This is a genomic window from Klebsiella sp. CN_Kp106 (genome assembly GCF_040064575.1).
GTDB classification, from domain to species: domain Bacteria; phylum Pseudomonadota; class Gammaproteobacteria; order Enterobacterales; family Enterobacteriaceae; genus Klebsiella; species Klebsiella michiganensis.
This window is the reverse complement of record NZ_JBEAIG010000070.1, coordinates 1-113,558: the sequence shown is the minus strand read 5'-3', so window position 1 is coordinate 113,558 and position 113,558 is coordinate 1. Positions and strand designations below refer to the sequence as shown.

At 56.4% G+C, this 113,558-nt stretch carries 105 protein-coding genes, 3 pseudogenes, 1 riboswitch and 1 other annotated feature; of the genes and pseudogenes, 57 read left to right on the top strand and 51 right to left on the bottom strand.

The genetic code is table 11. The annotated features are described in order from the left end of the window. The first annotated feature begins 77 nt into the window (after window positions 1-77). Window positions 78-1,328: an MFS transporter gene (locus ABLU96_RS25205; protein ID WP_004101348.1), complete on the top strand. Its 1,251-nt coding sequence runs from the start codon at window positions 78-80 to the stop codon at window positions 1,326-1,328. 42 nt (window positions 1,329-1,370) lie between these two features. Beyond that, window positions 1,371-3,425, top strand: a complete 2,055-nt coding sequence (locus tag ABLU96_RS25200; RefSeq protein ID WP_348862886.1) for a beta-galactosidase — start codon at window positions 1,371-1,373, stop codon at window positions 3,423-3,425. A 70-nt stretch (window positions 3,426-3,495) separates the two neighbouring features. Here the strand turns inward: ABLU96_RS25200 and ABLU96_RS25195 are convergent, their stop codons facing one another. The 4 genes from ABLU96_RS25195 to hxpB all read right to left on the bottom strand — a co-directional run bounded on the left by ABLU96_RS25195 (window position 3,496) and on the right by hxpB (window position 7,282). Next, entirely contained in the window at window positions 3,496-4,887 is a 1,392-nt protein-coding gene (locus tag ABLU96_RS25195) for an L-cystine transporter (protein WP_014228987.1), read from the bottom strand. A gap of 134 nt (window positions 4,888-5,021) precedes the next feature. Further along, entirely contained in the window at window positions 5,022-5,612 is a 591-nt protein-coding gene (locus tag ABLU96_RS25190; RefSeq protein WP_032749476.1) for a metal-dependent hydrolase, read from the bottom strand. A 91-nt stretch (window positions 5,613-5,703) separates the two neighbouring features. Then, window positions 5,704-6,465 (bottom strand): 2-dehydro-3-deoxy-D-gluconate 5-dehydrogenase KduD, encoded by a 762-nt coding sequence (kduD, locus tag ABLU96_RS25185; protein ID WP_014228989.1) that lies wholly within the window; start codon window positions 6,463-6,465, stop codon window positions 5,704-5,706. A gap of 148 nt (window positions 6,466-6,613) precedes the next feature. Continuing rightward, window positions 6,614-7,282, bottom strand: coding sequence for a hexitol phosphatase HxpB (gene hxpB / locus ABLU96_RS25180; RefSeq protein ID WP_049082229.1), 669 nt, complete (start codon window positions 7,280-7,282; stop codon window positions 6,614-6,616). 129 nt (window positions 7,283-7,411) lie between these two features. Here hxpB and ABLU96_RS25175 point away from each other — a divergent pair, with 129 nt between their 5' ends. Then, a complete protein-coding gene (locus tag ABLU96_RS25175) occupies window positions 7,412-7,948 on the top strand; it encodes a YniB family protein (RefSeq protein ID WP_009653426.1) in 537 nt (178 codons plus the stop codon). A 32-nt stretch (window positions 7,949-7,980) separates the two neighbouring features. Here the strand turns inward: ABLU96_RS25175 and yciA are convergent, their stop codons facing one another. From yciA to ABLU96_RS25150, 5 genes are all read right to left on the bottom strand, one after another. Then, window positions 7,981-8,379: an acyl-CoA thioester hydrolase YciA gene (gene yciA / locus ABLU96_RS25170; protein WP_025106975.1), complete on the bottom strand. Its 399-nt coding sequence runs from the start codon at window positions 8,377-8,379 to the stop codon at window positions 7,981-7,983. A 98-nt stretch (window positions 8,380-8,477) separates the two neighbouring features. Beyond that, window positions 8,478-10,658, bottom strand: a complete 2,181-nt coding sequence (locus ABLU96_RS25165) for a TonB-dependent siderophore receptor (protein WP_014228993.1) — start codon at window positions 10,656-10,658, stop codon at window positions 8,478-8,480. A 182-nt stretch (window positions 10,659-10,840) separates the two neighbouring features. Further along, complete coding sequence (locus ABLU96_RS25160) at window positions 10,841-12,157, bottom strand: voltage-gated chloride channel family protein (protein ID WP_064405397.1); 1,317 nt, start codon at window positions 12,155-12,157, stop codon at window positions 10,841-10,843. Between the two features lie 79 nt (window positions 12,158-12,236). After that, a riboswitch (Fluoride riboswitch) is annotated at window positions 12,237-12,298 on the bottom strand. A gap of 99 nt (window positions 12,299-12,397) precedes the next feature. Next, entirely contained in the window at window positions 12,398-12,937 is a 540-nt protein-coding gene (locus tag ABLU96_RS25155) for a septation protein A (RefSeq protein ID WP_004101360.1), read from the bottom strand. A 52-nt stretch (window positions 12,938-12,989) separates the two neighbouring features. Next, window positions 12,990-13,733 carry a YciC family protein gene (locus ABLU96_RS25150; RefSeq protein WP_004850117.1) on the bottom strand — a complete coding sequence of 248 codons (744 nt, stop codon included), beginning with the start codon at window positions 13,731-13,733 and terminating at the stop codon, window positions 12,990-12,992. Between the two features lie 313 nt (window positions 13,734-14,046). Between ABLU96_RS25150 and ompW the strand changes: the two genes are divergently transcribed. Continuing rightward, on the top strand, window positions 14,047-14,685 hold the full coding sequence (ompW, locus tag ABLU96_RS25145; RefSeq protein WP_004121296.1) for an outer membrane protein OmpW: 639 nt from the start codon (window positions 14,047-14,049) through the stop codon (window positions 14,683-14,685). A gap of 121 nt (window positions 14,686-14,806) precedes the next feature. Here the strand turns inward: ompW and ABLU96_RS25140 are convergent, their stop codons facing one another. Together ABLU96_RS25140 and ABLU96_RS25135 are read right to left on the bottom strand one after the other, a co-directional pair. Then, a complete protein-coding gene (locus ABLU96_RS25140) occupies window positions 14,807-15,052 on the bottom strand; it encodes a YmjA family protein (protein ID WP_032692737.1) in 246 nt (81 codons plus the stop codon). Between the two features lie 214 nt (window positions 15,053-15,266). Beyond that, window positions 15,267-15,971 carry an SDR family NAD(P)-dependent oxidoreductase gene (locus ABLU96_RS25135; RefSeq protein ID WP_064407212.1) on the bottom strand — a complete coding sequence of 235 codons (705 nt, stop codon included), beginning with the start codon at window positions 15,969-15,971 and terminating at the stop codon, window positions 15,267-15,269. A 121-nt stretch (window positions 15,972-16,092) separates the two neighbouring features. Between ABLU96_RS25135 and ABLU96_RS25130 the strand changes: the two genes are divergently transcribed. After that, window positions 16,093-16,992 (top strand): LysR family transcriptional regulator, encoded by a 900-nt coding sequence (locus ABLU96_RS25130; protein WP_064405401.1) that lies wholly within the window; start codon window positions 16,093-16,095, stop codon window positions 16,990-16,992. A gap of 154 nt (window positions 16,993-17,146) precedes the next feature. On the opposite strand, the gene ABLU96_RS25125 is transcribed toward ABLU96_RS25130, so the two are convergent. Continuing rightward, window positions 17,147-18,094: a zinc-binding alcohol dehydrogenase family protein gene (locus ABLU96_RS25125; RefSeq protein WP_064405403.1), complete on the bottom strand. Its 948-nt coding sequence runs from the start codon at window positions 18,092-18,094 to the stop codon at window positions 17,147-17,149. A 77-nt stretch (window positions 18,095-18,171) separates the two neighbouring features. Between ABLU96_RS25125 and ABLU96_RS25120 the strand changes: the two genes are divergently transcribed. Then, a complete protein-coding gene (locus ABLU96_RS25120; protein WP_064405405.1) occupies window positions 18,172-18,627 on the top strand; it encodes a MarR family winged helix-turn-helix transcriptional regulator in 456 nt (151 codons plus the stop codon). Between the two features lie 31 nt (window positions 18,628-18,658). Here ABLU96_RS25120 and trpA read toward each other — a convergent pair whose 3' ends face one another. The 5 genes from trpA to ABLU96_RS25095 are packed head-to-tail and all read right to left on the bottom strand — an operon-like array spanning window position 18,659 to window position 25,190. Continuing rightward, window positions 18,659-19,468: a tryptophan synthase subunit alpha gene (gene trpA, locus ABLU96_RS25115; protein ID WP_032749463.1), complete on the bottom strand. Its 810-nt coding sequence runs from the start codon at window positions 19,466-19,468 to the stop codon at window positions 18,659-18,661. Next, window positions 19,468-20,661, bottom strand: coding sequence for a tryptophan synthase subunit beta (gene trpB, locus ABLU96_RS25110; protein WP_004850131.1), 1,194 nt, complete (start codon window positions 20,659-20,661; stop codon window positions 19,468-19,470). Before trpB ends, trpA begins: the two co-directional genes overlap by 1 nt. Before the next feature lie 9 nt (window positions 20,662-20,670). Further along, window positions 20,671-22,029 (bottom strand): bifunctional indole-3-glycerol-phosphate synthase TrpC/phosphoribosylanthranilate isomerase TrpF, encoded by a 1,359-nt coding sequence (trpCF, locus tag ABLU96_RS25105; RefSeq protein WP_064405407.1) that lies wholly within the window; start codon window positions 22,027-22,029, stop codon window positions 20,671-20,673. A gap of 3 nt (window positions 22,030-22,032) precedes the next feature. Continuing rightward, window positions 22,033-23,628, bottom strand: a complete 1,596-nt coding sequence (trpD, locus tag ABLU96_RS25100) for a bifunctional anthranilate synthase glutamate amidotransferase component TrpG/anthranilate phosphoribosyltransferase TrpD (protein WP_004850135.1) — start codon at window positions 23,626-23,628, stop codon at window positions 22,033-22,035. Next, window positions 23,628-25,190 carry an anthranilate synthase component 1 gene (locus ABLU96_RS25095; protein ID WP_014838210.1) on the bottom strand — a complete coding sequence of 521 codons (1,563 nt, stop codon included), beginning with the start codon at window positions 25,188-25,190 and terminating at the stop codon, window positions 23,628-23,630. The genes trpD and ABLU96_RS25095 overlap by 1 nt, the downstream gene beginning before the upstream one ends. Window positions 25,191-25,225: 35 nt before the next feature. Beyond that, window positions 25,226-25,321, bottom strand: a sequence feature (Trp leader region). A gap of 227 nt (window positions 25,322-25,548) precedes the next feature. Between ABLU96_RS25095 and rnm the strand changes: the two genes are divergently transcribed. From rnm to ABLU96_RS25065, 6 genes are all read left to right on the top strand, one after another. Further along, window positions 25,549-26,418: an RNase AM gene (rnm, locus tag ABLU96_RS25090; protein WP_032749459.1), complete on the top strand. Its 870-nt coding sequence runs from the start codon at window positions 25,549-25,551 to the stop codon at window positions 26,416-26,418. Between the two features lie 9 nt (window positions 26,419-26,427). After that, entirely contained in the window at window positions 26,428-27,048 is a 621-nt protein-coding gene (locus ABLU96_RS25085; RefSeq protein WP_004850139.1) for an L-threonylcarbamoyladenylate synthase, read from the top strand. 410 nt (window positions 27,049-27,458) lie between these two features. After that, window positions 27,459-28,346, top strand: coding sequence for a 23S rRNA pseudouridine(2605) synthase RluB (gene rluB, locus ABLU96_RS25080; protein ID WP_004121268.1), 888 nt, complete (start codon window positions 27,459-27,461; stop codon window positions 28,344-28,346). Between the two features lie 165 nt (window positions 28,347-28,511). Beyond that, window positions 28,512-29,876: a glycoside-pentoside-hexuronide (GPH):cation symporter gene (locus ABLU96_RS25075; protein ID WP_014229008.1), complete on the top strand. Its 1,365-nt coding sequence runs from the start codon at window positions 28,512-28,514 to the stop codon at window positions 29,874-29,876. Between the two features lie 18 nt (window positions 29,877-29,894). Continuing rightward, the gene (locus ABLU96_RS25070; RefSeq protein WP_032749451.1) at window positions 29,895-32,255 is read left to right on the top strand and encodes a glycoside hydrolase family 3 C-terminal domain-containing protein; all 2,361 of its coding nucleotides are present in this window, start codon (window positions 29,895-29,897) and stop codon (window positions 32,253-32,255) included. Window positions 32,256-32,268: 13 nt separating this feature from the next. Further along, window positions 32,269-33,243, top strand: coding sequence for an AraC family transcriptional regulator (locus ABLU96_RS25065; RefSeq protein WP_048261838.1), 975 nt, complete (start codon window positions 32,269-32,271; stop codon window positions 33,241-33,243). On the opposite strand, the gene cobO is transcribed toward ABLU96_RS25065, so the two are convergent. Together cobO and ABLU96_RS25055 are read right to left on the bottom strand one after the other, a co-directional pair. Then, entirely contained in the window at window positions 33,215-33,805 is a 591-nt protein-coding gene (gene cobO, locus ABLU96_RS25060; protein WP_004850148.1) for a cob(I)yrinic acid a,c-diamide adenosyltransferase, read from the bottom strand. The two genes, ABLU96_RS25065 and cobO, sit on opposite strands and share 29 nt — an antisense overlap. Next, window positions 33,802-34,563 (bottom strand): YciK family oxidoreductase, encoded by a 762-nt coding sequence (locus tag ABLU96_RS25055; RefSeq protein ID WP_048261840.1) that lies wholly within the window; start codon window positions 34,561-34,563, stop codon window positions 33,802-33,804. Before ABLU96_RS25055 ends, cobO begins: the two co-directional genes overlap by 4 nt. 254 nt (window positions 34,564-34,817) lie before the next feature. Between ABLU96_RS25055 and sohB the strand changes: the two genes are divergently transcribed. Further along, window positions 34,818-35,864 carry a protease SohB gene (gene sohB / locus ABLU96_RS25050; protein ID WP_048261841.1) on the top strand — a complete coding sequence of 349 codons (1,047 nt, stop codon included), beginning with the start codon at window positions 34,818-34,820 and terminating at the stop codon, window positions 35,862-35,864. A gap of 55 nt (window positions 35,865-35,919) precedes the next feature. Here sohB and ABLU96_RS25045 read toward each other — a convergent pair whose 3' ends face one another. Then, window positions 35,920-36,171 carry a YciN family protein gene (locus ABLU96_RS25045; RefSeq protein ID WP_004101388.1) on the bottom strand — a complete coding sequence of 84 codons (252 nt, stop codon included), beginning with the start codon at window positions 36,169-36,171 and terminating at the stop codon, window positions 35,920-35,922. A 410-nt stretch (window positions 36,172-36,581) separates the two neighbouring features. On the opposite strand from ABLU96_RS25045, the gene topA reads away from it, so the two are divergent. From topA to acnA, 4 genes are all read left to right on the top strand, one after another. Next, window positions 36,582-39,179 (top strand): type I DNA topoisomerase, encoded by a 2,598-nt coding sequence (gene topA, locus ABLU96_RS25040; RefSeq protein ID WP_014229012.1) that lies wholly within the window; start codon window positions 36,582-36,584, stop codon window positions 39,177-39,179. 331 nt (window positions 39,180-39,510) lie between these two features. Beyond that, a complete protein-coding gene (cysB, locus tag ABLU96_RS25035) occupies window positions 39,511-40,485 on the top strand; it encodes an HTH-type transcriptional regulator CysB (protein ID WP_004121248.1) in 975 nt (324 codons plus the stop codon). A gap of 245 nt (window positions 40,486-40,730) precedes the next feature. Then, window positions 40,731-40,898, top strand: a complete 168-nt coding sequence (locus tag ABLU96_RS25030; RefSeq protein WP_004121247.1) for a YmiA family putative membrane protein — start codon at window positions 40,731-40,733, stop codon at window positions 40,896-40,898. Window positions 40,899-41,293: 395 nt separating this feature from the next. After that, the gene (gene acnA / locus ABLU96_RS25025; protein WP_025106987.1) at window positions 41,294-43,966 is read left to right on the top strand and encodes an aconitate hydratase AcnA; all 2,673 of its coding nucleotides are present in this window, start codon (window positions 41,294-41,296) and stop codon (window positions 43,964-43,966) included. A 57-nt stretch (window positions 43,967-44,023) separates the two neighbouring features. Here acnA and ribA read toward each other — a convergent pair whose 3' ends face one another. Next, window positions 44,024-44,614 carry a GTP cyclohydrolase II gene (gene ribA, locus ABLU96_RS25020; protein ID WP_004121245.1) on the bottom strand — a complete coding sequence of 197 codons (591 nt, stop codon included), beginning with the start codon at window positions 44,612-44,614 and terminating at the stop codon, window positions 44,024-44,026. 162 nt (window positions 44,615-44,776) lie between these two features. Here ribA and pgpB point away from each other — a divergent pair, with 162 nt between their 5' ends. The 5 genes from pgpB (at window position 44,777) to yciH (ending at window position 48,420) form a co-directional block, all read left to right on the top strand. Further along, on the top strand, window positions 44,777-45,544 hold the full coding sequence (pgpB, locus tag ABLU96_RS25015; RefSeq protein WP_004850159.1) for a phosphatidylglycerophosphatase B: 768 nt from the start codon (window positions 44,777-44,779) through the stop codon (window positions 45,542-45,544). Window positions 45,545-45,679: 135 nt separating this feature from the next. Then, complete coding sequence (locus ABLU96_RS25010) at window positions 45,680-45,988, top strand: LapA family protein (protein WP_014229014.1); 309 nt, start codon at window positions 45,680-45,682, stop codon at window positions 45,986-45,988. Window positions 45,989-45,994: 6 nt separating this feature from the next. Beyond that, window positions 45,995-47,164, top strand: coding sequence for a lipopolysaccharide assembly protein LapB (gene lapB / locus ABLU96_RS25005; RefSeq protein WP_004850164.1), 1,170 nt, complete (start codon window positions 45,995-45,997; stop codon window positions 47,162-47,164). A gap of 192 nt (window positions 47,165-47,356) precedes the next feature. Next, the gene (pyrF, locus tag ABLU96_RS25000) at window positions 47,357-48,094 is read left to right on the top strand and encodes an orotidine-5'-phosphate decarboxylase (RefSeq protein ID WP_014229016.1); all 738 of its coding nucleotides are present in this window, start codon (window positions 47,357-47,359) and stop codon (window positions 48,092-48,094) included. Continuing rightward, window positions 48,094-48,420, top strand: coding sequence for a stress response translation initiation inhibitor YciH (gene yciH, locus ABLU96_RS24995; protein WP_014229017.1), 327 nt, complete (start codon window positions 48,094-48,096; stop codon window positions 48,418-48,420). The genes pyrF and yciH overlap by 1 nt, the downstream gene beginning before the upstream one ends. Before the next feature lie 97 nt (window positions 48,421-48,517). Here yciH and osmB read toward each other — a convergent pair whose 3' ends face one another. From osmB to ABLU96_RS24930, 13 genes are all read right to left on the bottom strand, one after another. Further along, complete coding sequence (osmB, locus tag ABLU96_RS24990) at window positions 48,518-48,736, bottom strand: osmotically-inducible lipoprotein OsmB (RefSeq protein WP_004139496.1); 219 nt, start codon at window positions 48,734-48,736, stop codon at window positions 48,518-48,520. Between the two features lie 277 nt (window positions 48,737-49,013). Further along, window positions 49,014-49,763: a DNA-binding transcriptional regulator YciT gene (locus tag ABLU96_RS24985; protein ID WP_014229018.1), complete on the bottom strand. Its 750-nt coding sequence runs from the start codon at window positions 49,761-49,763 to the stop codon at window positions 49,014-49,016. Between the two features lie 70 nt (window positions 49,764-49,833). Next, complete coding sequence (locus tag ABLU96_RS24980) at window positions 49,834-50,016, bottom strand: hypothetical protein (RefSeq protein ID WP_004121231.1); 183 nt, start codon at window positions 50,014-50,016, stop codon at window positions 49,834-49,836. Between the two features lie 176 nt (window positions 50,017-50,192). Next, complete coding sequence (locus tag ABLU96_RS24975) at window positions 50,193-52,127, bottom strand: exoribonuclease II (RefSeq protein ID WP_014229019.1); 1,935 nt, start codon at window positions 52,125-52,127, stop codon at window positions 50,193-50,195. An 81-nt stretch (window positions 52,128-52,208) separates the two neighbouring features. After that, entirely contained in the window at window positions 52,209-53,366 is a 1,158-nt protein-coding gene (locus tag ABLU96_RS24970; protein ID WP_348862883.1) for a CMD domain-containing protein, read from the bottom strand. 182 nt (window positions 53,367-53,548) lie between these two features. Further along, complete coding sequence (fabI, locus tag ABLU96_RS24965) at window positions 53,549-54,337, bottom strand: enoyl-ACP reductase FabI (protein ID WP_004121225.1); 789 nt, start codon at window positions 54,335-54,337, stop codon at window positions 53,549-53,551. Window positions 54,338-54,574: 237 nt separating this feature from the next. Further along, on the bottom strand, window positions 54,575-55,384 hold the full coding sequence (gene sapF, locus ABLU96_RS24960) for a putrescine export ABC transporter ATP-binding protein SapF (protein ID WP_004850180.1): 810 nt from the start codon (window positions 55,382-55,384) through the stop codon (window positions 54,575-54,577). A 1-nt stretch (window position 55,385) separates the two neighbouring features. Continuing rightward, window positions 55,386-56,378, bottom strand: a complete 993-nt coding sequence (gene sapD / locus ABLU96_RS24955; protein ID WP_064405411.1) for a putrescine export ABC transporter ATP-binding protein SapD — start codon at window positions 56,376-56,378, stop codon at window positions 55,386-55,388. Beyond that, the gene (gene sapC / locus ABLU96_RS24950; protein ID WP_004139490.1) at window positions 56,378-57,268 is read right to left on the bottom strand and encodes a putrescine export ABC transporter permease SapC; all 891 of its coding nucleotides are present in this window, start codon (window positions 57,266-57,268) and stop codon (window positions 56,378-56,380) included. Before sapC ends, sapD begins: the two co-directional genes overlap by 1 nt. Next, on the bottom strand, window positions 57,255-58,220 hold the full coding sequence (gene sapB / locus ABLU96_RS24945) for a putrescine export ABC transporter permease SapB (RefSeq protein ID WP_014229022.1): 966 nt from the start codon (window positions 58,218-58,220) through the stop codon (window positions 57,255-57,257). Before sapB ends, sapC begins: the two co-directional genes overlap by 14 nt. Beyond that, the gene (gene sapA / locus ABLU96_RS24940; protein WP_048261852.1) at window positions 58,217-59,860 is read right to left on the bottom strand and encodes an ABC transporter substrate-binding protein SapA; all 1,644 of its coding nucleotides are present in this window, start codon (window positions 59,858-59,860) and stop codon (window positions 58,217-58,219) included. Before sapA ends, sapB begins: the two co-directional genes overlap by 4 nt. Window positions 59,861-60,223: 363 nt before the next feature. Beyond that, window positions 60,224-60,508 (bottom strand): hypothetical protein, encoded by a 285-nt coding sequence (locus tag ABLU96_RS24935; RefSeq protein ID WP_004850195.1) that lies wholly within the window; start codon window positions 60,506-60,508, stop codon window positions 60,224-60,226. Window positions 60,509-60,678: 170 nt separating this feature from the next. Then, window positions 60,679-62,985 carry a helix-turn-helix domain-containing protein gene (locus ABLU96_RS24930; RefSeq protein WP_064406538.1) on the bottom strand — a complete coding sequence of 769 codons (2,307 nt, stop codon included), beginning with the start codon at window positions 62,983-62,985 and terminating at the stop codon, window positions 60,679-60,681. Window positions 62,986-63,154: 169 nt separating this feature from the next. On the opposite strand from ABLU96_RS24930, the gene ABLU96_RS24925 reads away from it, so the two are divergent. Together ABLU96_RS24925 and ABLU96_RS24920 are read left to right on the top strand one after the other, a co-directional pair. After that, window positions 63,155-64,324, top strand: a complete 1,170-nt coding sequence (locus ABLU96_RS24925) for a M20 aminoacylase family protein (protein WP_048261855.1) — start codon at window positions 63,155-63,157, stop codon at window positions 64,322-64,324. Between the two features lie 25 nt (window positions 64,325-64,349). Then, complete coding sequence (locus tag ABLU96_RS24920; protein ID WP_048261857.1) at window positions 64,350-65,741, top strand: MFS transporter; 1,392 nt, start codon at window positions 64,350-64,352, stop codon at window positions 65,739-65,741. Here the strand turns inward: ABLU96_RS24920 and pspF are convergent. Continuing rightward, complete coding sequence (gene pspF / locus ABLU96_RS24915; RefSeq protein WP_014838225.1) at window positions 65,732-66,721, bottom strand: phage shock protein operon transcriptional activator; 990 nt, start codon at window positions 66,719-66,721, stop codon at window positions 65,732-65,734. The genes ABLU96_RS24920 and pspF overlap by 10 nt on opposite strands. 152 nt (window positions 66,722-66,873) lie before the next feature. On the opposite strand from pspF, the gene pspA reads away from it, so the two are divergent. The 9 genes from pspA (at window position 66,874) to ABLU96_RS24870 (ending at window position 74,317) form a co-directional block, all read left to right on the top strand. After that, window positions 66,874-67,542 (top strand): phage shock protein PspA, encoded by a 669-nt coding sequence (gene pspA, locus ABLU96_RS24910; RefSeq protein ID WP_004121203.1) that lies wholly within the window; start codon window positions 66,874-66,876, stop codon window positions 67,540-67,542. A 50-nt stretch (window positions 67,543-67,592) separates the two neighbouring features. Beyond that, a complete protein-coding gene (gene pspB, locus ABLU96_RS24905) occupies window positions 67,593-67,817 on the top strand; it encodes an envelope stress response membrane protein PspB (RefSeq protein WP_004101459.1) in 225 nt (74 codons plus the stop codon). After that, window positions 67,817-68,176, top strand: a complete 360-nt coding sequence (gene pspC, locus ABLU96_RS24900; RefSeq protein WP_025106993.1) for an envelope stress response membrane protein PspC — start codon at window positions 67,817-67,819, stop codon at window positions 68,174-68,176. Before pspB ends, pspC begins: the two co-directional genes overlap by 1 nt. A gap of 19 nt (window positions 68,177-68,195) precedes the next feature. Further along, complete coding sequence (pspD, locus tag ABLU96_RS24895; RefSeq protein WP_004101464.1) at window positions 68,196-68,426, top strand: phage shock protein PspD; 231 nt, start codon at window positions 68,196-68,198, stop codon at window positions 68,424-68,426. Between the two features lie 33 nt (window positions 68,427-68,459). Beyond that, entirely contained in the window at window positions 68,460-68,774 is a 315-nt protein-coding gene (pspE, locus tag ABLU96_RS24890; protein ID WP_014229028.1) for a thiosulfate sulfurtransferase PspE, read from the top strand. A gap of 88 nt (window positions 68,775-68,862) precedes the next feature. Next, window positions 68,863-70,260 (top strand): YcjX family protein, encoded by a 1,398-nt coding sequence (locus ABLU96_RS24885; RefSeq protein ID WP_014229029.1) that lies wholly within the window; start codon window positions 68,863-68,865, stop codon window positions 70,258-70,260. Continuing rightward, complete coding sequence (locus ABLU96_RS24880; RefSeq protein ID WP_064358853.1) at window positions 70,257-71,318, top strand: YcjF family protein; 1,062 nt, start codon at window positions 70,257-70,259, stop codon at window positions 71,316-71,318. Before ABLU96_RS24885 ends, ABLU96_RS24880 begins: the two co-directional genes overlap by 4 nt. A 285-nt stretch (window positions 71,319-71,603) precedes the next feature. Continuing rightward, entirely contained in the window at window positions 71,604-73,145 is a 1,542-nt protein-coding gene (gene tyrR / locus ABLU96_RS24875; protein WP_004850219.1) for a transcriptional regulator TyrR, read from the top strand. Between the two features lie 116 nt (window positions 73,146-73,261). Beyond that, window positions 73,262-74,317, top strand: a complete 1,056-nt coding sequence (locus ABLU96_RS24870; protein ID WP_064406541.1) for an AbrB family transcriptional regulator — start codon at window positions 73,262-73,264, stop codon at window positions 74,315-74,317. 45 nt (window positions 74,318-74,362) lie between these two features. Here the strand turns inward: ABLU96_RS24870 and tpx are convergent, their stop codons facing one another. Further along, window positions 74,363-74,869, bottom strand: coding sequence for a thiol peroxidase (gene tpx / locus ABLU96_RS24865; protein WP_004850226.1), 507 nt, complete (start codon window positions 74,867-74,869; stop codon window positions 74,363-74,365). Window positions 74,870-74,970: 101 nt separating this feature from the next. Between tpx and ycjG the strand changes: the two genes are divergently transcribed. Next, the gene (ycjG, locus tag ABLU96_RS24860; protein ID WP_004850227.1) at window positions 74,971-75,936 is read left to right on the top strand and encodes an L-Ala-D/L-Glu epimerase; all 966 of its coding nucleotides are present in this window, start codon (window positions 74,971-74,973) and stop codon (window positions 75,934-75,936) included. Here ycjG and mpaA read toward each other — a convergent pair. Next, window positions 75,927-76,640: a murein tripeptide amidase MpaA gene (gene mpaA, locus ABLU96_RS24855; RefSeq protein WP_004850230.1), complete on the bottom strand. Its 714-nt coding sequence runs from the start codon at window positions 76,638-76,640 to the stop codon at window positions 75,927-75,929. The two genes, ycjG and mpaA, sit on opposite strands and share 10 nt — an antisense overlap. 189 nt (window positions 76,641-76,829) lie before the next feature. On the opposite strand from mpaA, the gene ABLU96_RS24850 reads away from it, so the two are divergent. From ABLU96_RS24850 to ABLU96_RS24815, 8 genes and pseudogenes are all read left to right on the top strand, one after another. Beyond that, window positions 76,830-78,446, top strand: coding sequence for a peptide ABC transporter substrate-binding protein (locus ABLU96_RS24850; protein ID WP_048261863.1), 1,617 nt, complete (start codon window positions 76,830-76,832; stop codon window positions 78,444-78,446). A gap of 484 nt (window positions 78,447-78,930) precedes the next feature. Beyond that, window positions 78,931-79,101 (top strand): annotated as a pseudogene (locus ABLU96_RS24845) (FAD-dependent oxidoreductase); the annotation flags it as partial. Window positions 79,102-79,244: 143 nt separating this feature from the next. Further along, window positions 79,245-80,048: pseudogene (locus ABLU96_RS24840) on the top strand (NtaA/DmoA family FMN-dependent monooxygenase); the annotation flags it as partial. A 60-nt stretch (window positions 80,049-80,108) separates the two neighbouring features. After that, entirely contained in the window at window positions 80,109-81,128 is a 1,020-nt protein-coding gene (locus ABLU96_RS24835; protein WP_048261869.1) for a methionine ABC transporter ATP-binding protein, read from the top strand. Then, window positions 81,125-81,823: a methionine ABC transporter permease gene (locus tag ABLU96_RS24830; RefSeq protein WP_064406546.1), complete on the top strand. Its 699-nt coding sequence runs from the start codon at window positions 81,125-81,127 to the stop codon at window positions 81,821-81,823. The genes ABLU96_RS24835 and ABLU96_RS24830 overlap by 4 nt, the downstream gene beginning before the upstream one ends. Beyond that, a complete protein-coding gene (locus ABLU96_RS24825) occupies window positions 81,820-82,698 on the top strand; it encodes a MetQ/NlpA family ABC transporter substrate-binding protein (RefSeq protein WP_032719786.1) in 879 nt (292 codons plus the stop codon). The genes ABLU96_RS24830 and ABLU96_RS24825 overlap by 4 nt, the downstream gene beginning before the upstream one ends. Before the next feature lie 175 nt (window positions 82,699-82,873). Then, complete coding sequence (locus ABLU96_RS24820) at window positions 82,874-84,295, top strand: MFS transporter (RefSeq protein WP_014838232.1); 1,422 nt, start codon at window positions 82,874-82,876, stop codon at window positions 84,293-84,295. A gap of 10 nt (window positions 84,296-84,305) precedes the next feature. Beyond that, window positions 84,306-85,529: an acyl-CoA dehydrogenase family protein gene (locus ABLU96_RS24815; protein ID WP_064406548.1), complete on the top strand. Its 1,224-nt coding sequence runs from the start codon at window positions 84,306-84,308 to the stop codon at window positions 85,527-85,529. Between the two features lie 329 nt (window positions 85,530-85,858). Here ABLU96_RS24815 and ABLU96_RS24810 read toward each other — a convergent pair whose 3' ends face one another. The 4 genes from ABLU96_RS24810 to ABLU96_RS24795 are packed head-to-tail and all read right to left on the bottom strand — an operon-like array spanning window position 85,859 to window position 90,789. Beyond that, window positions 85,859-88,222 (bottom strand): hypothetical protein, encoded by a 2,364-nt coding sequence (locus ABLU96_RS24810; protein WP_064406565.1) that lies wholly within the window; start codon window positions 88,220-88,222, stop codon window positions 85,859-85,861. A 13-nt stretch (window positions 88,223-88,235) separates the two neighbouring features. Next, a complete protein-coding gene (locus tag ABLU96_RS24805) occupies window positions 88,236-88,982 on the bottom strand; it encodes an ABC transporter permease (RefSeq protein WP_170873307.1) in 747 nt (248 codons plus the stop codon). Next, window positions 88,979-89,974 carry an ABC transporter substrate-binding protein gene (locus ABLU96_RS24800; RefSeq protein ID WP_014229041.1) on the bottom strand — a complete coding sequence of 332 codons (996 nt, stop codon included), beginning with the start codon at window positions 89,972-89,974 and terminating at the stop codon, window positions 88,979-88,981. Before ABLU96_RS24800 ends, ABLU96_RS24805 begins: the two co-directional genes overlap by 4 nt. Window positions 89,975-89,994: 20 nt before the next feature. After that, window positions 89,995-90,789: an ABC transporter ATP-binding protein gene (locus ABLU96_RS24795; protein ID WP_025107016.1), complete on the bottom strand. Its 795-nt coding sequence runs from the start codon at window positions 90,787-90,789 to the stop codon at window positions 89,995-89,997. 118 nt (window positions 90,790-90,907) lie between these two features. Here ABLU96_RS24795 and ABLU96_RS24790 point away from each other — a divergent pair, with 118 nt between their 5' ends. Continuing rightward, on the top strand, window positions 90,908-91,624 hold the full coding sequence (locus ABLU96_RS24790) for a GntR family transcriptional regulator (RefSeq protein ID WP_064406550.1): 717 nt from the start codon (window positions 90,908-90,910) through the stop codon (window positions 91,622-91,624). A 616-nt stretch (window positions 91,625-92,240) separates the two neighbouring features. On the opposite strand, the gene ABLU96_RS24785 is transcribed toward ABLU96_RS24790, so the two are convergent. From ABLU96_RS24785 to ABLU96_RS24765, 5 genes are all read right to left on the bottom strand, one after another. Further along, window positions 92,241-92,786 carry a chorismate mutase gene (locus ABLU96_RS24785; RefSeq protein WP_170873306.1) on the bottom strand — a complete coding sequence of 182 codons (546 nt, stop codon included), beginning with the start codon at window positions 92,784-92,786 and terminating at the stop codon, window positions 92,241-92,243. Between the two features lie 162 nt (window positions 92,787-92,948). Next, window positions 92,949-93,719 (bottom strand): amino acid ABC transporter substrate-binding protein, encoded by a 771-nt coding sequence (locus ABLU96_RS24780; RefSeq protein WP_014229046.1) that lies wholly within the window; start codon window positions 93,717-93,719, stop codon window positions 92,949-92,951. 39 nt (window positions 93,720-93,758) lie between these two features. Continuing rightward, window positions 93,759-94,511 (bottom strand): amino acid ABC transporter ATP-binding protein, encoded by a 753-nt coding sequence (locus ABLU96_RS24775; protein WP_048261878.1) that lies wholly within the window; start codon window positions 94,509-94,511, stop codon window positions 93,759-93,761. Further along, window positions 94,489-95,184, bottom strand: a complete 696-nt coding sequence (locus ABLU96_RS24770) for an amino acid ABC transporter permease (protein WP_014229048.1) — start codon at window positions 95,182-95,184, stop codon at window positions 94,489-94,491. The genes ABLU96_RS24775 and ABLU96_RS24770 overlap by 23 nt, the downstream gene beginning before the upstream one ends. A 551-nt stretch (window positions 95,185-95,735) precedes the next feature. Next, complete coding sequence (locus ABLU96_RS24765) at window positions 95,736-96,521, bottom strand: HAD-IIB family hydrolase (protein ID WP_064406553.1); 786 nt, start codon at window positions 96,519-96,521, stop codon at window positions 95,736-95,738. 378 nt (window positions 96,522-96,899) lie between these two features. On the opposite strand from ABLU96_RS24765, the gene epsC reads away from it, so the two are divergent. The 7 genes from epsC (at window position 96,900) to ABLU96_RS24730 (ending at window position 103,195) form a co-directional block, all read left to right on the top strand. Next, window positions 96,900-97,856, top strand: a complete 957-nt coding sequence (gene epsC / locus ABLU96_RS24760; RefSeq protein ID WP_014229051.1) for a serine O-acetyltransferase EpsC — start codon at window positions 96,900-96,902, stop codon at window positions 97,854-97,856. Between the two features lie 67 nt (window positions 97,857-97,923). Further along, window positions 97,924-98,829 (top strand): cysteine synthase family protein, encoded by a 906-nt coding sequence (locus ABLU96_RS24755; protein WP_064406557.1) that lies wholly within the window; start codon window positions 97,924-97,926, stop codon window positions 98,827-98,829. Further along, window positions 98,822-99,250 (top strand): M67 family metallopeptidase, encoded by a 429-nt coding sequence (locus tag ABLU96_RS24750; protein WP_077267791.1) that lies wholly within the window; start codon window positions 98,822-98,824, stop codon window positions 99,248-99,250. The genes ABLU96_RS24755 and ABLU96_RS24750 overlap by 8 nt, the downstream gene beginning before the upstream one ends. 59 nt (window positions 99,251-99,309) lie before the next feature. After that, complete coding sequence (locus ABLU96_RS24745; RefSeq protein WP_014229054.1) at window positions 99,310-99,600, top strand: MoaD/ThiS family protein; 291 nt, start codon at window positions 99,310-99,312, stop codon at window positions 99,598-99,600. After that, on the top strand, window positions 99,597-100,772 hold the full coding sequence (gene moeB / locus ABLU96_RS24740) for a molybdopterin-synthase adenylyltransferase MoeB (protein WP_025107023.1): 1,176 nt from the start codon (window positions 99,597-99,599) through the stop codon (window positions 100,770-100,772). The genes ABLU96_RS24745 and moeB overlap by 4 nt, the downstream gene beginning before the upstream one ends. 37 nt (window positions 100,773-100,809) lie before the next feature. Continuing rightward, the gene (locus ABLU96_RS24735; RefSeq protein WP_014229056.1) at window positions 100,810-101,754 is read left to right on the top strand and encodes a family 2A encapsulin nanocompartment shell protein; all 945 of its coding nucleotides are present in this window, start codon (window positions 100,810-100,812) and stop codon (window positions 101,752-101,754) included. Next, window positions 101,741-103,195, top strand: a complete 1,455-nt coding sequence (locus ABLU96_RS24730) for a cysteine desulfurase (RefSeq protein WP_233932910.1) — start codon at window positions 101,741-101,743, stop codon at window positions 103,193-103,195. Before ABLU96_RS24735 ends, ABLU96_RS24730 begins: the two co-directional genes overlap by 14 nt. A gap of 192 nt (window positions 103,196-103,387) precedes the next feature. On the opposite strand, the gene ABLU96_RS24725 is transcribed toward ABLU96_RS24730, so the two are convergent. From ABLU96_RS24725 to ABLU96_RS24715, 3 genes are read right to left on the bottom strand one after another with little or no spacing between them, the layout of a single operon-like run. Further along, window positions 103,388-104,254 carry an ABC transporter permease gene (locus ABLU96_RS24725; RefSeq protein ID WP_014229058.1) on the bottom strand — a complete coding sequence of 289 codons (867 nt, stop codon included), beginning with the start codon at window positions 104,252-104,254 and terminating at the stop codon, window positions 103,388-103,390. Beyond that, on the bottom strand, window positions 104,226-105,068 hold the full coding sequence (locus ABLU96_RS24720; protein WP_064406563.1) for an ABC transporter ATP-binding protein: 843 nt from the start codon (window positions 105,066-105,068) through the stop codon (window positions 104,226-104,228). Before ABLU96_RS24720 ends, ABLU96_RS24725 begins: the two co-directional genes overlap by 29 nt. 21 nt (window positions 105,069-105,089) lie before the next feature. Further along, window positions 105,090-106,097, bottom strand: a complete 1,008-nt coding sequence (locus ABLU96_RS24715) for an ABC transporter substrate-binding protein (RefSeq protein ID WP_014229060.1) — start codon at window positions 106,095-106,097, stop codon at window positions 105,090-105,092. 242 nt (window positions 106,098-106,339) lie between these two features. Here ABLU96_RS24715 and ABLU96_RS24710 point away from each other — a divergent pair, with 242 nt between their 5' ends. The 6 genes from ABLU96_RS24710 (at window position 106,340) to ABLU96_RS24685 (ending at window position 111,924) form a co-directional block, all read left to right on the top strand. Further along, window positions 106,340-107,362 carry a malate/lactate/ureidoglycolate dehydrogenase gene (locus ABLU96_RS24710; protein ID WP_064407203.1) on the top strand — a complete coding sequence of 341 codons (1,023 nt, stop codon included), beginning with the start codon at window positions 106,340-106,342 and terminating at the stop codon, window positions 107,360-107,362. A 253-nt stretch (window positions 107,363-107,615) separates the two neighbouring features. Then, on the top strand, window positions 107,616-108,629 hold the full coding sequence (locus tag ABLU96_RS24705) for a D-cysteine desulfhydrase (protein ID WP_048261889.1): 1,014 nt from the start codon (window positions 107,616-107,618) through the stop codon (window positions 108,627-108,629). Beyond that, window positions 108,626-109,345, top strand: coding sequence for an aspartate/glutamate racemase family protein (locus tag ABLU96_RS24700; protein WP_014229063.1), 720 nt, complete (start codon window positions 108,626-108,628; stop codon window positions 109,343-109,345). Before ABLU96_RS24705 ends, ABLU96_RS24700 begins: the two co-directional genes overlap by 4 nt. Before the next feature lie 28 nt (window positions 109,346-109,373). Next, on the top strand, window positions 109,374-110,381 hold the full coding sequence (locus ABLU96_RS24695) for a glycine betaine ABC transporter substrate-binding protein (protein WP_014229064.1): 1,008 nt from the start codon (window positions 109,374-109,376) through the stop codon (window positions 110,379-110,381). Further along, window positions 110,378-111,148 carry an ABC transporter permease gene (locus tag ABLU96_RS24690; RefSeq protein ID WP_014229065.1) on the top strand — a complete coding sequence of 257 codons (771 nt, stop codon included), beginning with the start codon at window positions 110,378-110,380 and terminating at the stop codon, window positions 111,146-111,148. The genes ABLU96_RS24695 and ABLU96_RS24690 overlap by 4 nt, the downstream gene beginning before the upstream one ends. Further along, window positions 111,148-111,924, top strand: a complete 777-nt coding sequence (locus ABLU96_RS24685; RefSeq protein ID WP_038424380.1) for an ABC transporter ATP-binding protein — start codon at window positions 111,148-111,150, stop codon at window positions 111,922-111,924. The genes ABLU96_RS24690 and ABLU96_RS24685 overlap by 1 nt, the downstream gene beginning before the upstream one ends. 277 nt (window positions 111,925-112,201) lie before the next feature. Here ABLU96_RS24685 and ABLU96_RS24680 read toward each other — a convergent pair whose 3' ends face one another. Continuing rightward, window positions 112,202-112,765, bottom strand: a complete 564-nt coding sequence (locus tag ABLU96_RS24680; protein WP_048261893.1) for a DJ-1/PfpI family protein — start codon at window positions 112,763-112,765, stop codon at window positions 112,202-112,204. Between the two features lie 69 nt (window positions 112,766-112,834). Here ABLU96_RS24680 and ABLU96_RS24675 point away from each other — a divergent pair. Next, window positions 112,835-112,987, top strand: a pseudogene (locus tag ABLU96_RS24675) (NmrA family transcriptional regulator); the annotation flags it as partial. A gap of 372 nt (window positions 112,988-113,359) precedes the next feature. Here ABLU96_RS24675 and ABLU96_RS24670 read toward each other — a convergent pair. Next, window positions 113,360-113,558 (bottom strand): hypothetical protein (locus ABLU96_RS24670; RefSeq protein ID WP_348862879.1); only part of this gene is annotated, 199 nt, incomplete at its 5' end.

Here is a 113,558-nt window from a genome sequence, read left to right as displayed (position 1 = left end):
GCCTCCGGTTTATCACGTTTCTCTAAATTTAGTGTAATCGCTAACACTTGCCGGTTTTAAACTTGGGGCGATGTTAAATGAAACGAAATCAGCTGATTTTATGTTTACTAATGTTTTTCTTCTTTTTTGCCTGGTCATCATCGCAGTCGCTACTGTCAGTATGGTTGAACCAAACCATTGGCCTGCAGGCAACGCAGACAGGTATTATTTTTTCGGCGTTATCAGTATCTGCTTTGTGTGCACAGGTATGTTATGGCTTTATTCAGGATAAGCTAGGGTTAAGGAAAAATCTTCTTTGGTATATATCGATTATGCTGGCGCTCTCCGGGCCGGCATTTATTACTTTCGGCTATTTACTTAAGGTTAACCTGATACTCGGCAGTATATTCGGTGGCCTGTATATTGGACTCACCTTTAATGGCGGAATTGGTGTTCTTGAATCATTTACTGAACGCGTTGGTCGGCATGACAATTTTGAATTCGGTCGAGCGCGGTTTGGTGGTTCACTCGGCTGGGCGGTAGCGAATTTCTTTGCCGGTATGCTGTTTAATCTGGATCCGCGATTTAATTTCCTCGTGGCTTCAGTTGGCGGAATACTGTTTTTTGTGGTCTTAACGACGCTGCGCGTTGGTGAGCGTGCGGCGCCATCTGTTGCGCCGGGAGGCGGCCAGGATAACGCGGCGCAGAGCAGCAGAGTATCGCTACAGGATGCATTGAGCCTGCTGACGCTACCTCGTTTTTGGGCTTTGATTTTTTTTGTTATCGGTTCGTGCGTTTATAACGTTTACGACCAACAATTCCCCGTTTATTTTGTGGCTCAGTTCCCGACCAAAGAAGAGGGAACTGCCATGTTTGGCTATCTGAACTCTATTCAGGTTTTTCTTGAGGCCGCAGGGTTATTTTGTGCTCCGTGGCTAATTAACCGTATTGGGGCAAAAAATGGTTTGATTTTCGCCGGGATGGTCATGGCTGTCAGGATGATTGGATCTGGCCTTGTCGAAGGACCTGTGCTCATTTTTATTACCAAACTTATCCATGCTGCAGAGCTGCCGGTACTGCTGGTTTCCATGTTCAAATATATCACGCTTAATTTCGATAAACGGCTGTCATCAACGCTATATCTGGTTGGGTTTGCCTGTACCAGCTCGGTTATTGGCACGCTGATATCCCCATTGGCAGGCTTTGGTTATGACAGCATTGGCTTTGCGCCAACCTACTTAATTATGGGCAGCGTCGTGTTCGCCACAACGTTTACATCAATATTTTTATTGCGCTCTGGCGGAGATTCTTCGGCAGAACCCGCGATGAGCCAGGTTAACGTAGCGTAAATAATTAGACAGAGTTTCAAAATGAGAATTTTCGGAGGGGGAATGAAAAAGAAATGTCTATTTGATCAGTATGTCGACACTATATTACACGGTGCGGATTATAATCCTGAACAGTGGCAGAATTATCCCGATATTGTTGATAAAGATATTGCGATGATGCAGCAAGCAAAATGCAATATCATGTCAGTCGGCATCTTTAGCTGGGCAAAACTGGAGCCTGCCGAGGGAGTCTATGAATTCAAATGGCTGGATGTCATTCTCGATAAACTGGCCATTGCCGGGATCTCTGTTTTTCTGGCTACCCCGAGCGGCGCGCGTCCTGCGTGGATGTCTCAACGTTATCCGCAGGTTATGCGGGTGAGCCGGGACCGGGTTCCGGCACTACACGGAGGGCGGCATAATCACTGTCTCTCTTCGCCAGTCTATCGTAAGAAAACGTTAAAAATAAATACCCTGCTGGCTGAGCGTTACTCTCATCATCCCGCGATCCTGGGCTGGCATATCTCTAATGAATATGGCGGTGAGTGCCATTGTGGCTTGTGCCAGCAGCAATTTCGTGAGTGGCTTAAAGAACGTTACAAAACGCTGGATGCGCTTAATCATGCCTGGTGGAGCAGTTTCTGGAGTCATACCTATAGCGACTGGTCGCAAATCGAATCACCGGCCCCGCAGGGAGAAACTTCCATTCACGGGCTGAACCTTGACTGGCATCGGTTTAATACTGCACAGGCCACTGATTTTTGTCGTCAGGAAATTAAACCGTTGAAAGCGGCAAATCCGCAGCTCCCGGTTACCACCAATTTCATGGAGTATTTTAACGATTACGACTACTGGCAACTGGTGGAGCCGCTGGATTTTATCTCATGGGATAGCTACCCACTATGGCACGGTGATAAAGATGAAATCACTCTTGCCTGCCATACAGCGATGTATCACGACATGATGCGTAGCCTGAAAGGGGGGCAGCCCTTTGTTTTAATGGAATCAACTCCTGGGGCGACAAACTGGCAGCCAATCAGTAAGTTGAAAAAGCCGCGGATGCATATCCTTTCTTCCCTACAGGCGGTGGCGCATGGCGCCGACTCTATTCAGTACTTCCAGTGGCGTAAAAGCCGGGGTTCTATGGAGAAATTTCACGGCGCTGTGGTTGACCATGTAGGGCATCTTGAGACACGCGTTGGGCAAGAGGTCTGCGAGCTGGGTGAAATATTAAGCCGGTTGTCGGGCGTTGCGGGATGCCTGACGGATGCCAGAGTCGCGATTATTTTCGATCAGCAAAATCGCTGGGCGCTGAACGATGCCCAGGGACCACGCAATCTTGGTATGGAGTACGAGAGAACAGTTAATGAACATTATCGTCCATTCTGGGAGCAGGGCGTTGCGGTTGATGTTATTGATGCCGATGGCGATTTAAATCAATACCAACTGGTGATTGCACCGATGCTTTATATGGTTCGGGACGGTTTTGCAGAACGAGCTGAAGAGTACGTGGCTGATGGCGGCTATTTAGTTACAACATACTGGTCAGGGATCGTCAACGAAAGCGACCTGTGCCATTTGGGAGGCTTTCCAGGCCCGTTGCGTAAACTTCTCGGTATCTGGGCTGAGGAGATAGATGCGCTCAATGATGGGGAATATTGTCAATTATCAGGAGTCCCTGGCAATAACGCCGGGCTTAAGGGGCCTTACAAGGCTCACCATCTCTGCGAGTTAATCCATACCGAAACGGCGCAATCACTGGCAGTTTACGACGATGATTTTTACGCAGGCCGACCGGCAGCGACCATAAATCATTTCGGCCAAGGTAAGGCCTGGTATATCGCATCGCGCAACGATCTGGCTTTTCAGCGTGATTTTTTCACCGCGCTCATTAACGAACTGGCCTTAACGCGAGCCATTGAAGAACGATTCCCGACAGGCGTTGTTGCCACTGCGCGCACTGATGGAGCGCGCACCTTTGTCTTTATCCAAAACTATACGGCCTGTGCGCAATTCGTCACGCTTCCTTCAGGCTATAGCGATGCTTTATCATTGACCACCATCAACGAGCTCACGCTGGGGCCCTGGGATTGCCGGGTTATCCGTCGACTTGCGTAGATCCTTTGGAGATAAAAAAACGCGCAGCTCAGGCCGCGCGTTTAAGGGATATGCATAGGAAATACAAAGATTAGCGGTGCGCCAGCTCCGCGTCCTCTTCGCTGTCGAGAATAGCTTTATCGGTTTGGCGCAGCCACTGGCTGGTCAGGGTACCGGCGGTCATGGAACCGCTTACGTTCAGCGCGGTACGGCCCATATCAATCAGCGGCTCAACCGAGATCAGCAGCGCCACCAGCGTGACCGGCAGGCCCATCGCCGGCAGAACGATCAGGGCGGCAAAGGTCGCGCCGCCGCCCACGCCCGCGACCCCGGCGGAACTGACGGTCACGATGCCCACCAGCGTCGCAATCCACAGCGGATCGAGCGGGTTAATACCGACGGTAGGGGCGACCATCACGGCGAGCATCGCCGGATAGAGGCCCGCGCAGCCGTTCTGCCCGATCGTGGCGCCGAACGATGCGGAGAAGCTGGCGATAGACTCCGGCACGCCCAGGCGACGCGTTTGCGCTTCCACGTTCAGCGGAATAGACGCCGCGCTGGAGCGGCTGGTAAAGGCGAAGGTCAATACCGGCCAGACTTTACGGAAGTACTTCAGAGGACTCACGCCGTTGACCGCCAGCAGCAGACCGTGCACCACGAACATGATGCCCAGACCAATATAGGAGGCGATAACGAAGCTGCCGAGCTTGATGATGTCCTGCAGGTTAGAGCCCGCGACCACCTTGGTCATCAGCGCCAGCACGCCGTACGGCGTTAACTGCATCACCAGGCGCACCAGCTTCATTACCCAACTCTGCAGCGTGTCGATGGCGGTGAGTACGCGCTGGCCTTTGGCGACGTCATCTTTCAGCAATTTCAGCGCCGCGACGCCGAGGAACGCGGCGAAGATAACCACGCTGATAATCGACGTTGGGTTCGCGCCGGTCAGATCGGCAAACGGGTTTTTCGGTACGAAAGAGAGGATCAGCTGCGGGACGCTCAGGTCCGCGACTTTACCGGCGTAATTGCTCTGAATGGCGTTGAGGCGGGCGGTCTCCGCGCTGCCCTGAACCAGCCCTTCGGCGGTCAGGCCAAACATATTAGTGACCAGCACCCCGACCAGCGCCGCAATCAGCGTGGTGAACAGCAGGGTTCCAATACTGAGGAAGCTGATTTTACCCAGCTGCGAGGCATTATGCAGACGGGCGACCGCGCTCAGAATGGAGGCGAAAACCAGCGGCATGACGATCATTTGCAGCAGTTGAACATAGCCGTTACCGACGATATTGAACCACTGGATAGAATCCTTCAGCACCGGGCTGTCGGAACCATAGATAAGCTGTAGCGCCAGGCCGAAGACAACGCCGATCGCCAGACCGACCAGCACTTTTTTAGCGAGGCTCCACTGTTTATGGCGGGTTTGGGCCAGCGCCAACAGTAAAACCGCGAACACGACTACGTTCGCTATTAATGGAAAGTTCATCCCCGTTCTCCTGATATCTTTTATTACCGGGCTGGTCAATAACCAGCTCTTATGACGGCAAGGGTAGCAGAAGGCGTTATTCGTTACTTATATTCAAATGGAATTGATTATAACCAATTGAATAATTCGCTGGTTTATCGTCCACCCTGGTGGCTAATTAAGCGATTAAAGGTGGTTTGCAAAGAATTAATCATGTCCGATGACCAGCGAATGGCGCTGTTTTCGGCAACGTTTTGCGGCATCCATACGGCATAGATAAACAGCGCCATACACAGCGCGCGCTCCAGCTGGTTACCCTTGCGCGGTGCAAGCAGGGGCAGGCGAAAACGCCAGCGGCAGGGCCAGAGCAGCGGAACGCCTGCCGGGGTGAGCATGTCGGCGAGAATATGGCTGAGGTAGCCAAGAACCAGGCCCTGAACCGCATCTGCCGGCACTATCCAGCTTTCCGGTACTTTCAATGAGAAAATCGCGACCGCGCCAAAGACCACCAGCAGGCTATGGGTGAAGCCGCGATGGCCAAAGGCGCGCGCTATCGGTTTTGATATCCAGCTTAATCGCTGACCGAGAAACGACTTAGGGTGATCGATATCCGGCAGCAGACAGGTCAGGATGGCGGAAGGAACGATGTGCCACCAGTCGCCCTGAGCCAGCACGGGGGTCAATTCCGCGTTTTTCGCAAATACCGCACAGGCGATAGAGAAGAGGAGGTGGCCTTCCGCCGTCATGATAAAAACCCTAAACTGTCAATTCATACAGTATAGGGTTTTTATACAGTGTGCGGAAGAGGTGACGGTGTAACTCTTTGTCACAAAAACATCAGCGTGCCAGCCAGCCGCCATCTACCGCCAGCGTAAAGCCGCTAATGTAATCCGCCGCCCGGGAGGCGAGAAAAACGACCGGCCCCTGAAGGTCATCCGGCACGCCCCAGCGCCCGGCCGGAATACGGTCGAGAATCGCTTTGCTGCGCTCGGCGTCTTCACGCAGCTGCTGGGTATTGTTGGTGGCCATGTATCCCGGGGCAATGGCGTTAACGTTGATGCGATGCCCCGCCCATTCGTTGGCCATCAGGCGGGTAATGCCCAGTACGCCGCTTTTTGACGCGGTGTAGGAGGGTACCCGAATCCCCCCCTGAAAGGAGAGCATTGAGGCAATGTTAACGATTTTCCCGCCGTCACCCTGCTGAATAAACTGTCTGGCGACCGCCTGTGAAAGAAAGAACACCGACTTCAGATTCAGGTTAATCACCTCGTCCCAGTCTTTTTCGCTAAAGGAGAGCGCATCGGCGCGGCGGATGGTTCCCGCATTGTTGACCAGAATATCTACCCGGCCCATGGCGGCCACGGCCCGATCGACAATGGTTTCAATCTCATCCTGCCGGCTCAGATCGGCCTGAATAGCGGTAAAGCGTCGGCCCAGCGCCTGAACCTTCTCTGCGGTTTCATGGGGGATCCGGCGATTCACGCCGACGATATCGCACCCGGCCTGCGCAAGGCCCAGCGTCATTCCCTGGCCCAGCCCGGTATCACAACCCGTCACGATAGCGACCTTGCCCGTAAGGTCAAAGGCGTTCAGTACCATATGCACCTCTGTATGCTGATTTCACGCGTTAAATAACGCCGTTGAGACAAGCATAGAGGGCGGGAGAAGAAAAAACAAATAAAAATGAAACGCTGTTTTAATTTTGTGATGATGAGACGGTGCCGCTATCTCATCATCAGCGGCAGGATTAACCGAGCAGGTCGCTCAGGGTGAGGGATTCAAGGGTGGCAAGCTTCACGTCCGCCAGCACGAAGCGCGGATCGCGGCTGTTTTCCGCTTCCGGTACGACGATAGATCGCATTCGGGCCGCTTTGCTGGCAATCATGCCGTTAACCGAGTCTTCCAGCGCCACGCAGTGCATCGGGCTGACGCCGAGTCTGGCGGCGCAGTCCAGATAGACCTGCGGGTGCGGTTTGCTGAACGGCAGCCCTTCGGCGGAAGCGAGGGCGTCAAATTGATCGCGCAGTTCAAACATGGTGAGGACTTTTTCCAGCATCCGCTGCGGCGAAGCCGACGCCAGGCCGATTTTCAACCCCTGGGCTTTGCACATCGCCACCGCTTCCCGCGCACCGGGGAGGAGCGGACGCGCTTCTTCCACCAGCTGGATGGCGCGGTTGATGATCCGCGCGGTGACTTCGGCACGATCCGGGCCTTTCCACGGCTGCTGGGCAAACCACAGATCGACGACTAAATCGATGCGCAGCCCCAGGATATCGGGCATTTCATGGCGGCGGCTGATATCCACCCCGAGGCTTGCCATCACCTCCAGCTCCGCTTTATCCCACAGCGGCTCAGAATCAATCAGTAAACCATCCATATCAAAAATCGCGGCGTGAATCTGGCGCCTGGCTGACATAAGTCCCTCTCCTGTAGCGTAAGTAGATAACGAATCGGCACTCATGGTATATCATACCGCGCATTATTGGGCGAAATTCGCCGACGAAGGTAGACTTAGGGTAGACAGGCGTCTTAACAAGGGGAACCCATGACGTATCAACAAGCTGGACGCGTTGCAGTACTTAAACGTATTTTGGGGTGGGTGGTATTTATCCCGGCGGTTATCTCGACGCTGATCTCCGTGCTGAAGTTTATGTACGAGCACAGTGAGAAAAAACCGGGCATTGACGCGGTGATGATGGACTTTGCTCATGTGATGATTGAGATGATGCGTTTCAATACGCCGTTCCTGAATTTCTTCTGGTACAACTCGCCGCTGCCGGACTTTAAGCACGGTATGAATATCGGCTTCTGGGTTATCTATATTCTGGTGTTCGTCGGCATGGCGCTACAGGCCTCCGGAGCGCGGATGGGGCGCCAGGCGAAGTTTCTGCGCGAGGGCGTTGAGGATCAGCTGATTCTGGAGCAGGCGAAAGGGGCCGAAGGGCTGACGCGCGAACAAATCTCTGAACGCGTTGTGGTGCCGCGCCATACCATCCTGGTGCAGTATTTTCCGCTATACGTCCTGCCGGTAATTATTATTGTGCTGGGCTACTTCTTCTTCTCTTTACTCGGCTTTCTGTAAAAGACCGGCCCGGAAGCGCCGGGCCGGCAGAATCACTGGGTGGGAAGGGCGCGCGGTTTACCCTCATTATCTACCGCAACGTAGATAAACAGCGCTTCGGTTGCTTTGTAGCGCTGGCCGATGGGTTCAGACGACACCTTCTTGACCCACACTTCCATATTGATGGTTATCGACGTATTGCCGCGCTTCACGCAGCTGGCGTAGCAGCACACCACGTCGCCGACCGCGACCGGGCGTAAAAAAGTCATGCCGTCGACGCGCACGGTCACAACGCGACCGTGGGCAATCTCTTTGGCCATAATCGCCCCGCCAATATCCATCTGCGACATCAGCCAGCCGCCGAAAATATCGCCGTTAGCGTTGGTGTCCGCCGGCATCGCCAGGGTGCGTAATACCAATTCGCCCTTCGGCGTAAGATCTGTTGTTGTCATTCTATACTCTGTACTAGTCAAAGATGATCAGGCGGATGCTACTATGAAAATGACGCTGAGAGAATAGGGAATACGCCCGCGATAGCGGGCGTGAGGGGTTAGAAGGAGATCGTGACGCCAGCGTAATAGGCGCGACCCGGTTCGTTATAGGTCGAAGCCCCTTCGTTTTCACGATAAATTTGCTTATCGAACAGGTTACTGATCCCGGCGTTCAGGCGCAGGTCTTTCATTAGCTGATAGTTACCGCCGATACCAACCACGGAATAGGAGCCCACTTCATTGGTGGCCAGTACGCCGTTTTCAGTACGAATTTCCGCATATTCCCGCGGTTTCTGCCGACCGTACAAAGTCCAGTTGACGTTCGCCGAAAACTTGCTGGTCACCTGCCAGTCGAGCAGGGTATTGATGGTGTATTTCGGAATAACGGACAGCGGGTTTCCGGTATCTTTGTTTTCCGATTTGATCATATAAGTGGCGTTGGTGCGCCAGCTGAGCGTATCGGCAATGACCGGAACCAGCAGCGTGCCTTCAAGGCCTTCGACGACCGCTTTCCCGCCGTTCTCCCACTGCAGGATATTCGCTCCGGTCGCGGTATTACCCAGAATCTCGGTGCCGGAGACGATCTTGTTTTTGTAGTCGTTGCGGAACCAGGTGACGCCGGCGTTGTAACCGTTCAGGTTAAACTCAAGGCCGATCTCCTTGTTGATGCTGATTTCCGGATCGAGGTCCGGGTTACCCAACAGATAGCAGTTGCCATCGGCAATACTTATCGGGCAGCCGTTACCCCGCGTAGAAAGCAGATAGCCTTCGCTCGACTGATACAGGTTCGGCGCTTTAAATACCCGGGCGATGCCCGCTTTGACCTTAAACATATCCCCCAGATCCTGCGCCAGGTTCAGGCTCGGGCTCCAGTTGCTGCCGAAGTCGTTATGATAGTCGAAGCGTAGACCCGGGATAATATTGGTGCCCGGCATCGCTTCAATATTGTCTTCCAGATAGATACCGGTCAGGGTGGCGCTGTTTTTAGGGCTGCGTTGTGAAGGATCGCCCGAAATCCCGGGGAGAGCATCCGTGGTGGTGGTGGCCTGCATGGATGCCGGATCGTTTAGCTCATCGCGATTCCATTCCATGCCCAAAGTCAGGGTCTGTTCAGCGAGCCAGTTGAAGGGGAGATTCACCTCTGCGGTTGAGCGCCACGACTCCAGGCGGCTGGTGTCATAGACATCGCTATTGATCATCCCTTCAACGCGGCCGGTGGTGCCCTCCTGCAGGCGGGTATTGTTGGTTTTTTCGTAGTAGACGCCCGCCTTCGACTGGCCCCAGTCCCAGATCCCGTTGTAGGTCAGGCCCCAGGTCTGCCGATATAGCCGGTTGGTTTCCTGACCGTACAGCGTATCCACCAGGCCATTTGGGCTCATATTGCTGTTGCTGTACTGCGTATCGCCGGCATAAATATTGCCCTGGCGGCTATAGGCGTAGCTAAAATCCAGGATCTGCTGCGGCGTAACTTTCCACGACAGCAGGGCGTTAATATCTTTGTTGCGTACCCCTTCGCGGCCCGCCGCGTAAGAGCCATTTTGCGCGCGGTTAATATCCCAGGCATCGGGCTCCGTTTTGTTGATGTTGCCGTACAAACGCATGGTCAGGGCATCTCCCGCCAGCGGTCCGTTGAGGCTGAAGTTAGCCCGGTTGGTGGCGCCTTCTTTATTATTTTCCGGCTGATTGGTATACAGCGAAAGCGAGCCGTGCCAGTCGTTGGTGGGGCGTTTGGTGATGATATTGACAACGCCGCCCGCGGCGCCTGAGCCGTAGCGCGCTGCGGCAGGGCCGCGCAGAACTTCAATGCGTTCCACCATTTCCGGCGGTACCCAGTTGCTGTCGCCGCGGGTATCGCGCTCGCCGCGCCAGCTATAGCGCACTGAATTGCGGGAGGTGACGGGCACGCCGTCGATAAGAATCAGCGTGTTTTCCGGTCCCATTCCGCGAATGTCGATCTGACGGTTGTTGCCGCGGCTGCCGCTGGCGCTGTTGCCGGTCAGGTTGACACCGGGCATTTTACGGATGATTTCTGAGAGATCGTTAACCGGGGGATCTTTAGCAATATCTTCCGCAGTGATGATCGAGACGCCCGGCTGCTGCTTCAGCGCCTCTTCGGCGGTGCCATGAACCACCATGGTCTCCGTATCCTGTTCCACCTCTTCGGCGAAGACCCCTGGGCTGAGTAAGCCTGCAATGGCCAGGGCCAGGGGCGTTGCTATGTGATTTTTCTGCGTTCTCATTATAAATATCCATATCAAATCATGAAAAATTGAGATCGAGAATATCAATGATAATCATTATCGTTTCAATAAAGCGACGCTAATCTCCATTAAATCCTCACAATTGCCGCAACTTTCCGGCATGTGGTAGATATCATGAAGAAACCGGCGAGCCTGAACCCTCCGGTTTCCGGGCGCGTTCGTCAGGAGGTGGGGGTTTCGTTGTCGGTTTTTTGACGGCGTGTTTGCGATTGGTACCACGCCGGGAGCTCAGCCAGTCTGATGCCGGTCGGGACATAGCTTTGTTTCAGGCAGGCTATGCGCTGGGAACGATAAATACCGGTATAGCCCGAGACCAGCCATGCCACCACGCAGGCCAGCGCCGCGTAAACACCGATTTCCGCGCCAAATAGCTCAATCGCCATCAGCGTCGAGGCGATGGGGGTATTCGCCGCGCCGGCAAAGACGGCGACAAAACCTATCCCGGCCAGAAAACCTGGCGGCATATGCAGCAGCGGCGCCAGCGCATTGCCCAGCGTCGCGCCGACGTAAAACAGCGGGGTGACTTCGCCACCTTTAAATCCGCTTCCTAAAGAGACAACGGTGAAGATCAGTTTGCCGAAGCAGTCCCACGGCGCCAGCGGATGCTGGAAAGCGTCTACTATCACCGGTATGCCCAGGCCAATATAGCGCTCTCCGTGCAGCAGCCAGACGGCGCCGGCAATCGCCAGTCCGCCAATAAACGGCCGCAGCGGCGCGTAGTGAATCCGTTTTTTCATCAAGGCGCCGACCGCATGCGTGCTGTCGGCGAAAATGCGCGCCGCGAGGCCAAAGCAGCAGCCGGCGATAATGATGGCCAGCAGCGTCCAGAGCGTCAGCGTGGGAAAGCCGGTAATAAAGTAGTGCGTATGCTGCACGCCCCACATGATGCCGACCCGATCGGCGATAATCGCGGCAAACAGACAGGGAAGAATGGCGTTGTAGTCCATCCGGCCGATAGCCAGGACCTCGAGCCCGAATAGCGCTCCGGCGAGCGGGGTACCGAAAACCGAAGAGAAACCGGCGCTGATCCCGGCCATCAGTATCATTCGCCGTGCATCGTCGTTAAGGCGGAAAAGGGCCGTAAAACGGTCGGCGATCGAGGCCCCCATCTGCACCGCCGTGCCTTCACGCCCGACGGAGGCGCCAAACAGATGAGAAACAACGGTGCCGAAAAAAACCAGCGGCGCCATGCGCAAGGGAATGATGCGCTGAGGGTCGTGAATCTCTTCCAGAATCAGGTTATTGCCGGCCTCCACGCGGGTGCCGTAGCGCAGGTAGATCCAGCCGACGGCAAAACCGGCCAACGGCAGGAGCCCGATAAGCCAGAGGTCAGCTTCACGCGTTGCCGTGGCCCACTGCAGTGAGAAAAGAAAAAACGCCGATGCCGTACCCGCCAGCACCGCGATGATAAAGGCGAGGAGCAGCCATTTTCCGAGGAAGAAAAGCAGAGAGAGTGATGAAAAGCGGTTTGCACGCATCGTCAGTTCCTTAGAAGATTAACCTTCCCGGACGCGGTGCCTGCAATTCAGATATGCCTGCCCATTCCCGGTCCGGGAATAAAAAGCAGGCATCATTAGCCACATGGCGGTTCAAGGAGGAATGCCATCTCCTGTGAGAAATAGCTTACATTACGAATCGTTTCAGCTGAAGCGATTTATGCGGAGAAGGGAAAAGCGAAGAACGCGGCACGCCGTCCGGCGTGCCGTGGGAAAGCCAGCTTAGTGGTTGTCGTCCTGCGGCATATGGCGATAGATATACACGCCGCTCAGCAGGGTGAATACCAGCGTCAGGGCGGTTAAACCAAAGACCTTGAAGTTGACCCAGATATTCTGCGGCAGCCAGAAAGCGATATAGATATTCGCCAGTCCGCAAAGGATGAAAAACACCGCCCAGGCCAGATTCAGACGCGACCACACCTGCTGCGGCAGCGTCAGCTCTTTACCCAGCATGCGCTGGATCAGCGGCTTCTTCATCACCCACTGGCTAAACAGCAGCGCGCTGGCAAACAGCACGTAGATAACCGTCACCTTCCATTTAATAAACTCATCGTTATGGAAGAAGATGGTTAAGCCGCCAAATACGGCCACCAGCACAAAGGTAATCAGCGCCATTTTCTCGACTTTACGATAGCGCACCCAGCTGTAAATCAGCACGATGGCGGTAGCGATAATCAGCGCGGTCGTCGCGGCGTAGATATCATAAAGCTTGTAGAATGCGAAGAAGACTACCAGCGGTAAAAAATCCAGAAACTGCTTCATACATCGATTCCGTCGTTCAGGTTGGGGCAGGGAGCACCCGCCCCGGATTAGGTTAGTTACGAATGAGCATATACAAGCGAAATAAATAGATCAGCAACAATGCGGAGATAAGATTGCTGAGGGTATTTATTACCACCGCGCCAACGTTTGGCGTCAGGACCGCGAAGCTGGAGGCAAACAGCAGCAGCAGCGTTTTCGCCAGCAGCCAGCCGATAATGGCCGGCGCCACCAGACGTACGTTGGCCCAGGCCAGACGCATACTGCTACGCATGGCGCTGAAAATCCCCATTTTATCCTGCACCAGCATAACCGGTGCGAAAGAGAGCACGATAGCCAGCAGGACGCCCGGCACCACCACCAGCATCATTCCCATCTGCACGATAAACGTCGTCAGCAGGATCAGCAGCAGCAGCTTTGGCAGCACCGGCGCAGAAGCGCCGATCGCGCGCAGGGCGCTGACTCGCTGGCCGGCGGAGACCATCTGAATCATGAGCAGAACGCCGCCGGCAAGAATGGCGTTACCTACCAGCCCTGAGAAGGTAGAGGCCGCAGACGCGCGCAGCAGGATTTGCTGCTGCTCCGGCGTCATGCTCTGGACCAGTTCAAACAGCCCGCCGCTACCCGCCAGGCTATCGCCCTGGCTCAGTATTGACAGCTGCTCTTCACTGGGTGAAAAGGCATGGCCAAGTACTACCGTAATGAACGCGCATAGCAGCGCAATCAGCAGGATAGTAACGAACTGATTGCGGAAAAAGTTCCCGGTGTCACGGTAGACGGACTTCGCCGTGATAGACATGCATTCTCCTTGAGTATTGCAGGTGTTAACTAGCCGGCGATTGTACCGCAAATCGCGGCTGGGTAGCAGTCTCTGCTCCTGCAGGCTAAGTATATCTTTGTAAATAGAAGAGGAAATCAGCGACGCGCTGCTTTGAGTGTCATAAAGGAAGAAATTTGATACGACACGCTTCTCACTGATTGTATTGAGAAAGTGAAAATTAATCTGGATCAATAAATGTTAAATTTGCCCACTTAATGTGATCTATGTTGGATCAAACATACTTCAATGTAGGTATATTCTGGCGCTGAATAACCATAATGAGGAAGTGGGTATGAAAAAGTTAGCAGCGGCGGTTGTTATTCTGAGCAGTCTTTCCGGCAGCAGCGTCTGGGCGCATGAAGCCGGTGAATTTTTTATTCGCGCGGGTTCGGCAACGGTCAGACCGACCGAAGGCGCGGGCGGCACGTTAGGCAGCCTGGGGGGCTTTAACGTCAGCAATAATACGCAACTGGGTTTGACGTTCACCTATATGGCAACGGATAACATCGGCGTTGAACTGCTGGCCGCCACGCCGTTCCGCCATAAAGTCGGGACCGCGGCAACCGGCAATATTGCGACCGTTCACCATTTACCGCCGACGCTAATGGCGCAGTGGTATTTTGGCGACTCCAGCAGCAAGCTGCGTCCATACATTGGCGCGGGTATCAACTACACGACCTTCTTCGATGAGAGCGTGAACGATACGGGTAAAAAGACCGGCATATCCGATCTGAGCCTGAAAGACTCCTGGGGGGCGGCGGGACAGGTGGGGATGGACTATCTGATTAACCGCGACTGGCTGATTAACATGTCGGTGTGGTACATGGATATCGACACCACCGCCAACTATAAGCTGGCGGGCGCGCAGCAGCACGACAGCATCCGTCTGGATCCGTGGGTGTTTATGTTCTCTGCCGGATACCGGTTCTAAAGTCTCAGGTAAAGCTGGTCGCAATGACCAGCTTTATTGCACGTCCCGACGCGAAGTCCGCTGCCGCGATTGCCGATGCGTCATTTGCCGCAAGCACTCCGCGGAACGTCCGCGTCAACCGCTACTCATTACCCCATTTATTCAGGAATTCCGCGATATCATCGATGCGCTGCCGATCGATGCCCGCTTGTATGGCCATCTCTCCCTGCGCCTCCTCGCTGATTTCTTCGTTATTCATCAGCCGCGTAATCAGCAGTTGAAAATAGCGCGCCAGGGGCTCACGTTCTGACTCGCTGACGGGCTCGGCGGACTCCGTCGAATACTCATCCGCAATGTCGTAATATTTCAGTGGTACTTCCTCGTGCATAAATCGCTCCCGGTTGACGTTGTGCCTGTATTTTCTGGCTTGAATAATATCACCCCTGCCTGGCTTTAGCTCAGGAACGCCCAGAAAAACGTATGACTAGCCCACGCCATGCGCAACGGGTCCAGAAACTCTCCATCATCGGGGTGTAATAGCATAGAAAACGAAAATTGACTGCCATGAACCCGTCTGCAGGCCATTCATACGCATAGACTTATCACCACGGCACGCGATATCCGCGATAATCCAGATACTCTAATCCGGGACGATTTTGTTTTTCCAGCAGCACGTTCACCAGCGAGGGGATGGTCTCCGCCATGGTGAGCGGGGCGCTCTCGCCGCCAAGAGCCGTGCGGATCCACCCCGGCGCCATGACCACCATCGGATGCGATACGCTGGCAGGGCGGGCGGCAAAGCTGCGCATAAACATATTCAGCGCGGCTTTGCTCCCGCGATACAGCTCGCGCTGCCCGCCGGTATTATTGCTCAAACTGCCTTGTCCTGAAGACATAACGCCAATCAGCCCCTGTGGCAGCACCAGTGCCTGCAGACTTTCTATTACCCGCATTGGCGCGAGCGCGTTGGTCAGCATGACGTGAATAAACTCTTCCGTCGCGATCTCGCCGATGGTTTGTGTGGGATCGCGGTTGGTGGTGCCCGCGTTGACGAACAGCATATCCAGCACGCTATCGGCAAGCGCATTGCGCAGCGCCGCGATCCCGTCGCTATCACAAATATCCAGCGCCTCAATGCGCACCCGTCCAGGATAAGCCTCGGCCAGGTGGTGCAGCGGCGTCGTTTGTGAGAGATCGCGTACGGTGCCGATGACCTGCCAGCCATGCAGCAGAAACTGTTCAGCCATGGCGTGCCCAAGCCCGCGTGACGCGCCTGCGATCAATACTGTTTTAGGGGAAGTGACCATGGGCATAACTCCTGAGCAAATACATGATGGGGTAAATATAGGCTGGTGCTGTAGCAGGCGGAAGGCGCAGCATTTGCAATAATAAAGTGCATCAGACGCCTTATCCTGGAGTGGAGAAAAGATGACCGATCCTGATTTCAATTTACTGGCGGCGCTGGATGTACTGTTGAGCGAGAAAAGCGTTGCCGGGGCGGCTAAACGGCTTGAGCTCAGCGCTTCGGCGATGAGCCGCACGCTGACGCGCCTACGGCAGGTCACCGGCGACCCGCTACTGGTCAGAGCCGGGCGAAACATGGTGCTGACTCCGCACGCAGAAAGTCTGCAGGCGCGGGCAAAAAACGTTGTCTCCGAGATGCGCGCGGTGCTCAACGCTTCGCCGGCGCCGCTGAGTTTATCGACCCTCGAGAAGCGATTTACTTTGCGTACCAATGAGGGATTTATAGACGCTTTTGGCCCGGCGCTGGTGAACGCCGCCGCGCGGGAAGCACCGGGCGTGACGCTGGAGTTTGTCGCTAAGCCGGAGAAAGATGCCCGATTTTTACGCGAGGGGCGGGTGGACCTGGAAATTGGCGTACTGAAAAATATGGGGCCGGAGATCCGCCTGCAGGCGCTGTTTCGCGATCGTTTTGTCGTCGCGCTGGCCAAAAACCATCCGCTGGCCGCCTTTGCCGACATGTCGCGAGAACAATTTGTTTCCGTGGGGCACGTCATTACCTCCCGTCGCGGGTTGATACGCGGGCCAGTTGATGACGCGCTGGCGGCGTGTGGCATGCGCCGCAGGATTGCCTCGGTGGTGCCTGGTTTTTCCGCCGCGCTGGCCGTGGCCCGGGATTCTCAGCTCATCGCCGTTGTCCCGGCCTCCTGCCTGCAGAGCGCGGCGGGAAAAGAGATGGTCGCTTTTCCTCTCCCGGTGAGTACGCCGGAGATAACGGTGTCACAAATGTGGCATCCTCGCCACGAGCATGAATTAGCACATCGCTGGCTAAGGCAGCTGGTGCGCAGAGTGTGTCGACAACCATAAAAAAAGCCCGCACAAGTGCGGGCAAAAATACTGGAAGCAATGTGAGCAATGTCGTACCGAATACCTGAGCTGTTTGCTCAACTATTCAGTAATGAGAAAGATAATATTTCTCATTTAAGATATCAACCCCAACTTTTGTGCAGAAGCGATTTTTTTAATCGACGACAAAGACGGTGCGTTTCTGGCTGTCGTCCTGCGGCCACGCCGTGGCGACCTCGCGAAGCGGCCGGGGAGTCGTGGCGATAGTCAATCCGCCGGCGACGGCGGCCTGCAGCATCTCCCCGGTGGCGGCCAGCAGCTGGGGCACAGAAAGGCTGCCAATTCCGCTGCCCATCAGCTGCAGCGGCGAGGAGCGTAGCACCGCGCCATTGAGAGAGATATCGGCGGCGGAAAGGGAACCGACCTGAATAAAACGTACCGGCGCATTTCCTGGGCTGTGTTTTGCCAGCGCTGGCAGCAAAAGTTCGGCGCTACGTCCCCACAGATAATCGACGACGACATCAATCTGCTGCGCCGCCAGCCCGGCAAACTGCGTCCGTAAGTCCGCCTCATCCTGACTTAAGTTAACGGTTTCATCAGCGCCGAGGGCGGCCAGCTTCTCCACGTTTCGCCCGCAGGCGATCACTTTTCTGGCGCCGAGAAAACGGGCGATTTGTACCGCCAGCTGCCCGGCGCTGCCGGTGGCGCCGTTGATCAGTACTGTTTCCCCCGCTTTCATCCCGGCGCGTTTGACCAGCGCCGCCCAGGCCGACATCCCCGGATTAGCCATTGCCGCGGCGGTGATATCGTCCAGCGCATCCGGCAGCGGCAGACAGTGGTTTAAGGCGACGGGAGCCCGTTGCGCCATGCTGCCCCAGGGCGCGACGGGGAAGGCGAAATAGACGCGCTCTCCGCCGGGTAAGATACCGGTGCCGTCGATACCCGGGACAAAAGGCAGGCGGCCATCGAAACTATAATGCTTACCGGAGGCCCGGCCTTTCACTACATGACTGATGGCGGCGGCCCGAACCTCGACTAACGCCTGATGCTCAGCGGGCTGCGGATCGCGAAAATCGGACCACACCGGACCCTGCTGCAGGTCAAAAACCACGGCTGCTTTCATTGTCTTCTCCCCCTGTGGGATAGTTATGTGTAAAATGCACGTATCTGATAACGGCACTATACCCGGTTAACTAATATATGCAAGATGCACATAATAATTACGACATCAGCGGCTTTCACGGCGCGCTGCTCGATATCATCAGCGTGATGAACCAGCCAATGCGTGACGAGCAGATACTGCAGGCGGCTGGGGTCCAGCTCGATCGGATCCTCTTCCCGCTGCTGGTGGCAATAGGGCGCAGGGGACCCGTTGGGGTCGTTGAACTGGCGGATAGCCTCGGTCGCGATTACACCACCGTCAGCAGGCAGGTGAAGAAGCTGGAAGCGCAGCAGCTGGTACTCAAGCAGCCCAATGCAAAAGATCGCCGGATTAGCGAGGTGACGCTCAGCGAAGCGGGGCAGGCGATGATTGATCGTATCGCGGGAGCAAGAACGCGGCTGATGAATGAGGTGCTGGCCGGATGGACGCAAGAAGAGGTGAAGGCGCTGTTTCGCCTGACGCGTAAATACGCCGACAGCTTACAGCTGAAATAACCGCCCGGCCCTGGGCCGGACGGCAGGTACGTTAAGCCGCTTTAGTGGCGGCTTTCAGGCTTCGGGCGAAAGCCTTGAGTTCCGCCAGCATGGCCTGCGGGTCGTTCACGTTCCGCTCGATGATTTTGACGATGGCAGAGCCGGAAATCGCGCCGGCCGCGCCGGCCTCAATCGCGGCGGTAACCTGCTCCGGCGCCGAGATGCCAAAGCCCTGCAGCGGCGGCGCGGCGTGGTACTCGGCCAGCTTTTCAATCAGATGATGCAGCGGCAGCGCGGCGCGGTTTTCCGCGCCGGTCACGCCCGCCCGCGACAGCAGGTAGGTATAACCGCGACCGTAAGAGGCTATCTGGCGCAGCAGATCGTCATCGGCATTGGGCGGGCAGATGAAAATCGGCGCGATATTGTGGCGCAGCGCGGCCTGGCGGAACGGCGCGGACTCTTCCACGGGAACATCGGCAACCAGCACGGAATCGACGCCCGCGCGTTCGCACGCGGCGTAGAATTCATCGATGCCGGGGCTGAACACCAGGTTGGCGTACATCAGCAGGCCGATAGGAATGGTAGGGTGTTTCTGGCGAATCGCCGTCAGCATTTCGAAGCACTGCGCGGGGGTCACCCCGGCGGCAAAAGCGCGCAGGGTGGCGTCCTGAATGGTCGGGCCATCCGCCAGCGGGTCGGAGAAAGGAATACCCAGCTCCAGCGCGTCGGCACCGGCTTCAATCAGCGTATCGATAATTTTCAGCGACTGTTCCGGATTCGGATCGCCGAGGGTGACGAAGGGAACAAACGCGCCTTCCCGGCGATCTTTCAGTTGTGCAAACAGCGTCTCATAACGTTCCATCAGATTTCCCCTCGCGCTTTTAAAATATCATGTACGGTGAAGATGTCTTTATCGCCGCGGCCGGAGAGGTTAACCACCAGCAGCTGCTCTTTTTCCGGGTTTTCACGCATCATTTTCAGCGCGTGCGCCAGGGCGTGGGAGGATTCCAGCGCCGGGATAATCCCTTCATGGCGTGATAGCTCTTTAAAGGCCTCCAGCGCTTCGTCATCGGTAATCGACACGTAATCGGCGCGGCCAATGCTGTTTAAATAAGCATGCTGCGGGCCCACTGACGGGAAATCCAGCCCGGCGGAGATGGAGTAGGACTCCTCAATCTGGCCTTCTTCGGTTTGCATCATCGGCGATTTCATACCGAAATAGATGCCCACACGACCGTGCTTAAGCGGCGCGCCGTGCTCGCCGGACTCAATACCGTGACCTGCCGGCTCCACGCCAATCAGGCCAACAGCGGTTTCGTCGATAAAATCGGCGAACATGCCGATGGCGTTCGATCCGCCGCCGACGCAGGCGATAACCGCATCCGGCAGGCGACCTTCTTTCTCGAGGATCTGCGCTTTGGTCTCTTCGCCAATCATGCGCTGGAATTCACGCACGATGGTCGGGAACGGGTGCGGACCCGCGGCGGTGCCGAGCATATAGTGGGCTTTTTCGTAGCTGCCGGACCAGTCGCGCAGGGCCTCGTTGCAGGCATCTTTCAGCGTAGAAGAGCCGCTATGAACCGGGATCACTTCCGCCCCCATCAGGCGCATGCGGAAAACGTTCGGCGACTGGCGTTCGATATCCTTCGCGCCCATATAGATGCGGCACTTCAGGCCGAGCAGGGCGCTGGCGAGGGCAGAGGCCACGCCGTGCTGGCCGGCGCCGGTTTCGGCGATAATTTCCGTTTTGCCCATCCGTTTCGCCAGCAGAGCCTGGCCGAGCACCTGGTTAGTTTTATGCGCGCCGCCGTGCAGCAGGTCTTCACGTTTCAGATACAGCGTCGTGCGGGTGCCTTCAGTGAGGTTGCGGCATTTGGTCAGCGCCGTCGGACGACCGGCGTAGTTTTTCAGCAGGTCGGTAAATTCGGCCTGGAATGCCGGATCTTTTTGCGCGCTGACGAACGCGTCTTCCAGCTGGCGCAGGGCGGGCATCAGGATCTGCGGAACGTACATTCCGCCGAATTCGCCAAAGTAGGGGTTCAGTAAAGTACTCATTATTGCTCCTTAATATGCGCGCAGCGTTTGAAACACAGAGGACAGCTTGTCGGCATCTTTAATACCCGGCTGCGACTCTACGCCTGAATTAAAATCGAGTCCGGCACAGCCGCTTTTGGCGGCTTCTACGCAGTTATCGGCGCCGAGGCCGCCTGCCAGCATGACGTTATGCAGGTCCTGACCCTGCAGCAGGGACCAGTCGAAACGCTGGCCGGTGCCGCCTTGACCGTTGTCGAGAACGTATTTATCGACATGGCGCAGATCGCGCGGCGGGAGCGTTTCACCTACGCTGAGGGCTTTCCAGATTTGCACCGTCGGCGGAAGTTCGGCGCGCAGGGTATCAATATAGGTCTGGTCTTCGCTGCCGTGCAGCTGTACGGCGGCTAAGTCGAGGTTTTCCGCCCGGGCGATCACTTCCGCCATCGGGGTATTGCGGAATACGCCGACATAGCTCAGAGGCGCGCTGGCGATTACCGCTTGCGCCTGCGCCTCGTTCACCGCGCGCGGCGACGTCGGGACAAAAATCAGGCCGCCGTAGACCGCGCCGGATTCATACGCCACCTGGGCATCCTGGGGGCGGGTCAGGCCGCAGACCTTATTCTCGCCGAGCAGCACGCGCTTCACGGCGGCGTTGAGATCGGCGTGCTCCATCAGCGCTGAGCCAATCAGGAAACCGTTGGCGAAGTGGCTCAGTTCGCGCACTTCCGCGTAGGTATGGATGCCGGACTCGCTGATCACCGTGACATCGTGACCGAGTTTAGGTGCCAGGGTACGGGTACGGTTGAGATCAATCGACATATCGCGCAGATCGCGGTTGTTGATGCCGACCACTTTCGCCTTCAGCGCAATCGCGCGCTCCAGCTCCTCTTCGTTACTCACTTCGGTCAGCACGCCCATGTTCAGGCTGTGCGCGACGGCGGAGAGCTGGCGATACTGCTCATCATCAAGCACTGAAAGCATCAGCAGACAGGCGTCGGCCTGGTAGTAGCGCGCCAGGTAAATCTGATAAGGATCGATGGTGAAGTCCTTACAGAGAATCGGCTGCGGCGCGACCTTACTGACCATCGGCAGGAAATCGAAGCTGCCCTGGAAATATTTCTCATCGCACAGCACCGAGATAGCCGAGGCGTAGTGCTTGTAGACGCCGGCGATGGCCGCCGGGTCAAAATCTTCGCGAATCAGGCCTTTTGATGGCGAGGCCTTTTTGCACTCAAGAATAAATGCGGTGCGGGTGCCGGCGAGGGCATCGTAAAAATTGCGCTGCGTCGGTACCACTTCATTTTGAAAACTGGCTAACGGTTGTTGTTGTTTGCGGGCTTCTACCCAAATCGCTTTGTCGGCCACGATTTTTGCTAAAACGGTCTGCATTTTTTACCCTCTTGCCGCTAATGCGGTCACTCTGTCATAGGCCGCTCCGCTATGCAGCACATCGATGACTTGCTGCGCGTTGGCCTTCAGGTCTTCGTGTCCATGTAAACGCATCAACATGGCGACGTTGGCGGCAACGGCGGCTTCGTGAGCGGCTTCACCTTTACCTTGTAGCAAGCGCGTAAGAATGTCACGGTTTTCTTCCGGCGTGCCGCCTGCCAGCTGCTCCTGATGGTAAGGCGTCAGGCCAAAGTCGGCGGCGGTGAGCTGGTAGCTCTTGATTTCGCCATGGTTCAGTTCCGCGACCACCGTCGGCGCGTGCAGCGACACTTCATCCATACCGCCGCTATGCACCACCGCGGCGCGCTGGTAGCCCAGCACGCGCAGGGTTTCCGCAATCGGCAGCACCAGTTCCGGGCTATAGACGCCAATCAGCGCCAGCGGCGGATGAGCCGGGTTGATCAGCGGCCCAAGCACGTTAAACAGGGTGCGGGTTTTAAGCTGCTGACGGACCGGCATCGCGTGGCGGAAACCAGTGTGGTACTTCGGTGCGAACAGGAAGCAAACGCCCAGTTCATCCAGCGCCTGGCGAGATTTATCGGCATTCATATCGAGATTGATACCGAACGCCGCCAGCAGGTCGGAAGAGCCGGACTTGCTCGACACGCTGCGGTTGCCGTGTTTGGCGACCTTCAGGCCGCAGGCGGCGGCCACAAACGCGCTGGCGGTCGAAATATTGATACTGTTGCTGCCGTCGCCGCCGGTACCGACGATATCGGCAAACGGATAATCCGGACGCGGGAACGGCGCGGCGTTTTCCAGCAGCGCGGTGGCGGCGCCGGCGATTTCCTGCGGATGCTCACCGCGTACTTTCATACTCACCAGCGCGGCGGCCAGCTGCTCGGGTTTGACTTCACCGCGCACCACCGCAGAGAACAGCTGATGGCTCTCCTGCTGGCTCAGGGTTTCGGCCTGGTACAGTTTTTCCAGAATCGGCTGGAGGGTGTTGGTCTGCTCCAGCTTCTGCAGCGCCCAGGCCAGGGTTTGCTCCAGCAGGCGTGCCCCCTGGGTGGTCAGAATTGACTCAGGGTGGAACTGGAAGCCGCAGACGCGATCCGCGTCGTGACGCACCGCCATCACCATACCGTTGAAGTGGGCGTTGATGGTGAGTCCGGCCGGGATATTGCTGCCCACCAGCGAGTGGTAGCGGGCGACCGGCAGCGGATTGCTCAGTCCGGCAAACATCGCCTGGCCATCGTGCTCAATGCTTGACGCCTTCCCGTGAAGAATTTCACCGGCCTGACCGACGTAGCCGCCGTAGGCTTCGACAATCGCCTGATGGCCGAGGCAGATACCGATAATCGGCAGCTTGCCGCGCATGCGGGTCAGCAGCTCCGGCATGCAGCCCGCTTCGCTCGGCGTCCCCGGCCCCGGAGAAAGCATCAGTACCGGGTTTTTCATGGTGCCGATGCGCTCAATCAGCGCCTGCGCCGGGACGGAGTTGCGGTAAATCACCACGTTATGGCCGTTCGAACGCAGCTGGTCTGCCAGGTTATAGGTAAAAGAGTCGATATTATCGAGCAGCAGGATGTCGGCCATTAGAAAATCTCCTTCGCGTGGTGGGCCTGGGCGATAGCGCGCAGCACCGCGCGAGCTTTATTACGGGTTTCATCCGCTTCTGACTGGGGAACGGAGTCGAGCACGATACCGGCGCCGGCCTGCACCGTGGCGACGCCATCCTGCACGTAGGCGGAACGGATCACGATGCAGGTATCGAGGTCGCCGTGGGCGGTAAAGTAGCCCACCGCGCCGCCGTAGCTGCCGCGGCGTTTGCCTTCAGCGGCGGCGATTAGCTGCATGGCGCGCACTTTCGGCGCCCCGCTGAGGGTGCCCATATTCATACAGGCACGGTAGGCATGCAGCACGTCAAGATCGCGGCGCAGCTCGCCAACCACGCGGGAGACGAGGTGCATCACAAAGGAGTAGCGGTCGACTTTGGTCAGGTCGGCGACGTAGCGGCTACCCGGCGTACAGATGCGCGCGAGGTCGTTACGCGCAAGGTCGACCAGCATCAGATGCTCGGAGAGCTCTTTATGGTCGGTGCGCATCTCCAGCTCAATGCGGCTGTCGAGATCGCGATCCAGCGAACCATCCGCGCGGCGGCCGCGCGGGCGGGTACCGGCAATGGGATAGATTTCAATCTGGCGATTGGTGGCATCGTACTTGAGAGAACTCTCCGGCGACGCGCCGAAGAGAGTGAAATCGTTGTCCTGCATAAAGAACATGTACGGGCTCGGGTTGCTCTTCTTCAGCACATCATAAGCGGCCAGCGGCGACGGGCAGGGCAGCGAGAAGCGGCGTGACGGCACGACCTGAAAAATCTCGCCCGCGCGGATGGCGCGCTGCATTTTACGCACGACGGCGCCGTACTCTTCGTCGCTCTGATCGCAGTCGCAGCTCATTTCGGCAACCGTGGTCACCGGCAGCGGCGCCGGCGGCTCGTTTAGCTGCTGACGAAGCTGAGCGAGCCGCTGTAGCAGACGCTGTTTTTCGCTTTCCAGCGGCGTGAACAGGCTCGCCTGGATACGGGTGTTTTTGGTCTGATGGTCGATAACCAGCAGCGTTTCCGCCAGATAGAAGCAGTAATCCGGGCAGGCGGTGTCGCTCTCCAGCGGCGGCAGGTCTTCAAAGCCAGCGACCAGGTCATAGGCGAACAGGCCGCCGAAGAACATCGCTTCGCGCTCCTCCTGCGGGACGGTAATCAGATCCTGCAGCAGGCGAAAAGCGTCGAATACCGAGAGTGAACACAGGCGGGCATCTTCATCCAACAGCGCGCTGACCGGCGGGAAGGTTAATACCCGGCTATTTGGCTGACGCTGGTTATCGATGCCGGATGGCAGCGCGCTATCCAGCAGTTCGAGTAACGCCGTACCGTTGGCGGAAAATGCGTGAATAGTGACAGTGTCACCTAGCGCGGTAATGCGCAGCGCGCTATCCACCAGCAGCAGGCTTTTTAAATCATCCTTACTGTCGATATCCGCGGATTCCAGCAGCAGGGTGGCTGGACGCGCGCCGCATAGCTGGTGGAACAGCGCCGTGGGGTTTTCCCGATAGATGGCGTCGCTGGTGAGAAGCTCGAGTGCCGGTTTTGATGTTTGCATTATTGTTGTCGCCTGTTCGCTATAATAATTTGTCCAATAAAAAGCCCGCTCATTGGCGGGCCGGGTATCTGTATGCTGAGTGCAAAACGCGATCACGCCGCCCGATAACAGGAGGTGCGCCACCAGCCGTGCAGAGTGATGAATTGCGTTTTCATTGTTGATACCCCTTCATGTGAACTTGCGTACTAGTTAACTAGTCCGAGGGATTAAAGTCAACCCCTGTTTGCAGATTTTCTCTATCAGTCGGTATGATGATGCGCTTATTACTATCCTTAATCATTTAAGCTGCAGAACCACAGTCAATCTGCCTGTGACTTAAAGTATGACGGGTACCGGTTCATGTCCAGCAGGAGTCATCTTGAGCAACACCAATTACGCAGTGATTTACGACCTGCACAGCCATACCATCGCCTCTGACGGGCGTCTGACTCCAGAAGAACTTGTCCATCGCGCCCACCAGATGCGCGTCGGCACCCTGGCGATTACCGACCACGATACCGTGGCGGCAATTCCCGCGGCTCAGCGTGAAATTGAACGTGCCGGTTTACCGTTGGCGCTGATTACCGGGGTGGAAATTTCCACGCTGTGGGAAAATCATGAAATTCATATTGTCGGGCTGAATATCGATATCGACCATCCGGCGATGACCGCGCTGCTCGATGAACAGAAAGCGCGTCGCCAGATGCGGGGTCAGCAGATCGCCGAGCGGCTGGAAAAAGCGCGGATCCCGGGCGCCTGGGAAGGGGCGCTGAAGCTGGCGGACGGCGGTGCGGTGACGCGCGGCCATTTTGCCCGTTTTCTGGTGGAGGCCGGCTATGCCAACAATATGGCTGACGTATTTAAGAAGTATCTGGCGCGCGGGAAAACCGGTTACGTTCCGCCTCAGTGGTGTACAATAAAACAAGCGATTGATGTCATTCATCATTCTGGCGGTAAAGCGGTCATTGCCCATCCCGGGCGCTACGATCTCTCCGCCAAGTGGTTAAAACGGCTGTTGGCCCATTTTAGCGAGCAGGGGGGCGATGCGATGGAGGTGGCGCAGTGTCAGCAGGCGCCTCACGAGCGCGCACAGCTTGCCGCTTACGCCGTGCAGTATGGCCTGGATGCCTCGCAGGGGTCTGATTTTCATCAGCCCTGCCCGTGGATCGAACTGGGCCGCAAACTTTGGCTACCCGCGGGCGTGGAAGGGATCTGGCGCAGTTGGGAAGTGGCCGTAGAACAAAATTGAGAGGGAAGTATGAGCCAGTTTTTTTATATCCATCCGGAAAATCCACAGGCGCGGTTAATTAACCAGGCGGTGGACATTGTGCGTAAAGGCGGGGTCATCGTCTATCCGACCGACTCCGGCTACGCGTTAGGCTGCAAAATTGAAGATAAAGGCGCGATGGAGCGGATTTGCCGGATCCGTAATCTGCCAAACGGCCACAACTTCACCCTGATGTGCCGCGATTTGTCCGAACTGTCGACCTATTCATTCGTTGATAACGTGGCCTTTCGTCTGATTAAAAACAATACCCCGGGTAACTACACGTTTATCCTCAAGGGCACCAAAGAAGTTCCGCGCCGTCTGCTGCAGGATAAGCGTAAGACCATCGGTATGCGCGTGCCGTCCAACCCGATTGCGCAAATGCTGCTGGAAACGTTGGGCGAGCCGATGCTCTCCACTTCGTTGATGCTGCCGGGAAGCGACTTTACCGAATCCGACCCGGAAGAGATCAAAGATCGTCTTGAGAAGCAGGTTGACCTGATTATTCACGGCGGCTATCTGGGCCAGCAGCCGACCACGGTTATCGACCTCACTGAAGATGCGCCGGTTGTGGTGCGTGAAGGCGTGGGGGACGTAACGCCGTTCCTGTAATGACGCCTGTTTCCATGGAAGGAATCGTCATGTAATGAATACCCGCTCGCCGCTTTTATTTGCCGCCGTTCAACGCGGCGCAATGCCGCGCGCCTTTTGATGGTTCATCCTCTGCAAAAGACCCTATTGTGCTACCTGGCTTCCATCAGCGCGCCATGCGCCCGGACGGAGGTGCGCGGTAAGTTGTGCTATGCTCGTAACGCAAAGAAGCATTCATCTTAAAGTTCGTGTACCATGTTCGCCCACGCGAGAAGGCGTGTCTCTGTTATGTCTGCTGTAGCAACATAGATAACGGCACGCGCTGATGCAAAAAAATTTTACAGAACAGGGTGTTAGGTTTCATTTTGCCTCGCGCCCTGTTTTTCGAAGTATACCAGACGCCTGGGAAGGCGACACCTTAAGGAAGCTCAATGAGCGAGAAATTACAAAAAGTGCTGGCCCGCGCTGGCCACGGCTCCCGCCGTGAAATCGAAGCCAAAATCGAAGCTGGCCGCGTCAGCGTCGATGGCAAAATCGCCACGCTTGGCGATCGCGTTGAAATTGTCCCGGGTTTAAAAATTCGCATCGACGGTCATCTGATTTCGGTGAAAGAGTCTGCGGAACAGATTTGTCGCGTGCTGGCTTACTACAAGCCGGAAGGCGAACTCTGTACCCGTAACGACCCGGAAGGGCGACCGACGGTGTTCGATCGTCTGCCAAAGCTGCGCGGCGCGCGCTGGATTGCCGTCGGTCGTCTTGACGTCAACACCTGCGGCCTGCTGCTGTTTACCACCGACGGTGAACTGGCGAACCGCCTGATGCACCCGAGCCGCGAAGTGGAACGTGAATACGCGGTGCGCGTATTTGGCCAGATAGATGATGACAAGCTACGCCAGCTCTCGCGCGGCGTCCAGCTGGAAGACGGCCCGGCGGCGTTCAAAACCATCAAGTTTACCGGTGGCGAAGGGATTAACCAGTGGTACAACGTCACGCTGACCGAAGGCCGTAACCGCGAAGTTCGCCGCCTGTGGGAAGCCGTTGGCGTACAGGTCAGCCGCCTGATCCGCGTGCGCTACGGCGATATTCTGCTGCCGAAAGGCCTGCCGCGCGGCGGCTACACCGAGCTGGACCTGGCGCAAACCAACTACCTGCGCGAACTGGTTGAGCTTACGCCGGAAACCACCTCTAAGGTCGCCGTCGAAAAGGATCGCCGTCGCATGAAGGCGAATCAGATTCGCCGCGCGGTTAAGCGCCACAGCCAGGTGAGTAATAATAATAACAACCGTCGTTCCAGCAGCCGTAATAACGGTAACGGTTAATTATTCCAGTTCCGGCGGTCACCGCCGGAATTCTCCCTCCTGTGACTCCTTTCACACTTCTGCATAAAGACAAAAAACAGGAAATGCCCGGACAAATAACGCAAAGCGGTGCGCCAGGCGACGCCATATACTGAGGTCACTGATTACATTAACAGGTAGCCTAAAATGGAAACAGCAGGAAAACTTTCGGCAAGCTATGTGGTTATCGGCGTTAAAGAAAAAATAGGGTATGGTTTTGGCGATTTCGCCTCTAATTTATCCTTCGGCTTCGTTTCTCTGTTCTTACTTTTTTTCTATACCAATATTTACGGCATTAGCGCCGTACAGGCGAGCCTGATCTTTGTTATTGCCCGCGTGGTTGATGCGGCCTTTAATATTCTTATTGGTTTTGCCATCGATAAAACCCACAGCCGCTACGGTAAGCTTCGACCCTGGTTGTTGTATGGTTCAATTCCGCTCGGCTTCTTAACGGTGCTCTGCTTTGTGCCTTTCGGCGGTGAGGCCAAATTCTACTTCGCACTGATTTCCTATACTATTTATTGCCTGGCCTATACGGCGGTAAATACGCCTTATTCGGCGCTGACCAACCGTTTAACCCAGCATGAAGCCTCCCGTTCATCGCTGTCGGTATACCGGTTTGTCCTGGCGATTGTTGGCTATCTGATTGTGTCCACTACCGCGGACAGGCTGATTTCCCCGTTTAGCGATAAACAGCTGGGGTACGTCTTCGCCGTCTCATGCTTTGCGCTGCTGGCGACGTTTTTGTTCCTTGCCTGCTTCGGGATGACCAAAGAGCGCGTTGGTGAAGAAGAGGAAGAGACTCCGGCGCCAACGCTGAGGGAAATGTTGAAGGCGGTGGCAGGCAACGCGCCGCTAATTAACCTTTCCATGTTCACCGTCTTTTTTTATATTGCCTATACCGTGTGGATGGCGATCGCTATTTACTTTATCAAATATATCATTGGTAGCGAAGGCTTTACCTCCACCTTCTTTATGATTCAGTCGGCGGCTTATATTGTCGGTACCGTTATTTCGGAAAAAATCATTGCGTTGATAGGTAAAAAGAAAATGACGCTGGTGGCGCTGTTGATCGGCATTGCGGGCGTACTGATGCAATATTTTATCGCTGGCGACAATATCTGGCTGATCATGACCGGCGTGTGTCTGTACAGTATTACGCTGGGGATGGGCTTTGTTTCAATGTGGTCAATGATTGCCGATACCGTGGAATATGCCGAGTGGCACCATGGGGTGCGCACCGAAGGCGCAATTTACGGTTTCTTTAATTTCATCACCAAAATAGCGATGGCCATCGGCGGCGGCTGCGCGGGCTGGATGCTGGACTATTACCACTATGACGCGGGCAACATTACCGCCAGCGCGATTAACGGCATTAACGTACTGATGACGCTATTTCCCGGCGCGATGTTTGCGCTCAGCGCACTGTTTGTCGCCTGCTATTCGCTGGATGAAAAAACCTATCGCGATATTGTGCAAAAAATCAGCCTGCGCAAACAGAACGCGCTTTAACCTCAGGGAGCCAGAGAGATGAATAACGATTTTAACACCACCCTCGCCGCGATGAGCGCGGAAGAAAAAGTGGCGCTGCTGACCGGCAGCGGCCTGTGGCGGACGGCCTCGCTGCCGCAGCACGGTATCGAAGATATCATTATGACCGACGGCACCTACGGCGTGCGCTACAGCAGCGCGCAGATTGATGGCCGGGAAAAGTGGAGCATGGATGATTTTATCTCGGTCATCACCCAAACCGCAGACCAGGCCAGCGCGGAAGAGCCCGCCGCGAAAGGGGGGAGTGAGGCGCTATTCAGCACTTCGCTACCGGCGACCTGCTTTCCTAATGGTTCCAGCCTGGCCTGCAGCTGGGACGTGGAGCTGGTGCATCAGATGGGGGAAGCGCTGGGGCGGGAGTGTCAGCAAATGGGCGTCGGGATCCTGCTCGGGCCGGGGATTAACATTCGCCGTACGCCGCTGGCCGGGCGAGGCTATGAATATTACGCCGAAGACCCGGTGGTCAGCGGCGATATTGCCGCTGCGCTGATCAACGGCCTGCAGCAGGAGGGGGTTGGCGCCAGCCTGAAACACTTTGCGGCGAACAACTCGGAGTACCGCCGCACGGAAATGGATTCGATTATTGAAGAACGGGCGCTGCGGGAAATCTATCTGGCGGGTTTCCAGCGCGCGATTGCGAAATCCCGGCCGTGGACGGTGATGTCTTCCTACAATCGTCTTAACGGCGTGCAAACCTCCCAGGATCCGTTTTTGCTCACTCAGGTTTTGCGCGATGAGTGGGGATATGAAGGGCTGGTGATGTCCGACTGGTACGGTATTAAAGATCGCCCCGCATCGCTGATGGCGGGTAACGATCTGGCGATGCCCGAAACCCGCCGCGATAAACAAACTCTGCTGGCGGCGATTGAAGCCGGAGAGGTGCCGATGGCGGTGGTGGACCGCGCCTGTCTCCGCATGCTGGAACTGCTCGACAAGGTCCAGCGCCATCGCCGCCCGCAAACGCGAGCCGATTTTACGGCGCACCACGCGCTGGCGCAGCGGCTTGCCGGTGAATCCATTGTCTTGCTGAAAAATGAAGATAATCTGCTGCCGCTGCGTCCGGAGAAAACGCCGCGCGTCGCGGTGCTGGGTAAACCGGCTCAGGAGCCGGTGATCCAGGGGTCCGGATGCGCGACCACGGTGCCGTATCTGCTCGATCGGCCGCTGGATGAAATTTTTGACCTCGCCGGCGATGACTTCAGCGTCTCCTGGGCCGTGGGCGCGCCGGACGATCTGCGCTGCGATGAACAGGCGCTGGCGCAGGCCTGCCGCGTCGCGCAGGAGGCCGACGTGGCGGTGATCTTCGTCAGCACCGCCGTAGGTGAAGATGGCGAAAACGGCGATCGTCAGGATCTGCATATTCTGCCGGTGCACGAACGGTTAATTCGCGAAGTGGCGACGGTCCAGCCGAATATCGTGGTGGTGCTGGCGAATAGCGATGCGGTGGTGATGCCGTGGCTCGGCGAGTGCAAAGCGCTGCTGGAAACGTTCTTTGCCGGGCAAGGGATGGGGCGCGCGGTGGCGGAAATCCTCTTCGGCCAGCGTAACCCCTGCGGCAAACTGACGGTAACGGTACCTAATTCCCTGGAGGAAACGCCGGCCTGGCTGCACTATCCGGGCGAAAACCTGCGTCATCATTACGGAGAAGGGCTTTTTGTCGGCTATCGCTATTATGATAAACGTCGTATGACACCGCAGTTTCCGTTTGGCTTTGGCTTAAGCTATACCCGGTTTGCGTACGATAATATCGCGCTGTCAGCCCGCCGTGCAGGTGCAGGCGAGACGCTTACCGTGTCGTTCGACCTGACCAACTGCGGAGAGTATGCGGGCAAAGAGATCGTCCAGCTGTACGTTAGCGCGCCGAAGGGGGAGCTGATTCGCGAAGTGCAGTCATTAAAAGCGTTCAGCAAAGTGGCGCTGGCCGCCGGAGAGACCCGTCGCGTGAGCCTGCAGCTGCCCATTGGCGAGCTGGCCTGTTATCATCCGGGCCTGGGTGATTGGGTCGTGACGCCGGGCATCTGGCAGGTTCGCGTCGGCGCCTCATCCCGGGATCTGCCGTTGATCGCGGAGATTGAGGTAGATTGTCCGCAGCGGTACGTCCCGCTGCGCGATGATAACTCTCTACAACAGCTGATCCAGCAGCCGGAGGCCTTTGCTCGCGTAGTGAAGCTGATTGCCGATAAGAGCCAGATGCCGGCGGAGCAGGTGCGTGAAAAACTGATTCGCCTGGCGCCGGATCTGTTCTGCGGGCTGCTGATTGCGCTGACCGAATTCCTGGCGCTGGATATCGAACGCGACGAGCTTAACGCCGTGCTGGCCGGCGCTCATCATTGCCAATGACAGGAGAGTGCGCATGTTTCCTTTTTCAGTGACTCACCCTCGCTCGGTCACCCAGAGCGGACGACAAACGGCGAACAGCGGCTACGAGCTGATTGCCTTTGACGCGGAGAAGCTGAACGTGTTTGCCGCGGAGGTTCGCTACTGCGAGCCTCACTGGCATCCGGCTCCGGAGCTGATTACCGTGCTGGCGGGGCGATTTACCCTCGTCGTCGGCCAGCAAAGCCTGGAGCTGGCGCAGGGAGACATGCTGTATATCAATGCCGAAGAGGTCCATTCGCTGAGCGCCGAGGAGGCGGGCAGCCAGCTGCTCACCGTACAGTTTTCCCCCGGCCTGTTTGATGAACTTCATCCCTCGCCGCAGCTGGACTGGAGTACCTGCGGACGACCTTACTCTCCGGCAGACAGCGAGGTACGCCAGCGGCTGGCGAGGCTACTGGAACAGCTGATCGATAACCACGCGCCATTTCAGCGTATCGCGGCGATTTATCTGCTGCTGGATGCGGTCGTCTCCGCCGGAAAGCCGACGCGACGCGGCGAAAGCTCGCTGCGCGACGAGGCGATGATCAAAAAAGGCATTGATTTTATCAATCAACACTTTGATCAGCCGCTGACGCTGAGCGAGGTCGCCTGCCATAGCGGGATGAGCTACTCCTGGTTCTCGCGGCTGTTCAAAAAGGTGAGCCGGTATAATTTTAAAGAGTATCTGACGCTGGTGCGGCTAAATAAAGCCCGCACCCTGCTGCGCGATACCCGCACCCCGATCACGGAGATTAGCCACAGCTGCGGCTTTCAGGAACACAAGTATCTGATCGCCGCCTTTAATAAATACTGCGGCGTCACGCCAACCGAATACCGCAAGCGCTTCGTCTCGCGGCAAAATATGCGCGAAAGCGAACTGGCGCTGGGGGAGGATTGCCTGTGCCTGCCGCTGAATCATGCGCTGCTCAAGCGGCTGGCGGCTAGTAGTCGATCCCCATCTGCGCTTTGATTCCGGCGTCAAAGGCGTGCTTCACCGGGCGCAGCTCGCTGACGGTATCGGCCAGTTCGGTAATCTCACGGTGGCAGCCGCGGCCGGTAATAATCACCGTCTGGTGCGCCGGGCGGTTGCGCAGCGCGGTAAGCACCTCTTCCAGCGGCAGGTAATCATAAGCCACCATGTAGGTTAGCTCGTCCAGCAAAACGAGGTCGAGGCTTTCATCAGCCAGCATGCGGCGCCCGTGCTCCCAGACCGCGAGGCAGGCGGCTGTATCGCTTTCGCGATCCTGCGTATTCCAGGTAAAACCGGTCGCCATCACCTGAAACTCAACGCCGTGCGGCTCAAGCAGGTTGCGCTCGCCGTTTGGCCAGGTACCTTTAATAAACTGCACGACGGCGGCTTTTTTACCGTGCCCGACGGCGCGGGTGACGGTGCCAAAAGCGGCGGTGGTTTTGCCTTTACCGTTACCGGTAAAGACGATCACGATGCCGCGCTCTTCCTGCGCGGCGGCGACGCGAGCGTCAACTTTATCTTTTACCCGCTGCTGGCGTTCGCGGTGGCGTTCATCACTCATTGTGCGATTCCTGGTTTGCGGCCCGGCTGGGCGTCAAAGGTCATTCCCGTTTTGCGACGACTGTCGTCGCCCATCAGCCACAGGTAAACCGGCATGATATCAGCGGGGGTTTTCAATTTTTGCGGATCTTCCGTCGGGAACGCATTGGCGCGCATTTTGGTGCGGGTGCCGCCTGGGTTAATGCAGTTGACCCGCAGATGGCGGTTCTGATACTCCTCGGCCAGCACCTGCATCATGCCCTCGGTGGCGAATTTCGACGCGGCGTAAGCGCCCCAGTTCGCGCGTCCCTGGCGGCCGACGCTGGAAGAGGTAAAGACCAGCGAACCCGATTCGGATTTAAGTAATAAAGGAAGCAGCGCCTGGGTGAGTATAAAGGTGCCGTTCACGTTCACCTGCATCACCTGCTGCCATACTTCCGGCTTTTGTTGATCCATCGGGCACACGTCGCCCAACAGACCCGCGTTGTGCAGCACCCCGTCGAGGCGCGGGTAGTGGATGGCTATTTTCTGCGCCAGCTGCTGGCACTCCTGCGGCGTGCAGGTTAACAGGTCGAGAGTAAACCAGCGGGCGGGAATGCCGCCCGCCTGCTGAATTTCGTGCGCGACGCTGCGCAGCTTTTCTTCGTTGCGGCCGACCAGGATAACGCTGGCGCTATAGCGGGAATAGGTCAGGGCGGCTTCACGGCCAATGCCGTCGCTGGCGCCGGTAACCAGGATGATGCGGTCCTGTAACAGGTGACGTTGCGGTTGATAGTGCACGGCGACTCCTCGGGCGATCTGCTGACGATCGCGCTTGCTGTTCGGTATCTCACTTTTGCGCTTTATGCCTGAAAGCGCCCGCTATTGCAATCGGCGAAGCGGAAACTCTTCGCGGAATTAATATCTTGCAACGATTTCATCGTCGCTGAAAAAAACAGGAAGGCGCCTCGCGTGCGACACAAAGCACAAAGACTTCTCGCCGACGGCTGATGTACACTGTGCGCCAACGTCAGCGGTTTACACAAGGTGAAAACGTGGAATTACTTGCTCAATATGGCCTGTTTTTGGCCAAAATCGCGACCATCGTTGTCGCAATTGCGGTTATCGTCGCCATTATTGTTAACCTGACTCAGCGCAAAAAACAGCGCGGCGAGCTGCGGGTCACCAATCTTAGCGAGCAATATAAGGAGATGAAGGAAGTGCTGGCGGTTTCGTTGCTCGATGGGCCGCAACAGAAGCTGTGGCATAAAGCGCAAAAGAAAAAGCTCAAGCAGGAAGCAAAGGCGTCAAAGGCGCGGGCGAAGCTCGGCACACCGGAGCCGGACGTCAAACCGCGCGTTTGGGTGCTGGATTTTAAAGGCAGTATGGATGCCCATGAAGTCAGCAGCCTGCGCGAAGAAATCACCGCCGTTCTGGCGGCGGCAAAAGCGCGCGACCAGGTCGTCATTCGCCTTGAAAGCCCAGGCGGCGTGGTTCACGGTTACGGCCTGGCGGCTTCACAGCTGCAGCGCCTGCGCGACAAGCAGATCCCGCTAACGGTCGCGGTCGATAAAGTCGCGGCCAGCGGCGGCTATATGATGGCCTGCGTGGCGAACAAAATCGTCAGTGCACCCTTTGCTATCCTGGGCTCTATTGGCGTTGTGGCGCAAATTCCCAACATCAATCGCTTCCTGAAAAATAAAGATATCGACATTGAGCTGCATACGGCCGGGCAGTACAAACGCACCCTGACGATGCTGGGTGAAAATACCGAAGAAGGGCGGCAGAAATTTCGCGAAGACCTCAACGATACTCATCGGCTATTCAAAGATTTTGTCCACCAGATGCGCCCCGGGCTGGATATCGAGCAGGTAGCGACGGGTGAACACTGGTACGGCGTTCAGGCGCTGGAAAAAGGACTTGTGGACGCGGTGGAAACCAGCGATGAACTTCTGCTGGGGCTGATGGATAAGCACGAGGTTATCAGCGTGCGCTATCAGCAGCGTAAGAAAATGCTCGAGCGGTTTACCGGCAGCGCGGCGGAAAGCGCCGATAAACTTCTGCTGCGCTGGTGGCAGCGCGGGCAAAAGCCGCTGATGTAAACAAACAACGCGAGGCTTCGGCCTCGCGTTGTTGTCATGGCCCTGCAGGCAGCGGTTAATCCGCCAGGTGGTACTTATCAGACAGCTCGTGTGCGAGGTATTTAAACATATTAAATACCGCCGTACTCTTCGCCGTTGGCAGACCCTGCTCGTCAAGATAGAACTCGCCGCTGAACACCAGCACGCCGTTACGCTGAACGACGTCGGTGGCCTCGATCCCGGCTAACGTATCTTCATGTTCGCGAATGAGTTTGTTGGCTTTTTCCAGAAGCGTCTGGCGATCGATGGGTTGGGTTGTACCTTGCATAAATGCCTCCTGTGTTTCTTCGCGGCTAGTCTACGCCGCGCGGCGGCGAGGGGCAAATTTTCCATTGATCTTGCAGGGGTAATCGCAGAAGCCTAATAAACATCAGTTTAGTGGCGGGATTTGCTTTTGCATGCTAATAAAGTTGCGTAACGAATTTTATCAGGTACAGTGTGACGCTTTCAGCGATCTGGCAACAGATTTGCTTGACATTCGGCCAAAAATTATTCGTGCTATGTCGCCTGGCGAGAAAAAGCCAGCAAACTCAGCTATCTGGTTTTATGGATGCGAAACCGGTGCAAGGGGTTGATATCCATCGATAACGACGCAACATAGGTTGTGACGTGTCGCCAGTGGATGGTGAATCAATGTGCGATGTATTCCTGGATGAATCAAATTAGGTAAAGGTGAATATGGGTAAAGCTCTCGTTATCGTTGAGTCCCCGGCAAAAGCCAAAACGATCAATAAGTATCTGGGTAATGACTACGTGGTTAAGTCCAGCGTCGGTCATATCCGCGATTTGCCGACCAGTGGCTCAGCTTCCAAAAAGAGCGCCGACTCTACCTCCACCAAAGGGGCTAAAAAGCCTAAGAAGGATGAACGCGGCGCTCTGGTCAACCGTATGGGCGTGGACCCGTGGCATGACTGGAATGCGCACTATGAAATACTCCCGGGTAAAGAAAAGGTCGTTTCTGAACTCAAACAGTTGGCGGAAAAAGCTGACCACATCTATCTCGCAACCGACCTTGACCGCGAAGGGGAAGCCATCGCATGGCACCTGCGGGAAGTTATCGGCGGTGATGAACAGCGCTATAGCCGCGTGGTGTTCAACGAGATCACGAAGAATGCGATTCGTCAGGCTTTCGAAAAGCCGGGCGAACTGAATATTGACCGTGTCAACGCTCAGCAGGCGCGCCGTTTTATGGATCGCGTGGTGGGCTACATGGTCTCTCCACTGCTGTGGAAAAAAATTGCCCGCGGTCTGTCAGCAGGCCGCGTCCAGTCGGTTGCGGTGCGTCTGGTGGTCGAGCGCGAGCGCGAAATTAAAGCGTTCGTTCCGGAAGAGTACTGGGAAGTTGACGCCAGCACCACGACCCCTGGCGGCGATGCGTTACCGCTGCAGGTCACGCATAACGGCGATAAGCCGTTCCGTCCGGTAAACCGTGATGAAACCATGGCGGCGGTCGCGCTGCTTGAGAAAGCCAGCTACAGCGTGCTGGAGCGTGAAGATAAGCCGACCAGCAGCAAGCCGGGCGCGCCGTTTATCACCTCCACGCTGCAGCAGGCCGCCAGCACGCGTCTTGGCTTCGGCGTGAAGAAAACCATGATGATGGCGCAGCGTCTCTACGAAGCGGGCCACATTACCTATATGCGTACCGACTCGACGAACCTGAGCCAGGACGCGCTGAGCATGGTGCGCGGCTACATTGGCGACAACTTCGGTAAGAAATATCTGCCAGAGAGCGCGAATCAGTACGCCAGCAAAGAAAACTCGCAGGAAGCGCACGAGGCGATTCGTCCATCCGACGTCAACGTGCTGGCCGAAACGTTAAAAGATATGGAATCTGATGCGCAGAAACTGTATCAGCTGATCTGGCGCCAGTTTGTCGCCTGTCAGATGACGCCTGCGCAGTACGACTCCACCACGCTGACGGTGAAAGCCGGCGATTTCAAACTGAAAGCCCGCGGCCGTACGCTGCGCTTTGACGGCTGGACCAAAGTAATGCCAGCCCTGCGTAAAGGCGATGAAGACCGTACTTTACCGATGGTCAATAAGGGCGACAGCCTGAGCCTGGTCGAGCTGACCCCTGCGCAGCACTTTACCAAGCCGCCGGCGCGTTTTAGCGAAGCCTCGCTGGTTAAAGAGCTGGAAAAACGCGGCATCGGTCGTCCGTCTACCTATGCGTCGATCATTTCGACCATTCAGGATCGCGGCTACGTGCGGGTGGAAAACCGCCGCTTCTATGCGGAAAAGATGGGCGAAATCGTCACCGATCGTCTGGAAGAGAACTTCCGCGATCTGATGAACTATGATTTCACCGCGCAGATGGAAGACCGCCTCGACCAGGTGGCTAACCATCAGGCCGAGTGGAAGCAGGTCCTCGACAGCTTCTTCGGAGACTTTACCTCGCAGCTGCAGACGGCAGAGAAAGATCCGGAAGAGGGCGGCATGCAGCCGAACCCAATGGTGCTGACCACCATCGACTGCCCAACCTGCGGGCGCAAGATGGGGATCCGTACCGCCAGCACCGGCGTATTCCTCGGCTGCTCGGGCTACGCGCTGTCGCCAAAAGAGCGCTGTAAAACCACCATTAACCTGGTGCCGGAAAACGAAGTGCTCAACGTGCTGGAAGGCGATGACGCTGAAACCAACGCGCTGCGCGCTAAACGCCGCTGTAAAAAATGCGGCACGGCGATGGACAGCTACCTCATCGATCCGAAGCGCAAGCTGCACGTCTGCGGTAATAACCCGACCTGCGATGGCTACGAGATCGAAGAGGGCGAGTTCCGCATCAAGGGCTATGACGGCCCGATCGTTGAGTGTGAAAAATGTGGCTCCGAAATGCACCTGAAGATGGGGCGTTTTGGTAAGTATATGGCCTGCACCAACGACGAGTGTAAAAACACCCGTAAGATCCTGCGTAACGGGGAAGTGGCGCCGCCGAAAGAAGATCCGGTGCCGCTGCCGGAGCTGCCGTGCGAGAAATCGGACGCTTACTTTGTTCTGCGCGATGGCGCGGCGGGCGTCTTCCTGGCCGCCAACACCTTCCCGAAATCGCGCGAAACCCGCGCGCCGCTCGTGGAAGAGCTGTACCGCTTCCGCGACCGCCTGGCGGAGAAGCTGCGCTATCTGGCCGATGCGCCGCAGCAGGATCCGGAAGGCAACAAAACGATGGTGCGTTTTAGCCGTAAAACTAAGCAGCAGTACGTTGCCTCAGAGAAAGACGGCAAAGCCACCGGCTGGTCAGCTTTCTATATAGATGGCAAATGGACTGAAGCAAAGAAGTAACTGCTATCATCTGATAAAAGGGCCGCGCTGCGGCCCTTTTTTGACATCACATGTTGTTGATATCCAAGATATTACTCTGTTCCTCCTCTCGCCTTATAACCGCCTTATTATTTTTTGTTAGTATCTATACACTGTAGATATAAATGATATAGTGGTTATAGCTAATCCCTTTTTTATTATCTTATCGTCTTATACATCACCGTCATCAGGATACGTTGTGGCGCCAACACGGCGAGTCGCAGGGAGGTTCGGGCTAGCCCGTCCACCGCCAAGTGACCTGAGCGTAAAATGTATTAAGCGGGTTTATTTTACGTGCTATCGGATATCAGCCATGAAACTACAGCAGCTCCGCTATATCGTTGAGGTTGTTAACCATAATCTGAACGTCTCCTCCACGGCCGAAGGCCTGTACACCTCACAGCCGGGCATCAGCAAGCAGGTTCGCATGCTGGAGGATGAGCTGGGAATTCAGATTTTCGCCCGCAGCGGCAAACATTTGACCCAGGTCACGCCCGCAGGCCAGGAGATCATACGCATCGCTCGCGAGGTCCTGTCGAAGGTCGATGCGATCAAATCGGTAGCGGGTGAGCATACCTGGCCTGATAAGGGGTCGCTGTACGTAGCAACTACCCACACCCAGGCCCGCTACGCGCTACCGGGCGTTATCAAAGGCTTTATCGAACGCTATCCCCGCGTCTCCTTGCACATGCATCAGGGGTCGCCAACGCAAATCGCCGAGGCGGTGTCGAAAGGCAATGCTGACTTCGCTATCGCGACCGAAGCGCTTCATCTTTATGATGATTTGGTGATGCTGCCGTGCTACCACTGGAACCGCTCCGTGGTCGTCACGCCAGAGCATCCGCTGGCGTCGCGAGAGTCGGTATCGATTGAGGAGCTGGCGCAATATCCGCTGGTGACTTATACCTTCGGCTTCACCGGCCGCTCCGAACTGGATACCGCCTTTAATCGCGCCGGCTTAACGCCGCGCATCGTTTTCACCGCCACCGACGCCGATGTGATTAAAACCTATGTGCGTCTGGGCCTTGGGGTAGGGGTAATTGCCAGCATGGCGGTGGATCCGGTTTCCGACCCGGACCTGGTGAAGCTGGACGCCAATGGTATTTTCAGCCACAGCACCACGAAAATAGGTTTCCGTCGCAGTACCTTCTTGCGAAGCTATATGTATGATTTTATTCAGCGATTTGCGCCGCATCTGACCCGGGATGTGGTCGATACCGCCGTTGCTTTGCGCTCAAATGAAGATATTGAAGCGATGTTCAAAGATATTAAATTACCGGAAAAATAACCACAGAAAAAATAATGGCATCCTCTCGGGGATGCCAAAGCCTATAATGGCCTGAAATGGAATATCTAAACCTCGTCTGAATCACAATTTTCGTTAACTCCTCGTACCACATTTGCAAATATACCTGCCGCGATCAAATTAATGATGAAAGATATCTGCTGAAAAGCGAATTCACTGGATTAATAGCCAATCCATAATTAAGATTTATCTGTGGTTAGTAATTCTTAGCGATTGGTGGTGAAAAAATGATTAGTGATATCGATTATATGAAGTTTGCGATGTCACAGGAACGTGACAAGACTGAGATAGATCCAGTTTTGAGAAGTAAGGCCTGGAGCGCCGTTATCCTTGGGCTTGCGATGTTCTGGAGCGTCATTGCTCTGGTTGTCTGCAACGTTTGGTTACTAAGCTAGAGCACCTTCCAGTCACAGCGGTTATGTCAGTTTTATGACAAGTGAATTATTGAGAATTATTTGTATCTGATAAAATAGCGGTAATAAGGAGGATATAATTTTTCCCTTTTTAGACTCGCTCGATAAATTTTCTCTATTGGACTAATCGCCAGAATAATGGCGATTAGTCTTTCTTTGTACTCGTGTACTAATACGACGCGCTCGCCGACGCAAAACTGACTTCTTCAATCCTTCTCAATATATCCGCCCTCATTATTCAAATTTCCTGTCTTAATGCGTTACGCCTATTTTAGCAATTTGGGTTGTTATCAAAATGTTACATCAAAGATGTGTTATCTTTAATAATGACCCTGAGGAGGATCAGGGGATGCTATCCCTAAGGTAAAGGAGGAGCTATGTCGTCAACCCTACGAGCAGCCAGTAAGGATACGCTCCAGGTTAAAGATAAAACCTGGCATTACTACAGCTTACCGCTGGCCGCTAAACAACTGGGCGATCTCTCGCGCTTGCCCAAATCGCTCAAAGTGCTACTGGAAAACCTGCTGCGCTGGCAGGACGGCGATTCCGTGACCGCTGAAGATATTCATGCCCTGGCCGGATGGCTGAAGCATGCCCATGCCGACAGGGAGATTGCCTACCGTCCGGCGCGCGTCCTGATGCAGGACTTTACCGGGGTTCCTGCCGTGGTGGACCTGGCGGCGATGCGCGAAGCGGTCAAACGCCTGGGCGGCGATACCGCCAAAGTGAACCCGCTTTCTCCTGTCGACCTGGTCATTGACCATTCGGTTACGGTAGACCGTTTCGGCGATGATGATGCCTTTGAAGAAAACGTCCGGCTTGAGATGGAGCGTAACCATGAGCGCTATGTCTTCTTACGTTGGGGACAACAGGCTTTCAGCCGCTTCAGCGTAGTACCGCCGGGTACCGGTATTTGCCACCAGGTAAACCTCGAATACCTTGGCCGGGCGGTGTGGAGCGAACAGCAAAACGGCGAGTGGGTGGCTTTCCCCGACACCCTGGTCGGCACCGATTCCCATACCACGATGATTAACGGTTTAGGCGTTCTGGGCTGGGGCGTCGGCGGTATCGAAGCGGAAGCCGCCATGCTCGGTCAGCCGGTTTCCATGCTGATCCCGGACGTTGTTGGCTTCAAGCTGAGCGGCAAGCTGCGTGAAGGCATTACCGCGACGGACCTGGTCCTGACGGTCACCCAAATGCTGCGTAAACACGGCGTTGTGGGTAAGTTTGTTGAATTCTACGGCGATGGCCTCGATTCTCTGCCGCTGGCGGACCGCGCGACGATTGCCAATATGTCGCCGGAGTATGGCGCGACCTGCGGCTTTTTCCCGATCGATGCGGTAACGCTTGACTATATGCGTCTGACCGGCCGCAGCGAAGAGCAGGTGGCGCTGGTAGAGGCCTATGCGAAAGCGCAGGGTATGTGGCGTCAGCCCGGAGATGAACCGGTATTCACCAGCACGCTGGCGCTGGATATGGGAACCGTTGAAGCCAGCCTGGCCGGGCCGAAACGCCCGCAGGACCGCGTAGCGCTCGGCGATGTGCCCCAGGCCTTTGCCGCCAGCACCGAGCTGGAAGTTAATCACGCGCAGAAAGATAAACGGCCAATTGACTACACGCTGAACGGACAGCAGTATTCGCTGCCTGACGGCGCGGTGGTGATTGCCGCCATTACCTCCTGTACTAACACGTCGAACCCCAGCGTCCTGATGGCCGCCGGCTTGCTGGCCAAAAAAGCCGTTGAGCGGGGGCTGAAACCGCAGCCGTGGGTTAAAGCGTCGCTGGCTCCCGGGTCGAAGGTCGTTTCCGACTATCTGGCCCACGCAAAGCTGACGCCGTATCTTGATGAACTGGGCTTCAATCTGGTCGGCTATGGCTGTACCACCTGCATCGGTAACTCCGGACCGCTGCCGGACCCGATCGAGCGCGCAATCAAGCAGGGCGATCTGACCGTCGGGGCTGTGCTCTCCGGGAACCGCAACTTTGAAGGACGTATTCATCCGCTGGTAAAAACCAACTGGCTGGCGTCGCCGCCGCTGGTGGTTGCCTACGCCCTGGCGGGGAATATGAATCTCGACCTGACCCGTGAGCCGTTAGGGACGGGTAAAGATGGTCAGCCGGTGTATCTGAAGGATATCTGGCCGAGCGGAATCGAAGTCGCGCAGGCGGTTGAGCAAGTCTCAACGGAGATGTTCCGTAAAGAGTACGCCGAAGTGTTTGAAGGGACAGCCGAGTGGAAGGCGATTAAAGTGGATCGCTCTGATACCTACGACTGGCAGGATGATTCCACCTACATTCGCCTGTCGCCGTTCTTTGATGAGATGGGCGTTGAGCCTAAACCGGTAGAGGATATTCACGGCGCGCGCATTCTGGCCATGTTGGGCGACTCGGTTACCACCGACCATATCTCCCCGGCGGGCAGCATTAAAGCCGACAGCCCCGCGGGCCGTTATCTGCAAAATCACGGCGTCGAACGCATCGATTTTAACTCCTACGGCTCCCGTCGCGGCAACCATGAGGTGATGATGCGCGGGACGTTTGCCAATATTCGTATTCGTAACGAAATGGTCCCCGGCGTGGAAGGGGGGATGACCCGTCATCTTCCTGATAGCCAACCCATCGCTATTTACGATGCCGCTATGCTCTACAAAGCGGAGGGCACGCCGCTGGCGGTGATCGCAGGCAAAGAGTACGGTTCCGGCTCCAGCCGCGACTGGGCGGCTAAAGGACCGCGTTTGCTCGGCGTCAGGGTGGTGATTGCCGAGTCTTTCGAGCGCATCCACCGCTCCAACCTGATTGGGATGGGGATTTTACCGCTGGAATTCCCGCAGGGGGTGACGCGTAAAACGCTGGGACTGAGCGGCGAGGAGCGGATAGATATCAGCAACCTGCAGGCTCTGCAGCCCGGTATGACGGTGCCGGTCACGCTGACGCGCGCTGATGGCCGGCAGGAAGTGATTGAGTGCCGCTGCCGCATCGATACCGCGACTGAGCTGACCTACTATCAGAACGACGGTATTTTGCACTATGTGATCCGCAATATGCTGTAAACCCGCGTCTGATATAAAAAGGGCCAGCACAGGCTGGCCCTTCATTTTTCAACGGAATTACTTGCTCAGCAGGTGCCCCATTTTGGCAGCCTTAGTATCCAGATAGTGGGCATTTTTCGGGTTTCGCCCCACAATCAGCGGCACGCGTTCCACAATGTTAATTCCCGCTTCAGTCAGAATTTCGACCTTCTTCGGGTTGTTGGTCAACAGGCGTACCTGGTCGACGTTGAGCAGCTTAAACATATCTGCGCACAGCGTGAAGTCGCGTTCATCGGCGGCAAAGCCCAGCTGATGGTTGGCTTCCACGGTGTCATAGCCTTGATCCTGTAACGCGTAGGCGCGGATTTTGTTCAGCAGACCGATATTGCGCCCTTCCTGGCGGTGATACAGCAGAATGCCGCGCCCCTCTTCGGCAATATGCGACAACGCCGCTTCCAGTTGAAATCCGCAATCACAGCGCAGGCTAAAAAGGGCGTCGCCCGTTAAACACTCAGAGTGTACGCGAGCCAGAACCGGGGATTGCCCCGAAATATCGCCAAATACCAGCGCGACGTGATCCTGCCCGGTTGCCAGTTCTTCAAAACCCACCATGAGAAAATCGCCCCATGGGGTTGGCAGTTTGGCTTCTGCCACACGTTTAAGCTGCATGTGATTCTCCAGATTCTATCAGCACCTGACTGTGCTTCTGTTTGCCGCTATTTTGCCACAATGGCGCGACGTTCTCCTAATTGCGTAGGGTTAGCTGCGCGCAAAGCGCACAAACGAACTACTTTCCGTTATGATATTGAGGTTAATGAATAAGGAGACGAGATGCTGTTGATTGCCAGACGAACCGCCGTTGGCGCGGCCCTGTTATTAATCATGCCTGCTGCGATCTGGATTTCGGGCTGGAAATGGCATCCCGGGCTGTCGGCAGGGACGATGAAGCTGCTGTACTGGGTGACCGAAACGGTGACGCAGCCATGGGGCATCATTACGCACGTTATCTTATGCGCCTGGTTTCTGTGGTGCCTGCGTTTTCGTCTGCGAGCGGCGATAATGCTGTTTCTCATTCTGGCCGCAGCGATACTGGTTGGGCAGGGAATGAAGACGTGGATTAAAAGCCGCGTCCAGGAGCCTCGTCCCTTTGTCATCTGGCTGGAGCAGACGCAGCAGGTGCCGGTCACGCAATTCTACGCGTTGAAACGCAAAGAACGCGCTAAACTGGTGCATGAGCAGCTGGCGCAAGAGCAGCAAATCCCCGGATTTTTGCGCAAGCACTGGCAAAAAGAGACCGGCTTCGCTTTCCCATCTGGCCATACGATGTTCGCTGCCAGCTGGGCGCTGCTCGGCGTTGGTTTGCTGTGGCCGCGGCGTCGCTGGGTCACCCTGGCGCTGCTGCTAACGTGGGCGACGGCGGTGATGGGCAGCCGCCTGGCGCTGGGCATGCACTGGCCGCAGGATCTGATCGTCGCAACGCTGATTTCCTGGCTACTGGTGACCCTGGCGACCTGGCTTGCCCAGCGGTTCTGCGGCCCGCTATCGCCGCCGGGAGAAGAGGCGCAGGATATTAAAAAAAGGGCGGCAGCGCCGGAATAATGTTGATATTACCCCTGTCAGGCCGCATATCCTGTACTGGTGTCATGCATTTCCATTTCACCGCTGCGGCGAAAATGGTACTTTATAGGGCTGAACGCGGGATTTTTTCGCGCAACCCACAGAACGGGAAGTCATGTGAAATATTTTCTTATTTTCTTACTGGTGTTAGCCATCTTCGTCATTTCAGTGACGCTGGGCGCGCAGAATGACCAGGTGGTCACGTTCAACTATCTCCTCGCGCAGGGTGAGTTCCGTATTTCGACGCTGCTGGCCGTGCTTTTTGCTGCCGGTTTTGCTATCGGCTGGCTGATCTGCGGTCTTTTCTGGCTGCGCGTTCGCGTCTCTTTGGCGCGCGCTGAGCGTAAAATTAAGCGTCTGGAGCATCAGATCGCGCCAGCCAGCGCTACGCCTGCGGAAGCCGGTGTTCCTGCGGTGAAGGAATAATCATTTATGCTGGAGTTGTTGTTTCTGCTTTTGCCCGTTGCCGCAGCGTATGGCTGGTACATGGGGCGCAGAAGTGCACAACAGTCCAAACAGGACGATGCGAGCCGTCTGTCGCGTGACTACGTTACAGGGGTCAACTTCCTGCTGAGCAATCAGCAGGATAAAGCCGTCGATCTGTTCCTCGATATGCTGAAAGAGGATACCGGCACCGTCGAAGCCCATCTGACGCTGGGCAACCTGTTCCGCTCGCGCGGTGAAGTTGACCGCGCTATCCGCATCCACCAGAGCTTAATGGAAAGCGCCTCGCTGACTTACGACCAGCGCCTGCTGGCGGTTCAGCAGCTGGGGCGCGATTATATGGCCGCCGGGCTCTACGATCGGGCGGAGGGGATGTTCAAACAGCTGGTGGATGAAACGGATTTTCGCCTGAGCGCCCTGCAGCAGCTGCTGCAAATTTATCAGGCAACCAGCGACTGGCAGTCGGCGATAGAAGTGGCCGAGCGTCTGGTTAAGCTGGGGAAAGAGAAACATCGCGGCGAAATCGCCAATTTCTGGTGTGAATTGGCGCTGCAGCAAATGGCGGGCAACGATCTGGATAAGGCGATGGCGCTGCTGAAAAAAGGCGCCGCGGCAGATCGCAACAGCGCTCGCGTCTCCATCATGATGGGTCGGGTATGGATGGAGAAGGGCGACTATGCCAAGGCGGTAGAGAGCCTGGAGCGGGTGATTGAGCAGGATAAAGAACTGGTGGGTGAAACCCTGGAGATGCTGCAAACCTGTTACCAGCAGTTAGGGAAAACCGACGAGTGGGAAGCATTTTTGCGCCGCTGCGCGGAGGAAAATACCGGCGCGACGGCCGATCTGATGCTGGCGCAGATCCTCGAACAGCGGGAAGGGGTTGACGCCGCGCAAAACTACGTGACTCGCCAGCTGGAGCGCCATCCGACGATGCGCGTTTTCCATAAGCTAATTGATTACCACATCAATGAAGCCGAAGAGGGGCGCGCGAAGGAGAGCCTGGGGGTGCTGCGCCACATGGTGGGCGAGCAGGTCCGCAGCAAGCCGCGCTACCGCTGCCAGAAATGCGGCTTTACCGCCCATACGCTGTACTGGCACTGTCCATCCTGCCGGTCGTGGTCAACCATTAAGCCCATTCGCGGACTCGACGGGCAGTAATTTTAAAAAAAAGCCGCACTTTAGTTACAACATACTTATGGATTATTATGTCCGTCTCCTCCGGCTACGGCTATTAAGGCGTCCGGCAGGGAGGGAAATGCAGCCTGTTATTTTCGGCTTATCGCAGGTAGAATGCTGCCCGTTTACCTTTTTTGCGCCGAACCGGCGCTCATCAACAATTAAGGTCCGGTCATGACGTCTACTGCTACATCTTCTTCCCGCGTTGTCACATCCTCTCCCATCGTCGTTGCTCTCGATTATGATAACCGTGATAAAGCGCTGGCGTTTGTCGACCGTATCGACCCGCGCGACTGCCGGCTCAAGGTTGGTAAAGAGATGTTCACCCTGCTGGGGCCGCAGTTTGTTCGCGACCTGCACCAGCGCGGTTTTGAGATTTTCCTCGATCTAAAGTTTCACGATATCCCGAATACCACGGCGCGTGCGGTCGCCGCAGCGGCAGAGCTTGGCGTCTGGATGGTTAACGTTCATGCCTCCGGCGGCGCGCGTATGATGACCGCCGCACGTGAGGCCCTGCTGCCCTTCGGAAAAGATGCGCCGCTATTAATTGCGGTAACGGTGTTAACCAGCATGGAAGCCAGCGATCTGCAGGATCTGGGCATTACGCTATCTCCGGCGGACCACGCCGCGAAGCTGGCGGCGCTGACCCAGCGCTGCGGGCTGGATGGCGTTGTCTGTTCGGCGCAGGAGGCGGTTCGCTTTAAACAAGAGCTGGGCCAGGCGTTCAAGCTGGTGACGCCTGGCATTCGTCCGCAAGGTAGCGACGCGGGTGACCAGCGGCGCATTATGACGCCGGAACAGGCGCAGGCGGCGGGGGTAGATTACATGGTGATCGGTCGTCCGGTAACGCAGTCTGCCGATCCGGCCGCCACCCTGCGCGGTATCAACGCATCGTTGAATAAGGGGGTATGATGAGCGACTCCAACAGTCGTCTGGTTTATTCAACGGACAGCGGTCGTATTGATGAGCCCAAAGCGGTACAGGCGCGTCCGAAAGGGGACGGTATCGTACGTATCCAGCGCCAGACCAGCGGGCGCAAGGGGAAGGGCGTGTGTCTGATTAGCGGAATAGATGAAAGTGACGACGCGCTGGCTAAGCTGGCTGCCGAGCTGAAAAAGAAATGCGGCTGCGGCGGGGCGGTAAAAGATGGCGTGATTGAGATTCAGGGCGATAAGCGTGACTTGCTCAAATCGCTTCTGGAAGCCAAAGGCATGAAGGTTAAGCTGGCTGGCGGTTGATTAATAATAAGGCCACGATAAATATCGTGGCCTTTATTTTTGTGCTGGTGTACTGGTCAGCAAATATAAACTTTCATTTTATTGTTCGTGGTTAATATTATTTACCCACCTGGTGGCCGATAATCCCGCCGACTGCTGCGCCGCCGAGGGTACCCAGGGTGCTGCCGTCCGTTAATACCGCACCGCCCAGTGCACCGGCACCTGCGCCGATAGCGGTGTTACGGTCGCGTTTAGACCAGTTAGAACAAGCGCTCAGAGACATTGCAACAGTGACGGCCAGAACCACAGCGGCCATTTTTTTGTTCATTGAAGTCATCATTTTTTTTCTCCTGAATAATCTATTCATGGATACAACTTCCCTTAAGCATAGCTTGTTACGCCAGCCCGGGGGGTATTCCATGAAGCTTTAGTTGCGCAGGTGTTGCTCTATTCACGCAGGTGATAGTTACTTCCTGTTATATCGCTAACATTAATTCTACTTTCTATAAATTTTTCAGGCAGGTAAAAAGTCTGAATTCAGGTGTCAGAAAAGTCTCAGACCAGGGCGATGCCGGGGAGAGCCCGGCAAAGCGGCGGTAAGGCAGAAATAAGGATCAGGGATGGTTAACGATATCGACGGCTAAACCGCACTGGGTTAACTGGTTGCGCACGGCATCATTGAGATTATCATCGGTGATAATGCGGTTGAAGCGCCCTATCGGGCCGAGCGGATAGGGATGAACCACGTTGAATTTCGAGCTATCGCTCAGCACAATCGCTTCACAGCCCTTTTCAAGCACCGCGTTGACCACGTCAGCACGCATCATATCCCGTCCGGTAAATCCGGTTTCAGCCTGCCAGCCGTCAATGCCAATAAAGGCCTTGCTGAAGTGGACCTGCTGAATAAACTGGCGGGTTAGCGGACCCACCATGCTTTCACTGCGCTTTTGATAGATCCCGCCCAGCAGGATGACTTCTCCGGGCGTCTCTTTCAGCAGATGCGCAATATAGCTGCTGACGGTGATGATAGTGATATCGCCGCGTTCGGCAAGCGTACGGGCGAGCAGGGCGTTGCAGCTCCCGTTTTCGATAAACACCGTTTCCCCGGACGAAACGAGCGTAGCGGCCCGCGCAGCCAGCTCTCGCTTAATGGCGAAGTTGGTCATCATGCGGGTTTCCACATCTTCACTATCCAGCGGAACGGCGAAGCCGTGGGTACGCCGCAGGTAGCTCTGTTTCTCGAGTGAATTCAGATCCTGGCGAATGGTGACTTCAGAGACACCGGTCATCTTCGCGAGATCGGCCACGCTCATACGGCCTTTATCGATGACCATTTGCAAAATACTTTGTTGTCGGGCGTTCATAGCAACTTCGCAGTTAAGGGCTATTTGGGCGCGATCGGCCCTGGATGGCCGATGGCGACGATGAAGATTATCAAATTTCCCACGGCGCTTTAGGCTGACCGGGTTTATTTTCCTGCTCGTCGCTGGAAAGCGCCTGCAGTTCAGCTTTCAGAATTTCCAGATTATGGATTGCGGAGTGATAATCCCCGGCAACCAGAATATCCAGCACGGTATCGATTCGTTGGGCGAGCAGGCGGGCATTCAGATCTGACATGGCGTTATCCTGGTTACAAATGTGAATAAAATCAATGATGCTAAAAACGGATGAAAAAGAGAAGCGAAAAAAACGCACAAACTAACTCATCTACAATGATTCGTGGGCAACGCGCAGAAAAACAACGGGAAGGGCTAAAATGCGGCTCCATATAAGGGAGCCGCACAGGTGAACTATCAGGCGGCTGGACGCGCAATCACGCTACGGGTTTCCATGCGCACTTCGGCAATCGTGACGTCGATAACATCCGTGACTTTGTAGACGACTTCGCCTTTGATCTGCACGGTGCCGTTTTCCTGGCTGCACACCAGTTCATCGCGCACGGCGTGAAGGAACGGCGCCGGGATAAAGGCAACCGCGCCGTTATCAACCAGACGCACGCGCATGCCGCCGCGGCTGACATCGATAATCTCAGCTGCAAACCGGGTAGTGGTGCCGGCCTGCGGATTCAGATAGCGGGCGTACAGCCAGTCTCCAACATCGCGCTCCGCCATGCGGTTGAGGCGACGGCGTTCAGCCATTTGGATCGCAACGTCATCCTGCGGACGGGAGATCGCTTCCCCTTTGATAATCGCTTTCAGCAGACGATGGTTAATCATATCGCCGTACTTACGGATCGGGGAAGTCCAGGTCGCATAGGCCTCAAGACCCAGGCCGAAGTGCGGACCCGGCTCGGTGCTGATTTCCGCAAACGACTGGAAGCGACGAATACGGCTATCGAGGAAACCAGACGGCTGCGCGTCCAGCTCGCGACGCAGCTTGCAGAAGCCTTCCAGCGTCAGCACTTCCACCGGGTCAACGTGCACATCGTGAGTCTTCAGTAAGGCCGCGAGCTGCTCGGTGTTGGCCGGATCGAAACCGGTGTGGACGTTATAAACGCCGAAACCGAGTTTGTCGCGCAGCACGCGGGCGGCACAGATGTTGGCGGCAATCATTGACTCTTCAACGATGCGGTTGGCGATACGACGCGGTTCGGCGACGATATCCAGCACTTCACCCTTGTCGCCAAGCACAAAGCGGTAATCCGGGCGGTCCTTGAATACCAGCGCGTGGTTTTTACGCCATTCGCTACGACGCAGGCAGGCCTCCTGCAGCAGCTTAATTTGCTGGGCGATAGTCTCGCTTCCCGGCTGCCAGCCACCGTTATTTTCCAGCCAGTCGGAAACATCATCGTAGGCCAGCTTCGCTTTCGACTCGATGGTCGCCGCGAAGAACTGAATATCATCTTCGATGGCGCCGTCATCCGCGAGGATCATGCGGCAGGCCAGAACCGGGCGAACCTCGTTGGGGCGCAGAGAGCAGAGGTCGTCCGAGAGCTCGCGCGGCAGCATCGGAATGTTGAAGCCCGGCAGATAGTTAGTAAAGGCGCGAATTTTCGCCGCGTTGTCCAGCTTGCTGCCTTCGGCAATCCACGCGGTCGGATCGGCGATAGCGACGGTCAGATGCAGCTTGCCGTCAGCGGTTTGCTCAACGTACAGCGCATCGTCCATATCTTCGGTGCTGGCGCTGTCGATGGTCACGAAAGCCAGGGCCGTTAAATCACGGCGTTCCAGACCTTCATCAAGCATCTCGGTCGCCACGCCGTCCGGCGCTTCTTTTTCCAGATTATGACGCGCCAGGGTGACCCACCATGGAACGAAATGATCGTCGCCGTAGGTAATGTACTGGGTGAGCTCAGCGTAGAAACCGCGGTCGCCTTTCAGCGGATGACGGCGCATTTCGGCAACGGCCCAGTCACCCTCTTTAAAATCATGCTCTACGCCGCGCGCGGCGCGGCAAGGAATGGCATCTTTCAGCAGCGGATGGTCAGGAACGATGGAAAGACGATCGTCTTTCTTATGAACTTTGCCGACAAAACGCGTCAGGAACGGCTCAACCAGTTCTTCAGGCTCAGCGCTTTCGCGTTCCTTTTCAGTATTGACCACGGCGATAATACGATCGCCATGCATCACTTTTTTCATTTGCGGCGGCGGAATGAAATAGCTTTTCTGCGAGTCGACTTCGAGGAAGCCAAATCCTTTTTCCGTCCCCTTAACGACCCCTTCAACGCGCGGAGTCTGGGAATGCAGTTGCTGTTTAAGCTGCGCTAGCAGCGGGTTGTCCTGAAACATAATTTCGTATTTTCGTGGCTAAAAGAGCGGCTGACATTTTTACGCGAATATGCCTGCCGCAGCAAGCGCTGTTTCAGCATTTTACGTCTCCTGACGTACATTCCCGAGGGCGATTTTCAGCCGATTCATCCAACCGCACAGCCCGCACCAGGCGAGTAGATCGATAGCCGCGCTACGGGAAAGCCCGTAATCAGTGAGGGGAGTTAGCTGGGCGGCGCTGAAACGGTCGGGCGCGCGGGTCAAAAGCTGTACGGATTGTAGAAGCTGGCGTTCCATTGACGGGTTGTCTCCCCATGGCTGGACGCCGGATTCATTACCACGCAAAGCGTCCGTGAGATCGGCTAAATCTGGACATCGCGAGGCCCACGCGTTAAAGCAACTGATGCTGCCATTAATTCGCGCAGCGATCAGTGCCACCTGCGCGGCGAACGGTTGCCGATCGCTGAGGTGGGTCAGGAGCTGTTCCAGCAGAGCCAGAGGAGGTTCCTGAGCCGCCAGCAGCGGGGCCAGTTCAAACAGGCCCGGATGTTTTCGCCAGTTCGCTAAAAGAGACTGGCGCTCATCGTCGGCATAGCGTAAGTCTGCGTCGTCAAGTCCAGGCTGCCAGTCACTCTCCCTCGTGACGAAAAGCGCTTCCGGGGCATCTTCCTGCTGCGGCATGCCGGGGATCCAGCGCACCGGGTAATCCAGCGCGGCATGGAAGGCGGCGATAGCGCGGGCCTGGAAGCTGATAAAGCCAATAATCTGATTGATAAGGATAATATCGCGACTGGTCAGGCCGACTTCGTCCAGCTGGCTGCGGGCGAGCGCGTTGATCAGCGAAGGAGAGCTCGCGAGCTGACGCGCATACTGGGTAATTTGCGCCAGACGACGGTTGCTCTCACGCGAGGAGTCCGGGCCGGGAAGCGGCGCCAGGCGAGCGGCGTAGTGATTACACAGGCGCTGTACGCCATAAACCTGGGCGACGGTCAGCGCCGTACTTAGCCGGTCATAGGCGCTAAATGTCTGTAGACGGTTAACCGTCACTGACGCGGGAAAGAGGGCATCTGCCAGCCGACGGGCCGGCGTAAGCCAGCGCGCATGCGCCTCGAGCAGCTCCCGGGGGAGAGTCAGATCGAGTAGAAAACGATCTTCGACATGGGCGGCTTCAGGGACGAGCGGCAATACATCCACCGGGCAGATTGTTGACTGGGTCTCATGATACCAGTGGTTTTTGCCGTTAACGCGGCGTTGCTCCATGGGCGTTCCTTGTTCGGTATGTGGCAAACCGCCGTTTCGCGGTCATGCTATGCGGAACTATCCTGGCTTAACCCTGGAGCGGGAGAAAATATTGATCCGTGCTAACAAATAGCGGATTGGAATAACAGAAGGAAAGCGCGGGGGAAATACCCCTCCTCGCGGGCGCGAGGAGGGTAACGAACTTATTTCAGTTCCAGCTCGTTCATGGCGGCGATGCTGAAGCCGCCGTCAACGTGAACGACTTCGCCGGAGATGCCGGCAGACAGGTCGGAGCACAGGAATGCTGCGCTGTTGCCCACGTCTTCAGTGGTGACGGTGCGACGGATCGGGGTGACCGCTTCGCAGTGCGCCAGCATCTTACGGAAATCTTTAATACCGGAAGCCGCCAGGGTACGGATCGGACCGGCAGAGATGGCGTTAACGCGAACGCCTTCCGGGCCCATGGCGTTCGCCATGTAGCGCACGTTAGCTTCAAGAGAGGCTTTCGCCAGACCCATCACGTTGTAGTTCGGGATGGCGCGCTCTGCGCCCAGGTAGGAGAGCGTCAGCAGGGCGGAGCCCGGGTTCAGCATACCGCGGCAGGCTTTCGCCATCGCCACAAAGCTGTAGGCGCTGATATCGTGAGCAATTTTGAAACCTTCACGAGTGACCGCGTTAACGTAGTCGCCGTCCAGCTGGTCTGCCGGCGCAAAGCCGATAGAGTGAACGAAACCGTCGAACTTCGGCCACACTTTTGCCAGCTCGGTGAACAGAGACTCGATGCTCTCATCTTCCGCGACATCGCACGGCAGGACGATATTAGAGCCCAGCGCGGCGGCAAATTCTTCCACACGACCTTTCAGTTTTTCGTTCTGATAGGTGAACGCCAGTTCAGCCCCTTCACGGTGCATGGCTTGCGCGATGCCGTAGGCGATGGACAGTTTGCTGGCAAGGCCAGTCAACAGAATGCGCTTACCGGAAAGAAAACCCATAGCTTTTAATCCTTATCGTTATTGCGTATTTTTACTTTAACAATCATTTGGTTAGCATTGTTATTTCAAAATAACTCAAATTTAGCCGGGAATTATATCCCACTGACGACCCCTTGTGTCACGATATTTTTCAGCCATTCGCCACGTCATATCGCGCTTTGGCTACCGCGTATACAAGAGTATACCATCGGATATGACGGCGACCTGGCGCTAGCCCCGTGCAAATTACGCCTCGGTTTATTTACCGTCTTTACGCCAGGCATCGGCAGTCAGCGCCTCGCCGAAATGGCCGGCAATCAGGCGTTTTGTCAGCTCGTGCAGCGGAGACGCCAGAACGTCGGCGGTGCTGCCGCGTTCGACCACTTCGCCCTGATGCATCACCAGCACCTGATCGCTGATGTGCTTCATCATGCCCAGATGCTGAGTCACGTATATGTAGGAGATACCCTGTTTTTCCTGCAGCTCCAGCATCAGGTTTATCAGTTGCGAGCGCATTGACATATCCAGCGACGCCAGCGCTTCATCGCAGACGATGACCTTCGGACGCAGGATCAGCGCGCGCGCCAGGCCCAGACGCTGTTTCTGCCCCGGCGCCAGCATATGCGGGTAGTAGCTGACGTGGTCCGGCAGCAGGCCAACCATTCGCAACGTTTCGATAATCTGCTTCTGCCGCGCCTCGGGTTCAAGGTCAGTGTTCAGACGCAGCGGAAAATCGAGGATTTGCGAAATACGCTGCCGCGGATTGAGCGAGGTCGACGGATCCTGAAAGATCATGCGAATCTTCTGGCTGCGGAAAGAGTAATCGCCAAACGCCAGCGGGCGATCGTCAATCAGCAGTTCGCCGGTGCTGGGCTCGACCATTCCGGCGAGCATTTTTGCCAGCGTTGACTTGCCGGAGCCGTTCTCGCCGATAATCGCCAGCGTCTGGCGCTCGCGCAGGGTAAAGCTTAACGGCTTAACCGCCTCCACCGTTTGCCGATGAAACCAGCCGGTGCGGTAGCGAAAGGTCTTACTCAGATTGCGCACTTCAAGCAATGTTTCGACCATTTCACTCTTTCTCCATGTTCAGCGGGAAATGACAGGCATAGAGGTGGTTACGGGCGCCCACCAGCCGGGGCGTTTCGATACATTCGCGCTGGGCATAGGGGCAGCGCGGCCCGAGCCGGCAGCCGATGGGCAGCTGTTCGAGCAAGGGGATCGCCCCCGGCAAGGTGTTGAGCCGACTCTTGTGCGGCATGGCGCTGCCGAAATCGGGAATCGCCCGAATCAGCGCCTGGGTATAGGGATGGTGCGGAATTGTCACCAGCTCTTCGCTCGGCGCGGTTTCCACCGTCTGCCCGCAGTACATCACGTTGATTTTGTCCGCCCATTTACTGAGCATCTGCATATCATGACTGATCAGCAAAATGGTGGTGTTGTTGTTTTGGTTCAGCCGCGTCAGCAGGCGGATGATTTGCGCCTGCGTTGTCGGCTCCATGGCGTTAGTCGGCTCATCGGCGATCAGCAGCCGCGGCTGGTTAGCCAGCGCGATGGCGATCATGACCTTCTGGCACTCTCCGTCCGTCAGCTCGTAGGGGAAGCTGCGCATCGCATCTTTATGGTCTTTGATCCCCACGCGGTGCAGGAGCTCAATGGCGCGCCGCTTGCGCCAGCCAAAACGCTGCCACCAGCGGCCTTTAAAGGTCCAGCCGGGAATATTCTGCGTTAATTGCTGGCCGATCCGTTCGGAAGGGTCGAGACAGGATTGCGGCTCCTGAAAAATCATTGAGACGTTGTGGCCCACCAGCTTACGCCGCTCGCGCACCGAGAGACGCAGCAGATCGATGTCGTCGAAGCGCATGCGGTCGGCGGTTACCCGCCAGTTGTCCTTGGTGACGCCGCATATCGCTTTAGCTATTAAGCTTTTGCCGGAGCCGGACTCCCCGACGAGGCCGCGTATTTCCCCCTCGGCGAGAGTCAGGCTGACGCGATCGACGGCTTTCACCCAGCCTTCGTTGGTCTTGAATTCAATGGTTAAATTACGGATGTCGAGTAATGGCATTATTCCACCCCGGCGATGATGGCGCGGCGGATCCCGTCGCCCAGCAGATTAACCAGCAGGACGCTTATCATGATTGCCGCACCCGGCAGCATCACCGTCCACGGCGCCACGTAAATCAGCTCCAGCGCGTCGCCGAGCATCGCTCCCCATTCGGGGGAAGGCAGTTGAGCGCCGAGATCGAGGAAGCCCAGCGCAGCGATATCCAGGATCGCCATCGACAGCGCGCGGGTGATCTCGGTGACCAGGCCTGAGGTAATATTCGGCAGCACCGCGAACCATAAAATATTCAGCGTCGAGGCCCCGTCAAGGCGGGCGGCGATAACGTACTCTTTTTCCAGTTCGTCATGCACCATGCTGTAGACCGAACGCACCATCCGCGGCAGAAGCGCCAGCCAGACGGCGAACATCGCGTGGCTGAGGTGCGGCCCGGCGAAGGCGACCACGATAATGGCCAGCAGCAGCGACGGGATCGACAGCAGCGTGTCAAGAATATGGTTCATCACCGCAGACCGCAGGCCGTGGGTAGAACCGGCAATCACGCCAAGCACCAGTCCCAGCAGGGCGGCGCCCAGCGTCACCACAAACGCGCCGCCGACCGTCGGCGCCGCGCCGCTCAGCAGGCGGCTCAGGACGTCGCGACCGAGATCGTCGGTACCGAGAAAGAACGACACTTCGCCGTACCGCGACCAGGACGGCGGCAGCAGCTGGTAGCCGAGAAACTGCTGGTCGATGCCGTAAGGAGCGAACCAGCCGCCGAAAACGCACAGCAGCGCCAGCGCCGCACAGCCGTACAGGCCGATCATGGCGGTCGTATCGCCGTAGAATTTTCGCCATACGGTGCGCAGCGCACCCGGCGGGCGCTTCTCCAGATAGACGCTATCGTAGGGCATACCATTCCTTATGTTTCAGTGGGTTAGCCATAGCACCCAGAATATCGGATATCACGTTCACAATAATTACCAGCGCGCCGATGACCATCACGCCCGCGGAAATCGCGGCGTAGTCCTGTTGGCGAATCGCGTTAATCAGCCAGCGGCCCAGCCCCGGCCAGCTAAAGACCATTTCGGTAATCATCGCCAGCGTTAGCATGGTGGAAAACTGGAGTCCCAGGCGCGGGATCACCGGCGGCAGGGCGTTGTGCAGGACGTGGCGGTGTAAAATCGTCCGCCGCGATACGCCGCGGGTGGCGGCGGCTTTGACATAGTTGGTGTCGTATACTTCGCTGGTGCTGATACGCATCAAACGGATCACTTCCGTCGTCGGCGCTACCGCCAGGGTTAGCACCGGCAGCACCATGTGGCGCGCCGCGCTGACGATCATTTCATGGCGCCACGGGGAGTCGGATAGCCATGCGTCGATCAGCGCAAAGCCGGTGACCGATTTCACTTCATACAGCAGATCGAAGCGCCCGGAGACCGGAAACCAGCCCAGGGTAAGGGAGAAAAACAGGGTCAGCAGCAGCGCCAGCCAGAAGACGGGAATCGAAAAGCCCAGCAGCGCCAGGGCGCTGATCAGGGTATCTTGCCATTTGTTGCGCATAATGCCCGCCAGCATACCGACGGGGATCCCGATCACCAGCGCGAAGCCGAAGGCGAGGATACAGAGCTCCATGGTGGCGGGAAAGACCTCTTTAAGCTGCTCGGAAATCAGCTGACCGTTGATGCTGGAAACGCCAAAATCCCAGTGCAGCACGCCCTCAAACCAGAATAGCCAGGCGTTCCACAGCGAGGCGCCCTGCAGCGGCGCGTGGGGCGTAAAATAGCTCAGGCTAAAACCGACAAAGGTCAGCAGGAAGAGGGTAATCAGCAGCAGCAGCAGGCGACGCAGAGTAAAAATAATCATGGTTTTTTCACCTCGTCTTCTTTTTCCCGCGAGACGCCTGCGAAAGAGGCGTTGCCAAACGGGCTCAGCACCAGGCCTTTCATGTCGTAACGATAGGCCTGCAAACGCAGGGAGGAGGCCAGCGGCAGCACCGGCAGTTCATTGGCAAGAATACGCTGCGCCTCTTTATAGGCCTCAATGCGCGAGGCCAGCTGCTGTGAAGTGAGCGCCTTTTGCAGCACCTCGTCGAATTCGCGATGACACCAGTGAGCATAGTTGGTTTGTGAGGTAATCGCCGCGCAGCTCAAAAGCGGACGGAAAAAGCTGTCCGGATCGTTACTGTCCGTTGCCCAGCCGGACAGCGTCAGGTCATGACTCATATCCATTAATCTGGCCTCCTGGAAGCGACCTTCTACCGGCACAATAATCACCTTCACGCCAATTTGCGCCATATCCGCCTGAATAAGCTCGGCGGTTTTCAGCGGGCTGGGGTTCCAGGCCTGCGAGCTGGTTGGCACCCACAGCTTAAGCGTTAGATTTTCCAGCCCCAGGGCTTTCAGCCGGGCTCGGGCTTCCGCGGGGTTATATTCGGTGATCCTGGCGTCGTTATCGTAGGCCCAGGAGGCGCGAGGCAGCATAGACGCGGCGGTTTCCGCGGTGCCGTAGTAGATCGACTGCATCAGGCGCTGATTATTGATGGCCAGCGCCAGCGCATGGCGCACCTCAGGATTATCGAGCGGCGGCTTAGCGGTGTTAAACGCCAGCCAGGCGATGTTCATTCCCGGGCGCAGGGTCAGGCGCAGACGCGGGTCGTCACGCAAAATAGAGAGCTGGCTTGCGGCGGGCCAGGCCAGCACGTCGCACTCGCCGGTCAGCAGTTTTGACAAGCGGCCGGTGCCGCCGGAGCCGAGGTCGACCACCACCTGCGGCATCAGCGGTTTACCGCGCCAGTAGGCCGGATGGCGCTGCAGGCGAATGTACTGACCGCTGCGATACTCCTCCAACTGGAACGGACCGGTGCCGACCGGTTGCCGGTCGATCAGTTCCTGGCGATCGTTCTGCGCCAGCTTCGCGGCATACTCTGCCGACATCACCGAGGCGTAGTGGGTGGCCAGATGCCACAGGAACGAGGCGTCCGGGCGTTTGAGGCGAAACTCGACGGTATGACTATCCAGCTTACGCACGCTTTCCACGCTGTCGGCAAACTGTAAGCTATCGAAATAGGGAAAGCTGCTGCCGTTAACGTTGTGCCACGGGTGGTCGCGATTAAAAATGCGGCCAAAGGTGAAAATGACGTCATCGGCATTAAAATTACGGGTCGGTTTGAACCAGGCGGTGGTCTGAAAAGGCACGTTGTTGCGCAGGTGGAAGCGGTAGGTTGCGCCGTTGTCCAGCACCTCCCAGCTTTCTGCCAGTTCGGGAACCAGGCGATAAGTATAGGGGTCGACGTCAAGCAACCGGTCATAGAGCTGGGCGGCCAGGGTATCGACAATCAGGCCGCTGCTGACCTTTTGCGGGTTGAAGGTGTTGACCTGACCGCTCACGCAATAAACGAAGCCGCTATCGCGAATATCCGCGTGCGCAGGCAGCGCTGGCGCGGCAAAAGCTTGCCCGTACAGCATACATACCGCTGCCAGGAGAGAAGACAATTTCAGGCGCATAGTTTCTTTTTGATTATAGAGCAAGGCTCTATCTTATTAATATTAAATAACATTTACCACCACCTTATTGCTCATGGAGATAATATAAGCGAGGGCTGCGTCGGTTATTTGACCAACTGATTCAAATTCATACTGCTTATTAACTTCGAGTATACCTCGTAAATCATCCGACGTTTGTCATCAGGCAAGCGAGGGGTTGAGCAAAGCGTATTTTCGATTCATCTGCCGCACGGCTTGAGGAAGCTATGGGTATTGAGCATGGCGCTTATTTGCGTCGAAGCCCCGATATCCGCCACATGGTATCTTTTTATTGGCGGTTTCTCCAGCCAGCCGTGGCTGTACGGCTGGCTGGCGGTCGAGGCGCTACAGGGGAAGGAGTCGGTTATAGCGGGCGATGTAATCTTTGGGATTAATTTCCAGCTTTTCGCCATCGTGATGGTGGGCAACATAAGTACGCAGTACCAGGCCGCTGTTTTGCGGCGTAATTGTCCAGCCCTGTTGACGATATGCATCTTCGGTTGAGCGGATAAGCAGGTCCGAAAAGATCATCATGACCGAGAGCGCCGGCGCGCGGTGGCTTTTCATGGTATGGACCAGGCTGACGTGCGCCGCATAGCGGCCGAGCGTTGAAGGATTAACCGGAATCATCTTTATTTTCAGTCCATTGAGTCATGATGCGCTGATGATAGTTCACATGAGGATATCTTGCTAGTTACAATTTTTTAACCCCATGCGAACGGGCTGCCGCGCAAGCAAAAGCTATTTTTCACGGCACAGGCCGCTTGCAGAAAGAAGCAGGGTAGTGACGCTGTCACTTTTCAATCGCCGAGCGGCGTGAATTCATAAAGCGCCAGCGCATTGCTCTCCAGCGAATCGACAAGCTGCCAGCGGTCGCTATCCGGCGTCTCTTCACTGACGCGCAGCGCTGGACGCGCTCTGTGCATCAGCCAGCGATAGTCCTCATCGTCAGGCCCGCTTTGGCTGCGAAAGGCCTCAAACAGCGGGAAGAGCGCGCCATGGTGCCGATCGAACAGATGATGTTTGATTCGCCAGCGTCCTTCAAGGCCGAGCAGGCGCACGCTCCAGGGCTGACTAAAGCGCTGGATAAACGCCTCCTCGCTGGAAAGCCAGGGATTGAAAACCACCGTATTGCGCAGCAGTAGCTGATAATGGCCTTTATGGCGCAGCAGCAGCAAGTTCTTGTCGTTGATCACCACCTCGCCCCGCAGCCTGCGCCACAGCCATAGCACCCAGTAGACCGGTCGCGGTAGACCGTGGAGATAGTGCAGCGCCAGGCTGGAAGTATCCAGCTTGCCGTTGGCGCGGGCTTCCCCCTGCAGCCCTGAATTCAGCCAGAACCCCGCGAGCCAAACCTGATCCGCCAGTCCCAGCAGATTATCCATCAGCAGCGCGCCGCGAAAGAAACGGCCGTTGGTATCGCGGGTATCGCCGGTGAGGGTATTCCACGAGAGCAGCCAAAGCGGCAGCAGGAGCTGCCGCTGGCGCAGCGCGCTATGAAGTTTGCGCAATTTGTGTACCGGATAGTTTTCGCTGGCGGCCAGTTTCTGGCTATCCACCTGCGCGAGATCCAGCAGTTCATTAGCATCGGCCTGGCAGGCCAGAAAATCCGCCTCGACCAGCAGCGGTGAACGCAGAAGGGGATCGTCCTCCACCTGCTGAGGAAAACGGTGCCAGATCCCCAGCGCCGACTGCGGCGATAGCCTCTGCAGGATCGCCTTTTGTTGCCGCCAGGCGTGCTGGCGGGCCTCGTCGCTGGCCTGAGGGGACCAGTGCCAGACGAAGTGCCAGCTGGCGAGGGTTGCCGGCGGAAAATGGTTAGCGGACAGAGAGAGGAAACGTTGCAGCAGGTCGCCGCGGGTGGTGAGCCCGGTATGCAGTATCACCGCCAAGCCCTGGGTCGCCAGCCAGCTAAAAATGCGCTGCAGGTTATACCAGCAGGCATACCCGGCCATTTGCGGATCGTCCCAGCCGGTGCCGAACAGGCGGCTGCTGAGAAACGGATCGTGAATATCGATGGCGAATATCGGCAGCGCGTCGTGCAGCTGTTCCAGTTCGCGGCGGACATCCTCGCGCAGCAGATCGTCCAGTTCGCGAACGGTAATCACTATTCGGGTGTGACGCAGCGGCGCGCCGCGCGCCGGGAGTTCGCGAACATCGAGATGGCGGGTTTGTTGGGGGCTGAGCCGCAGCGGCGGGCTATCCAGACCGTAGGTTTGCGGCGCGTTGAGCCGGGCGTACAGCCGATCGATTGACACCGGCTGCCATCGCTCGGTCTGCTGTGGGTGCGGGCGGAGAGATTCGACCGCCGTCTGCGGGTGCTGCTGGCGGAACTGGCGCGGCGTCAGGCCGTGCTCGCGTTTAAACAGGTCGCTCATCACCCGGCTGCTGGCAAAGCCCTGCTGCTGAGCGATCTGCTGTATCGATTGACGCGTCGTCGTCAGCTGCTCCGCGGCTTTGCGCAGGCGCAGCCCGGTGATGTACTGCATAAAGCTGACGCCCACCTCTTTGCGGAACAGACGCGAGAGCCAGGCCTCAGAAACAAACTCCGCGGCGGCTATCTCCTGCAGCGACAGGCGCCGTTGATAGTTGGCGTCGATTCGCGCCACCACTCTGTTAATTCGCTGGCTCCAGCGTTCGGCTCCGCGAGGCGCCTGGGCGGTGAGGGGACGGCTGAAGCGTGACGCCAGCAGGAGAGCAATTTCGCTAAGCCAGCGGTTGGCCTCCAGCCGGTAGTGGGCCTGCGGATTGACCAGACCGAGGACCAGCAGCTGGCGCATCAGGTAGCGCAGGGTGTCTTCGGCATCGCGGGTTTCGCTGCTGCTCTGGTAGGCGGAGGCAAAAAAATCGCCGTCGAGGCGGGTCAGCCATCCGGCGTTCAGCGACAGCGCCATCACGACGTTCGCCGTCTTGCTGTGCAGGCTCCAGCGGCGATGACGATTCACTATCGCCAGTTCATCGGCCTGCAGGTACCGACCCGTCTCGCCATCGCGGAGTTCGACGCTGCCCTCAAGCAGCCATAGCAGCGTCAGAGCATCGTTTTCCTGCTGGCTCAGCTGCCGGATATCGCGAACCACAACCTGAAAGTCGCCTGAATGATGCTCCACCGTCGCCTCCTGAAGACAAAAAACAGCACGTCATTTTTTGTCATAACCGTTTTGTATGAAAAACACTCATTAATAATCCGTCACTATAAAACAAAAAATCGCATTTTAAAGCCAACAGGGATGCATAAACTCGAAAGTGTCGTGCAAACACAACACAGGAATAATAAAAATGACACACCCGATTATTGAGGCATTACAGGTTAACGAGGCGCAGTTTGTCGCGCTTCGCCGCCGCTTCCATCAGCAGCCGGAAATTGGTTTTGAAGAGCATAAAACCAGCGAAGAGGTTGCCCGCCTGCTCGGCGAATGGGGCTATCAGGTTCACCGCGGTCTGGCGGGCACCGGCGTGGTCGGTACTTTACGCGTCGGCGAGGGTAAAAAACGGTTGGGGCTACGGGCGGATATGGACGCGCTGCCGATGCAGGAGATGAGCGGCAAAGCGTGGGCCAGCCGGGTCGACGGTCGTTTTCACGGCTGCGGCCACGATGGCCATACCACCACGCTATTGTACGCCGCGGAATATCTGGCGCGCACCCGGCAGTTTAACGGCACCCTGCAGCTTATTTTTCAGCCTGCCGAGGAGTTGCTCTACGGCGGTCGGGTCATGCTGGAAGACGGCCTGTTTGACCAGTTCCCCTGCGATGCCATTTTTGGCCTGCATAATATGCCGGGGCAGCCGTTAGGCAGGATTGGCCTGCGCGATGGGGCGATGATGGCTTCCTCGGACACTCTCCATATTGAAGTCAAAGGGGTGGGCGGACACGGCGCGGTACCGGAGCATACCGTCGACGCCACGCTGGTTGCCTGTCATATCACCCTGGCGCTGCAATCCATTGTTTCCCGAAACATCACGCCGTTTGAACCAGCGGTCGTGACCGTGGGCAGCATTCAGGCCGGGCACGCCCCGAACATTATCAACGACAAGGTGTTAATGAAGCTCACGGTGCGCACCTTAAACGAACAGGTTCGCGAGACCGTCCTGCAGCGCATTCACGATATCGCCGTTGCTCAGGCCGAGAGCTTTAACGCCAGCGCCGCCTTAACCCACGTTAACGGCAGCCCGGTTTTAAGGAACGATCCGGCTGCCAATGAGATGGTCCGCACGGTGGCGACCGCGCTGTTTGGCGAGGCGCAGGTCGGCGAGGTGAAGCCGTTTATGGGCAGCGAAGATTTTGCTTTTATGCTCGAGCGCAATCCGAACGGCTGCTATTTCACCATCGGGGCCGGGGACGAAGCGGATCGCTGCATGGTGCATAACCCGGGATACGACTTCAACGATGCGCTGTTGCTGAAAGGCGCCGCGCTGTGGTGCGCCCTGACGGAACACTATTTGTGTTAATGTCCGCAACGAAGAGGACCCTGCTATGAGTTCTGTATCGCTAAGCGAAGCGCAGTTCGTCGGCACCGATCGTCTGCTGGCGGGTATTGTATTGAGCGTTCTGACCTTCTGGCTGTTTGCCCAGTCGGTGATTAACGTGGTTCCGGCGATGAAGAGCAGCCTCGATATTTCGCTGGAAACCCTGACCCTGGCGGTGAGCCTGAGCGCCTTATTCAGCGGCTGCTTCGTGGTCGCCAGCGGCGGGCTGGCGGATAAATTCGGCCGCATGCGCATGACTACCCTGGGCCTGATCCTCAGCATTGTCGGTAGCGCAATGCTGGTGCTCTCTCAGGGACCCGCGCTGTTCCTGGCCGGGCGCGTTTTACAGGGGCTGTCGGCCGCCTGCATAATGCCGGCGACGCTGGCGTTAATTAAAACCTGGTATGAAGGCAAAGCGCGCCAGCGGGCGGTCAGCTTCTGGGTCATCGGCTCGTGGGGCGGCAGCGGTCTGTGCTCGTTTGTCGGCGGGGCGATCGCCACCGGTCTGGGCTGGCGCTGGATCTTTGTTTTCTCCATCGCGGTAGCGCTGGCGGCGCTGTTTTTGCTGCGCGGTACGCCGGAAAGCCGCAGCGCCAGCGCGCAGCAGCATAAGCTGGACATCAGCGGCCTGCTCAGCCTGATCCTTGCGCTGGTGCTGCTAAATCTGTTTATCAGCAAAGGCCACGGCTGGGGCTGGACCAGCGCAACCTCGCTGGCGATGCTGGCCGGCGCGCTGGCATCGGGGCTGTTTTTTATCCGCAGCGGCCAGCGTAAGGGCGACGCGGCGCTGATTGATTTCGCGCTGTTTCGCAATCGGGCCTTCAGCGCCGCGGTGTTGTCGAACTTTATGCTCAACGGCGCCATCGGTACGATGATGATTGCCAGCATCTGGCTCCAGCAGGGGCATCATCTGAGCCCGCTGGAGAGCGGAATGATGACGCTCGGCTATCTGGTTACCGTGCTGGCGATGATTCGGGTGGGCGAGAAGCTGCTGCAACGCTACGGCGCGCGTTTGCCGATGATGAGCGGCCCGGTCTTTACCGCGGTCGGTATTCTTCTTATCTCCTGCACCTTCCTCGATAAATCGACCTATATCGTCACGGTCTTTTTCAGCAACGTGCTGTTTGGCTTCGGCCTGGGCTGCTACGCCACCCCGTCAACGGACACCGCGGTGGTTAACGCTCCTGAGAATAAGGTAGGCGTGGCCTCGGGGATCTATAAGATGGGCAGTTCGCTCGGCGGAGCGATGGGTATTGCGGTGACAGCGTCACTTTTTGCGCTGTTTTTACCGCTCGGCATGGCCAGCGCGGCGCAGTATGCGCTGTGGTTTAACGCCGCGCTCTGCCTGGGTTCAATGGCGGTGAGCGCGCTGCTGCTTCCGCGTACAGGTCAAAGCTGATGTTTTTTCAGCAGCGCCCGCAGCTGGTGGTAGGTTAGCCCCAGCAGTTCGGCCGCCTGCTTTTGATTGTACTTCGCCTGTTCGAGGCTTCTCTCGAGCAGGCTTTTTTCTTGCTCCTGCTGGAAAGCGCGCAAATCGAGCGGCAGCGTGGGGCCAGGCGTCTTCTCCACTTCGACGGGCGTTGCCGCGTGCTGCTGGCGGAAGGGGTTAATAATAATATTATCCAGCTCGCGCTCGCTGCTGCCGTGGCGGTAGACCGAGCGTTCAACCACGTTTTTTAATTCACGGATATTCCCCGGCCAGCGGTAGTTCTGCAGCGTCATGGCGGCGCGTTCGCTAAAGCCGGGAAACAGCGGCAGTCCGAGCTCGCGGCACATCTGGATAGCAAACTGGGTGGCGAGCAGCATGATGTCGCTCTGGCGCTCGCGCAGCGGCGGCAGCTGCACCACATCAAAGGCCAGACGGTCGAGAAGGTCGGCGCGAAAGAGCCCATCTTCCACCATTTGCGGCAGATCGGCGTTGGTCGCGCACACCAGGCGGACGTTAACCTGCAGCGGCTGGCTGCCGCCGACGCGCTCCAGTTCGCCATACTCAATCACGCGCAGCAGTTTTTCCTGTACCAGCATCGGCGCGGTGGCCAGCTCATCGAGAAACAGGGTACCGCCGTCGGCGCGCTCGAAGCGCCCCGGGTGACGTTTACTGGCCCCCGTAAAGGCGCCGGCCTCATGCCCGAACAGCTCCGAATCGAGCAGATTTTCATTGAGCGCCGCGCAGTTCAGGGAGATAAACGGCCCCTGCCAGCGGGAAGAGAGGAAGTGCAGACGGCTGGCAATCAGCTCCTTGCCGGTTCCGCGCTCGCCAATCACCAGCACCGGTTTATCGAGCGGCGCCAGTCTTGAGACCTGCTCCAGCACCTCAAGAAAGCTATTGGCCTCGCCGAGCAGGTTGTCCTTGTAATCCGCCATGATGAATTTCGCCATTTAGTAGTGTGATTCACCAGGTCACTTTAGCAATGCGCTGGCCGGATAACAACCACTTCCATTAAAATCAATAAGATAAAAACTTGGCACGGCATTTGTATTAGTCATGGCACAGGCCGGTGCCTGATACCAGAACTATGAGGATTGAAATTATGGGTATTTTTTCTCGTTTTGCCGACATCGTGAACGCCAACATTAACTCTCTGCTGGAGAAAGCGGAAGATCCGCAGAAGCTGGTTCGGCTGATGATCCAGGAGATGGAAGACACGCTGGTTGAAGTCCGTTCGACCTCGGCGCGGGCGTTGGCTGAAAAGAAACAGCTGAGCCGTCGTATTGAACAGGCCGTTGCCCAGCAGGCGGAATGGCAGGAAAAAGCCGAACTGGCGCTGCGTAAAGAGAAAGAGGATCTGGCCCGTGCGGCGCTGATCGAAAAGCAGAAGCTGACCGACCTTATCGGCAGCCTGGAAAACGAAGCGCAGCTGGTTGATGAAACGCTGGCGCGGATGAAAAAAGAGATTGGCGAGCTGGAAAACAAACTCAGCGAAACCCGCGCCCGTCAGCAGGCGCTGATGCTGCGTCATCAGGCTGCAAGCTCCTCCCGCGACGTTCGCCGTCAGCTGGACAGCGGTAAGATTGACGAGGCGATGGCGCGTTTTGAATCGTTTGAACGCCGCATCGATCATATGGAAGCCGAAGCCGAAAGCCACCGCTTCGGTAAAGATAAATCGCTGGATCAGCAGTTCGCCGATCTGAAAGCGGACGATGAAATCAGCGAGCAGCTGGCGGCGTTGAAAGCCAAAATGAATCAAAATAACCAGTAATATCTTCGGGCGGCACCAAGACGTGCCGCCGCCATCAGCAAGGAGTTCACATGAGCATGCTTTTTCTCGCCATCCCTTTGACGTTGTTTGTGCTGTTTGTTTTGCCGGTCTGGCTCTGGCTGCATTACAACAACCGCACCGCCAGCGGCAGCCTATCGCAGAACGAACAGCAGCGCCTGCTGCAGCTGACCGATGACGCGAAGCGTATGCGCGAGCGTATTCAGGCGCTGGAGGCGATTCTTGACGCTGAGCATCCGAACTGGAGAGAGAAATAATGAGCGGACTGGATCTGAGTAAAAAACTGTGGCGCATTCCGCAGCAGGGCATGGTGAAAGGGGTTTGCGCCGGCATCGCGCAGTATCTGGACGTGCCGGTTAAGCTGGTGCGCCTGATTACCGTACTGGCAATGATTTTTGGCCTGTTCCTGTTTGTGGTGGTGGCCTACATCATTCTCTCGTTTGCGCTGGATCCTATGCCGGAAAGCGAGCTGTATGGTGAAAAAACGCCGAGCAGCGGAGAGCTATTGGCCGCCGCGGATAAGGAGCTGGCAACAGGGGAGCGTCGTCTGCGTGAAATGGAACGCTACGTCACTTCCGACACCTTTTCGCTACGCAGTCGTTTTCGCCAGCTATAACTGAAAGTTGAGGTTAATAATGAACATGAAATGGCAGCAGGCCGGGCAAAAAGTCAAACCGGGTCTGAAAATCGCAGGCAAGCTGGTGCTGCTCACCGCGCTGCGCTACGGCCCGGCGGGCGTCGCAGGCTGGGCGGTAAAATCCGTCGCGCGTCGGCCGCTGAAAATGCTGCTGATGCTTGTTCTGGAACCGATGCTCAGCCGGGCGGCGCAGCGGTTTTCTAAACGTCGCGGATGGCGTATGTTATGAGTGCCTAAAAACTCACTCTATCAGGATGATAAAATGCGAAAACTGCTTCTGGGTTTAGCGCTGGCCATGGCCTTACCCGTCTTCGCGGCGGAGCACTGGATTGACGTCCGCGTTCCGCAGCAGTATCAAAAAGAACACGTCGACGGGGCGGTGAATATCCCGCTGGCGGATTTAAAAACGCGGATTGCGGCTGAAGTACCGGATAAAAACGATACCATTCACGTCTATTGCAACGTTGGCCGGCAATCTGGCCAGGCTCAGCAGATGCTGAGCGAAATGGGCTACACGCAGGTGGTGAATGCCGGCGGCCTCAGTCAGATCGCCAGGCCGAAAAGCGCCAGCAAATAATCTTCCGCCCCGTCGCAGCGGGGCTATTGCACTTTATGATTAGCCCTCATGTCTATTTCCCTCGTTCTTCAGGCTCAACAGGATGGCGATGAAGCGACTCAAAACAGAATTTAATGCGCTGGTGAATCGTGGGGTTGACCGGCATCTTCGCCTGGCCGTCACCGGCCTTAGCCGCAGCGGCAAGACCGCCTTTATCACCGCGCTGGTAAATCAACTGCTCAATATTCACGCCGGGGCGCGGCTGCCGCTGCTCAGCGCAGCGCGTGAAGAACGCCTGCTGGGCGTCAAGCGCGTCCCGCAGCGGGATTTCGGCATTCCGCGTTTTACCTATGACGAAGGGCTGGCCCAGCTGTACGGTCAGCCGCCGGTCTGGCCAACGCCCACCCGCGGCGTCAGCGAAATCCGCCTCGCTCTGCGCTATCGCTCCAACGATTCGCTGCTGCGCCATTTTAAAGAGACCTCGACCCTCTACCTGGAGATTGTCGACTATCCCGGCGAGTGGCTGCTGGATCTGCCAATGCTGGCCCAGGACTATCTGACCTGGTCACGGCAGATGACCGGATTACTGCAGGGGCAGAGGGCGGAGTGGTCAGCGCGCTGGCGGCAGCTATGCGAAGGACTGGATCCGCTGGCGCCCGCCGATGAAACCCGTCTGGCGGAGATCGCCGCGGCGTGGACCGACTATCTGCATACCTGTAAGCGCGAAGGGATGCACTTCATTCAGCCGGGGCGCTTTGTGCTGCCCGGCGAAATGGCCGGCGCGCCGGCGCTGCAGTTCTTTCCCTGGCCGGACGTTGATGCCGCCGGTGAAGCTAAGCTGGCGCAGGCGGACAAACAGACCAATGCCGGAATGCTGCGCGAGCGTTTTAAATACTACTGCGAGAAAGTGGTGAAGGGCTTCTACAAAGATCATTTCTTGCGCTTCGATCGGCAGATCGTGCTGGTAGATTGCCTGCAGCCGCTTAATAGCGGGCCGCAGGCGTTTAACGACATGCGTCTCGCGCTGACGCAGCTGATGCAAAGCTTCCACTACGGGCAGCGCACGCTGTTTCGTCGCCTGTTCTCACCGGTTATCGATAAGCTGCTGTTTGCCGCGACCAAAGCCGATCACGTCACCGTCGATCAGCACAGCAATATGGTGTCGCTGTTGCAGCAGCTGATTCAGGATGCCTGGCAGAACGCGGCGTTTGAAGGCATCAGCATGGATTGTCTGGGGCTGGCGTCGATTCAGGCGACGCAGAGCGGCCTTATCGAGGTGAACGGCGAGAAGATCCCTGCGCTGCGGGGGCATCGGCTAAGCGACGGACAGCCGCTGACCGTCTATCCCGGCGAAGTGCCCGCGCGCCTGCCGGGCCAGGCCTTCTGGGAGCAGCAGGGCTTTCAGTTTGAAAACTTTCGCCCGCAGGTGATGGACGTTGATAAACCTCTGCCGCATATTCGCCTCGACGCGGCGCTGGAATTTTTGATCGGAGATAAATTGCGATGACCGAACCTTTAAAACCGCGTATCGATTTCGATGGCCCGCTGGAGGTGGAAAAGGCGCAAATTCTGAAATCCGCGCGCGCTTTTGACGGCGCCGATGCGGAGAAGTTCGCTCCAGCGCGGCTCGACGCGCCGGAAGAAGAAGAGGGCGCGGCGGAAGCGGCGGTGGAATCGGTGCTGCGACCTAAGCGCAGCCTGTGGCGAAAGATGGTCAGCGCCGGGCTGGCTATTTTTGGCGTCAGCGTCGTGGCGCAGGGCGTGCAGTGGACGATGACCGCCTGGCAAACGCAGGACTGGATCGCCCTCGGCGGCTGCGCTGCCGGCGCGCTGATCGTCGGGGCGGGCGTCGGTTCGGTGGCGACCGAATGGCGCCGGCTGTGGCGGCTACGCCAGCGCGCCCACGAGCGCGATGAGGCGCGGGACCTGATGCACAGCCATGCGGTCGGCAAAGGGCGCGCCTTTTGCGAAAAGCTGGCCCAGCAGGCGGGGCTGGATCACTCGCACCCGGCGCTGCAGCGCTGGTATGCGGCGATCCATGAAACGCAGAACGATCGTGAAGTGGTGAGCCTGTACGCGCAGATCGTGCAGCCGGTACTGGATGCGCAGGCGCGGCGTGAGATTAGCCGTTCGGCGGCGGAATCGACGCTGATGATTGCCGTCAGCCCGCTGGCGCTGGTGGATATGGCGTTTATCGCCTGGCGTAATTTACGTCTGATCAACCGCATCGCCACTCTGTACGGTATTGAACTGGGCTACTACAGCCGCCTGCGCCTGTTCCGCCTGGTGCTGCTGAATATCGCTTTTGCCGGCGCCAGCGAGCTGGTGCGGGAAGTCGGGATGGACTGGATGTCGCAGGATCTCGCGGCCAGGCTATCGGCGCGCGCGGCGCAGGGAATTGGCGCCGGTCTGCTGACGGCGCGGCTGGGTATTAAGGCGATGGAGCTGTGCCGTCCGCTGCCGTGGATCGCCGACGATAAACCGCGGCTGGGGGATTTTCGCCGCGAGCTGATCGGCCAGCTAAAAGAGACGTTGCAGAAGAGCAAAAGCGGCGCGGAAAAATAAGTCGCTTAAGCATTCCCGGCTTGCGGCGTGAACGCCTTAGCCGGGCTACCGTTTCACAGAAGGCTGTAACCTGTAGCCCGGCTACGCGCAGCGCAAGCCGGGGAGAAAAGCAGAAGCGATGATAGCCGCTTCTCTCATCGTCATTTTTCCTCTGAGCGCATAACTTTACGGCAGAAAGGCCATTTTTCCGCCATACTGTCAATAATTGTTGACAGCTATCTTCACGCCAGCAAATAACTGTCCTATCATTCATCGGTTATTGGCCTCTTTAGGGTGAAAACGCCTATGCGTCTTGAAGTCTTTTGTGAAGACCGTCTTGGTCTGACTCGTGAATTGCTCGATTTACTGGTGCTGCGCGGTATCGACCTGCGGGGCATCGATATTGACCCTATTGGCCGAATTTATCTCAACTTCGCCGAGCTGGATTTCGCCAGCTTCAGCAGCCTGATGGCGGAAATTCGTCGTATCGCCGGCGTCACCGACGTGCGCACCGTGGCGTGGATGCCGTCAGAGCGCGAACATCTGGCGCTCAGCGCGCTGCTGGTGGCGATGCCTGAGCCGGTGCTGTCTCTCGACACCAAAGGAAAAGTCGAACTGGCTAACCCGGCCAGCTGCCAGCTGTTTGGCCAGAGCCAGGAGAAGCTGCGCAGCCACCCGGTCGCGCAGCTGATTACCGATTTTAACGTCCAGCGCTGGCTGGAAAACAGTCCGCAGGAGTCCCACGCCGAGCACGTGGTGGTCAACGGGCAGAACTTCCTGCTGGAGATCACCCCGGTTTATCTCGAAGGCGAACACGGCGAGAAGGTACTGACCGGCGCGGTAGCGATGCTGCGTTCAACGGTCCGTATGGGGCGCCAGCTGCAAACGATGACCATTCAGGACACCAGCGCCTTTAGCCAGATCCTCGCCGTAGGCCCGAAAATGCGCCACGTTGTCGAGCAGGCCCGTAAGCTGGCCATGCTCAGCGCGCCGCTGCTGATCGTCGGTGATACCGGCACAGGGAAAGATTTGCTGGCCCACGCCTGCCATCTGGCCAGCCCGCGCGCGGGGAAACCTTATCTGGCGCTGAACTGCGGCTCCATCCCGGAAGACGCGGTGGAGAGCGAGCTGTTCGGCGACGCCGTTCAGGGCAAGAAAGGCTTCTTCGAGCAGGCTAACGGCGGCTCGGTTTTGCTGGATGAAATTGGCGAAATGTCGCCGCGCATGCAGACCAAGCTGCTGCGCTTCCTCAACGATGGAACTTTCCGCCGCGTTGGTGAAGATCATGAAGTCCACGTTGATGTCCGGGTGATCTGCGCTACCCAGAAAAACCTGGTGGAGCTGGTGCAAAAAGGGCTGTTCCGCGAGGACCTCTACTATCGTCTTAACGTCCTGACCCTGTATCTGCCGCCGCTGCGCGATTGCCCGCAGGACATCATGCCGCTGACCGAGCTGTTCGTGGCGCGTTTTGCCGATGAGCAGGGCATCCCGCGGCCGAAACTCTCCGCTGATTTGAACAGCGTTTTGATGCGCTACAGCTGGCCGGGCAACGTGCGCCAGCTCAAAAATGCGATCTATCGCGCGCTGACGCAGCTGGACGGTTTCGAGCTGCGCCCTCAGGATATTCTGCTGCCGGATCACGACGTCTCCTCGCTGGCGGTAGGCGAAGAAGCGATGGAAGGCTCGCTGGATGATATTACCCGCCGTTTCGAACGCTCGGTGCTCACCCAGCTTTATCGCAGCTTCCCCAGCACGCGTAAGCTGGCCAAGCGTCTTGGCGTCTCGCATACCGCTATCGCCAACAAGCTGCGCGAATATGGTCTGAGCCAGAAAAAGGGCGATGAGTAATGCCCGTCGGCCGGCTGCCTGCGCCGCCGGCCGGCATTTCCAGAAAAGGGAGGGGGACTGGCGTCAAATGAATCGGTATATACTGCGTTTTTACCCTCTTTATGGCAGGCATACGCATGCGGATCTGGCGTAGTCATTTTTTTCAATGGATGAAACTGCTGGCGCTCTCCAGCGCGATCTCTTTTGTGCTGTTCTGGTTTCACCTTCCCGCCGCGCTGCTGCTGGGGCCGATGATTGCTGGCATCAGCCTGAGCCTGCGCGGTGCGGCAATTCGCGTACCCCGTCCCTTTTTTATTGCCGCCCAGGCGATTATCGGCTGCATGATTGCCCGCAGCCTGACGCCCTCCATTTTCGGCGTTCTGCTGGCAAACTGGGCGCTGGTGCTGCTGATTCTCTTTTCCACGCTCGCTATCAGCGCGCTGGCGGGATGGCTGCTGGTGCGCTACAGCGACCTGCCCGGCGCCACCGGGGCGTGGGGGAGTTCGCCGGGCGGCGCCTCGGCGATGGTGATTATGGCCCAGGAGTACGGCGCCGATGTCCGGCTGGTCGCGCTGATGCAGTATTTGCGGGTGCTGTTTGTTGCCGGCGCCGCGGCGCTGGTGGTGCGCGTCGCGCTCGGCGGTGAAGCGCAGGAGATGACTCAGCAGGTCGCCTGGTTTCCGCCGATCAGCCGGCAGCTGCCGCTTACGCTTCTGTTGACGGCGGCGGCGGGGTGGCTTGGGCTGCGGCTGCGCTTTCCTTCCGGGGCGATGCTCTTCCCGATGCTGATTGGCGCGCTGGTGCAGGGAGAAGGCTGGCTGCTGCTCGAACTTCCCGAATGGCTGCTGGCGCTGGCCTATGCCGCCGTCGGCTGGAGCGTTGGTCTAAAGTTTAATAAACAGATTTTCCTGCTGGCGCTGAAAACCCTGCCGCAGATCCTGGCATCGATTATCGGCCTGATCCTGCTGTGCGCGCTGATGGCTTATGGGCTGACGCAGGTTTTGCCGCTGGACTTTATGACCGCCTATCTGGCAACCAGTCCGGGCGGACTGGACACGGTGGCGATTATCGCCGCCGGTACGCGGGCGGATATGTCGTTTATTATGGCAATGCAGACGCTGCGCCTGTTCACTATCTTATTGACCGGCCCGGCGATTGCGCGCTTCATCTCCCGCTATGCGGCGCGGGAATAAAAAAAGCCCCCGTTTAACGAGGGCTTATATTACCTGGCGGGGATATTATGCTTTCAGCGCGGCCAGGGCTGCGTCGTAGTCCGGCTCTTCGGTGATTTCATTCACCAGCTGGCTGTAAACAACCTGGTCATTTTCATCAATGACGACCACAGCACGCGCCGCCAGACCGGCCAGCGGGCCCGCGGAGATAGCGACGCCGTAGTCGGCCAGGAACTGCGCGCCGCGCAGGGTAGACAGAGTGACAACGTTGTTCAGGCCTTCAGCGCCGCAGAAGCGAGACTGCGCGAACGGCAGGTCAGCGGAAATGCACAGCACGACGGTGTTGTCCAGTTCAGACGCCAGCTGGTTAAATTTACGTACCGATGCCGCGCAAACGCCGGTATCGATGCTTGGGAAAATGTTCAGCACTTTACGGGAGCCGGCGAACTGGCTCAGCGCGACGTCAGAGAGATCTTTGGCCACCAGCGTAAACGGCTGCGCTTTAGCGCCTGCCTGCGGAATGGTGCCTTGAACAGAAACGGGGTTGCCCTGGAAATGCACGGTTTGTGACATGGTTATCTTCCTGTTTACATATAGTTAACGTCGCGGCTAGTGTATGACATCCGTCATCAGCACGGCAAATCCTTTTAATACTTACCTGCGAGGTTCAGGGAATGCGAAATCTGCGAGTCTATGAAGAAGCCTGGCCGTTACATACTCCGTTTGTGATCGCCCGCGGCAGCCGCAGCGAGGCAAAAGTCGTGGTGGTGGAGATTGAAGAGAATGGCGTCAAGGGGACAGGTGAGTGCACGCCCTATCCTCGTTACGGAGAGAGTATAGCCTCGGTGATGGCGCAGATTATGGCGATTGGCGAGCAGATTGAACGCGGCGTCTCTCGTGAGCAGATTCAGCACCTGCTGCCCCCCGGGGCCGCGCGTAACGCCGTGGACTGCGCGCTCTGGGACTGTCAGGCGCGCAGCGCGGGTAAGAGCATCGCGCAGCTGTTGGGCGTGACGCTGCCCAACCGGGTGGTTACGGCGCAAACGGTGGTTATCGGCACGCCGGACCAGATGGCGGCGAGCGCGGCGGCGCTGTGGGAAAAAGGGGCCACGTTGCTGAAAGTGAAGCTCGACGATCATCTGATTAGCGAGCGGTTGATTGCCATTCGTGAAGCGGTTCCGCAGGCAACGCTCATCGTGGATGCCAACGAAGCCTGGCGCAGCGATGGCCTGGCCGAGCGCTGTCAACTGCTGGCGGATATTGGCGTGGCGATGCTGGAACAGCCGCTTCCGGCTGGGGCCGATGAAGCGCTGGAGAATTTTATCCACCCGCTGCCCATTTGCGCCGATGAGAGCTGTCATACGCGCGACAGCCTGGCGGCGCTGCGCGGCCGCTATGAGATGGTCAATATCAAACTGGATAAGACCGGCGGTCTGACCGAAGCGCTGCTATTGGCTGAGGAGGCGGAGCGCCTGGGATTTGCGCGGATGCTGGGCTGCATGCTGTGTACCTCAAGAGCGATCAGCGCGGCGCTGCCGCTGGCGCCGCTGGCCCGATTTGCCGACCTCGATGGCCCGACCTGGCTGGCGGTGGACGTTGAGCCGGCGCTGCATTTCAGCACCGGCGTGCTTCATCTTTGAGGATGCCAGTGCAGCAGGTCCGTCATCGCCTGAAGGTATTTATCCGTCGCCTCGTCGGCGGATATCGGCGGGAATTCGGCGGTGATGCAGGGCAGGCCGATATCCGCGCACCAGCTGCCAAAGGAGCCGGGCGTTTCATAGCCGACGCTGCCCACCAGCGGCAGGCTGAACGCCCCGGCAAGCCACTGCCCCAGCGCGCTGTGGCCGGGGTCTTCAATACAGGCCAGCGGATCGTGAAACGAGACCACCCACGCGGGATGGATCTGGTGGATCAGCTGGCACAGCGCCTGGGTTTCCGGTTCTGAACCGGGTTTTTCGCCGGTGAGCAGAACCACATCGCGCTGTTCCGCCGCGCTGTTCCAGCGATAAACCGTTTCGCCTTCTTTCCAGTTTGCCGCCGGAAAATTCCGGTTCAGGTCGATGCCGCGCGCGTTGGCGCGCAGCCCCAGCTGGCAACCGTCCGGGTTGACCGCCAGCACGACATGATGGCGGCGCAGCTCGGGTTTGAGCGTACGTAGCGCGCAGGAGAGGGTGACAATCGATGCGTTTTCATCGCCGTGGGTACCGGCAAGGATCAGGCCGCTGCGGCTATCGGCCAGCGGTGCAGGGAACCACAGCAGCGGCGCGCCGAGGTGGGACTGGCCATAGCGTTGTGTGCCGGGCGGAAAATCACCGCGCTGAGGGCGAGGACGAGAAACGGGCATAGGGCATCCTGTTGTCAGGTTATTTTTCAGCAGTGTTGTGTAAAACCGTCCCGGAATCAAATAGTTTCCAGCGAGGACGAAATCAGCATATATGTCAACTTTCTTTCACAAGCCGTTTGCAATTTCAGGTGATGAAACAAATAATTATCGCACTGCCAGCTCTGGTTTTTTTATTTTAAAGGGGATCTTATGAAGTATCCTGTCACATTGACATGCGGCGCGCTGTGGTTAGCCAGCGTCTCTTCTCTTGCCTGGGCGGCCGATGTCCCGCCGGGCACCGTATTAGCCGAAAAACAGGTGCTGGTGCGGCACATTAAAGATGAACCCGCCTCCTTAGATCCCGCCAAAGCCGTCGGTCTGCCTGAAATTCAGGTTATCCGCGATCTTTTTGAAGGTTTAGTCAATCAGGACGAGAAAGGCAATCTGATTCCAGGCGTGGCGATTCGCTGGCAGAGCAATGATAATCGCGTCTGGACATTTACCCTGCGCGATAACGCCCGCTGGTCCGACGGAACGCCGGTAACGGCGGAGGATTTCGTCTATAGCTGGCGGCGGCTGGTTGATCCTAAAACCACCTCCCCGTTTGCCTGGTTTGCTGCGCTGGCCGGAATCGCCAATGCGCAAAATATTATTGATGGTAAAGCCGCGCCGGATACCCTCGGCGTCACCGCCGTGGACGCGCGTACCTTGCGCGTGCAGCTGGATAAACCGCTGCCGTGGTTCAGCAATCTGACGGCGAGCTTTGCTTTCTATCCGGTACAGAAGGCTAACGTGGAGAGCGGCGACAACTGGACGCGTCCGGGAAGCCTGATTGGCAACGGCGCGTATGTCTTAAAAGATCGCGTGGTGAATGAAAAGCTGGTGGTGGTTCCCAATACGCACTACTGGGATAACGGCAAAACGGTGATCCAGCAGGTCACATTTACGCCCATTAACCAGGAATCGGCGGCCACCAAACGCTATCTGGCCGGCGATATCGATATCACCGAGTCGTTCCCGAAAAATCTGTACCAGAAGCTGCTGAAGGATATTCCGGGGCAGGTCTATACCCCGCCGCAGCTGGGCACTTATTATTACGCGTTTAACACGCAGAAAGGGCCAACCGCCGATGAGCGCGTCCGCCTGGCGCTCAGCATGACTATCGATCGCCGTCTGATGGCGGAGAAAATTCTGGGTACCGGCGAGAAACCGGCCTGGCGCTTCACCCCGGACGTGACCGCAGGTTTTACCCCGCAGCCGACGCAAATCGAGAGCATGAGCCAGGCCGAGCTGAATGCCCAGGCCAAAGCGCTGCTGCAGGCGGCGGGCTACGGTCCGAACCGTCCGCTGAAGCTGACCCTGCTGTACAACACCTCGGAGAACCACCAGAAAATCGCGATTGCGGTGGCTTCCATGTGGAAGAAAAATCTGGGCGTCGACGTGAAGCTGCAAAATCAGGAGTGGAAAACCTATATCGACAGCCGCAATACCGGCAACTTCGATGTGATTCGCGCCTCATGGGTCGGGGATTACAACGAGCCGTCGACGTTCCTGTCGCTGCTCACCTCGACCCACAGCGGTAATATCTCCCGTTTCAACGATCCGGCCTACGACAAAATTCTGACCCAGGCGGCGCTGGAAACGTCGGAAAAGGCGCGCAATGACGATTACAACGCGGCGGAAAAAATCATTATGGCGAAAGCGCCCATCGCGCCGATTTATCAGTACACCAACGGGCGTCTGATTAAACCGTGGCTGAAAGGGTATCCGATAGCCAATCCGGAGGACGTGGCCTATAGCCGCACAATGTATATCCTGAAGCACTGATGCGTACTGACCTCCTGCCAACATCAGGCAACCATCGCTAAACCCACAACTGGCGCGGCTTACAGCGCCAGTGTCTCCTTTCGCATTCTGAGTATCTTCATCCAGGTCGTTTCAGCCCCAAACTCCCACTTTCCGATGCTGTTATTCGTTCAGGATTAAAGCAGTGCCGTCAACTCAGTGAACAACTTTAGCTCGCACGCGTTGCAGGCGTCGCAACGTAATAGTACTGGCACCAGCAACCAGAGGCACGCCTTGCCCGGCTGTTGCTAATACAACAGGCTGTGTGCATCAGTTGGCGCATTCGCAACAGCTCTTGCGCAAGCCTATTTTTTAAAACCATTGATTAACATGAATTAAATAATGCGCAGCCTTTGGCATGATTATCGCTAACACCCATATAACAAAATTAAAATAAGTCTTCGATAAATATCGAATATGGTTATATAGGAAATGGATAATGACGCAGAAAGCTGACGATAATATCAACATATTGGCGTTCTCTCGCCGTAGATTGCTCTCGCAGAGCAACCTTAGCGGAGAAAGCGAGGAATGGCCTGGCGACTATCGGCAGGGAACGCTGCGCCAGCGCTTCCTGCATCATCTGCGTAGCTACTGGGATGTGTATCGTTATCGGAAAGCGCCGCAGGTGGCCGATCGTGCTGCCGCCATTGCCGGAGAAACGCTGGCGACGCTGGGTTTCAGCCTGTCCGCCCGATGTCCCGAGTCCTGATTTTTTCCCCTTTTATCCTTTTCATTAATAAGCGTGTGCCAGTACCTGGACACACCGTGGAGAGCGCTATGCCATCGCAACGAGAGATTCGCCTTAACGCGTTTGATATGAACTGTGTCGGTCACCAGTCGCCGGGCCTGTGGGCCCATCCGCGCGACCGCTCCTGGCAATATAAAGATCTGGAATATTGGGTCGATCTGGCGCGCCTTCTGGAGCGCGGCAAATTTGACGGCTTGTTTATTGCCGATGTGCTTGGCGTTTACGATGTATTTAACGGCAACGGCGATGCGGCGATTCGTCAGGCGACGCAGGTGCCGGTAAACGATCCGCTGGCGCTGATAACCCCGATGGCGCTGGTGACGGAACACCTTGGCTTTGGTCTGACCGCATCGCTCTCTTTTGAGCATCCCTATCCATTTGCCCGTCGGCTGTCGACGCTCGATCATCTGACCAAAGGACGGGTGGGCTGGAATATTGTTACCTCGTATCTGGAAAGCGGCGCCCGCAATATTGGGTATCAGGCGCAGACCGACCATGATGCGCGCTACGACTACGCCGATGAATACCTCGACGTCGTGTATAAACTGCTGGAAGGCAGTTGGGAAGACGGCGCGGTTTTGCGCGATCGCGAACGGGGAATTTTTAGCGATCCGCAGAAAATCCATCCGATTAACCATCAGGGCAACTTTTTCTCCGTTCCGGGTATCCATCTGTGCGAGCCGTCGCCGCAGCGCACGCCGGTTCTCTATCAGGCGGGGGCCTCCAGCCGCGGAAAACAGTTTGCCGCCACGCATGCCGAGTGCGTTTTTGTCGCTGCGCCGTCGAAAGTTCTGTTGAAGAAGACGGTCGCGGATATTCGTCGTCGCGCCGCATCCGGGGGCAGACTACCGTCGCGGCGTGCGAAACGATGTCGGGGCGAAGGAGACGGCGGCATGATTGATATCGATAATCTGCATAAACGCTACCGCACGGCGGATGGCCGCGTCAGCGAGGTTCTGAAGGGATTATCGCTCAGGGTGCCCGCCAGCTCCATCACTGCGGTGGTAGGGCCGAGCGGTGCGGGGAAATCGACCCTGGCGCGCTGCATCAGCCTGCTGGAACGCCCCGATAGCGGCAGTATCAAGGTTAATGGCAAAGACTTGTCATTACTGTCAGGGGAGGCGCTGCGGCGTGAACGGCGCGCGATCGGCACCGTTTTTCAATCCTCAGCGCTGCTGAATCGCAAAACGGCGTGGCAAAACATCGCGGTGCCGCTGGAGTATCTGGGCGTGGTGGAACGCGACATTAAGGCGCGGGTCGGTGAACTACTGGAGAGCGTAGGGCTGAGTCACAAAGCGGAGGCCTATCCGTCCCAGCTTTCCGGCGGACAGCGTCAGCGCATTGGTATCGCTCGCGCGCTGGCATTACGTCCGTCGGTACTGCTGGCGGACGAGGCCACGTCTGGGCTGGATCCCCAGGCGACCGCCACGGTGCTGGGTTTGCTCCGACAGCTACGTGATGAGTACCGGCTGGCGATAGTCCTGATTACTCATGAAATGGATGCGGTACGCGCCGCGGCGGATGCGGTGGCGGAAATCCGCGATGGCGCGATAGTCCAGTACGGGCAGGTGAAAGAGCTGCTGGCCCGTCCGGATTCCCTGCTTGGTCAGCAGCTATTGCCGCTGTCGCCCATCGCTGTTAACTGCGATCTGCTGCTGCGCCTGAGTTATCGCTGGGATGTGCCGGTGGCGACTGACTGGATCAGCCGTCTGAGCCACCAGCATGCGCTACAGATAGATTTGCTCGGCGGCCATGTGGAAGTGATCAACGGTCAACTGGCGGGGCGTTTACAGGTCGGCGTCCGATTTCAGGGACAACGACTGTCAGCGGATCGAACGATCGCGCTTTTAGCGCAGCTGGGCATTGCGGCGGAAATCCTTGCACACGCCCCCGAGCTACAGGAGGCGGTATGAAACCGACAGTGATAAGCCAGGATACGCCGTGGCATGAAATCCATACATTGCTGCTGCCTGCTTATGGGGAAACCTGGCTGATGGTTGCCATTGTGATGCTGTTTGTGGTGACCCTTGGCGGCGCGGTGGGCGTGGTGTTATTCAACGCCTCGCCGCGAGGATTATTTCCGCATCCCGCGCTTTACCTGGTGCTTAACTGGGGCGTCAACATGGGGCGCTCTCTGCCCTTTCTGGTGTTAATGGCGGCGATTATCCCGTTTACGTTCTGGCTTACGGGCACCACTATCGGCATCCCTGCCGCGGTGGTGCCGATGATTGCCGCTGGCGTGCCATTTTTTGGCCGTCTGGTGGAAAACGCTCTGCGCGAACTCCCGGCGGAGGTTACCGCGGTGGGGCTGGTGTGCGGCGGTTCGCGCTGGCAGATAATCCGCCACGCGCAGCTCAGCGAGGCGCTGCCTGCGCTGGTGGCGGCGGTCACGCTTAACCTGGTGTCGATGATCGAATATTCGGCGATTGCCGGCACTATCGGTGCGGGCGGGATCGGCTATCTGGCGGTCGTGTACGGCTATCAGCGTTTCGACAATCACATCATGATCGCCACCATTGTCGTGCTGATCGCCACGATTCAGATCATTCAATTCTTTGGCGACCGTCTGGTCAATAAGCTTCGCCACACTCAGGGGATTTCTTCATGACAACAGAACAGTTTGAACTCCGTAAAGCCCGCCGCTGGCCATGGCTGGCGGCGCTGGCAGCGATCGCGGCGCTGGCCGTCGTATTCTGGTGGTGGCGCGGATACGCGCAGGCGCCGCAGGTCGTTTTCGGTACGACGTTAAAAATTCACTACGAACCGGCGATGGCGGGCGAGCAGCGAATTATTGAGTACATCAGTCAGCATATTGCGCCCGATTATGGCCTGAAGCTGGAGGCGGTGGGCGTACAGGATCCGGTACAGGCGGACAGAGCCGTGGCGGAGGGGCAGTATGCCGGCACTATCTATCAACATCAGTGGTGGCTTAAGCAGGTGGTGGACGCCAACGGCTTTGCGCTTTCGACGACCGTGCCGGTTTTTCAGTGGGCCTTCGGGATCTATTCCGACCGCTATAAATCGGTACAGGATTTGCCCGTCGGGGCGACCCTCGTCGTGCCGGATGATGGCGCTAACCAGGGGCAGGCATTATGGTTGCTGCAAAGGATAGGGTTAATCTCACTCGATCCGGCGGTTGAGCCGCGCACGGCGAAACTGAAAAATATTGTCGGCAACCCGCACAAGTTCAATTTTAAAGAGCTGGATTTATTAACCATGCCGCGTGCGCTGAATTCAGTGGATGCCGCTATTGGTTATGTCTCACAATTTGATGCCGGAAAAGTCCCGCGAGAAAAAGGCATATTATTCCCGCCTGCGCCTAAAACGTTTGCCTCGCAGTTAGTCATCGGTACACCGTATTTATCGCAGGAGAATATTGTCAAATTAAAACAGGCTTTTTCCGATCCGCGTATTCAGACGTGGTTAAAGACCACTGACGATCCGCTGGTCAAAGATGTACTGGTTCCGGTCTCAGCAAACTAAGACATCATTGATGAAACGATAATAACCGGACGGGCATTTGCTCGCCCGGTTACTGGCATCATTATTTATTAACTTATTGAATATATTGATAATTATATGATTATTTATTGTTTTTAATATGCTAGAGCCCGGCTTATAACCAGAGTCACCTGCACAATTATATAAGGTAAATAATATGAGTACTCTGTCTGTTGATAATGCTGGTGCCGTTTCGGCACCGGTGAGTAGCGTCGGGGATGTGGCGCGATTAATTAATTCCGGCAGGGAGCAGAGTAAATATGCGCGGATGATTGTATTCCTCGCGCTCGGCGGTGTATTCCTCGACGCTTATGATTTAACCACGCTCTCTTACGGTATTGATGATGTGGTGCGGGAATTCCAGCTCTCGCCGCTTTTAACCGGCATTGTCACCTCGTCAATAATGGTCGGCACGATTATCGGTAATTTAATCGGCGGCTGGCTGACGGATAAATATGGCCGTTATTCGGTGTTTATGGCCGATATGCTATTTTTTGTGGTATCGGCGATTGCGGCAGGACTGGCGCCGAATGTCTGGGTATTAATCGGTGCGCGGTTTCTGATGGGGATTGGCGTCGGGATCGATCTCCCGGTCGCCATGTCTTATCTGGCCGAGTTTTCCCGCTTTAGCGGGAAGGGTAATAAGGCCGCGCGGCTCGCGGCCTGGTGTCCGATGTGGTACGCCGCCTCGACGGTCTGTTTTTTAATCATCTTTGGGCTCTATTTCCTGTTGCCAAAAGAACATCTGGACTGGCTGTGGCGCGCATCGCTGCTGTTCGGCGCGGTTCCGGCGCTGCTGATTATTGCCGTGCGCAGCAAATTCATGAATGAATCGCCGTTATGGGCGGCCAACCAGGGCGATCTGACCTCGGCTGTGCGTATTCTGCGCGACTCTTACGGGATCAACGCTCACGAAGCACCGCCAGAACGTCCTGCTCCGCCGCCCAAAGTGAGCTTTCGCGTGCTATTTGCAAAACCGTACCGCGAACGCACTATTGTCGCCGGGGTGATGAACGTCTGTATCTCATTTGAGTATACGGCGATCGCCTTTTTCCTGCCGTCCATTCTCGCCCAATTCCTTGGCGCTGGCGTGTTCGAAACCATCTCCGCCTCGCTGGGACTCAATGCGCTGTTCGCCTTTACCGGTGGGCTGCTGGGGATGCACCTGGCATGGAAATACCCGTCGCGACACGTCGCGATCGCCGGGTTCGCACTGCAGTTTATCGCCCTGATCGTCCTCGCGCTGGTGGGGCAACCGCAGGCCGCGCTGGGTGTGGCGCTGGCGATTGCGATGCTGGGGCTGTGGCTGTTTGCCGAGGGCTTTGGTCCCGGCGCGCAGTTGATGATCTATCCGGCGCTTTCATACCCAACCGCTATTCGCGCCACCGGGGTCGGCTTCAGCCGCGCGCTTTCCGGTATTGGCAGCGCGCTGGCGCTGTTTGTGCTGCCGCTGCTGCAGGCATCGCTCGGTACGCAAATGTTCTGGGTCGTATCGCTGGCCGCCATTATCCCGATTTTCTTCCTGCTCGCGGTACGCCATGAGCCTACCCAATATGACATTGACGACAGCCACCATTGAGGAACAGAAAATGACTTTACTCTCTACCGGCACCGACTATGAACAGCTGGCGGCGACCTTCCGACCGATTTTTGCCCGTATCGCGCAGGGAGCGGCAGGGCGCGAACAAAACCGCATCCTGCCCGATGAGCAGATCCGCTGGTTGAAAGAGGCCGGATTTGGCACGGTACGCATTCCGCGGGAAAAGGGCGGCTGGGGCGCGTCGTTGCCGCAATTAATTGCGCTGCTTATTGAGCTGGCTCAGGCCGACTCCAACCTGCCGCAGGCGCTGCGGGCGCATTTCGCCTTCGTTGAAGACCGCCTCAATCAACCTGACTCGCCGGCGCGCGATCGCTGGTTCCGTCGCTTCCTCGACGGCGAGATGGTGGGCAGCGGCTGGACCGAAATCGGCGCGGTCAGGCTGGGGGAGGTTTTCACCCGCGTAACGCCCGTTGAAGGCGGCTGGCGGCTGGACGGTGAGAAATTCTATAGCACAGGTACGCTGTTTGCCGACTGGATAGATGTTTTCGCCCGGCGCAGCGACAACCAGGGCGATGTGATTGCGCTGGTCAGCACGAGCCAGGCCGGCGTTGAACGCGAGGATGACTGGGATGGCTTCGGTCAGCGTCTGACCGGCAGCGGCACGACCCGCTTCAAACAGGCACAGGTGGAGCAGGATCACGTCTACGACTTTGCGCAGCGCTTTCGTTATCAGACCGCGTTTTATCAGCATATCCTGCTGGCGACGCTGGCGGGAATTGGCCTGGCAGTTGAGCGTGACGTCGCCGAAGGCGTGAAAAAGCGGACCCGGATGTACAGCCACGGCAATGCCGCCGTGCCGCGCGACGATGCGCAGGTACTCCAGGTTGTGGGACAAATCAGTAGCTGGAGTTGGGCGACGCGGGCGGCGGTATTGCAGGCGGCGGAATCGTTGCATCAGGCCTACCTTGCGCATGCCAGCGGCGACGAAGCGCTCATTGAACAGCGCAATCGTCTGGCTGAAGTCGAAGCGGCGCAGGCGCAGGTGATTGCCAGCGACTGGATCCCGCGTGCGGCCACCGAGCTGTTCAACGCCCTCGGCGCGTCGGATACGCGAGTGAGTAAGGCCCTTGATCGGCACTGGCGCAACGCGCGCACCGTGGCATCGCACAATCCGGTGATTTATAAGGCGCGAAATATCGGTAACTGGCTGGTTAACGGCGAAGCGCCAACCTTTATCTGGCAGATTGGCGACGGCGAGAAATCGCAGGGCTGAGAAACACGGCGAAGGAGCCTCTCCGTAAGGATCGTTGGCACCCCCATCACGATTGAGCGGGGGAGCATCCCCCGGATCATGGACGACTGGGGGCAGCGATCGTGCCGGGTCTGGCTGGCTAACACCCCAGTATATTGGGTACGGATAAAGTAACGGGGCTACACTTCCTTCATCAACATTGTACGCAAGGGAAAACGACATCAGGGCAGCGGTGGGCTGGAGACGCTGGTGCAGGACGGCGACCTTTTCGCAGATCTTGCAATACGGTCTGACTCTTAAACAACAAATAGCTACCGAAAATGCGGCAAGAAACTGCCGCATGCCACTCTTTAACGTGTTAAGAAGATGGCTGAGGTCCAAATCCGGGACTGGTCCTTTTGCCTGGCACTGATGAAGAACGGATGTTCCCGTTTTTCTGACAGGATAAGTTCAGAAAGTGGAATTTCGCCGCTGATATCACGTGGAAGCGGCTGTTCGGTAACCAGTTCAATATCTACCTGAAGTTCGGTGCCTGGAAGCGTAAAAGTCTCTTTGCCTGCAATCAGAAGCGTTTGACCATCAATATCCGTTTCAAAAACCGGCGCCCAGGCATGTGGTTGTGGCAAAAGCGGATCGCCCACTTTGATATAGCTACTGATGTCCAGATGAACGTGTATTTTTGCTCCGGCCAGCCCACCGGTACTGACAGTAACTGTGTCGCTGTCACCATTGGTGTCGGTCCGCAAGCCAATCTGTGTATGACTTTTACGCCAGACGGTCTGCTCCGGGTGATCTGCGCCCGAGAGGGAAAACGCATTGATTGGTGTCCCTGTGACCTCAATATGTCCCGTCCAGTAAGCACCCCGATAGCGGTCCTTAATGCGTGCCCCCCCCAGACGCACCCGGAACTGATATTTAGAGCGCCCAAATTCCGCGTGCAAATCGCGATGCCATACCTCTCTTTCTCCATCGTAAAGCGTTACCGCTTCCCAGCCCGCATCGCCTAACAGACGATAACGCAGTACATCTGCTGAACTGAATTCCGCTACATCTCCCATCAGCGCATCGCCCGCACGCAACTCGGCATAGCTTCGTTCACCTGTTGTGGCATAGGTGTGGCGGGCACGAAGCGCTGCAGCCACACCTTTTCTGTCGAATCGTTCAGCAAGTACGCCAGTCAGGCCTCCACGGGATCCGAAGACGGCTGTCGCAGGCACGCCACCACCACATCGCCCCTGATGTTCATCGCTGTTGGCGGTCGCGCCCAGACGATAGCCCCGTTCGAGCGCCTCGGCATAGACCCAGTGAAACTGCCCCCAGGCGGAACCGACTTCTATCAAGCGCTCCAGCTCCGGGTGATGCCAGTCCAGGTTGCAGCGGCGCCCGCCAACATGCGGGATTAACAGATGTTTGTGCGGTTCGCGTGCGTAGGCCGCATAAAGTTCATCAAGTGGCCATGCACCCGGTTTGATGGTTCCGGCAGTGAACTCATTCCACTCGAATGAACGCACCAGCCGCCCCTGATTATCAAACGGGAACTGAGGTTCATCATCTTCAAGGAACACCACATTATGATCGCCACCGGCGCAGGTATTACCGCACCACTCGGTACCGGAATAGCAGACAAAACTGTCTGGCTGGTTCAGCGCATTAATCAGCTTTACCGCCTGCTTCCAGCGCGCTTCAGTCACATTAAAATCGTTGGCGGTATAGCCAAGAATATCGAGACCGGCGACATCACGCCCGTAGCTGAGGTTATACAGCGTGTCGTTGGTACCAACCGTGTCATCAGAATGCACATGAAGATCGGCATAGAGCGGGCGCAGACCTGTGGCGGTTTCCTCCACCGTTATCCATCCTTTGCCTTCCAGCAAGGGCAGCGTGCCCAGTGCGGCGCTGAACGACCATTCTCCTGCGCAGAGATGCAAATCGCTGATACGCGCAATCGCCCAGCCCTCTTCGGCCAGCCGGAAATCATGATGCTCTGTTTCACCTCCCGATGAGGTCAGCGTCAGGCGTCCTGCCAGCGGCAGGCTCCGGCAGGTATTCCCCCAGCGGTCATCCAGCCGGACGATAAGGGAGAAAGGCGTTTCAGGTGCCAGTAACCTCGGCGCGATCGCGGCAAGAGAAGCGGGCTCACCGGGCACGATATCCAGCAGCGTATCGCCGGGTACCTCAGCAAATTTTGAGCTCCCCAGCGGATCAACAAACAGGCGGAAGCGGAAATCTTTCTCAACGAAACTCTGTACACGCGTACCGCCCCCGCCATGGCGCCGATCGCCCAGGCGGATAATGATTTTGTCTCCCGGATTGATGTAGCCATCAATAATGTCGATCAGAATGGCTTTCTGGAACGGACGCTCGTGCCCCTTCTGATCAAAACGCACCTTCAAATGCTGGACCGTGGCAGGGCTCTGTCCTGGCACTAGCGGGCCTGCCTGATACTCGGCGCTGACATAGTTGGCTGCCGAGGGATCGCTGGTCTGAAACAGCGCCCAGTCCGAGTAAAATTTAAAGGCGAGCTTCAGCCATGCGCCGTCAGCCAGCCCGCTGGCGCCCACGGTATATACCAGTTGGATCTCTTCCCACGCACCGGCAGTCAACTGAGTATGCGAGCAGGCCACACTGCCCAGAAACGGTCGGGCTTTATTCTGCTCATACAAGCCCTTCGGAGCGATGTAATCGCCTGCATCACGGATATCGAACTGACTCACATTAACCTCACAATTATTGGGCGCGCCAGCGCTGATAGCGCTGTTCAATGCGGCGAAAAACAAGATTTTCCATTAACCAGGCGATAAGCCCGATAAGGCAAATTCCCAGTAGTACCTGACTGCTGTTACCCGTCTGTCCGCCCATGGCAACCATCCAGCCTATGCCCTGAGAGGCGCCGAGCATTTCCGCTGCCACCAGCGCACGCCATGCCTGGCTGAATCCGATGCGCAGTGCGGCGGTGATAAATGGCAGGGAGCTGGGCAGATAGACATGAAGAAGCAGTTGAAACGGTCGAGCTCCCAGCGTGCGTGCTGCACGCACTTCACCGCCACGGATGCCGCGGATTCCCTCCTGAATGGTCAGACACATCGGGAACAGCGCAGCGATGACAATCACCACCACGATGGAAACGAATCCCAGGCCGAAGATCAGCAGCATCAGCGGTGCCCATGCGATGGGCGGGATAGCCATAAACAGGCTGTTCAGTGGCGTAAGGAACTCCCTGACGCGATCGGAAAGTCCGGCGCTGACGCCAAGAATCAGTGCCAGCAGCACGGCAGTCATAAAGCCGGTGAATTCTTCCAGCAGGCTGGCCTGTAGCTGACCCCAGATGGAACCATCACTGAACCAGCGTATGGCTTCCCGACATACGTCCCAGGGTTGCGGCAACACATAAGAGGGATAGTGACTCGCAACGATAACCCAGACCATGAGTAACGCGGGCAGGGAAGCCCAGCCCCAGTTTGGTTTGAACTTCACTGCGTTATCCCTGCTTTTGTCAGCCACTGCGTATCAACAAATTCATTCAGCTCTGGCGCCTTTTGCATGTAGCCCAGCGTCTGTGAGTCCTTCATCAGCTGCTCAAAAAAGGCGCCATCTTTCTTCGTCAGTGACACAGACCACTCAATACGTTTACGGGCTTCCTGAACCAGCGCCTCCGGCGGCAGCGTTTTACCGTCAGCGGTTTTAATAGCCCGCAGCTTAAACGCATCGGCCATGATCCGATCGGCTTCTGCAGGATGCTGATTGATAAAATCCACTGCTTTTTGATGCGCACGGATAAGCTTCACTACATCGTCCGGGCGGTCCTTCAGGGTCTCCGGTAACGCCATCAGTACATACCACGGATAACCCGGTTGGACTTTGTTTACATCGAGCAGCAGTCTGGCGTCGCCGCGCAGCAGTGCTTCGCTGACAAAGGGCTCCCAGGTGAAGGCTGCATCCACAACGCCCTGCTGCAGCGCAGCGGGCATGTTACCGGCGGGCATACTCAGGATCTGAGCATCTTTGTCAGCAACCAGACCTGCCTGCTGTTGCAGCACCACACCGCGCAGCAGAACATCCATTCCGCTCCCTTTTTTGACGCCAGCGATGCGTTTGCCTTTTAGGTCAGCCAACCGGGAAATAGCACTCTGTGCGGGAACGATCAGCGCGGCCTGTCCGCTGTTCACCTTAGCGATAATTTGCCCCTTGAGCCCGCGCGAAAACCACTGGAATACCGGTGTCGCACCCATATAGGCTGCATCAAGTTCATGCGCCGCCAGCGCCTGACTGATGACGGGACCATCACCAAAGGATTTAAGCTCGACGGTCAGCCCTTCCTGCTGATAAAAACCCTCTTTCTCGGCGATAAGTGCAGGCGCGTTGGCCAGCGCATAGACCCAGCCAATACGCAGCGGCTGGGAATCCGCAGCGTCAGCAGCATTGAATAAAACCCCTGATATCAGCACAGCAAGAAATGATTTACCCATTTGATTGATGTTCCGTTTTGTTAGAGTGAGTGGTTGTCGGACTGCTGCATCACATCGGTAATGCGCTTCAGTAATTCATTACGATACATGGCAAAAGCCGGAAGCTGTCGCGTCTCCAGATTGCTTCGCGGGCGCGGTAAGGCGATGGACAATTCGCTGTGTACGCCGCCGGGTGCACGATTCAGAACGATGACGCGGTCAGCAAGAAACACAGCCTCTTCAATATCGTGGGTGATGAAGACCGTTGTCTGCCCAATGGCGGACCAGAGACGTAGTGTCTCCTCGTTCATGTCCCCACGGGTGATGGCATCGAGCGCAGCAAATGGTTCGTCCATTAACAGAACATCCGGCTCCAGCGCCAGCGCGCGAGCCAGTGACACGCGCTGCTGCATGCCCCCGGACATCTGGTGCGGCAACTGATGTGCGGCATGTACCAGGCCCACACGTTGCAGATATGTCATAGCGCGTCGGCGCTGAGAGGCCACGTCCTCGCGCCTTTGCATCCGCAATCCGAACCGGACATTCTCCAGCGCGGTCAGCCAGCCAAAGAGCTGTGGCTGCTGAAAAACATAGCCAAGCCGATGGTTTTCCGGCGTGGTACGCTCACCGCCAATCCGCACGGCTCCCCGCTCTGGCTCTGTGAAACCGGCCAGCAGATTGAGTAACGTGCTCTTACCGCACCCCGAGGGGCCCAGCAACACCACAAACTCTCCCTGGCGGGCATGAAAACTGAAATGGCTGAATACCGGCGCGCCGCCGGGATAGCGAAAAGTGATATTGTCTACCGCCAGTGCGTATGGTTGAGAATTCGTCATGCTGAGCGTCACGTATAAGAAATAATGAGATGTGGTTATAATACGTATTAATACAAGTTGATCTAAGATCGCTTCTGACTAAACTAGATCCGAACGGAATACGAGAGACGGAACCTGAATGACACTGGTGCGTGAAAACATTACATCGCTCTACCGGCAGATTGCCGATACCCTGCGGCAGGAAATTGCCGCCGGGCATTTTCAACCTGGCGGAAAACTGCCCTCTGAAGCTGCGCTTGAACAGCGATTTGCGGTCAGCAGGGTGACGGTACGGCTCGCGCTGAAGCATCTGACAGAGCAGGGGATTGTCGAGCGCAAGCAGGGAAAGGGAACCTACATATCGGGCAAGAAGGTTGCACATGGCATCAACGTCATGCGTAGCTTTCATGAGTCGCTAAAGCAGCAGGGGCTGAATGCCACAATGCGTTTGCTGGTCAAAGAGGAGGTGCCAACGCCAGAGTCGCTGCAATCGCTGTTTCAAATGTCCCGGTCGCTGACGTTTATTTCACGGCTGCATCTGGTGGATAATGATCCCATTGCGGTGGGTTACAGTCATTTCCCGGCATTTCCTCATGAGCTGAGCTGGGAAGAGACCGAGAAGGAACCGACCTGGGTCCTGTTAGAAAAAGCCACGCAACATCACATCAGTCGCTCCGATATTGCCATCCGGCTGGCCTTCGCGGATAAGGGACTCTTTGACGTGCTGGGAACCGATAAAAACGCGCCGCTTTTTCTACTGGAGCGAACATCCTGGTTTGAAAACGGGCAGTGCGCTGAGAACTCTCGCTTTTTCATTCGTCCGGAACGCTACGAGTTTATTTTGAGCAACAGCTGAAGTAGGGGCTCTGATTCTCACCGGTGATTTAATTTGACTGGGTATTCAGAGTATTGGCAATCCGGTCATGAACCTCGCGATCTGGATGATGTTCATCATTCTGTTATCAGTATATGCGGTGAATGTCATTAGCCCTTAATCTTCTTCGTAAATCATCGTAGCTACTATTGAATGAGCGCTGACAGGGGGATACATGGATTCTGCATACGCGTTTAAGAATTTGGTTTCAGGAACGTCCCCCCGGAAAGTGAAGGCATGTTTCTTGTCAGGCCCACATGCGAGTCAACAGGGCACTGTTAACATATTGTCCGTCAGGCTGTTCCAGAGCATCTCACTTCGGCAATCCGCGCGGCCGATACTGCGCCCACCGGCGCAATACTCAGTGGAAAGTCTGCGCAACGGGCTGAACAGTGTTAGCGTGTGATGCTGCCAGGTTGAAGGGGAGGAGTGCTGCGCTATAGCTGAATCAGGCTGGGCTCTCTTCCCCCTGATACTGCAAGCATAGGGGTGATCTCATTGAATTGGTTGCACAATCAGTAGATCACAAAACGCTATGCTTGTCTTTTTCACCCGCCCATGAATGGGGATTCCTCAGTGCTTCAGCGGGGCTTTTTACTTAATCTTTCAACGAAATCCCTTTCATTGTTTCCCAGATTCTATGCTTATCCTGCTCGTGTAAATTCTTCTGCTGCACGGCGTGCATAAATGCCTCCTGGCCCTGTTCCGTCAGAGGTTGCCCGGACTTTAATCGTGCCGCCACACTTTGTAGAATACGATGGCTAAGTTGGCCGATTTGCGTCCGGACATCCTGAAGCGGGCGAGGCTGCCAGTCAGTTTCCGGCGCCGCCAACCAGTCGGCGCGATAGCGGTACTGAATCGCCTTGGCGGCGTCCATCTGCGCCTGAATAAATGGCCTTACGCTCTCGCCTTTTAATCCCAGCGAATCAGCATCAGCAGTGGCGCTCTCCAGAACCTTCTTCTCTTGCTGTAGATCTTCAATCGCCTGGTGATGTTGCGCTTTATATCCGGCAACATCTTTCATCAAGGACAAACGTTCATTGATCAAATTGCCAATCGAAGGGGTTGAAGCAGAAATTGCCGTTGCAGAGAAACTTGCGGCAGCGAGAAGCAACACGGCTGTATAGAGCTTGTACGGCATCATAAATCTCCGACGTCGATAAACAGGAAGTCTGTAAAAGCGTTCCGGTCAGTTGAAGAAACATTTCGCAGAAAGCGTAGCTAGCGCATTTTACAGTCTTGTGATGATAAAAAAACCGTAAACCCGATCCGGGCTTACGGTTCTCTTTTACAGCGGGGTTAAAAATTACTTCGACACGTCCGCACCGAAGTATTTCTGGGAAATACGTTCATAGGTGCCGTCGGCCTTGATCTCTTCCAGCGCTTTATCAATCGCCGCTTTCAGCTGCGGGTTGTTTTTGCGCAGCAACACGCCGGATTTCTCCGCGTCAGACTGGGTTGCGACAATTTTCACTGGCGCATCCGGTTTATGTTTTTTGAAGTCGAGGAACGACAGGTTGTCGTTGATGGTCGCATCGGCACGGCCCTGCACCACTAAATCCACAGATTGGTTAAAGCCATCGGTCGGCACAATATCCGCCCCGTATTTACGCGCGATCTGCGCATAGTTACTGGTCAGCGTGTGGGCCGATTTTTTGCCTTTCAGATCTTCAAAACTTTTAATGCTGCTTTTGTCATTGACGATCAGCACCGCTTTAGACGCGATATACGGCTCGGAGAAGTCGAATTTCTTCTGGCGTTCTGGCGTAATGCCGACCTGGTTAATCACCACGTCGTAACGGCTCGCATCGACACCGGCGATCAGTCCGTCCCATTTCCCTTCTACGAACTGCGGGCTCACTTTCAGGCGTTTGGCGATTTCACGGCCAATCTCTACGTCAAAACCCTCCAGCGTGCCGGAAGCATTGTGGAAAGTGAATGGCGGATAGGTGCCTTCAGTACCGATTTTCAGTACGCCAGCGGACTGAATCTTTGCCAAATCATCCTGCGCCAGCGCTGCGTGGGCAAAACCAAGCTGCATAATCCCGGCGACGACTAATGTTGCGAGTGCTTTCATCTGCATTACCCTATGTTGTTTTTATTAACTCGCCCCGGATTACGGGAGCGCGGTGCTTAAAGAGGCGATAAACTCCGCAGTTCGGGGTCTCTTCGCGTGTAAAAACAAATCGTTAGCGGAGCCGGACTCAACAATTTCCCCGGCTTCCAGAAACACCACCTGGCTGGCGATATTCGCCGCCAGACGTAAATCATGGGTCGCCATGATCATGGTTGTTCCTTCCAGCGCCAGCTGGCGCAGCACGGCCACCACTTCGCCGGAGAGCTCAGGATCGAGTGCGGAAGTCGGTTCATCGCACAGCAGCACCGCCGGTGACGGCGCCAGAGCACGGGCAATCGCCACGCGCTGCTGCTGGCCGCCAGAGAGCGTATTCGGCAGGGCGTTGCATTTGTGCAGCATGCCGACTTTATCCAGCAGTTCTTCACCACGGCGGCGGGCGCGTTCGCGATCCCATTTATGCACCGTAATCAGCCCTTCGGTGATGTTGTCGAGGGCGGTCATATGCGGAAACAGCGCGAAGTTCTGAAACACCATGCCGGTCTGGCGGCTGATACGACGAATATCCAGGCCTTTTATCCGCGTGTCCGGCGCGAATGTGATGCGCTCTTTGCCGATGGTCAGCTCCCCGGACTGAGGAATTTCCAGCAAATTAATGCAGCGCAATAAGGTGCTTTTCCCGCTGCCTGAAGGGCCAATCAGCGTGGTTACCGTGCCTTCTTCAATCGTTAAATTGATGTTCTTCAGCACCCGGCTGCCGTCGAAACTTTTTTCAATGCTGGAGAGCGTTATCATTGACCTGACCTTTTACTGTCGTACCCGCTAATTTCCGCTCCAGCTTCTCTTGCAAATGCGATAACACCGAACTGAAGAACAGATAAATAATCGCCGCTTCGCTGTACAGAATCAGCGGTTCATAGGTCACTGCCGCAATTTGCTGCGCGGCAAGAAACATCTCCGGTACGGTGATCACCGACGCCAGCGAAGTGTCTTTTACCAGCGAAATAAAGGTGTTAGAGAGCGGCGGCACGGCGATGCGCGCGGCCTGCGGCAGAATAATACGACGCAGCGACTGCGCCCATGTCATGCTGATGGAATGGGCGGCTTCCCATTGCCCTTTCGGCACGGCCAGCAGCGTTGCCCTGATCACTTCTGAGGTATACGCACCAATATTGACGGTAAAGCCAATCACCGCCGCAGGGAAGGCATCAATGGTTAGCCCAGCGCTCGGCAACGCGTAGAAAATCAAAAATAGCTGCACCAGCAGCGGTGTACCGCGAATCAGCCAGACGTAAAACCGTATCACCGGCTTTAAAAAGGCCGGGCCGTACAGACGCAAAAGTGCCACCGCAAACCCGAGCGACAGCCCAAGAATAAAAGAGATCAGCGTTAAGGGAATGGTGAATTTCAGCCCCGCGGAAAGCATTGGCCAGAAAGAATCAATTGCTAAGGGTAACCATGTTGGCACTGCACACCTTCCGGACATAGCATCTTGCCAGAAATTGCTGGCGGAATATTTTATTAGCCCGGCTTAATTATTTGGGGGCCGGATTAGTGAGAATTATATTCTTTGCGCCGTGTGCGAAAACAAATATATACGAATAACGTTATATAGAAAAAAGCTAAGCCATTCTTTTTTGATGCAAACCCGCCGTCGTTACCTGCCGTTTTATGGCATCATTTGCGTGAAATTTCGCCATTAATGCACCATTTTTAATCGATTTGTCCGGAAATGGAAACCTCCAGACGCTATTTATATGAACAATAGTGTTTCGTTGGAAACGTCGGGAGATCACCAAACGGAAAACTTTTTTGCATACGGTAAAAATGACGGTATTGGTTTTTATCAGTAAGAAAAAACTAATATAAGACATGGTGTTATGGGATGTGTACATAACGAAGCACTGATGGGAACCGGCTGCCTGCGAACGTCAGGCAACCGCTGCAACATTTTCTGAAAGCCAGAGAGAAAAACCAGGGCGCCGGGGAATCGTTAAGCTGGTGGGTAAATTGCTGCTTTCAGCGGAATTTTGGGCCGAATACCGCCTGCGCCATCTCCACGAACCCCGCGCCGCCGGGGCCGAGCGTTACCCAGCGGGGGGCAACGGGGAGGTGATCCAGATACTGCCGGACGGTGCTGACGCCTACCGTGTGTTTGAAAAAAGCGAACATCGGCGCGTCGTTGGTTGAATCGCCGCTGTAGAGAATAGCTTCCCGCTCCCGATCGATATCGACGCCGTAGTGCTGAGCCAGAGTACGGCGCGTCATGGTCAGCTTGTCGTAGCCACCCAGCCAGCCCAGCACCCACAAGTTGTTGACGGTAGCGTCGGCACCCGCCTGCCGCAGCGTGTTGACGATGCGGCGCTCCAGTACCGGGTCGGCAGGCCGCGCGAAGGCCAGGCTGGTCAGGCGGAAGGGCTGATCGTCCGCCAGACGGGCTTCCGGTAGCGCTGCCAGGACCCGGTCAGCGATGGTCCGCAGCCGGGCGGCGACGGATGCCGTGGCGTCGTCCGCGTGCCAGTAATGATGCTCGATGCCATGCCCGTCCGCGGTGCGGCGGAAAAAAAGCCCGCCGTTTTCGCCAATGACGCCGTCAACAGGCCACATCCGCGCCATCTGATCGCACCAGCCCGCCGGCGCGGCGGTGACCGGGATCACCCGTATCCCGGCGGACTGCAATTGTTCAAGCGAGGTATAGGCGGCGGCCGACAAACGGCCCTGCCAGGTGAGCGTTTCATCCATATCGGTGAGGACAAAACGTACTGGCTCGAATTCATTAGCGGGAGCATCGGATAAAGCGCGCATAGGGAACCTTAAACATCATGATTTAATAACGGAAATGTTACGTTAATTCCTCATAATCAATAGCTAAAAATCAGTTATGCTTTGCAATAAATTCGCTATAAATTTTCCCTCATTGTCCAACTGAACGGTGGCGTTAATGACTCCATTTTTCACCCCGCCACATTTTCGTACCATCGCGAACGAGTCGCTCTGGCGAAGGAGGGACGCATCGATCGTATTCGCCGGGTACGGTTGATTGTCGAATGTGTTGATTTAAAAGTATTTACTCTTTTTAGCTATTCAAAGTCTATATGGTTATTTGTTTTTAATGTGGGTAATGCATAAAAGTGAGGTGACGCAAAAAAGATTTATCGATGCGATTTTAAGAAGGATATTATTATGCCGGAAGCGGGTGAATTGTATCTCATGCCGAAAAGAGAAAATAACTGGCATTTAAATAATGTCGTCGATGAACTCCGTCGCGTTCGTCAGGCGTGGCGCGATGAACATGCGAAAAATAATTATCGTAATAAACGTAGTTTACCTTCCCGGGAAAGCGTTAATTCAGTCACCGATACCTTGATAAAAGTGCTTTATCCGATGCGATTAGGTGATATTGAATTACGCAAAGAGGGCGAAGATTATTACGTCGGTCATTTGCTAGGCACCTCGCTAGACCGATTGACCGAAGAAGCGGTCCTGGAACTTTATTATCAGTCAGATGAGCAGGATGCGAGTCACACGCTGTCGCAGGAGGCGGTCAGGCGGGTTCAGCAGTTTGCCAACCGTTTGCCGGTCATCCGCCAGCGTCTCGATCGCGATATCCTCGCGGCGTATCAGGGAGATCCTTCCGCGCGCAGCATGGATGAGGTGCTGCTCTGCTATCCGGGAATTCACGCCGTTATGCACTATCGTCTTGCCCACGAGCTGCATCAGCTCGGTCTGCCTCTGCTGGCGCGAATGATATCTGAAAAAGCGCACAGCCAGACCGGAATAGATATTCATCCCGGCGCGCAGATTGATGACGGATTCTTTATCGATCACGGAACCGGCGTGGTGATTGGTGAAACGGCCATCGTCGGTAAACGCGTGCGTATTTACCAGGCGGTTACCCTTGGGGCCAAACGATTTATTGCCGGCGATGACGGGCAGTTGCAAAAAAACTATCCTCGCCATCCAATCATTGAAGATGATGTCGTTATTTACGCCGGCGCAACAATATTAGGGCGAATTACTATCGGCGCGCGTTCCAGCATTGGCGGAAATATATGGCTGACCCGTGATGTTCCGCCGGATAGTCATGTGCAGCAGGCCCGGGTACAGCAAAAACATTTCAGCGACGGTGACGGAATTTAATTCCGCCGATAATAAAATGAAATGACCAGCGCATCGGAATAAATAAAATAACAGCGTGATAATCATTATGAATTTACTTGAAACGATCGGCGCTACGCCGTTAATCACGTTACCCTCTTTTGCCGCCGAGCTACCTGGCGTAACGCTGCTGGCAAAAGCAGAGTTTATGAACCCCAGTGGCTCGGTGAAAGACCGCGCGGCGAAAGCGATGGTGCTGGACGGGATTGCTCGAGGGTTATTAACGCCGGGTAAAACGATTATTGATGCGACCAGCGGTAATACCGGCATTGCCTACGCGATGATTGGCGCGGCGCTGGGATATCACGTCCGGCTATATCTGCCGCAGAATACCAGCCCGGAGCGCAAACGTATTATTCGTCATTATGGCGCCACGATTGTGGAGACCGATCCGCTGGAAGGTTCTGACGGCGCCTATATTCAAGTTCAGGCACAAGTTGCTGCGCATCCGGAACGTTATTTTTATCCGGACCAATATAACAACCCCGTCAATCCGAATACGCATTTCGCAACGACCGGAAAAGAGATTTGGGAGCAGAGCGGGCAACAGATCACCCATTTTGTTGCCGGTATGGGCACCTCCGGCAGCTTCGTCGGCACCGCGCGGCGGCTTAAATATGAAAATCCGCGCGTGAAAACGCTCGCCGTACAGCCCGCTTCGCCATTCCACGGCATTGAAGGGACCAAGCATATGGGGAGCAGCATTAAACCTGGCATTCTCGACGAAACCCTGTTCGACGACGTTATTCCCGTCACCACCGAGGAGGCTTATGCGAGCACGCGGCGCCTCGCCCGGCGGGACGGCATTTTTGTCGGCATTTCCTCTGGCGCTAATGTCGCCGCCGCCGCGCGGCTGGCCCGCACGCTGCCGGCGGGATCGGTGGTGGTCACGCTGCTGTGTGATGTTGGCTCGCGTTATCTGACTGACGCTTTCTGGAATGAAACCCATGATTGAATTGACTCAAGAAATCACCAGGCTGATTGGCGCTGAAGGGGAAAAGGCCTATCCCAACGAATGCTGCGGTGCGCTCTTTGGCCACTTTTCCGCGCAGGGCGATGCCCGCGTGACGGCGATTTTCCCCATTGTTAATGCTCGCGAGTCGGAGGAGCAGTACCACCGTTTTGTCATCACCGCCGACGACTCCCTGCGGGCGGAACGCGCTGCGCAGGCTCAGGATGTGGACGTGATCGGCTATTACCATTCGCACCCCGATCACCCGGCCATTCCATCTGAATTTGATCGCGAACATGCGCTGCCGTTTTACGCCTATATCATCGTGGCGGTCGCGCAGCGCGAGGCGGGGGCACTGACCAGCTGGCGGCTGACCCAGGACCGCCAGCGCTTTTTGCAGGAGGATGTGCAGATCGTTTTATGACGTGAATAACGGGCACAACGTTGCCGGAAACCAGAACAAAACACGGAGAGATTACCACTATGGCATCGACATTACTGATTCCCACTGCGCTACGCGCCTTCACCGACGGTCAGGGGAAAGTGATCCTCGAAGGCCACACCGTTGGGCAGCTGGTCGCAGCGCTGGCGGAGCGATTTCCTGACATTCAGCCGCATCTGTATGACGATACGGGCGCGCTGCGCAGTTTCATCAATCTGTACGTGGGAGAGAACAACATTAAAACCACCGGCGGGCTGGAGACTCCGGTTAGCGATGGGGCGGAAGTGCTGCTGGTTCCCGCCATTGCCGGCGGCGTCGGGAAGGCGATATGAGCAGACCGAGCATTATCCCGGATGACCGTCTGACGGAGCTGACGCATGCGGAAATTGCCCGCTATAGCCGCCATCTGCTGCTGCCGGAAGTCGGGCTTGAGGGGCAAAAGCGGCTGAAGGCTGCCCGCGTATTGCTTATCGGCACCGGCGGGTTGGGGGCGCCGGTGGCGCTTTATCTGGCTGCGGCGGGGGTCGGTAAGCTGGGGATTGTCGATTTTGATTTTGTCGACGTCTCCAACCTGCAAAGGCAGATCATTCACAGCACCAAAGATATCAACCGACCCAAAGTGGCTTCGGCGAAAGACAAGATTAAAGCCATCAACCCCGAGATACAGGTGGTGACCTATAACACCACCCTGAGCAGCAAAAACGCGCTCGAAATTATTGGGGAATATGACCTCGTCGTCGACGGTACGGATAATTATCCCACCCGTTATCTGATCAACGACGCCTGCGTTTTGCTGGGTAAACCGCTGGTCTATGGCTCCATTTTCCAGTTCGAAGGGCAGGCGAGCGTCTTTTATGCCGGGGAAGGACCGTGCTACCGGTGTCTTTATCCCGAGCCCCCGCCGCCGGGGCTGGTACCTTCCTGTGCCGAAGGCGGCGTTGTCGGCGTGCTGCCGGGGATTATCGGCACCATTCAGGCGGCGGAAGCGATCAAACTAATCGTCGGCGGCAGCGAGAGCCTGATTGGCCGCCTGTTGCTCTTCGATGTGTGGCAGATGAAGCAACGCGAGCTGCGGCTGGAGAGGGCTCCCGACTGCCCGGTATGCGGTGAGCATCCCTCGATTCATGCGCTCATCGACTACGAGGAGTTTTGCGGGCTGAAACCTGATGAAGCAGAAGTTCCGGTTGAAAGCGTCACGGCGCTTGAGCTTCACGCCTGGATAGAGGAGGGAAGACCCCTGCAGCTGATCGACATTCGTGAACCCCACGAAAGGGCGATTGCAAAATTTCCGCAGGCAAAGGTGATACCGCTGGGCCAGATAGTCAGACGTATCGGTGAATTCGACCCGACGGTCGATGCGGTATTTCTGTGCAAGATAGGGCAGCGCAGTATTTTCGCCATTCGGGCACTCCAGCGCGCAGGTTATCAGGGGCGCGTGATGAATTTAAAAGATGGCCTAAACGCCTGGGCACGGGATGTCGATACCCGTTTGCCGCAGTACTAACCTTCAGCTCCACTCTTTCAAACACTAAGGAATCATTATGGCAGAACAAAAAGGCATTAATGCACTGGGGCGTGAAGCCGCGTATCAGTTAGCGAACGTGACCAAAACGGCACCGCAATTTGCGGCAATCACCCCGCGCTGGGTCAGCCGTTTTCTCGATTATAAGGGCCTGGAATCGGGAATTTACCGGGTGAACAAGGTCGTGGAGGGGGAGACGCCGCTGGATGTATTATGCAGCCAGGATCCGTCGCGCGTTGAAATACCCCAGGGCTATATCGAGTATCAGACCACGCCGCGTGAATACCAGCTGGATTCGATTACGACCATTATAAACGTCGATACCAAAATCGCCGATCTCTACAGCTCGCCCTACGACCAGGCCTCAGAGCAAATCGCGCTGGCGATTGAAAGCCTGCGCGAGCGCCAGGAAAGTCAGCTGATCAATAATGATGAATATGGATTGCTGAAAAATATCGACGACTCGCAGCGTATTCAGACCCGCAATGGCCGTCCAACGCCGGATGACCTGGATGAGCTGTTGTCCAAAGTCTGGAAGGAGCCCTCCTTCTTTCTGGCCCATCCGCGCGCGATTGCCGCATTTCAGCGTGAGGCCACGCGACGCGGCGTGCCGCCGGTCACCGTGAATTTGCATGGGGGCACGTTTATCCTGTGGCGCGGTATTCCGCTGATCCCTTCCGACAAGCTGTTTGTCGATGGTCTGAAAAACCCAAAAGGCCAGGGCGGAAAAACCAATATCCTGTTGATTCGTTCCGGTGAAAGCAAACGCGGCGTGCTGGGACTTTATCAGGAAGGGCTGCCAAACGAACAGTCTCGCGGTTTGTCGGTGCGCTTCCGGGGGATCGACGATAACGGCGTGGCTTCCTATTTACTCTCACTTTATTGCTCCGCTGCGATCCTGGCCGATGACGCCATTGCCGTGCTGGAGGATGTTGAAGTGGGTGAATATTATGACTACGAGTAATTTATTCACGCTTCCCTATGCGCCCTCCGCGCGTGATTATGGTCTGCCCGACGCGCGCGATCTGCAGGGGCTGCCTGACGACGCGTCCGCACGCCCGCGTGCGACCGAAGCGGCTTACGCGCCGCGGGTGCTGCCATTGGGCCAGGAGAGCAGGGCGGATATCGCGCCTCGCGGATTCGCGCCGTTACCCCCTTCCAGCGTAAAAACGGCGCCGCCGGCGCGGGTTGGACAGATCCCGGTAGAACGCATCCGCGCTGATTTCCCGATCCTTAGCGAACAGGTGGACGGACATCCGCTGGTGTGGCTGGATAATGCCGCGACGACCCAGCGCCCGAAGCAGGTTATCGATCGTATCAGCCACTATTATTTACATGAGAATTCGAACGTTCATCGGGCGGCGCATACGCTTGCCGCTCGTTCCACCGATGCTTATGAAGCCGCGCGTGAGAAAGTGTCGCGCTTTATCGGCGCCCGCGGCCCGGAAAATATCATCTTCGTGCGCGGTACCACGGAAGGGCTCAATCTGATAGCGCACAGCTACGTGAAGCCGCTATTACGACCGGGGGATGAAATTATCCTGACGTTGCTTGAGCATCACGCCAATATTGTACCGTGGCAGCTTATTGCCCAGGAAACGGGCGCGACGATCCGCGTTGCGCCGGTTGATGAGCACGGTCAGCTGATCGTTGAGGAATATATCCGGTTGTTCAACGATAAAACCCGCTTTGTCTCCGCGACCCACGTTTCTAACGCGCTGGGTACCGTCACGCCGGTTCAGGAGCTGGTGCAGATCGCCCATCGTTTTGGGGTGCGCATTGCCATCGACGGCGCGCAGTCTATTTCGCATATCCCGACCAACGTGACGGCGCTGGATGCCGATTTCTTCGTCTTCTCCGGCCATAAAATTTTTGGGCCGACCGGGATCGGCGTGGTCTATGGCAAGCAGGAGGTACTGGAAGAGGCGCGCCCTTATCAGGGCGGCGGGAATATGATTGCCGACGTGACCTTTGAACTGACGCGCTATCAGCCCTCGCCGAATAAGTTTGAGGCGGGGACGGGCAATATAGCTGATGCCGTCGGGCTGGGGGCGGCTATCGATTATGTCACCTCGCTGGGGATAGAAAACATTGCGCAGTACGAGCACGCCTTACTGGAGTATGGCATCGAGAAGCTGTCGGCTATTCCGGGCCTGACGCTGGTCGGTACCGCGGCGAACAAAACCAGCGTCTTATCTTTCGTGCTGGCGGGTCATGAAAATGCAGCCGTGGGGCGCTATCTCAGTCAGGTCGGCATTGCCGTGCGATCCGGACATCACTGCGCGCAACCGATCCTGCGCCATTTTGGTTATGAGAGTACCGTCCGGCCTTCGCTGGCCTTTTATAATACGCCGCAGGAAATTGATTTTCTCGCAGAGCATGTCGCAAGGTTTGCTTCGCGGTAGCGGTGTCAAGCACGCCAGGGATGGACCATGACGACAATCCCACAAGCCCGCTGATTTCCCCGCGGGCTTTTATCATATCGTGGTAAGGATAAGGCGCGTTGCCGCGACTTCGGCAACACGGCGAGCCAGCCTGAAAGGCGCCAGCGGACGTTTTAATGGGGGGGCGCAGTAGCTGCCTGAATGAATGTGGGGTTAACGCTGCATCCCCCAGCGCTTAATTGTGATCTTTTCCAGACTGGCGAATACGATGCCTTCCACCAGCAGACCAATCGCGATGACCGTTAACAGCCCTGCAAATACCCGGTCGGTGAACAGCTCATTGCGATTCTGGAATATATACCAGCCCAGCCCCCCTTCGCCGCTGGAGGCGCCGAATACCAGTTCGGCGGCAATCAGCGTTCGCCAGGCGAAAGCCCAGCCTATTTTCAAACCGGAAAGGATGGCGGGCAACGATGCCGGAATAAGAATCGTGATCACATAGCGTGGCCCACGCAGGCCATAGTTGCGCCCGGCCATGCGCAGCGTTTCCGGCACGCTGCTAAATCCGGACCAGGTATTCAGAGCGATGGGCCACATGACGGAATGTATCAGTACAAATATCAGGCTGGCATTTCCCAGACCAAACCACAGCAGAGCCAGCGGCAGCAGCGCAATTGCCGGCAGTGGATTGAGCATCGCGGTTAATGTGCTGAGCAGATCGCGACCAAACTGCGTGGTCACTGCCAGGGCGCTGGCAATCAGCGCCAGCGCGCTGCCTGCCAGATATCCTTTCAGCAGGGTACTGAGTGAATTGACGATTTTTTCCGGCAGTTCGCCATTGCGCAGGTCTTCACTGAACGCCTGCAGCGTCTGAAATACCCCGGGCAGCATCAGATCGTTTTGCTGTATTCGCGCGGCGATCTCCCATAGCGCCAGCACCAGGGCGACAATCACAGACTTACGCAGCCATGCCTGATTCCACAGGCGCTGGCTTAAGGGTAGCGGCGTTTCTACCGGCAGATTACGTAGCGGCGGTAATTCGCGTTCGAATTCAGGACGAATGTACGGTGGCTGGGACATACGCTGGCTCCTCGCCGGATGAGTGAGACGGACCGTTGCCGGTCGTCGGGAATAACAGATGGTGAATATGACGAGCCGTGTGTTGAAACGCCTCGCTGCCGAAATCATTAAGCGTGAACTGATGACAATTAAGCTCTGCCCGGACGCGCCCTGGATGCGGCGAAAGCACCACAATACGGCTGCCCACGACCAGCGCCTCTTCAATCGAGTGGGTGACGAAAAGCAGCGTAAAGCGCTCTTCTTCCCAGAGCGTCAGCAACTCTTCCTGCATCGTGCGCCGCGTCAGCGCATCCAGGGCGGCGAAGGGTTCGTCCATCAGCAGGATGCGCGGTTTCATCGCCAGCGCACGGGCGATGGCGACGCGCTGCTTCATGCCGCCGGAGAGCGTGTGGGGCATCGCGTCAGCAAATTCCGCCAGACCGACTTTGTGAAGGAAATGCAGCGCCGTCTCTTTTGCCTGTGAACGGCTGGCTTTGCGGCTGGCGAGCAGAGGAAACATGACGTTTTCCAGCACCGTTTTCCACGGCGGCAACTGGTCGAACTCCTGGAATACCATCATGCGGTCCGGAGCGGGGGCGCTAACTGGCGTCCCTGCAAGCGAAATTTGACCGCTGCGCGGGGCAATAAAACCGCCTGCGGCTTTCAATAGGCTCGATTTTCCGCAGCCTGAGGGGCCAAGCAGAATAAAGCGGTCCCCAGGCCAGACATCAAAACTGACATCGTGCGTCGCGCGTACCCGGCGTTCACGCGTGCGGTATTCAATATCGACATGGCTGACCTGCAGCAGCGGGCCATCAATTTGCTGATTGACCATCATAGCCTCCAGTATTGCGGTTTAGCTGCCGGGGTTTTCCCATGCTTCGTTAAAAAAATAATCTTTCCACGAGCCGGCCTTATTTTTCAGTATCCCAAGCTCATGGAGTTTTTCGGCATATACGCCAGTACGTTCAGGGGAAACCGTAAAGCTTATTTCGGGATCGTTAACAATTTTTTGTACCAGCGGTAAAGGTAGCCGCGATTTCTCAACGCGAATGTAAGTTTCGGCAGCGGCATTTTTGTCACGATTAATGATACTTGCGGCTTCGCTGAGCGCGCGATAAAACGCTTTATAGGTTCTGGGGTTTTCATCATGGAATTTCTGGGTGGTATAGAGAACATTAAAGGTTGCCTGTCCCCCCAGTACGTCATAGGAGCTGAGCACTTTATGCACGTTTTTATGTTCCAGCGCCTGATACTGGAAGGGCGGGCTGGAGAAATGGGTGGTAATCTCCGATCCGCCGGCAATTAATGCCGCGCTGGCGTCCGGATGCGGTAAACTGACGCTAATTTTATCGAAGCGTTTGAAGTCCCCGTCACCATATAATTTCGCGGTCTCGATTTGTAATGTACGAGACTGAAAACCGACGCCTGCTGCCGGTACGGCGATCCGATCTTTTGCGGACAGATCTTTAATGCTTTTTACCGCCGGATTATTACTCAACAAATAATTGGGCATCGACCCCAGCGAGGCAATCGCTTTCACATTTTGCTTACCTTTGGTGCGATCCCATAGGGTGAGTACGGGAGGAACCCCCGCTGACGCAACGTCCAGAGCGCCAGAGAGCAGGGCCTCATTCATCCCGGTTACTCCGGAAATGGTGCGCCACTCTACTTTTATATCCAGCCCCTCTTTCTGACCCTCTTTTTCGATAAGCCGTTGGTCACGTACCACATCAAGAATTAAATAGCCGATGCCAAATTGCTGCGCGATACTAATGTTTCCTTCCGCTAATGCCGGCTGGCTTATCCCGCCCAGGGCGGAAAGCGCCAGCGTACAGGCGAGTATTCTGCTTGTTTTATTCATTTCAGTTTCCCAGAAAGGTGTTTCTCAGCCAAAAATCATGGGCAGAGGCGAGCGGGAAAGGAAGTGATTTAAATGAAAATGAATATCAGAGAAATGAATAACGATATTTGTGGCTTGTTATTTACCAGGCGGAAAAGCTTAGTCATTATTCATGTTTAGGTCATAAATATATTCTCAGTATAGTCGGGTTCATCTTTTAAATAGCCCTTATCAATGTAGGGGCAGTCATTGCGAGCCTCATCATGCCTTTATTTTCGGATCATCACTTACGTTCGCTTTTGCAGCGCCATCTGGTAAGGGTTGGCACCGGACCTGATATCGCTCAAAAGGTCGCGGATAACCTTGTCGAAGCCTCACTAAAAGGCCACGACTCTCATGGCGTGACCCTGTTACCGCGCTATATTCGGGCCATTCTGGCAGGGGATTTGAACCCTGGCGCCACGCTCACCATATTGTCTGATGCCGGACCGATCGTCTCTTTTGATGGGGGGCACGGCTTTGGCCAGGCGTTGGGCGAACAGGCCATGGCCGTGGGTATTGAGCGTGCGCGCGAGTTTGGGGTGGCAATCATCGGATTGTCTAATACCCACCATCTTGGCCGAATCGGCGCATGGGCGGAACAGGCGGCGGACGCCGGACTGGTCTCGCTCCATTTTGCCAACGTGGCAGCGCCGTCGGTAGTACTGCCTTTCGATGGACTCGGTGCCCGACTCGGCACAAATCCTTTTTGTGTCGGGGTACCGCTCGCGAACCGGCCCCCGGTTATCCTTGACTTCGCAACCAGCGCCATAGCAGGCAATAAAGCGCGCATCGCATGGAATGAAGGGCGAGCCATCCCTGAAGGATGTGCGGTAGATGCGAACGGACAACCCACCACCGACCCTGCGGTATTAATGACGGAACCGTTCGGTGCCTTGCTGCCTTTTGGCGGGCATAAAGGCGCAGGATTGTCGCTGATTTGTAGTCTACTCGGCGCTGCGCTGACCGGCGGCGAAACCGAAAGCCAGCAAATTCCGCCACGTGCCGGAATCATCAACAATATGCTATCGATTTTATTTGATCCTGCGCGGCTGGGGGCGCAGGAGAGTTACCAGCAGGCGCTATTAGCGCAGGTGGACTGGGTGCGTAGCGGGCAGGAAGGGCGCAATGTGCAGATCCCCGGAGAGCCGGAATTGCGCGCGTATACCCGCCGTCGGCAAGAGGGTATCTGGATCGATGAGGTGAGCTGGCAGGCGTTTGTCGCCCTGGAAGCATTAAATACCTGAGGTTGTCTGCCTGGTTAAATACGTCTTTGGGTTATCTGTTCGAAAGCGTTGGTATTATGTCCGGTTAATTAGTGCTGATGAACAAAATAAATAAAAGCACTATTTTTTATCTTTTTTTCTCATAACCATAGCTGAAAAACTTGGTAAGTCATCAGTGAGAAAATAAATATAGTCATACTTAATATTGTATGAACCTTTTATCCTCGCGGCCAAATTTTAATTTGCTGCGTAGTCATTTTTTACAGGAGTTATTATGCATCTGGCGCGTTTCCCCCGGCTTCATTTTGGCCACTTCCCGACCCCTCTGGAGCCTCTCACGCAGCTTTCACGCTTGCTGGAGGGGCCAAATATCTGGATAAAACGAGACGATTGCACAGGCCTCGCCACTGGCGGCAATAAAACCCGCAAACTTGAGTTTTTGCTGGGCGATGCCCAGGCAAAACAGGCGGATATTATCATTACCCAGGGCGCCACGCAGTCTAACCATGTGCGTCAGACCGTCGCGGCGGCAGCCAGACTGGGTTTGGAAACGCATATTTTTCTCGAACAACGCGTCACGACGCTGGGTGATGAGTATCAGCAATCCGGCAATGTGCTGCTGGACGGTTTACTCGGCGGCAAAATTATCGCTCATCTTCCCGGCGGTACGGATATGCAGCAGGCAATGGAACAACACGCGGAAAGCCTGCGAGCCAGGGGCCACACCCCTTATGTCATCCCCGGTGGAGGCTCGAACGCTATCGGCGCGCTGGGCTACGTCTCCTGCGCGGAAGAACTGCTTTGGCAGTCCAGCCAGCTACGGCTGCGCATCGATCATATCGTTCATGCCACCGGTAGCGCAGGTACACAGGCTGGCCTGATTGCGGGCTTAACTGCCACGCACAGCGGTATTCCTCTCCTCGGGATTAGCGTCCGCGCTCCGCGCGAAAAACAGGAGCACAACGTCTGGCGTCTGGCGCAGCAGACGCGGGAACTGCTCGGTGTACCGGGTGAATTGCCGCGTGAGGCGGTGGTGGCGAACGGTGATTATGTCGGCGAAGGCTATGGCTTGCCCACCGAAGGGATGCTTGAGGCGCTGCAGTTGCTGGCGCAGCACGAGGGGATTCTGCTCGACCCCGTCTATTCCGGAAAAGGCATGGCCGGATTGATTGATCTGATCCGTAAAGGTCATTTCCGCAGGGATGAGAATGTGGTGTTTATCCATACGGGGGGAAGTGCAGGTCTGTTTGGCTACCGTCAGGTCATCGCCGATTCTTTGCCATCATGAGTACACCATTTCTGCTGGGAATTCTTGGCGGCATGGGGCCGCTGGCGACGCTGGATCTGATGCATAAATTGCTGCGGGCAACGCCCGCCAGCAGCGACCAACAGCAAATTCCCCATGTGGTATGGAATGTACCGCAAATTGCGGATCGCCAGCGGGCGCTGGCGGGAACGGGGCCATCCCCGCTGCCGCAGTTGTTGTACGGTGTGGAACAGCTGAACCGCGTGGGCGTCAGTCATATTGCCATTGCTTGTAATACGGCGCACCACTGGTATGAGGCGCTGGCGCAGCATAGCGACGCACCGTTGCTGCATATTGTGGACGCCACGCTGGCGGTATTCGACGGGAAAGAGAAACCCCGGCGGGTCGGGATTATCGCTACCCAGGGCACGCTGGATGCCGGTTGGTTTCAGCACGGATTTACCGCGATGGGGATCGAAAGCGTACAGCCAACGCAAGAAGAACTGCGGCAGTGGTTTGTGCCGGGATGCTATGCGGTAAAACGCGGCGAACTGCGTACCGGCGGAGAACTGCTGAGTCTACAGGCCCAGGCATTGCGCGATCGTGGCGCAGAGCGGCTGGTGCTGGCCTGTACAGAAGTGCCGGTTGCGCTGGCTGAGGTGACCTCACCGCATCTGGCCGTGTCAATTGATCCCGCAGAAGCGCTCGCCCGGCAGTGTGCCCGGCTATGGCTGGCGCAACGCGAGACATGGCATTAAAAACGTTGTTATTTAAAGGATAAATTAAATGAATAAAAGTCTCTGTGTCTTACTTGCAGCGGGTGGCCTGTGGGTTAATAGCAGCTTTGCCGAAACGCCAGCGGAAGTTCGGGTGGCATATAGCGGCGGTTCTCAGGTGCTGATGCTGGCTAAGGCCGATGGTTCTTTGGATAAGGCACTCAACAGCAAGGTGAAATGGGTGCAATTTGCGTCCGGTGCTGATGCGTTAAATTACTTTGCCAGCAATGCGATTGATATTGCTAATTTTGGATCCAGCCCGGCAACGGCAGGCATTGTCAGAAAACTGCCGGTGGAAATTATCGGCGTCTCTGGCGTGATTGCCAGCTACGAGCGTTTAATTGGTAAAGACGGTATTGCCAGCATTAAAGATATTGAGGGTAAACGCGTAGCCTATCCGCCAAACTCGACGGCGCAATATGCGCTTGAGGCCGCTATCAGCGTTAACCATCTCGACCGCAGTAAAATAACGTTATTGCCGCTGCGTCCGGCGGAAATGGTCGCAGCATGGAAACGCGGTGATATCGACGCGGGCTATGTCTGGGCGCCGTTTGCTCAGGAACTGGAGACTTCTGGCGGGCATCAGGTGTTCGCAACCAAAGATCTGCAAAAAGATGGCTACCTGATTTATAACAACTACGTTGTGCGTAAAGCTTTTGCTGAGCAGTATCCGCAAACCGTCAGCGCGTTCCTGCGTGTTCATCAGCAAAAAGTCGATGAGTTTAAGAAAGACCCGGAGCGCGCGGCGGCCATTGTTGCGAAAGAGGTGGGCGCGCCGGTGACGACCGCCGTCAATACGTTGGGTGGGCTGGAATATCCCACGCTGAGCCAGCAGGGTACGGCGCAATGGTTGGGGAACGGTACGCAAACCACCGACAGCGGGATTGGGAAAGCGCTGACCAAAACCTCTCACTTCCTTGCTGATATCGGTGAGATTCGCCAACGTGATATCCCGGCCAGCTGGGACAGCGCCATTAACTCCCGTTATATCCGTGACGCAGCGGTAGCCGCGCAATGAGATTGAGTTATCACATTGCCATCAGCGTCGTTTCGGTCACTGTTTTCTTTATCGTCTGGCAGGTGGCGGCCTCGCGCCAATGGGTTGATCCGCTGCTGCTGCCATCGCTAACGGATATAGGCCTGACGACCGAAGAGTTGCTGGCGGATGGTTATCGTCAGGTGCCGCTGTGGGAGCATGTTGCCGTCAGCCTGGCACGTGCGTTAAGCGCTTTTTCTGTGGCAATCATCATCGGTATTCCCCTGGGATTATTGATGGGGCTGTCGGAAGGTCTGGCGGCGGTGCTGAATCCGTTTGTGCAGTTTTTGCGCCCGCTACCCAAAATTGCCCTTATTCCGCTGGCGGTCGTCTGGTTGGGGATTGGCGAGGCCTCGAAGTTCTTTCTCATCTTTATTGCCACTTTCCTTAGCGTGGTGGTGGGGGCATCTGCTGCGGTAGAGCGTATTGGCCGTTCGCGCATTCGTGTGGCGCAAACGCTTGGTGCTTCACGCAAACAGATCTTTTTGCGCGTGGTGTTACCGGATACGTTACCGGAACTGTTCACCACCGTCAGGCTGTCGATTGGCATTGGCTGGACGTCGCTTATCGCGGCGGAGATGGTTGCTGCCAGTTCGGGGCTGGGTTGGATGGTCATTAACGCCAGTTCCTATTTACGCACCGATATCGTCATGCTTGGCATTTTGCTACTGGGTGGCATTGGCTATGCGCTGGATTTACTGCTGCTGGGGCTGCAGCGCCTGTTTGTACCCTGGGCGGGGAAAGAATAATGAGTGCTATCACGCTGGAAAACGTATCGCTCGCCTTTGCGGCGAAGCCACAGCCGTTCACGGTGCTGGAAGATATCAGCCTGTCGCTCCACAAAGGAGAATTTGTGGTGCTCCTGGGGCCTTCCGGCTGCGGTAAGTCCACTATTCTTAACCTGGTCGCCGGGTTTAACAAACCGGATCGGGGGCGGGTGGTGGCGGGGGGGAAACCGGTCCGCCAGCCGGGGCCGGATCGCGGAATGATCTTCCAGCAGCCTAACCTTTTTCCGTGGCTATCGGTACTGGAAAACGTCACCTTTGGTCCTCGGCTGGGTAAGCACCGCAAAGATGAAATTAACGCCCGTGCGATGGAATGGCTTGGACTCGTTGGCCTACAAGGCTTTGAGCACCATTCGCCCTGGCAGCTTTCAGGCGGCATGAAACAGCGGGTAGCGTTGGCGCGCGCCTGGCTACCCGGCCCGGATGTGCTGTTACTGGATGAACCCTTCGGCGCGCTCGATGCGCAAACCCGTCTGATGATGCAGGAACTGCTGCGTGAGGCCTGGCTTAATACCGGCACCACTCTGCTTTTTGTCACTCACGACGTGGAAGAGGCGCTATTCCTCGCCGATCGCATTCTGATTATGTCAGCAAACCCAGGAAAAATTGTTGAGGAGATCGCCCTGCCTTTTGGCCGGGAACGTGATATCGAGAATCTGTCTGAACACCCGGATTACAGTGGGATCAAACATCATGTACTGCACCGGGTGCGTAAGGAGGCTAAACGCCATTTAGGTTGAAAACGGCTGCAGCAGCAAAGGGGTTATTTCCGAACTTATCATATCGTGGTTCCCGGTTGTTCTGGTCATATCGAATGACCAGACGGGCAGCGATCGCGTCTGGCCCTGCTTCGGCGAAAGTCTGCACCGTCTCCCCCAAAAGCTGAGCTTACAGCATTGCCGATAATCTTTTTTAACTGCCATTAAAACCGATGCTGGCGCGATTTTTAGCGCCAGCATCGCCTTCAGACGGTAATCCCCGATGATCCGTTCCGGCCTTTTATATTTGTCAGGTTTGCTACTGCAACAATTCGGCAAATTTCGCCAGCCATTGCGGATGAGCGGGCCAGGCGGGGGCGGTCACCAGATTGCCATCCACATGCGCCTGATCGATACCGATGTCGGCAAAATGTCCGCCGCTGAGCCGCACTTCCGGCGCGCAGGCCGGATAGGCGCTGCAGGTACGGCCTTTTAATACCCCCGCAGCAGCCAACAGCTGGGGGCCGTGGCAAACGGCAGCAATAGGTTTACGCGCTGCGTCAAATGCCTGCACCAGTTTAAGCACTTCCGTATTCAGGCGCAGATATTCTGGCGCCCGGCCGCCGGGGATTAATAGTGCGTCGTAATCCTGTTCTTTCACCGTTGTAAAATCGGCGTTGAGAACAAAGCGGTGCCCGGGTTTCTCGCTGTAGGTCTGGGCGCCGTCAAAATCATGGATCGCGGTCATAATGAAGTCGCCTTTTGTTTTATCTGGACAGACCGCATCAACCTGATGACCGATCATTTGTAATGCCTGAAACGGCACCATAGTTTCGTAATCTTCGGCGTAATCGCCCACCAGCATCAGAATCTTTTTGCCCATCTTATTCACTCCTGTATGAAGAAAGGTGTCTAAGATATAGCCTGGCGGGAGAGGGAATGCGAACCTGGGGATGACGGACGGCTGGTGGGGCATGCCGATCTGGCGGCGATGCGGCAAATGACTCCGCCGCTGCAATCCTTTGAGTCCAGGCCGGCGGGAACAGGACGCGTCGCTTTCGAACGGGCGCTGGCAATCTCTGCCGGCCGGGCCTTTAAGCGGTAAACCCGTTTTTCCCGGCGCCAGGCAGGAATTAATGAGCGAGAGGTATTATTGTAAGCTCTGTTTTAATATATCCGCTGAATGAAATGCCGCTATTTCTTTTACGCTCAGCGCGAATCTATATGTTGTCCGGTTTAACCATCGATACCGGATATCTGACAAGTATTATTTGTAAGTTTTATATTAATCTTGTCAGCCATTAATTATAACCATATTCATGCCCATAGCTGGGCTTTTTCATGGCCGATAAACGATAAAAAATAATTTATTTCTTACGCCCACTGTTTGTGTTCTTTTCAGTATCCGGAATGACAAGTGTTTACCTGCATATTGATTTGCATCAATCAATTCTGTGTATTCAGATATGAATTTAATTCATATTGCTGCATGAGGTATACATTCTGCCTTTATTGTAAGCAAATGGTTGTTATTACATACCGGCTTTGTTTGTCTCATGCATTTCATTTTTACATTTGCCTTAAGATGCCTGAGGAAAGTCTTATAATGGACTTTGCAACCGGCTGGTTGATATTTTTTGGCGCTTTGCTCTACTATATCCGGGTCATCACACACC

Excerpts from the sequence above, each read along its gene's own strand:
- ABLU96_RS25205 (WP_004101348.1), top strand. The coding sequence starts at position 78 with ATGAAACGAAATCAGCTGATTTTATGTTTACTAATGTTTTTCTTCTTT.
- ABLU96_RS25200 (WP_348862886.1), top strand. The coding sequence starts at position 1,371 with ATGAAAAAGAAATGTCTATTTGATCAGTATGTCGACACTATATTACAC.
- ABLU96_RS25195 (WP_014228987.1), bottom strand. The coding sequence starts at position 4,887 with ATGAACTTTCCATTAATAGCGAACGTAGTCGTGTTCGCGGTTTTACTG.
- ABLU96_RS25190 (WP_032749476.1), bottom strand. The coding sequence starts at position 5,612 with ATGACGGCGGAAGGCCACCTCCTCTTCTCTATCGCCTGTGCGGTATTT.
- kduD (WP_014228989.1), bottom strand. The coding sequence starts at position 6,465 with ATGGTACTGAACGCCTTTGACCTTACGGGCAAGGTCGCTATCGTGACG.
- hxpB (WP_049082229.1), bottom strand. The coding sequence starts at position 7,282 with ATGTCAGCCAGGCGCCAGATTCACGCCGCGATTTTTGATATGGATGGT.
- ABLU96_RS25175 (WP_009653426.1), top strand. The coding sequence starts at position 7,412 with ATGACGTATCAACAAGCTGGACGCGTTGCAGTACTTAAACGTATTTTG.
- yciA (WP_025106975.1), bottom strand. The coding sequence starts at position 8,379 with ATGACAACAACAGATCTTACGCCGAAGGGCGAATTGGTATTACGCACC.
- ABLU96_RS25165 (WP_014228993.1), bottom strand. The coding sequence starts at position 10,658 with ATGAGAACGCAGAAAAATCACATAGCAACGCCCCTGGCCCTGGCCATT.
- ABLU96_RS25160 (WP_064405397.1), bottom strand. The coding sequence starts at position 12,157 with ATGCGTGCAAACCGCTTTTCATCACTCTCTCTGCTTTTCTTCCTCGGA.
- ABLU96_RS25155 (WP_004101360.1), bottom strand. The coding sequence starts at position 12,937 with ATGAAGCAGTTTCTGGATTTTTTACCGCTGGTAGTCTTCTTCGCATTC.
- ABLU96_RS25150 (WP_004850117.1), bottom strand. The coding sequence starts at position 13,733 with ATGTCTATCACGGCGAAGTCCGTCTACCGTGACACCGGGAACTTTTTC.
- ompW (WP_004121296.1), top strand. The coding sequence starts at position 14,047 with ATGAAAAAGTTAGCAGCGGCGGTTGTTATTCTGAGCAGTCTTTCCGGC.
- ABLU96_RS25140 (WP_032692737.1), bottom strand. The coding sequence starts at position 15,052 with ATGCACGAGGAAGTACCACTGAAATATTACGACATTGCGGATGAGTAT.
- ABLU96_RS25135 (WP_064407212.1), bottom strand. The coding sequence starts at position 15,971 with ATGGTCACTTCCCCTAAAACAGTATTGATCGCAGGCGCGTCACGCGGG.
- ABLU96_RS25130 (WP_064405401.1), top strand. The coding sequence starts at position 16,093 with ATGACCGATCCTGATTTCAATTTACTGGCGGCGCTGGATGTACTGTTG.
- ABLU96_RS25125 (WP_064405403.1), bottom strand. The coding sequence starts at position 18,094 with ATGAAAGCAGCCGTGGTTTTTGACCTGCAGCAGGGTCCGGTGTGGTCC.
- ABLU96_RS25120 (WP_064405405.1), top strand. The coding sequence starts at position 18,172 with ATGCAAGATGCACATAATAATTACGACATCAGCGGCTTTCACGGCGCG.
- trpA (WP_032749463.1), bottom strand. The coding sequence starts at position 19,468 with ATGGAACGTTATGAGACGCTGTTTGCACAACTGAAAGATCGCCGGGAA.
- trpB (WP_004850131.1), bottom strand. The coding sequence starts at position 20,661 with ATGAGTACTTTACTGAACCCCTACTTTGGCGAATTCGGCGGAATGTAC.
- trpCF (WP_064405407.1), bottom strand. The coding sequence starts at position 22,029 with ATGCAGACCGTTTTAGCAAAAATCGTGGCCGACAAAGCGATTTGGGTA.
- trpD (WP_004850135.1), bottom strand. The coding sequence starts at position 23,628 with ATGGCCGACATCCTGCTGCTCGATAATATCGACTCTTTTACCTATAAC.
- ABLU96_RS25095 (WP_014838210.1), bottom strand. The coding sequence starts at position 25,190 with ATGCAAACATCAAAACCGGCACTCGAGCTTCTCACCAGCGACGCCATC.
- ABLU96_RS25085 (WP_004850139.1), top strand. The coding sequence starts at position 26,428 with ATGAGCCAGTTTTTTTATATCCATCCGGAAAATCCACAGGCGCGGTTA.
- rluB (WP_004121268.1), top strand. The coding sequence starts at position 27,459 with ATGAGCGAGAAATTACAAAAAGTGCTGGCCCGCGCTGGCCACGGCTCC.
- ABLU96_RS25075 (WP_014229008.1), top strand. The coding sequence starts at position 28,512 with ATGGAAACAGCAGGAAAACTTTCGGCAAGCTATGTGGTTATCGGCGTT.
- ABLU96_RS25070 (WP_032749451.1), top strand. The coding sequence starts at position 29,895 with ATGAATAACGATTTTAACACCACCCTCGCCGCGATGAGCGCGGAAGAA.
- ABLU96_RS25065 (WP_048261838.1), top strand. The coding sequence starts at position 32,269 with ATGTTTCCTTTTTCAGTGACTCACCCTCGCTCGGTCACCCAGAGCGGA.
- cobO (WP_004850148.1), bottom strand. The coding sequence starts at position 33,805 with ATGAGTGATGAACGCCACCGCGAACGCCAGCAGCGGGTAAAAGATAAA.
- ABLU96_RS25045 (WP_004101388.1), bottom strand. The coding sequence starts at position 36,171 with ATGCAAGGTACAACCCAACCCATCGATCGCCAGACGCTTCTGGAAAAA.
- topA (WP_014229012.1), top strand. The coding sequence starts at position 36,582 with ATGGGTAAAGCTCTCGTTATCGTTGAGTCCCCGGCAAAAGCCAAAACG.
- cysB (WP_004121248.1), top strand. The coding sequence starts at position 39,511 with ATGAAACTACAGCAGCTCCGCTATATCGTTGAGGTTGTTAACCATAAT.
- ABLU96_RS25030 (WP_004121247.1), top strand. The coding sequence starts at position 40,731 with ATGATTAGTGATATCGATTATATGAAGTTTGCGATGTCACAGGAACGT.
- acnA (WP_025106987.1), top strand. The coding sequence starts at position 41,294 with ATGTCGTCAACCCTACGAGCAGCCAGTAAGGATACGCTCCAGGTTAAA.
- ribA (WP_004121245.1), bottom strand. The coding sequence starts at position 44,614 with ATGCAGCTTAAACGTGTGGCAGAAGCCAAACTGCCAACCCCATGGGGC.
- pgpB (WP_004850159.1), top strand. The coding sequence starts at position 44,777 with ATGCTGTTGATTGCCAGACGAACCGCCGTTGGCGCGGCCCTGTTATTA.
- lapB (WP_004850164.1), top strand. The coding sequence starts at position 45,995 with ATGCTGGAGTTGTTGTTTCTGCTTTTGCCCGTTGCCGCAGCGTATGGC.
- pyrF (WP_014229016.1), top strand. The coding sequence starts at position 47,357 with ATGACGTCTACTGCTACATCTTCTTCCCGCGTTGTCACATCCTCTCCC.
- yciH (WP_014229017.1), top strand. The coding sequence starts at position 48,094 with ATGAGCGACTCCAACAGTCGTCTGGTTTATTCAACGGACAGCGGTCGT.
- osmB (WP_004139496.1), bottom strand. The coding sequence starts at position 48,736 with ATGACTTCAATGAACAAAAAAATGGCCGCTGTGGTTCTGGCCGTCACT.
- ABLU96_RS24985 (WP_014229018.1), bottom strand. The coding sequence starts at position 49,763 with ATGAACGCCCGACAACAAAGTATTTTGCAAATGGTCATCGATAAAGGC.
- ABLU96_RS24980 (WP_004121231.1), bottom strand. The coding sequence starts at position 50,016 with ATGTCAGATCTGAATGCCCGCCTGCTCGCCCAACGAATCGATACCGTG.
- ABLU96_RS24975 (WP_014229019.1), bottom strand. The coding sequence starts at position 52,127 with ATGTTTCAGGACAACCCGCTGCTAGCGCAGCTTAAACAGCAACTGCAT.
- ABLU96_RS24970 (WP_348862883.1), bottom strand. The coding sequence starts at position 53,366 with ATGGAGCAACGCCGCGTTAACGGCAAAAACCACTGGTATCATGAGACC.
- fabI (WP_004121225.1), bottom strand. The coding sequence starts at position 54,337 with ATGGGTTTTCTTTCCGGTAAGCGCATTCTGTTGACTGGCCTTGCCAGC.
- sapF (WP_004850180.1), bottom strand. The coding sequence starts at position 55,384 with ATGGTCGAAACATTGCTTGAAGTGCGCAATCTGAGTAAGACCTTTCGC.
- sapD (WP_064405411.1), bottom strand. The coding sequence starts at position 56,378 with ATGCCATTACTCGACATCCGTAATTTAACCATTGAATTCAAGACCAAC.
- sapC (WP_004139490.1), bottom strand. The coding sequence starts at position 57,268 with ATGCCCTACGATAGCGTCTATCTGGAGAAGCGCCCGCCGGGTGCGCTG.
- sapB (WP_014229022.1), bottom strand. The coding sequence starts at position 58,220 with ATGATTATTTTTACTCTGCGTCGCCTGCTGCTGCTGCTGATTACCCTC.
- sapA (WP_048261852.1), bottom strand. The coding sequence starts at position 59,860 with ATGCGCCTGAAATTGTCTTCTCTCCTGGCAGCGGTATGTATGCTGTAC.
- ABLU96_RS24935 (WP_004850195.1), bottom strand. The coding sequence starts at position 60,508 with ATGATTCCGGTTAATCCTTCAACGCTCGGCCGCTATGCGGCGCACGTC.
- ABLU96_RS24925 (WP_048261855.1), top strand. The coding sequence starts at position 63,155 with ATGACACACCCGATTATTGAGGCATTACAGGTTAACGAGGCGCAGTTT.
- ABLU96_RS24920 (WP_048261857.1), top strand. The coding sequence starts at position 64,350 with ATGAGTTCTGTATCGCTAAGCGAAGCGCAGTTCGTCGGCACCGATCGT.
- pspF (WP_014838225.1), bottom strand. The coding sequence starts at position 66,721 with ATGGCGAAATTCATCATGGCGGATTACAAGGACAACCTGCTCGGCGAG.
- pspA (WP_004121203.1), top strand. The coding sequence starts at position 66,874 with ATGGGTATTTTTTCTCGTTTTGCCGACATCGTGAACGCCAACATTAAC.
- pspB (WP_004101459.1), top strand. The coding sequence starts at position 67,593 with ATGAGCATGCTTTTTCTCGCCATCCCTTTGACGTTGTTTGTGCTGTTT.
- pspC (WP_025106993.1), top strand. The coding sequence starts at position 67,817 with ATGAGCGGACTGGATCTGAGTAAAAAACTGTGGCGCATTCCGCAGCAG.
- pspD (WP_004101464.1), top strand. The coding sequence starts at position 68,196 with ATGAACATGAAATGGCAGCAGGCCGGGCAAAAAGTCAAACCGGGTCTG.
- pspE (WP_014229028.1), top strand. The coding sequence starts at position 68,460 with ATGCGAAAACTGCTTCTGGGTTTAGCGCTGGCCATGGCCTTACCCGTC.
- ABLU96_RS24885 (WP_014229029.1), top strand. The coding sequence starts at position 68,863 with ATGAAGCGACTCAAAACAGAATTTAATGCGCTGGTGAATCGTGGGGTT.
- ABLU96_RS24880 (WP_064358853.1), top strand. The coding sequence starts at position 70,257 with ATGACCGAACCTTTAAAACCGCGTATCGATTTCGATGGCCCGCTGGAG.
- tyrR (WP_004850219.1), top strand. The coding sequence starts at position 71,604 with ATGCGTCTTGAAGTCTTTTGTGAAGACCGTCTTGGTCTGACTCGTGAA.
- ABLU96_RS24870 (WP_064406541.1), top strand. The coding sequence starts at position 73,262 with ATGCGGATCTGGCGTAGTCATTTTTTTCAATGGATGAAACTGCTGGCG.
- tpx (WP_004850226.1), bottom strand. The coding sequence starts at position 74,869 with ATGTCACAAACCGTGCATTTCCAGGGCAACCCCGTTTCTGTTCAAGGC.
- ycjG (WP_004850227.1), top strand. The coding sequence starts at position 74,971 with ATGCGAAATCTGCGAGTCTATGAAGAAGCCTGGCCGTTACATACTCCG.
- mpaA (WP_004850230.1), bottom strand. The coding sequence starts at position 76,640 with ATGCCCGTTTCTCGTCCTCGCCCTCAGCGCGGTGATTTTCCGCCCGGC.
- ABLU96_RS24850 (WP_048261863.1), top strand. The coding sequence starts at position 76,830 with ATGAAGTATCCTGTCACATTGACATGCGGCGCGCTGTGGTTAGCCAGC.
- ABLU96_RS24835 (WP_048261869.1), top strand. The coding sequence starts at position 80,109 with ATGATTGATATCGATAATCTGCATAAACGCTACCGCACGGCGGATGGC.
- ABLU96_RS24830 (WP_064406546.1), top strand. The coding sequence starts at position 81,125 with ATGAAACCGACAGTGATAAGCCAGGATACGCCGTGGCATGAAATCCAT.
- ABLU96_RS24825 (WP_032719786.1), top strand. The coding sequence starts at position 81,820 with ATGACAACAGAACAGTTTGAACTCCGTAAAGCCCGCCGCTGGCCATGG.
- ABLU96_RS24820 (WP_014838232.1), top strand. The coding sequence starts at position 82,874 with ATGAGTACTCTGTCTGTTGATAATGCTGGTGCCGTTTCGGCACCGGTG.
- ABLU96_RS24815 (WP_064406548.1), top strand. The coding sequence starts at position 84,306 with ATGACTTTACTCTCTACCGGCACCGACTATGAACAGCTGGCGGCGACC.
- ABLU96_RS24800 (WP_014229041.1), bottom strand. The coding sequence starts at position 89,974 with ATGGGTAAATCATTTCTTGCTGTGCTGATATCAGGGGTTTTATTCAAT.
- ABLU96_RS24795 (WP_025107016.1), bottom strand. The coding sequence starts at position 90,789 with ATGACGAATTCTCAACCATACGCACTGGCGGTAGACAATATCACTTTT.
- ABLU96_RS24790 (WP_064406550.1), top strand. The coding sequence starts at position 90,908 with ATGACACTGGTGCGTGAAAACATTACATCGCTCTACCGGCAGATTGCC.
- ABLU96_RS24785 (WP_170873306.1), bottom strand. The coding sequence starts at position 92,786 with ATGATGCCGTACAAGCTCTATACAGCCGTGTTGCTTCTCGCTGCCGCA.
- ABLU96_RS24780 (WP_014229046.1), bottom strand. The coding sequence starts at position 93,719 with ATGAAAGCACTCGCAACATTAGTCGTCGCCGGGATTATGCAGCTTGGT.
- ABLU96_RS24775 (WP_048261878.1), bottom strand. The coding sequence starts at position 94,511 with ATGATAACGCTCTCCAGCATTGAAAAAAGTTTCGACGGCAGCCGGGTG.
- ABLU96_RS24765 (WP_064406553.1), bottom strand. The coding sequence starts at position 96,521 with ATGCGCGCTTTATCCGATGCTCCCGCTAATGAATTCGAGCCAGTACGT.
- epsC (WP_014229051.1), top strand. The coding sequence starts at position 96,900 with ATGCCGGAAGCGGGTGAATTGTATCTCATGCCGAAAAGAGAAAATAAC.
- ABLU96_RS24755 (WP_064406557.1), top strand. The coding sequence starts at position 97,924 with ATGAATTTACTTGAAACGATCGGCGCTACGCCGTTAATCACGTTACCC.
- ABLU96_RS24750 (WP_077267791.1), top strand. The coding sequence starts at position 98,822 with ATGATTGAATTGACTCAAGAAATCACCAGGCTGATTGGCGCTGAAGGG.
- ABLU96_RS24745 (WP_014229054.1), top strand. The coding sequence starts at position 99,310 with ATGGCATCGACATTACTGATTCCCACTGCGCTACGCGCCTTCACCGAC.
- moeB (WP_025107023.1), top strand. The coding sequence starts at position 99,597 with ATGAGCAGACCGAGCATTATCCCGGATGACCGTCTGACGGAGCTGACG.
- ABLU96_RS24735 (WP_014229056.1), top strand. The coding sequence starts at position 100,810 with ATGGCAGAACAAAAAGGCATTAATGCACTGGGGCGTGAAGCCGCGTAT.
- ABLU96_RS24730 (WP_233932910.1), top strand. The coding sequence starts at position 101,741 with ATGACTACGAGTAATTTATTCACGCTTCCCTATGCGCCCTCCGCGCGT.
- ABLU96_RS24725 (WP_014229058.1), bottom strand. The coding sequence starts at position 104,254 with ATGTCCCAGCCACCGTACATTCGTCCTGAATTCGAACGCGAATTACCG.
- ABLU96_RS24720 (WP_064406563.1), bottom strand. The coding sequence starts at position 105,068 with ATGGTCAATCAGCAAATTGATGGCCCGCTGCTGCAGGTCAGCCATGTC.
- ABLU96_RS24715 (WP_014229060.1), bottom strand. The coding sequence starts at position 106,097 with ATGAATAAAACAAGCAGAATACTCGCCTGTACGCTGGCGCTTTCCGCC.
- ABLU96_RS24710 (WP_064407203.1), top strand. The coding sequence starts at position 106,340 with ATGCCTTTATTTTCGGATCATCACTTACGTTCGCTTTTGCAGCGCCAT.
- ABLU96_RS24705 (WP_048261889.1), top strand. The coding sequence starts at position 107,616 with ATGCATCTGGCGCGTTTCCCCCGGCTTCATTTTGGCCACTTCCCGACC.
- ABLU96_RS24700 (WP_014229063.1), top strand. The coding sequence starts at position 108,626 with ATGAGTACACCATTTCTGCTGGGAATTCTTGGCGGCATGGGGCCGCTG.
- ABLU96_RS24695 (WP_014229064.1), top strand. The coding sequence starts at position 109,374 with ATGAATAAAAGTCTCTGTGTCTTACTTGCAGCGGGTGGCCTGTGGGTT.
- ABLU96_RS24690 (WP_014229065.1), top strand. The coding sequence starts at position 110,378 with ATGAGATTGAGTTATCACATTGCCATCAGCGTCGTTTCGGTCACTGTT.
- ABLU96_RS24685 (WP_038424380.1), top strand. The coding sequence starts at position 111,148 with ATGAGTGCTATCACGCTGGAAAACGTATCGCTCGCCTTTGCGGCGAAG.
- ABLU96_RS24680 (WP_048261893.1), bottom strand. The coding sequence starts at position 112,765 with ATGGGCAAAAAGATTCTGATGCTGGTGGGCGATTACGCCGAAGATTAC.